Here is a 112,150-nt window from a genome sequence, read left to right as displayed (position 1 = left end):
AGATCGGCGGCGAGATCAAACGGAAGTGGGCCGCGTTCGGCTACGAGCGCGGGATGGGCTACCCGACCACGGACGAGTCCGCGACGCCGGGCGGCGGAGCGCGGTACAACCACTTCACCAAGAACGGGTCGATCTACTGGAGCGCGGCCACGGGCGCGCACAACGTGCAGGGAGAGATCCGCAACCGCTGGGCCGCGATCGGCTGGGAGCGGTCGTACCTGGGGTTGCCGATATCGGACGAGTACGCGATCTCCGGCGGCGGTTTCCGCAGTGACTTCCAGGGCGGTTACATCGTGTACACGCTCGCCGGCGGGGCGGTCGACCGCCACTGGTGAGGACGCGCGGGCCGGGCTGAGGTTGCGGTGATGTTCGCCGCTTCCGCGAGGTCAACCTCAGCCCGGCCCGGCACGTCTCATTCCCCGTAAAGCAAAACCGAGCTTTCGGGGGTAGTCGTGCGGGTCAAGAAAATTCTGATCGGTCTGTCCACTGTGGCCGCTGCGGCGCTGATGAGCGCCTGCTCCGTGGCGGGTGCGACGACGGGGACCGCGCTCCCCTCCACTTCGGACATTCCGGTCACCTCGCCGGCCGCGCAGCCCGCGGACCAGAGCGCGCCCGCCACGCCGGACGCGCCGGCCACCTCGTCCGCCCCGGTCAAGGAGAAGCCGGTCGAGGAGAAGAAGGAGATGGCGCCGGGCGTCCCGTGCACCATCACCGCGAAGGCGTGTGTGGACCTTTCGAGCCACCAGGCCTGGCTGCTCGACAACGGCCAGATCACCTACGGCCCGGTGAAGACCATGCCCGGCAAGGCGGGCAGCACGACCCCGCTCGGCACGTGGAAGGTGCTGTCCAAGGAGAAGATGCACCTCAGCCGCGAGTTCGACAACGCGCCGATGCCGAACTCCGTGTTCTTCTACCCGGGCGTCGCGTTCCACGAGGGCTCGCTGAGCAAGTACTCCAACGGCTGCGTGCACCTCTCCCAGACCTCGTCGCTGAAGTTCTTCAACACCCTCGAAAAGGGCGACGAGGTCCAGGTCGTCAAGTAGGCGCTCAGTGCAGGTCGGCCGGCCGGGTGCCGGTGGCGGTCAGCGGCAGGCCGAGCGCCACCCGCTCGGTCAGCCACCCGCTCGGCCGGTAGCGCGGGTCCCCGGTGGACTCGGCGAGCCCGGTGAGGACGCGCAGCACCTTGTCGGGGCCGACGAGGTCGCCCCACTCCAGCGGGCCGCGCGGGTAGCCGAGGCCGAGGCGGACGGCGGTGTCGATGTCGGCGGGCACGGCGAGGCCCTGGTCGGCGAGGTAACAGGCGGTGTTGACGATCGAGGCCAGCAGCCGCTGGGCAATGGGCGCCGGCCCGTCACGCACGATGGTCACCGGTAGCCCGGTCCCGGCCAGTGCGCCCCACGCGGCGCGCCCCGCCGCCGGATCCAGTCCGGGGTGGACGGACAGGGTGAAGCGGCGTTCGTACGCGCCGAGCGCGTCCACCCCGCACACGCGATCGGCGGGCAGGCCCTCGCGGGCAGCGGCCTCCACAGTGGACTCACCGCGCAAAGTGAGCAGCAGCACGGCGTCCGGGTAGGCGTCGGAGACGACCTGCACCCCGGCCGCGGCCAGCAGCCGGCCCAGCCGCTCGTCCGAGGTGAACACCGGCATGTCCGGCACCGGCGGCGCGGCCGGCTCGGCCGGGGCCTCCTGTTTCCCGTCCACGTAACGGTAAAAGCCCTCGCCGTTCTTGCGGCCGAACAGCCCGGCCGCCACCCGGGGACGCGTCAGCCACGACGGTCGCAGCCGCGGCTCGGAGTGGAACCCGCTCCAGATGCTCTCCAGCACGGCGTGCGAGACGTCCAGCCCGGTCAGGTCCAGCAGTTCGAACGGCCCCAGCTTCAGCCCCAGCACGTCCCGCGCGATGCGGTCGACGTCCACCGGCTCGGCGACCGATTCCGACAGGATCTGCAGCGCCTCGGTGTTCAGCCCCCGCCCGGCGTGGTTGACCAGGAACCCCGGCGCGTCGCGGGCGAGCACCGGTTCGTGGCCCCAGCCGCGGACCAGTTCGAGTGCTTCGCCGGGCAGCCACGGGTGCGTGCGCACGCCCGGCACGACCTCGACCAGCCGCATCAGCGGGACCGGGTTGAAGAAGTGCAGCCCGATCATCCGCGCCGGATCGGCCAGTCCGGCCGCGATCTCGGTGACGGACAGGGAACTGGTGTTGGTGGCGAACACCGTCTCCGGCGCGCAGACCCGTTCCAGGTCGGCGAACAGGGCCCGCTTGGTTTCGAGATCTTCGCGGACGGCCTCGATCACCAGGTCCACGCCGTCGGCGGGGGCGGCCGGCGCGGCCACGGGGACCAGCCGGCCCTTGGCGGCCCTGGCCTGCTCGGCGGTCAGCCTGCCCTTCGACTCGAGCCGATCGAGCATGCCGCTGACGTACTCGATCGCCGCCTGCACGGCGTCGGCCCGCACGTCCGCCAGTTCGACGGTGACCCCGCCGGTCGCGGCCAGCTGGACGATCCCGCGCCCCATCACCCCGGTCCCGATCACCCGGATCCTGCCGACCCGCCCGGCCCATCCCGTCACGTCGAACCCGCCTTCCCGCGTTGGTCTTCCCGGCGAACGTACCCGGTTTTCCTCAGAGCCCCACGAAGTCGGCCATCTGGCCGATCAGGTGCTCGAAGTAGGCGTCCGCCGGGTCGACGCTGCCGACGTAGTGGCCGAACAGCTCGAAGCTGATCGCGCCGAAGAGCTGGGTCCAGGCGGCCACCAAACGGGTTCCGGTCTCCGCCGGGATGTCCACGCCCAGCGCGGCGGCCAGCGTTTCCGCCTGTTCCCGCAGTGCGGCGGGCATCGGGGCGGTGACCGCGGGCTCGTGCGGCTGGGCGTCGGCCAGCACGGCGACCAGCGCCAGCGCGACGCGGCTCGCGGGCGCCACGGTCTCCTCCGGCGCCTGGTAGCCGGGCACGGGCGAGCCGTAGATCAGCGTGTACTCGTGCCGGTGTGCTTTCGCCCACGCCCGCGTCGCCCGCCAGATCTCGCGCCAGCGTGTGCGGTGCTCGCCCCGGCCGGGATCGCCGGCCTCCGCTGCTTCACCGACGGCGTTGTACGCGTCGACGATCAGGTCGGTGAGCAGCCGGTCGCGGCTGGGGAAGTACCGGTACAGCGCCGAGGAGACCATGCCCAGCTCCCGTGCGACCGCGCGCAGCGACAGCCCGTGCGGGCCGACCTCGCCCAGCTGGCGGCGGGCCTCGTCCTTGATCTCCTGTGTCAGCTCGGCGCGGGCCCGTTCACGGGCGTTGCGGATGGCGGCCATGGTGCTCAGTGTGCCAGGTCCGAGATCGATGCACCAAATAGAGAGCACTGCTCTTGACTCAGCCGGTGAGCGGGTGTTCACTGATCTCAACCGAGAGCACTGCTCTCACCGACTGAGGGAGTCCACGATGACCGCGACCCGTTACCTCGAGCCGGGCCTGGCGACCCGGGTGTCCAACAAGATGGTGCAGCAGCTGACCAAGCTCGGCGTCAGCGTGTGGGGCAGCCGGGTGCTGATGGTCCGCGGCCGCAAGAGCGGCGCGGTCCGCGAAGTGCCGGTGAACCTGTTGCCGTTCGAGGGCAAGCAGTTCCTGGTCGCGCCGCGCGGGGAGACGCAGTGGGTGCGCAACCTGCGCGTGGCCGGCGAGGGGCAGCTGCGGGTCGGGAACCGGGTGCAGGCGTTCACCTACCGCGAGCTGCCCGACGACGAGAAGCCCGCCGTGCTGCGCTCGTACCTGAAGCGCTGGAAGTTCGAGGTCGGCGTCTTCTTCGACGGCGTGGACGCCGACGCGCCCGAGGCGAAGCTGCGTGACATCGCCCCGGGCTACCCGGTGTTCGAGATCCTGGCGGCCTGAGTCAGTTCTTCGGGCTCTTCCGGGCGGAGCGCCGGGTCGTGGCGGCGACCACGACCACGCCGACCAGGAACGAGGCCAGTCCGATCAGGAACCACAGCTTCTGGCCCGTCATGAAGCTGCCGGTGACGACCCCGGCGCCCTGCAGCACCCACACGGCGCCCACCAGCAAGAGGATCACCCCGACGGCGAGCGAGATCCAGCGGGCCATGGTCAGCTCGTCTTCTTCGGCGAACGTCGCGCGCCCGTCACCAGGAGCACGAGCCCCACGACCGCCGCGACCAGGCCGATCAGGAACCACAGCTTCTGCCCGGACATGCCGCTGCCGGTGATCACGTTGGCGCCTTGAAGCGTCCACAGAATGCCGATGAGCAGCAGAATCACCCCGGCGACGAGCGAAATCCAGCGTTGCGCCTTCATCGGTGCCTCATTTCAGGTTCGGGCGGGTCACGAGGTCGTTCTGGTACGCGTAGACGACGGCGTGCACGCGGTCGCGCAGGCCGAGCTTCGCCAGCACGCGGGAGACGTGCGTCTTCACAGTCTCCTCCCCGACTTGGAGCCGGCGCGCGATCTCCGCGTTGCTGCAGGCGTCGGCGATGAGCAGGAGCACCTCGCGTTCGCGTGAGGTCAGCCGTGCCAGCTCCGGCGGCTCGGCCGCGCGGGGTTCGAGGCTGGTGGCGAAGTGCTCGACGAGCCGCCGCGTCACCGAAGGGTCGATCAACGCGTCACCCCTGGCCGCGACGCGCATGGCGGCGACCAGCTCCTCCGGCGAGAGGCTCTTCAGCAGGAAGCCGCTCGCGCCGGCACGAAGGGCGCGGTAGACGTACTCGTCGGCGTCGTAGGTGGTCAGCACGAGGATGCGGGTGTCGTTGCCGGGCGCGCTGAGGATCGCTTCGGTGGCGGCGAGCCCGTCGAGGCGCGGCATGCGGACGTCGAGGACCGTGACGTCCGGGCGCAGGCGTGCGGTTTCGGTGACGGCTTCACGCCCGTCGGCAGCCTCGCCCACGCACTCGAAGTCCGGCTGGGTGTCCAGCAGGGCCCGCATGCCGGAGCGGAACATCGCGTGGTCGTCGGCGAGCAGGACACGGATCATGCCACCTCCAGGGGAAAACTCGCCCGGACGCGCCAGCTCGGCCCGTCGGGTAGCTGGCCGTACTCGACTTTGCCGCCGAACAGCGTCACGCGCTGCCGGATCCCGGCGAGCCCGCGGTGGGCGCCTTCGCCGTCCGGCCTGGCGGAGCTCACCCTGTTGGTCACGGCCAGGACGATCTCGGTGCGCCGCCGGTCCAGCTCGATCTCGACCGGCCCGGTGCCGTGGCGCAGCGCGTTGGTCAGTGCTTCCTGCGCGATCCGGTACAGCGCGACGTCGAGTGAGCCGGGGATTTCGCGGACGTCGCCGTGGACGGTCAGGTGCACGGGCAGGCCGGCCTCGCGGACGGTGCCGAGCAGCTCGTCGAGGTTGTCGAGGCCGGGTTGGCCGGCTTCGTCGTCGCGGGCGTGGAGGAGGTCGAGCAGGCGGCGCAGGTCGGCCATCGCGGACCGGCTGGCGGACTCGACGGCCCCGAGCGACTGCCGGACGGCGGCGTCACCCTCGCCGTCTCCGGGATTGTTGGTGGTGGGTAAGGCTTTGGTGGGCAGACTGAGCCGCGCGGCGCCGGCGTGGACGCCGATGGCGCTGACGTGATGGGAGATCACGTCGTGCAGATCGCGCGCGATGGTCTCGCGCTCTTCGAGCACAGCGCGGCGCACGGCCTCCGCTTCGTGCCGCTGTCGTTGCTCCGTGGCCCGCTCGAGGTCGGCGATGTACGCGCGCCGCGCCGTCGTGTACCGCCCGACGAGCCACGGCAGCAACCCGGTGACGCCCATGCTGATGAGGATCAGCGGGGCTGCGGCCCCGCGTCCGCCGCCGAGCCACTCGCTGGTGCCGATGCCGGTGACCGTCGCGGCGAGCGCGAGCACCGCGGGCCCCGTCCGCAGCCACGCGCCGGCCCGGTACCCGGCGATGAGCAGGCCCGCGTTGTTGCCGATGACGTAACCGGTGCACGGGCAGAGCAGGATCGGCCCGCTCGCGAAGACGATTGCGTGCGCGAGCGCCACCCACCCGGAATGCCGCGCCGCCCCGGCCAGGGCGAGGTCGACGGCCACCCCGCCCAGCAGCACGGCCCACGCTCGCCAGCCGGCTTCCCCGAGCGGTCCCCGCAGGATGAACAACGAGGCGTCACAGACCAGGCAGACCACGGCGACCAGCAACGACTGCCGCGCCAATGACCCGCTGATGTCCCGCACGCCCGCCAACTTACTGCGAGCGGGCGGTCGCGTTGGGTTTTCAGGGCCGAAGAACCCGCCCGCGAAAAACGGCGGCGGCACGACGAGGGGAACGTCGTGCCACCGCCGGTGGGAGCCGGGTCAGCTGCCGTAGCGGCGGCGGCCCTGGCCCGGCTGGCCGTACTGGCCCTGGCCACCGGGCTGGAGGGTGGTCGCCTCGCCGAGGGTGGTGGCCGTGGCGGTGGTGCCGCTGACCTTGGCGACGACGGTGACGTTGTCGCCCGTCTTGACGTTGCCGGTCTTCTGCGTGGACGAGTCGATGGCGTACGTCTGCTTGTAGCCGTCCTTGCTGGTCAGCGTCACGGAGGTGGCGCTGAGCGCGGAGACGTCGCCGGTCTGCAGGCGTTCGGTCACGTAGCCGCCGGTCGGGTCGGCGACCACGAAGTCGCCGTGCAGGGCGTCGCGCAGGGCGGCCGCGCCGCCGCCGAAACCACCCGCGCGGCCGGCGAAACCGCCAGGGCCGCCGGTGCCGCCAGGGCCACCCGGGCCGCCGAAGCCCTGCTGGGCCGACGCGCCGTTGGAGCTGGTGCCGGCCCAGATCGCCAGGCCGCCGCCCACGGCGATCACCACCGCGACCCCCGCGGCGATCGCGGTCTTGCGTCCGGACCAGGCCTTCTTCTGCGGGGGAACGGCGGCGCCCGGGGTACCGGGAGCGGCGCCCCAGGTGGGGCCCTGTGCTGGGTCGGTGGGCTCGGTCGTCATGGTTCCTCCGCCTGGTACGGGCTTGTCCGCACCGAGGTTCGGCGCCATCGCTGTGCGGGAGCTGTGTTCGGCGTGGGTGGGCCCTGTGGAGATGGCCCGGCGCCGGTGTTGCGGGGTGATTCGCACAGGAAACGCACAGGCGCGCCACAGCTCGCCCTGACGGAAGCGCCCGAGGATGTCACCATGAGCGGTATGAACGCCACGTCGCAGGGCCGCGGGAAGGCCGATTTGCGCCGGGCCGACGGCAGCCCCGTCCGGGTACTGGTGGTCGACGACGAGTCGACCCTGGCCGAACTCGTCTCAATGGCGCTGCGCATGGAGGGCTGGGAGGTCCGCAGCGCGGGCGACGGCACCGAGGCCGTCCGCGTCGCGCGCGATTTCCGGCCCGACGCCGTTGTGCTCGACGTGATGCTGCCCGACTTCGACGGCCTCGAAGTGCTGCGCCGCATGCGCGCGGAGGCGCCGTACCTGCCGGTCCTGTTCCTCACCGCCAAGGACGCCGTCGAGGACCGCATCGCCGGGCTCACCGCGGGCGGCGACGACTACGTCACCAAGCCGTTCAGCCTCGAAGAGGTCGCGCTCCGGCTGCGCGCGCTGCTGCGGCGGGCCAGCGGGGTGACGGGCGCGAGCGGCTCCCAGCTCGTCGTCGGCGACCTCACGCTGGACGAGGACAGCCGCGAAGTGCACCGCGGCGGCGATCTGGTGCCGCTCACCGCCACCGAGTTCGAGCTGCTGCGCTACCTGATGCGCAACCCCAAGCGCGTGCTGTCAAAGGCGCAGATCCTCGACCGCGTCTGGAGCTACGACTTCGGCGGCCAGGCCAACATCGTCGAGCTGTACATCTCGTACCTGCGGAAGAAGATCGACGCCGACCGCGAGCCGATGATCCACACGATGCGCGGCGCGGGGTATGTACTCAAGCCCGCCGGCTGAGCCCGCCGCGCCGCGGACGAGGCGCGAGCGAAGGCCGTGGTCGCTGCGCCGGCGGCTGATCGTGCAGCTCGCCGCGCTGCTCGCACTGGTGTGCCTGGTCGTCGGCGTGGTCACCGAGCTGGCGTTGAACGAATTCCTGGTCAGCCAGGTCGACAAGCGGCTCTCGGCGACCAGCGAGCGCGGCTCCCATCGCGGTGGCGGGCTGCCGCCGTGGAACTACGGCGACAAGCCCCCGCCGGACCCGTTACGCGTGCTCGGCCAGGTCGACGGCACGCTGGCCGTCCAGGTGCACAAAAACGGCGTCGTGAACGCGAAGGTGCTGAACTTCGAGGCGAACCCGTCCACGTCGTCGGGCAAGCCGCCGGTGGGGAGGCCGCCGCTGCAGGACGTCACGCCGCAGCAGCAGTCGATGCTGCTCGGCCTGCCACCCGACGGCCAGCGCCGCACCATCAACCTCGGGGGTGCGCTCGGCGAATACCGCGTGGTGTCGTCGTTCTCCCCGGCCGGCGAGTTCACGGTGGTCGGGCTGCCGCTGGTGGACGTGAAGGACACGTTGTGGCGCTTGGGTTTCATCTTCGGCGGGGTGGCGCTCGGCGGGCTGCTCGTCGCGGGCTTCGTCGGCGCTATCACGATCCGGCGCACGATGGCGCCGCTGGACCGGCTGGCCGCCACGGCGTCACGCGTCTCGGAGCTGAAGCTCGACCGCGGTGAGGTGGCGCTTTCGGAGCGGGTGGACGAGGTGGACACCGACCCGCACACGGAGGTCGGCAAGGTCGGCTTCGCGCTCAACCGGATGCTCGGCCACATCGCGAACGCCCTCTCGGCGCGGCAGGCCAGCGAGAGCCGGGTCCGCCAGTTCGTCGCCGACGCCAGCCACGAGCTGCGGACGCCGCTGGCCGCCATCCGCGGTTACGCCGAGCTGACCCGGCGCAGCGGTGAGCAGGTGCCGCCGGACGTCGCGTTCGCCATGAGCCGCGTCGAGTCCGAATCGGCGCGGATGACCACGCTGGTGGAGGACCTGCTGCTGCTCGCGCGGCTCGACTCGGGCCGCGCGCGGGTGCACGAGCGGGTGGACCTCTCGCGCCTGGTGGCCGACGCCGTCGCGGACTCGCACGTCGCGGGCCCGGACCACAAGTGGCTGCTCGAAGCGCCGGGCGAGCCCCTGAGCGTCCTCGGCGACGACGACCAGCTGCACCAGGTCGTGCTGAACCTGCTCGGCAACGCCCGCAACCACACCCCGCCCGGCACCACCGTGACCACCACACTGTCCACACGCGACGGTTGGGTCACGCTGTCCATCCTCGACGACGGCCCCGGCATCCCGCCGGAGATCCTGCCGGAGGTCTTCGAGCGCTTCGCGCGGGGCGACAACTCCCGATCCCGCGCGGCCGGCAGCACCGGGCTGGGACTGGCCATCGTCGCCGCTGTGGTGGGCGCCCACCGGGGCCGCGTGATGGTGACGAGCCGGCCAGGGCGCACGGAGTTCACCGCGGTTTTCCCACAGGTATTGTGATAGCTTACGCGTGGTGTGTCCGTTAAGGACTGAATGCGGGTGACCCGTTCGTGGGCTTTTCACAGCTCGCGCACAGCAGACGCACAGCTACGGCACACACGGCGTCGAAAGCATCGGGCGTATGTCGAGTGCCGTTGTGACGCCCGTGAGCACCAGCATGGACCCGGCCACAGCAGCGCGACGGCGGCCGCGATGGGTACGTCCCGCCGTCGCCTTGCTGCTGGCCGCGACTGCCGCGCTGTACCTGATCGATGTGGCGATTTCGGGCTGGGGCAACAGCTTCTACGCGATGGCCGTGCAGGCCGGCACCGAGAGCTGGAAGGCCTGGTTCTTCGGTTCGCTCGATCCGGGCAACATCGTCACCGTCGACAAACCGCCGTTTTCCCTGTGGGTTATGGGTCTTTCGGGCCGGATCTTCGGGTTCGACAGCTGGAGCATGCTGGTGCCGGACGCGCTCGCGGGCGTCGCGTCGGTCGGGCTGCTGTACCTGGCCGTGCGGCGGCTTTCCGGGCCTGGCGCCGGGCTGCTGGCCGGGGCCGCGCTCGCGCTGACCCCGGTGGCCGCGCTGATGTTCCGCTTCAACAACCCGGACGCGTTCCTCGTGCTGCTCATGGTCGCCGGCGCGTACTTCCTGGTCCGCGCGCTGGAGAAGGCGGGCACGGGCTGGCTGCTGCTCGCCGGCGTCGCGATCGGCTTCGGGTTCCTGGACAAGATGCTGCAGGCGTTCCTGGTGCTGCCCGCGTTTGTGCTCGCGTACCTGGTGGCGGCGCCGACCTCACTCGGCCGCCGGATCTGGCAGCTGTTCGCGGCGGCGGGCGCGGTGCTGGTGTCCGCGGGCTGGTGGGTGGCCGCCGTGGCGGCCTGGCCCGCGAGCGACCGGCCGTACATCAGCGGCTCGACCGACAACAGCGTGCTGCAGCTGGCCTTCGGCTACAACGGGCTCGGCCGCATCTTCGGTCAGGGCCACGGCGGCGGCGGGCCTCGCGGCGGTGCCCGCCCGGAATTGCCCGCGGGCCTGGACTTCCCGGCCGGACGCGGCGGAGGGTTCGGTGGTTTCGGCGGCCAGACCGGGTTGACCAGGCTGTTCACCCAGCAGTTCGGCGGCGAGGCGTCCTGGCTGCTGCCCGCGGCGTTGATCGGGCTCGTCGCGGGGCTGTGGTTCACCCGCCGCGCGCCGCGCACGGACCGGACGCGCGCCGCGTTGCTGCTGTGGGGCGGTTGGACGGTGGTGACCGTGGTGGTCCTGAGCTACATGAGCGGCATCATCCACCCGTACTACACGGTGGCGCTGGTGCCGGGCATCGCGGCGACGGTGGGCGTCACGGTCCGTGAGCTGTGGCGCGGACGAGCGCAGCTCGTGCCACGCGTCGTGCTCGCGCTGATGCTCGCCGCTTCGGTGGTCTGGGGCTTCATCCTTCTCGGCCGCGCGCCGGATTGGCAGCCGTGGCTGCGCTACACCGCCCTGGCGCTCGGCGCCCTCGGCGTGGCCGTGCTGCTCTTCGGCCTCGAGCGGCTGCGGCGGATCGCACCGGCCGTCGGCGCTCTCGGACTGGTGGCGGCGCTGCTCGGAACTGCCACTTCAACGATCGCGACGGCCGCCACCGCGCACACCGGAGGACAGCCGTCTTCCTCGCCTTCCAACGGCCGCGGCATGCGCGGCTTCGGCGGCGCGACCCAGTCCAATGTGGAGATCGACCGGCTCTTGCAGGCCACCGAGAACAAGTGGGCTGCCGCGCAGACCGGCGCGATGCAGTCGGCCGGGCTGGCGCTGGGCAGCGGGAAGCCGGTGATGGCGATCGGCGGCTTCAGCGGCAGTGACCCGGCGCCGACGCTCAAGCAGTTCCAGCAGTACGTCGGCGCCGGCGAGGTGCACTACTTCGTCGCGGGCGGTCGCGGCTTCGGCGGCAGCCGAGGCACTTCCGGCCAGATCACCACGTGGGTGGAGCGGAACTTCCCGTCGGCGACCGTGGGCGGGATGACCGTTTACGACCTCACGAAGGGAAAGTGACGGCCGTGTTCGCTCCACAAAGGACCAGACACGGCAGCTCGGCCTCGACGCGACCGGCGAGCCACGCGGCGAACGGGACCGCCGCGGCCGGCTCCACGACCAGGCGGAACTCGGCCCACAGCCGGTCGCGCGCGGCGAGCAGCTCAGTGTCGCTGACCAGTGCGGACGTCACGGCGGGCGAGTTCAGGAGCCGGAACGGCAGCTGACCCACGCGCGTCGCGCCCAGAGCGGACGACGCGACGGAGTCGAGCTTCACGTCCACCGGCTCACCGGCCGCCAACGCGGCGTTCAGCGCGCAGCAGTGCTCCGGCTCCACCGCGAACACCCGCCGTCCACCGGCCGCGAGCGTGGTGCCGGACGCGAGCCCGCCCCCGCCGACGGCCACCACCACGGCGTCGACCTCGGGACTGTCCTCAACGATCTCGGCCGTCACCGTGCCCTGCCCGGCGATCACGTCCGGGTCGTCGTACGCGTGCAGGTAACGGCTGCCGGGCTCCTCGGCGACGGCCAGCGCGGCGGCGGCCGCCTCGGCGTACGTCGCGCCGTGACGGACCAGCTTCACGCCCGTCGCCTCGATCCCGGCGGCCTTCGCCTCGGGCACCGACTCGGGCACGTAGACGATCGCGGGCACGCCGAGCGCCTGCGCGGCGGTGGCGACGCCGAGGCCGTGATTCCCGCCGGAGGCCGTGACCACCCGCGCCGGCGCCGGGCCGGCCAGCAGCGCGTTCACCGCGCCGCGAAGCTTGAACGACCCGCTCCGCTGCAGGTGCTCCAGCTTCAGGACCACGGGGCGGCCGTCGATTTCGGCCCGTAGCTGCGGGGTCCGCCGGACGTACGGCCGGATGCGCGTGAGGGCGGCTTCGACGTCGGCCGGGACGGGGGTGCGCGGTTCGGCGGTCATGACGTCCATTGTGGCTCGCCTTCGCGCCGGCGCGGGCGGCCATCGGCGGGCCCCGATCACCCGCTACACTGGTCCACGGACCCCGCGCGGCGTCCACCCTGTGAACCTCCCCAGGGCCGGAAGGCAGCAAGGATAAGCAGGCTCTGACGGGTGCGCGGGGTCCCCTTTTTTGTTTCAGAAGACCCCGAGCACGTCCTCGGGCGGGTTCGGCGAGGCCATCGGCGCCGCGTCGTACACCGGTTCCGCCTTTCCCCGCAGCGCGCGCAGGTCACCGTCGTGCACACAACGGGCGGGGTAGGCCGAGGATGCCGCCCGGCGCGTCAGCTCCGCCGTCGGCAGCTCGTGCTCCGAAGCGGCCAGCACCAGGTTCCCGAAGCGGCGTCCGCGCAGCACCCCAGGCTCGGCCAGCAGCACGATGTGCGGGAACACCTCGGCGAGCGTGGCCAGGAACCGTCGGGCGAACGGCAGACCCGGCCCGTCGGTGATGTTGGCGAGCATCGTGCCGCCGGCCTTGAGGACCCGGCGGACGTCGGCGACGAACTCCACCGTGGCCAGCCCGCCCGCGAGCGTCGCGCGTTCGAAGGCGTCGACCACGACCAGGTCCGCTGACGCGTCGTGCCGGCTGCGCACGCCTTCGCGGCCGCCCTCGATGCGCACCCGCAGCTTGGGCACGCTGCGCAGGTCCAGCTGCTCGCGCACCAGCTCGATCAGCGGCGCGTCGGCGTCGAACACCAGCTGTCGCGAACCGGGCCGCTTCGCCGCGACGTAACGGGGCAGCGTGCACCCAGCGCCGCCGACGTGGAGCGCGTCGAGCGGTCCGCTCGGCAGGCAGTCGACGACGTCGCCGAGCCGGCGGACGTAGTCGAACTCGAGGTTGGCCGGATCGTCGAGGTCGACGTAGGACTGCGCCACGCCGTCGACGGAGATCAGCCAGGCGTTCGGCCGGTCGGCGTCCCGCAGCAGCTCCGCGGTCCCGAACCGCACCGGGTAGCGCCCCGGCTTCGGCCCGTCCTTGGCGCGGCCGCGGGCCGAACGGGCGTGGCTCACCGGTGGTTCCTCTCGTCGCGGGTCGGTTCGAGGGTACTGGTGGGGCTCGGGGTCGCGGTCCTGCTGACCAGCGGTGTCTCCAGGGCGGGCCACCGGCGGGGACCCGGCACCGGCGCGGTTGTCGGGGGGTGCCGGTAGTCTCGCGGCGTGGCTCTCGCGCTGTACCGAAAGTACCGTCCGGCGACCTTCGCCGAGGTCGTCGGCCAGGAGCATGTGACCGAACCGCTGCGGACCGCGCTGGCGGCGGGCCGCATCAACCACGCGTACCTGTTCTCCGGGCCGCGCGGCTGCGGCAAGACCTCGAGCGCGCGCATCATGGCGCGCTCGCTGAACTGCGCGGAGGGGCCGACCCCCGACCCGTGCGGCAAGTGCAACTCCTGCCGTGCGCTGGCGCCCGAAGGCCCGGGCAGCGTCGACGTCACGGAGCTGGACGCCGCGAGCCACGGTGGTGTCGACGACGCCCGCGAGCTGCGCGACAAGGCGTTCTACGCGCCCGCCGAGTCCCGCTACCGCGTGTTCATCATCGACGAGGCGCACATGGTCACCACGCAGGGCTTCAACGCCCTGCTGAAGATCGTGGAAGAGCCGCCGGAACACCTGATCTTCATCTTCGCCACCACCGAGCCGGACAAGGTGCTCACCACCATCCGCTCGCGCACGCACCACTACCCGTTCCGGCTCATCCCGCCGGGCGCGATGCGCGCGCTGCTGGAGCGCAACGTCGCCGCCGAGGGCGCCGAGGTCGAGCCGGCCGTGTACCCGCTGGTGATCCGCGCGGGCGGCGGCTCGGCGCGTGACACGCAGTCGGTGCTCGACCAGCTGCTGGCCGGCGCCGGGCCCGAGGGCGTCACGTACCCGCGCGCGGTCTCGCTGCTGGGCGTCACCGACGTCGCGCTGATCGACGACATGGTCGACGCGCTTTCGGCCGAGGACGCCGCCACGGTGTTCGGCACGGTCGAGCGGCTGGCCGACGCCGGCCACGACCCGCGCCGCTTCGCCACCGACCTGCTCGACCGGCTGCGTGACCTGGTCATGCTGCGCTCCGTGCCCGAGGCCGGCGAGCGCGGACTGGTGGCGGCGCCGGAAGAAGAGCTGAGCCGGATGAGCGCGCAGGCCGAGCGCATCGGCCTCGGCACGCTTTCCCGCTACGCCGACATCGTCCACAGTGGACTTCTGGAGATGCGCGGCGCCACCTCGCCGCGGCTGGTGCTGGAACTGCTGTGCGCGCGGATGCTGCTCCCCTCGGTCACGGACGGCGAAAAGGCGCTGCTGGCCCGCATCGAACGCCTGGAACGCCGCGCGACGGTCAGCGGCGGTGGCGGTGCCGCCGGCGTTGAGCCGCCGGTCGGCGGGGTGCCGGAGCGGGCGTATCAACGGCCTTCGCAACGTCCGGACGGGGCGGCTCAGACTGCGCCGGTTCGGTCGGAGGGCGCCGTTGCCGAGACCGCGCCCACGCCGGTCCGGGCCGAAGCCGCGCCTGCGCCGGTTCAGGCCACGCCTGCACCGGCTCGCTCGGAAGCCACGGCTCCCTCGGAAGCCACGGCTCCCTCGGAAGCCGCGCCCGCCCAGGCCGCACCTGTCCGCCTGGAAGCCGCCCCGCCCGGTCGCACTGAGGCCGCGCCGCCGCAGGAACCGGTCGCGTCCGAGCGTCCGGAAGCGGCGGCCGAGCCGGCTGAAGCCGGGGCGCCGTCCGCGGTCGGTGGCATCGACGCCGCGGCGATCCGGAACGTGTGGCCGCAGCTGTTGACGTCGCTGCGGAAAGTCGCCGGCGGCCGCAGCCTGGAAGCCATGCTCACGCAGGCGACGGTGGTCCAGGTCGAGGGCTCGGCCGTGACGTTGACGCACAAGTCCGAGCCGCTCGCCCGCCGAATCGGCGACCAGGACAACACGCGCAAGATCGCGGCCGCCCTGTCCGACGTGCTGGGCGGCGAGTGGCAGGTCCGCTGCGTCCACGGCGCGGTGCCTGCCGCGGCCGCCCCCCCCGTGGCCTCGCCCGCTCCACCGGCCGCGACGGCGCCGGAACGCTCGTTCACCCGCCGTTCGGCCGCTGCCCCCGCCGCTGCCGCGCCGGCCGCTGGTCCTGCTGCGACCCAGGCTGCCGCGCCGGCGGAACGGCCGGCCGTGGAACGTCCGCCCGCCGCGGAACCGCCCCGCCCGACGCCCACGCCGGAGCCCCCGTCGCGCCCGAAGGTGGCAACGGGCGAGCCGGACATCCCGCTCCCCCCGGAGCCGTCGGACGAGGACGACGACATCTACTCCGAGGACGCGAGCCCCGCCCCGCCTCCACCGCCCATCCCGCCGGACCAGGACCCGGACGAGATCGCGCGCAAGCTGCTCTCCGACCACCTGGGCGCCCGCCCGCTGGACTGACCCGCCGCGGGATCCGCCGAACCAGCGCCTTGACCTCAAAGCCCGGCGGCGCTCAAGCCCAAGGCCCGATCCCGCCGACCTTCTCCACGGTGATGCGCACGATCACCGTCGTCGGGGAGGAAACGGCGCGCCTGGCGGTCCATCAGGGCGGTGAACTCGTCCGGGATGGCGGGGCCCTCGACCGACGCGCGGCCGCGGATGAGCAGGTACTGGGGGAGACCGGCGGCGTTCCTCCATGCCGATCACCACGTCGTCGCCGTCGCGGGAAGACCGGATCAGTGAGGTTTGCGGGCAGCGCCCTCAAACCGGAGTCAACCGAGATAAGCCTCGATGCCCGCCGCGATCGCGGCGGCGTACTGGGCGCGGCCGGGGGCCGAGGACATCTGCGCGGCCTCCGCGGCGTTGCGCATGTTGCCGCACTCCACGAGGACGGTCGGGCGGGTCGAGAGGTTGAGGCCGGCCAGGTCGGAGCGGGGGGACAGGCCCGCGGAGCCGATGTAGGTCGAGGTGGTGAAGCCGTCGGAGCGGAGGCCGTCGCGCAAGGCTCGCGCCAAGGCCGTTGACGGGGCGCCCTGTGCGGCGTTCAGGGGCGGTGACGAGTACGCCACGTGGAAGCCGTGCGCGCCCGCCGACGTCGAGCCGTCGGCGTGGATGGAGACGACCGCGTCGGCGTTCGCGGCGTTGCCGATTTCGGCGCGGCGATCGACGCACGGGCCGACGCCGGAATCGTCGGAACGGGTGTAGACGACCTTGATCCCCTTGGCGGACAACGCTTTCCCGACCTGGTTGGCCACGTCGAAGTTGAACGCGTGCTCGGTGTACCCGGCGTTCGTCGACGTGCCGGTGGTGTTGCACGGCTTCGTCTCGCCGCGCCCGGCCGGCACGCTCCGGTTGATCTCCTTCGGGTGCGAGCCGTTCCCGCCGTTGTGCCCGGGGTCCAGCACCACGACCTTGCCCGCCGCCGAGGACGCCGGAGACGGCACCGCCGAAGACGAAGGCGCCGAGGCCACCGAAGACGAAGGCACCGAAGACGGCGAAGCGGTAGCAGACGTGGCAACCGCCGAGGTGGAAGGCGCCGCCGTCCCACCGCCGTTGTCACATCCCGCGAGCAGGAAGACGCCGGCCAGCAGCAGCAGAGGGTTCACGCGCACGGCGACCACGGTGCCACAGCACCCCCGTCATCCGGCGGCGCGGCGCGCCACAGCCCGCCGCCTGACCGGGCGAACCGCCCACGCGGCTACGCTGGTGGAGACCCACATCGGCGGAAGGATCGAGTGCGATCATGGTGCAACCCGGCGGAGGCTTCGACCTGTCGCAGATCATGCAACAGGCGCAGCAGATGCAGCAAAAGCTGGTCGAGGCCCAGGAGGAGCTCGCCGCCACGGAGGTCACCGGCTCCGCGGGCGGCGGCCTGGTCACGGCGACCGTGTCCGGCGACAGCCAGCTGAAGGGCCTCGTCATCGACCCGAAGGTGGTCGACCCCGAAGACGTCGAGACGCTGGCCGACCTCGTGGTCGCGGCGGTGCGCGACGCTTCGGCGAACGCGCAGAAGCTCACCGAGCAGAAGCTCGGCCCGCTGGCGGGCGGCCTCGGCGGTGGCGGCGGGATGCCGGACCTCGGCGCCCTCGGCTTCGGCGGCTGACCCTTGTACGAGGGTGTGGTCCAGGACCTGATCGACGAGCTCGGGCGGCTGCCCGGGGTCGGTCCGAAGAGTGCGCAGCGCATCGCGTTCCACCTGCTCGCCACGGACCCCGTCGACATCGGGCGGCTGCAGGACGTGCTGGGCAAGGTCAAGGAGGGCGTGCAGTTCTGCGAGATCTGCGGCAACGTCTCCGAGCAGCCGACCTGCCGCATCTGCCGCGACGAGCGCCGCGACCTCACGGTCATCTGCGTGGTCGAGGAGCCGAAGGACGTGCTGGCGGTCGAGCGCACGCGTGAGTTCAAGGGCCGCTACCACGTGCTGGGCGGCGCGCTGGACCCGCTTTCGGGCATCGGCCCGGAGCAGTTGCGCATGCGTGAGCTGCTCAAGCGCATCGGCGCGGCGGACATCAGCGAGATCATCATCGCCACGGACCCCAACACCGAGGGCGAGGCCACGGCCACCTACCTGGTCCGCATGCTGCGGGACTTCCCCGGCCTGTCCGTGACGCGGCTCGCGTCCGGCCTGCCCATGGGCGGCGACCTGGAGTTCGCCGACGAGCTGACCCTCGGCCGGGCGCTGTCCGGCCGTCGCGCGCTCTAGGACTCGTGAGTGTTCAGGCCGGTTTCAACCGGCCTGAACACTCACGAGGCGTTCAGCAGTAACCGAGCTGCGCCAGCGAGTTCACGATGATCTCGGACGGGTGGTACTTGTCCATCCAGGACTCCCCGCGCCGATTCTGGTACGTGTCCAGGAAGTTCTGCAGTTTGTCGCCGCGCATCTCGGTGAGCACGACGGTTTCGCCGAGGTGCTGCGGTGTTTCGGTGCGCTCGCGGTGCACCGCGCAGGGCAGGCCGAGGTAATAGCACTCCGCGGACAGGCCGCCCGAGTCGGTGACGACGTACTCCGCGCGCGCCACCAGCGGCAGGAACTTCAGGTAACGCATCTTGGGCTGGGCGATGAACTTGTCGTCGAACAGGTTGTCCAGACCCAGCGCGCGGATCTTCTCGCGTTCCGGCGCGCCGGCCATGTACAGGATCGGCATCTGACGGCTCTGCTCGCGCAGGATTTCCAGCGCCTCACGGTATTTGTCCGCGCGCGAGACCAGCTCGAAGCGGTGCAGCGTGGCCAAACCGAACTTCTCCGGCAGGTTCGGCACGTCCAGCGGCTGGTTGATGGCCAGGCGCATCGCGTCGATGGCCGTGTTCGCTTCGGTGTCGACGACGACGCCGCGCGCGTGACGCAGGTTGTTCACTTCGCGCGCGCTCGGCGCGAAGTGCATGTCGACGATCTTCGCCGCGATCTTGCGGTTCAGCTCTTCCGGCAGCGGCGACATGATGCTGCCCGACCGCGCCCCGGCCTCGACGTGCCCGACGCGCGCCTTGAGGATGCGCTTGCCGATCAGCGAGCCGTACGGCGTGGTGAAAGTGTCGCCGTGCACCAGTACCAGCGGCGGGCGCCCGTCTTCGTTCAACGCGGCGCGCAGCTCGTGACGGCGGCCCCACGCGGTGCGCAGCACCTGCGCGGCCCAGCCCGGCACCTGGGCGGGCGACTCCAGGTTGTGCGCCTTCTCCTCGGGCACCAGCCAGACGTCGGGCGCCGGCAGCTTCAGATCGGCGAGCACGTCCGCGACCTCGTCCACGTGCTGTGCGGTGAACCAGATCTTCGGCCGCATGCCGCGCTCGGCGATCCCGTGGTAAACCGGCGCGATCTTGATCAGTTCCGCCGTGGTGCCGAGAATGAAGGAAATCACCGTGAGGCCCATTTCTGGTCGGTTTGCGGTGCCCGAAGGATACTGGGGGCTCCCGGCGCGGGGGCACAGGGTAGCCTCGGCCCGGTGAGTGCGAACCCGCTCCTCCCTTCGCTCAGCGTCGTGATTCCGGTCTACAACGAGCAGGACTGGATCGCCCGCAGCGTCGGCGCACTGGTCACGGCCTGCGCCGCCGCGGGCTGGCCGGCCGAGATCGTGGTGGTCGACGACGGCAGCACCGACGGCACCGCGGAGACGCTCGCCGCACTCCAGCAGCAGCACGGCATCACCGTGCTCGCCCAGCCGAACAGCGGCCGGTTCGAGGCCCGCCTCGCCGGGCTGGCCAAGGCGTCCGGGCAGCAGGTCCTGTTGCTGGACAGCCGGGTGATCGTCGACGAGGGCACGCTCGTGTTCCTGCGCGACCAGTTGCTCGCGCACCCCGAGCGCACGGTCTGGAACGGACACATCAACGTCGCCTCCGAGCACAACCCGTACGCGGGCTTCCTGGCCGGACTGGTGAAGATTCCGTGGCGGCGCTACTGCGCCAATCCGCGCCTGATGTCGTTCGGAATCGAAGAATTCGACGTGTTCCCCAAGGGCACCGGATTCTTTTCCGCGCCACGCGATGTTCTCGAGCAGGCCTGCGCGGCGTTCGAATCGCTGTTCGACGATTCCCGTTTCGCCAGCGACGACACCGGGGTGCTGCGCTGGATCGCCGAGCGCCACCGGATCTTCCTGGCCCCCGAGCTGTCCGCGACCTATCACGGGCGCGACTCGTTCAAGAAGTTCGCCGCGCAGTCCTATTTCCGCGGCACCACGTTCGTCGACTCCTATCTCGCCTCGCCCGGTCCGGCGCGCAACGGCCTGTTCGCCGCGTTCGCCGTGGGCGTGCTCGGCCTCGGTCTCGCCGCCCGCCGTCCGAAGACCGCCGCCGCGCTCGCCGCCGCGGGCTCGGCGGCCGCCGGTGCCGCGGTGACCCGCTTCGGCGCCACGAAGTCCGAAGCCCGCGCGGTCGCCTTGCTCACGCCGGTGTTCGGCGCCGGATTCGGCGCGGGCGCCGTCCGCGGCCTCGTCCTCGCCCTGCGCGCCCGGCTGGGCCGATCCGGCCGATGAGCACGCCCGTGACCGACGAAGGCCAGCGCGGGCTGGCCAGGGAAACCGGCCGCTCGGCGGGCAAGATCGGCATCTCCCTGCTGATCGCCATCGGCCTCGGCTACGTACTGACGCTGCTGGCCGCCCGCTGGCTCGGACCGGCGGACAGCAAGGTCTTCCTTTCGTTCTGGGGCATCCTGATGGGGCTGGGTAGCGCCCTGTCGCCGTTGGAGCAAGAGCTTTCGCGCCAGTCGGCGGTCGCCGCGCTGGACGGCCACAAGCCCGGGCGGTCGGCGCTGCGGGCGCTCACCGTCGGTGCCGTGATCGTCGCGGTGGTCGCCGGGCTCACGCTGCTGGTGCCGGTGCTCAACGAGCGCTTGTACTCGGGCCGCACCGAGCTGGGGATCATCGTGTTCTGCGGCGCGCTCTCGTTCGCCTGCCAGTTCGCGTCCCGTGGCCTGCTGGTCGGGGCCCAGAAGATCGCCCAGTACTCGTGGCTGGTGTTCGCCGAGGCCGCGGTCCGCGTGGTGGTGCTCGCCGGGGTCTTCGTGGCGGGCCTGACCGGAATCGTGTCCTTCGCCATCGCCGCGGCGGCCGGCGCCTTCGCCTGGCTGCTGTTCGTGCGGCCGATCAGCGGCCTGATCGACCCGCACCTGGACGGCGAGGCGTGGCGGCCGGTCACCTCGCGGATCGTGCTGCTCATGGCGGGCGCCGGGCTTACCGCCAGCGTCATCACGGGCTATCCCGCGCTGGTCAGCCTGCTCGCCCCGGCGGGCGACGCCACGCAGGTCGGCGTGCTGTTCGCCACGCTTCAGGTCTCGAGAGTCCCCCTGCTGCTGCTTTCACCGCTGCAGGCGCTGGCGGTCCCGACCGTGGTGCGGCTGTCGGGCACCACCGAAGGCATGCACCGCCTCCGCCGCCTGCTCGCGCTCGGCACGCTCGGCACGCTCGTCGTGGGCGTGGTCGGGGCGGTGGTCGGCCTGCTCATCGGGCCGTGGCTGGTGAAGCTGTTGTTCGGGGCGAAGTACGCGTCCGCCGAGGGCTGGTGGGTGGCCGGGATGGTGTGGGGCGCGGTCCTGCTGACCGCGCTGCAGCTGATGACCGCGGTGCTCGTCGCCAGGACGCAGGCCAACAAGGTGCTCGTCACCTGGGCTGTGATCGCTGTTTCGACCGCGTTGGTGCTGTTGTTCCTGCCGGGTGACACGATCTTGCGGGCGGTCGTCGGGCTGGCTGTGGGGCCGACCGTCGGGCTCGTGGTCGCCGCGGCGTTCGTCCTGCGACGGCCGGGCAACGTGCAGCCCGTGCCGGGCGTCTGAGTAGTGTGCACGCGGGGTCAGGCCGCCGAAGTGGTCGGCGTGAAGAGCCGGTGAGGGTTGGACAGCGAATCCCATGAACGTAGTACTGATCTTGCTCGCCTTCTGGGTGCCGGGGCTGGTGTTCGGCACCGCGATCGGGCTGCGCGGCTGGACGCTCGCCGCGGCCGGGCCGTTGCTCACCTTCGGCATCGTGGCGCTCGGCATCCCGGTGCTCGGCGGGCTCGGCATCCGCTGGAACCTGCTCGACGTGGCACTGTGGACGGTGCTGGTGGCGCTCGCCGGCTTCGGCCTCGGGTTCGCCGTCCGCCGCTTCACCGCCCGGCGGCACCCGGAATGGGCGGCCGACGAGGAGAAGCCGGCCCGCTCGGTCCGTGACCACGTGCTGATCGGCCTCGGCGTGCTGGTCGGCATGGCGGTCGGCACCGTCACGTTCCTGCGCGGCTCGCACGGGATCAACAGCGTCCAGCAGGGTTGGGACGCGCCGTTCCACGGCAACCTGGTGCGCTGGATCGCCGAGCACGGCGACGCGCGACCCTCCACTGTGGGCACGATCGCGAACCTGCCCAACCAGACCGATTACTTCTATCCCGACACTTATCACGCGCTGCTGGCACTGGTCTTCGACAAGGCCGGCCTGACGATGATGCCGACGCTGAACCTCGCGGTGCTCGCCGTGATCATCAGCGTGCCGCTCGGCGTGGCCGCGATGTGCCGGGCCTGGCACATGCCGCCGCTGGCCGTCGCCGCCGCGGCCGCCGTCACCACCTGGTTCACCGCGTTCCCGTACGACTCGCTGTGGCGCGGCCCGTTGTGGCCCTACGTCGCCGGCGTCGCGATGGTCCCCGCCATGCTCGCGCTCGCGAAGCACCTGCTCTCCCCGCGCGGCATCGCGGGCCCGGTCGCGATCGGCGTCGGCGTCGCGGGCCTCACCGGCCTGCACACCAGCCTGGTGTTCGTCATCGCGGTCTACTTCATCCTCATCCTGCTCGCGGTGCTCTTCCGCTGGGAGAAGATCGACTGGCGCCGGTCCAGGGCCTCGCTCATCTGGACCGTGGTGCTGGCCGCCGTGCTCGGCGTGCCGCTGGTGCTGCCTTCGCTGTACAACGCGGGCGGTGTGACCAGCGCGTACTGGTCGTCCGAGGCGACGGTGAGCGGCGGCATCGGCGAGACGATCACGTTCTCCCCGATGGCCGACTTCCCGCAGTGGTGGATCGGCCTGCCCGCGCTCATCGGCATCTTCCTGCTGGTCAAGCGCCGCCGGATGATGTGGATGGTGGGCGCGTACGTCGTGTTCGGCGGCCTGTTCGCGGCCACCGTCTCGCTGGAGACGCCGCTGATCCACACCCTCACCGGCATCTTCTACAACGACCACTGGCGCATCGCCGCGCTGGTCCCGCTGGCCGGCGCGGTGGCGTTCGGCGAGTTCGTGGACACCGCGGGCCGCTGGTTCGCCGCCAAGGTGGGCACCCGCGTGCACCTCAAGCCCGCGACCCTCGCCCTGGTCGGCGCCCTGCTGGTCGGCGTCGTGCTCGGCGGCCTGAGCCGCGGCGGCTACATCGGCCGCAACACCGCGGCGCTGGAAATCAACTACGGCAACGGCCCCACGGTGTCGAAGGCCGAAGAAGCCGCGTACACCTGGCTCGCCCAGCACACCGCGCCCGGCGAGCCCGTGATGAACGACAAGGCCGACGGGTCGGTGTGGATGTACGCGCTGTCCGGCGTCACCCCGGTCGAGTGGACCTTCTACGGCGCCGACCCGTCCACCAAGGCCGGCTACCTCAGCGTGTGGCTCGACGACATCGACAAATACCCACAGGTACGCAAGGACCTCACCGACCTGCACGTGCGCTACGTGATCGTGGGCAAGGGAATGGTGACGCCCACGGCCGAACGGTCGGTCGGCGTTTCGCGCGTCGCGCCTGGTCCCGAGTTCCACGAGGTGTTCCGCAACGACGGCGCCGCGATCTACCAGATCGAGGGGCAGCAGGGCGTGGTCGCGGCGGGTGCCTCCTCCGGGTCCGACCGCCCTCACGGGCAGTAAGAAGATAGAGTGATCTCCGTGTCCACTACGTCCGTGCACACCCGACGCGTGCTCATCGTGATGCCGGCCCTCAACGAGCAGGCCAGTGTCGGGTCCGTGATCGCCCAGGTCAGAGCCTCCTTGCCGGACATGGACATCCTGGTCGTCGACGACGGTTCGGTGGACGACACGGCCCGGCTCGCCCGGGCGGCCGGCGCCGAAGTGGCCCGGCTCTCGGTCAACCTCGGGGTCGGCGGCGCGATGCGCACCGGCTTCCGGTACGCCGCCGCGCGCGGTTACGACGTGGTGGTCCAGGTGGACGCCGACGGCCAGCACGACCCGGAAGAGGTCGGCGCACTGCTGTCCGGACTGGACGAGGCCGACATCGTGATCGGCTCGCGGTTCGCGGGCAAGGGCGCGTACAAGGCGAGCGGCCCCCGCAAGTACGCGATGGTGGCGCTTTCGATGGTGTTCTCGCGGCTCGCCCGCCGGAAGATCACCGACGTCACGTCCGGTTTCAAGGCCATGGGCCCGAAAGCCATCCGGTTGTTCGCTTCGTATTACCCGGCCGAGTACCTCGGTGACACGGTGGAGTCGCTGGTGATGGCGATCCGCGCGAAGCTCGTGATCGCCGAGATCCCGGTGATCATGCGCGAGCGCGCGGGCGGCACGCCCAGCCACTCGCCGGTGAAATCCGCGGTGTACCTCGGCCGCGCGGGCCTGGCGCTGCTGCTCGCGCTCGTCCGCCGCCGTCCGTCCGTCGACTCGTCCGACGCAGCGTAAGGGGATTTCATGGCCGGCTGGCGGGTACTCAGCATCGTCGTCGCGTGCCTGGTGCTGTTCGTCGTCCTCGAGATGATGCGGCGCCGGAAGCTGCGGGAGAAGTACGCGGGCGTGTGGCTCGTGGTCGCCGTCGGCGTGGTGGTGCTGGCGGTGATCCCGCAGGCCGCCGAGTTCCTGGCGAAGATCACCGGCGTGCAGACGCCGTCGAACTTCGTGTTCCTCCTGGCCGGCGTGGTGCTGGCGCTGGTCGCGCTGCACCTGTCCACCGAGGTCGGGCACCTCGAGGAAGAGGTCCGGACCTCCGTCGAGGAGATCGCGTTGCTGCGCTGCGAACTCGAGGACACCAAACGTGAGCTGGAAGGCCGCATCGCCGCGCTGGAGGACAAGACCGCGACCCCGGACAACGTCAAGGGCCTGCCCGAAGTGAGCCCCGCACGCGCGCGCTGATCGACGCACTCGACGCCGCCCCGCCTCGGCTGGGCGGCGTTCGTGTGCTCGCCTTCGACGGGCCGTCCGGCGCCGGCAAGTCGACCGCGGCGCTTGAAGCGCTTTCCCTGCTGGGGTCGCGAGCCGCACTGGTGACCACGGATGCCTTCGCCACCTGGGCTTCCCCGGTTTCGTGGTGGCCGGAGCTGGTCTCCGGCGTGCTGGAGCCGCTGGCGGCCGGGCGGAGTGGTTCATACCGCCGAATGGACTGGTCCACCGGCGTCCCGCGGCCGGGCGCGCGCGTGGCCGTCGAAGTCCCGGAGGTCCTTGTCCTGGAAGGGGTCTCCTGCGGACGACGGTCGGTGCGGCCGCTGCTTTCCCTGCTGTGCTGGGTCGAAGGCGGCACCGAGGCCGGACGGCTGGCGGCCGCCGTCGCCCGTGACGGCGAGGCCCAGCGCGCCGAACTGCGCAAGTGGCAGCTCTTCGAACGCGGCTGGTTCGCCGTGGACGGCACCAGGGACGCGGCCGCGGTCCGGCTCCCCGGCACCGCCGGCGCGGACCAACCAAAGCACTAGGCCATTTGGGTAGCGAGCCCGGTACTCCTGGTGCGAAACCACCGAAAACGGCTACGCAACGTGCACAATTCCGGACTGTTCGCGCTTATTTTGGCCTGTAAGTAGCGCGATCGTAACCTCACGTGCTTAAGTGCGGGCCGAGTTCCCGCTAGTGTCGGCGAGCACACCGATCGTCCGGGGTCATCCCGACTGACCGACCGGACGGTGACTATGACCCGAACATTCCCAAGGGGTGCCAGATGCAGTTATTGCGGCTGACCCGAACGCGCCGTGCTGCCCTGATCGGGCTGGCCGGAGCGCTCGCGGTTTCGCTGACCGGGTGCGCGCAATCCCAGCGCGACGAAGCCGGAGGCGGTGGCTCCGGTGGCACGATGGTCTTCGGTGACACCGGCAACCCGAAGATGTTCGACCCGGTCTTCAACGACGATGGCGAGACCTTCCGGATCACCCGGCAGATGCTGGACACGCTGATCCAGAACAAGCCCGGCACCGCTGAGCTCGAGCCTTCGCTCGCCACCAAGTGGGAGCCCAGCAACGACAGCAAGACCTGGACCTTCACCCTCAAGCCTGGGGTCAAGTTCAGCGACGGCACCCCGTTCGACGCCGCGGCGGTCTGCTTCAACTTCAACCGCTGGTACAACATGAAGGGCGCCGCCGCCCAGAGCCAGATGATCTACTACGGCGACGTCTTCGAGGGCTTTGCCAAGAACGAGGGCGACGCGGGCGGCTCCCCCGTTTACAAGAGCTGTGAGGCGAAGGACGCCGGCACCGCGGTGCTGAACCTGAACAAGGCCAAGGGTGCTTTCCCGGCCGCGTTCACGCTGCCGTCGTTCGCGATGCAGAGCCCGACCGCGCTGAAGCAGTACGACGCGGACAAGGTCACGCAGTCCGGCGACTCGTTCTCCTACAGCGACTACGCGTACAAGCACGTGACCGGCACCGGCCCGTTCAAGTTCGAGAGCTGGGACCAGGGCAAGGGCGAGATCACGCTGGTCCGCAACGACACCAGCGCCGAGCCGGCGAAGCTCGACAAGCTCGTCTTCAAGGTCATCCCGGACGAGAACGCCCGTAAGCAGGCCCTGAAGGCCGGCGACATCCAGGGTTACGACTTCCCCGCGCCCGCCGACTACGGCCTGCTGCGCAACGAGGGCGAGCAGGTGCTCATCCGCCCGTCGTTCAACGTCCTCTACCTGGGCATCAACCAGGCGGGCAACCCGAAGCTGCAGGACGTGCGGGTGCGCCAGGCGCTGGCCTACGGCATCAACCGCGACCAGTTCGTGAAGTCGAAGCTGGCCGAGGGGTCCGAGGTCGCCACCGAGTTCGTGCCGAAGGCCGTCGAGGGCTACACCGACGACGTGGCCAAGTACCCGTACGACCAGGCGAAGGCCAAGCAGCTGCTGGCCGAGGCCGGCGCGTCGAACCTGACGCTGAAGTTCTACTACCCGACCGAGGTCACCCGGCCCTACATGCCGAACCCGGCCGACACGTTCACCGCGATCTCCGAGGACCTCAAGGCCATCGGCATCACGATCCAGCCGGTCGCGGAGCCGTGGAACGGCGGGTACAAGGACGACGTCCAGAAGTTCCACAAGCAGGACATCCACCTGCTCGGCTGGACCGGTGACTACAACGACGCCGGCAACTTCGTCGGCACGTTCTTCGGCCGGGAGAAGCCGGAATTCGGCTTCAACAACCCGGCGCTGTTCTCCGCCCTCTCGGCCGCGGACGCGGCGCCCCCGGGCGACCAGCACGCCAAGGCGTACCAGGCGGCGAACAAGCAGATCATGGACTACCTGCCCGCCATCCCGATCGCGTACCCGACGCCGGCCATCGTGGTCGGGCCGAAGATCAAGGGTGTGGTGGCCAGCCCGCTCACCGACGAACGATTCAACAACGTCACCATCGGCTGACGTGGACTGCTGAACAGCCAGGCCAAAGGGCAGGTGCCACCGCGCCTGCCCTTTGGCCTACGTTCCCGGGCTGGTTTACAAAGGACTGCAAGTGCTCCGTTTCCTCGTGCGTCGGGTGCTACAAGCGATTCCGACGCTGCTCATCCTGTCCATTCTGGTGTTCGCCTGGTTGCGTTCCCTGCCCGGCGGCCCCGCCGCCGCGTTGCTGGGAGACAAGGCGACGCCGGAGAAAATCGCGAGCCTCAACCACGTGCTCGGCCTTGATCAGCCGATCATCCTGCAGTACTTCAAGTTCCTCGGCCGCGCCGTCACCGGCGACTTCGGCAACTCACTGGTCTCCGCGCAGCCGGTGATGTCGGAGATCGGCACGTTCCTGCCCGCCACGATCGAGCTGGGCGTCTCGGCGATGCTCATCGCGGTCATCCTGGGCGTGCCGTTCGGCTACCTGGCCGCGCGTTACCGCGGCGGTGCCGTGGACAACGTGATCATCGTGCTGACCCTGATCGGCGTCGCGGTGCCGGTGTTCTTCCTCGGCTACACGATGCAGGACCTGCTGGCCTCGCCGCTGGGCCTGCCTTCGCAAGGACGGCAGGCGCCGGGCATCGACGCCACCAGCATCACCAACTTCGCCATCCTCGACGGCATCATGACCAGCGAGTGGGACGCCGTCTGGGACGCGATCAAGCACCTGATCCTGCCGGCGTTCGCGCTGGCCACGATCCCGCTCGCGGTGATCACGCGGATCACCAGGGCGTCGGTCCTCGAGGTGTTCAACGAGGACTTCATCCGCACGGCCAACTCGAAGGGCCTGACCCAGCAGGTGGTGCGGCAGCGGCACGTGCTGCGCAACGCCCTGCTACCGGTGGTCACGACCATCGGCCTGCAGACCGGCGCGCTGCTCGGCGGCGCGGTGCTGACCGAGCGGGTGTTCAACTTCCGCGGCCTCGGGTTCCTGCTCGCCGAGGGCATCGAACGGCGTGACTATCCCCGGCTGCAGGCGTTGCTGCTGTTCGGGGCGCTGGTGTACGTGCTGGTCAACATGCTGGTCGACGTCTCGTACGGGATCATCGACCCGAGGGTGCGTGTGCGATGAACACTCTGCTGAACAAGAAGAAGGAACCGATCGACAAGCTCGCCGCGGCGAGTGCGGGCGGGCGCAGCCTCGGCGCCGAGGCCCTGCGGCGGATGCTGCGCAGCCCGGTGGCGATCACCGGCGGGGTGATCACGCTGGTGTTCGTGCTGCTGGCGATCTTCGCGCCGCTGCTGGCCCCGAAGGACCCGCAGACGCGGTACCTGCAGGACCAGGTCCAGCTCGGCCGGGGCATCATCCCCGGCGCACAGCCCGGTTTCCCGCTCGGCGTCGACGACTTCGGCCGCGACTTCCTGTCCCGGCTGCTGGTCGGCGCGCAGCAGACGCTGCTGGTCGGCGTGCTGGCCACGTTGATCGGAGTGCTGCTCGGGGTGATCATCGGCGGTCTCGCGGGCGCCTTCGGCGGCTGGGTCGACACCGTCCTCATGCGACTGGTCGACGTGCTGCTGTCGTTCCCCTCGCTGCTGCTCGCCGTTTCGATCGCGGCGCTGTTCGCGAAGCCGAGCCAGTGGACGGTCATCCTGGCCGTGTCGATCATCGGCGTGCCGGTGTTCGCCCGGCTGCTGCGTGGTTCCATGCTCGCGCAGCGGGAGGCCGACCACGTGCTGGCGGCGACCTCGCTGGGCGTGAAGCGCACGACGATCGTCTTCCGGCACATGCTGCCGAACTCGCTGGGCCCGGTGATCGTGCAGGCCACGCTGACGCTGGCCACCGCGATCCTCGAGGCCGCGGCGCTGTCGTTCCTCGGCCTCGGCGATCCGGACCCGACCCGCGCGGAGTGGGGGCTGATGCTGGGCAACGCTTCGCGCCAGTTCCTCGACATCCGCCCCGAGCTCGCGTACTACCCGGCCATCGCGATCATCGTGGTGGCGCTCGGGTTCACGCTGCTCGGCGAGTCCCTGCGTGAAGCCCTCGACCCGAAGAACCGGCGGTGAACGGCGTGCCACTCCTAGAAGTCCGCGACCTCAAGGTCGTGTTCCAGCGCCGCGGCGAGAAGCCGTTCACCGCGGTCGACGGCGTCACCTTCGACGTCGAGCCCGGCCAGACGGTCGGCCTGGTCGGCGAGTCCGGTTGCGGCAAGTCCGTGACCTCGCTGGCGATCATGCGGCTGCTGGCCAAGCGCGGCAACAAGGTCAGCGGCTCGGTGTCGTTCGAGGGCACCGACCTGATGAAGATCTCCGACCGCGAGATGCGGGACCGGCGCGGCCGCGACCTGGGCATGGTGTTCCAGGACCCGCTGTCCTCGCTGAACCCGGTGATCCCGATCGGGCTGCAGATCACCGAGGTGCTCGAACGGCACCGCGGGCTTTCGCGCAGCAAGGCCAAGATCGAGGCGACGGAGCTGCTGGACAAGGTCGGCATCCCCGACCCGGCGCGGCGGCTTTCCGAGTACCCGCACCAGCTTTCGGGCGGGATGCGGCAGCGCGCGCTGATCGCGATCGCGCTCGCCTGCCGGCCGCGGCTGCTCATCGCGGACGAGCCGACCACCGCGCTCGACGTCACCATCCAGGCCCAGATCCTCGCGCTGCTGCGGGAACTGGTGCAGGACACCGGCACCGCGCTGATCATGATCACGCACGACCTCGGTGTGGTCGCGGGACTGTGCGACGAGGTGAACGTGCTCTACGGCGGCCGGATCGTGGAGCGGGCCGAGCGGCACGCGCTGTTCGCCGAGCCGCGGCACCCGTACACCCACGGCCTGCTCTCGTCGATCCCGCGCCTGGACCAGGGCCGGGGCGAGAAGCTGGTGCCGATCCAGGGCTCGGTGTCCGACAACATCCCGTGGGACGACGGTTGCGCGTTCGCGCCCCGCTGTCCCAACGCACTGCCGGTGTGCCAGGAGCGCTCGCCCGAGCTGGTCCCCGATCACCACGGCCTGCTGCGCTGCCACAACCCGGTCAAGCCCGCCGTGGCCGCCGGAGGGGGGACCCGATGACCGAGTCGAACACCGAGGTGCTGCTCGAGGTCACCGACCTCAAGGTGCACTTCCCGATCAAGCGCGGCATCGTGATCGACCGCACGGTCGGCCATGTGTACGCCGTGGACGGCGTGGACCTGGCGATCCGCCGCGGCGAGACGTACGGGCTGGTCGGCGAGTCCGGCTGCGGGAAGTCCACGCTCGGCCGGGCGATCCTGCGGCTGAACGAGCCGACGGCGGGCAAGGTGGTCTTCGACGGCACCGACGTCGCCAAGCTCAAGGGCGAGAAGCTGCGCAAGGCCCGGCGCCGGATGCAGATGATCTTCCAGGACCCGATGTCCAGCCTCGACCCGCGCCAGTCGGTGGAGTCGATCCTGCTCGAGGGCATGCACGCGCACGGCCTCGACCAGGACAAGGCGGCCACCGACGCGCGGCTGCGCGAGCTGCTGGGCGCGGTCGGCCTGCCCGAGACCTCGCTGCGGAAGTACCCGCACGAGTTCTCCGGCGGCCAGCGCCAGCGCATCGGCATCGCGCGGGCGCTGGCGGTCGAGCCGGACCTGATCGTGGCCGACGAGCCGGTGTCCGCGCTGGACGTTTCGGTGCAGGCACAGGTGGTCAACCTGCTGGAGGACCTGCAGGACGAGCTGGGCCTGACCTACCTGGTGATCGCGCACGACCTCGCCGTGGTGCGGCACATCTCCGACCGCATCGGCGTGATGTACCTCGGCGCGCTGGTCGAGGAGACGACGGCGGCCGAGCTGTACGAGAACCCGCTGCACCCGTACACCCGGGCGCTGCTCTCGGCCATCCCGGTGCCGGACCCGGTCGTGGAGGACAGCCGCGAGCAGATCCTGCTGGCGGGCGACCTGCCCTCGCCGGCCAACCCGCCGACGGGCTGCCGCTTCCACACGCGGTGCCCATGGCGGCAGGCCAGCCTGTGCGACTCGGACCGGCCGCAGCTGCGCGAGATCGGCGAGGGCCACCGCGTGGCCTGCCACTACGCCGAGGACATCCGGGACGGGCGCATCACCCCGCACGAGGTGGAGCCGGAACTGGTGGAGCTGACCGGCGCCCTGAACCCCGGCGGCGGCCCACCGGACGTCGGTTCGGTCACGGAAATCCTTTAGCGCCAACGCAGATCGGCGGCTGGTCCACTGTGGACCAGCCGCCGATCTGCGTTTCAGGGCCGTCTGACGGCTTCTCCGGGTGGAACTTCGAATCTCCGGCACCCAGGATGTCGAAGACGCGGGCACGGTCGCGACGTCCTCAGCGAACGTACCCTGAGAAACCAGAGGAGCCATCCGATGAAGTACCTGGTCCTGATCTACGGCAACCCCGCGTCGCGCTCGGCGTGGGCGGGGATGAGCGACGAGCAGAAGGCCGTGGGCCTGCGCGCGTACGTCGAGTTCAACGAGGAGCTGGACGCGTCCGGTGAGCGCATCGTCTCCGAGCGGCTGGCCGCGCCGGAGCTGACGAAGCAGGTGATCGTGCGTGACGACCGGGTGAGCACCACCGACGGGCCGTTCGCGGAGATCAAGGAGCAGCTCGCGGGTGTCTACCTGCTGGAATGCGAGACGGAGGAGCGGGCACTGGAGATCGCCGCGCGGATTCCGGAGGCGCCGTACGCGACGATCGAGGTCCGGCCGGTGATGGGGCTGACCGGTGACGTCGGCTTCGAGCTGTGATCGAGGGCCTGCTGCGGGAGCTGGCGCCGCAGGTCGTCGGGGCGCTCGTGCGCCGTTACGGCGGGTTCGACACGTGCGAGGACGCCGTGCAGGAAGCCCTGCTCGCGGCGGCTTTGCAGTGGCCGCGCGACGGTGTGCCGGACAACCCGAAGGCCTGGCTGATCACCACGGCTTCGCGGCGCCGGATCGAGTCGTGGCGCAGCGATTCGGCGCGACAACGGCGGGAGGAGGCGGTTTTCGCCCTGGCGCCACCGGATCCGGACCCGGCGCCCGCGGTCGACGACACGCTCACTTTGCTGCTGCTCTGCTGCCACCCGGCGTTGACCAGGCCGTCGCAGGTCGCGTTGACGCTGCGGGCCGTCGGCGGGCTGACCACGGCCGAGATCGCGCGCGCGTACCTCGTGCCGGAGCCGACGATCGGCCAGCGCATCAGCCGCGCCAAGCAGCGCGTGAAGGGCACGGCGTTCAGCCTGCCGCCGGAGGACGAGCGGCCGTCGCGGATCGCGGCCGTGCGGCAGGTGCTGTACCTGATTTTCACCGAAGGGCACACGGCCAGCGCCGGTGCCGAGGTCGGCCGCGTCGAGCTGACGGCCGAGGCCATCCGCCTGGCGCGCCAGCTGCACGCCCTGCTCCCGGACGACGGTGAAGTCACCGGCCTGCTCGCGCTCATGCTGCTCACCGACGCGCGCCGCCCGGCCCGCGTCGGCCCGGGCGGCACGACCGTCCCCCTCGCGGAGCAGGACCGTTCGCTCTGGGACTCCGGCGCGATCGCGGAAGGCGCCTCGCTGATCACGCACGCGCTCGCTACCGCGCCCGTCGGGCCGTACCAGCTGCAGGCCGCGATCGCCGCGGTGCACGGCGAAGCGCCGACGGCCGCCGAGACGGACTGGCCGCAGATCCTCCTGCTGTACGACCTCCTGTGCCAGGTCGCGCCCGGGCCGATGGTGACGCTGAACCGGCTCGTCGCGCTGGCGGAGGTGGCGGGACCGGCGGCCGCGCTGGCGGAGCTGGACGCGCTGGAGCCGTCCGGGCACTACCGCGCCGACGTCGTCCGCGCGCATTTGCTCGAGCAGTCGGGTGACCGGGCGGGCGCGCACGAGTACTACGCGAAGGCGGCAAAGCGGACGCTGAGTACGCCGGAGCAGCGGTACCTGGAATCGCGTGCTTTGCGTTGTTTGTCCGGATAACCCTGACCCAAGGAGGACCCCACCCCCGTCTGAAGGCTGACGCCGGGCCGGCCCGACCCCGGTACGCTGCGGGGTAAGGGCACGAAACCGGCAAGTCGCAGGGGGTAGGGCAAGTGAACATCGACCACGTGCTGGAGGCGATCCCTCCGCTGTCGGTCTATCTGCTGGTGGGCCTCGTGGTGATGGTGGAGAGCCTCGGCATCCCCCTGCCGGGCGAGATCGTGCTGGTCAGCGCGGCTCTGCTGGCGTCGTCGCACAGCGGCCTGAACCCGCTCTGGATCGGCGCGCTGGCCAGCGCGGGCGCGATCATCGGCGACAGCATCGGCTACCTGATCGGGAAGAAGGGCGGAAAACGGCTGTTCAACTGGGCCGGCCGCAAGTTCCCCAAGCATTTCGGCCCCCAGCACATCGCGAACGCCGAGCGGATGTTCCACAAACGCGGCATGTGGGCCGTGTTCTTCGGCCGTTTCGTGGCGGTCCTGCGCATCCTGGCCGGCCCCCTCGCCGGCTCCCTGAACATGCACTACCCGCGCTTCCTCCTCGCGAACGCCCTCGGCGGCATCATCTGGGCCGGCGGCACCACCGCGCTGATCTACTACCTCGGCGTCGTCGCGGACAAGTGGCTGAAGGGCTTCCAGTGGGCCGGGCTCGGCGCCGCCTTGATCATCGGGGTGGTCGTCACGCTGGTGCTGAAGAAGCGCATGTCCCGCACCCACGAGGAACTCCCGGCCGAGAAGGACGACGCGGTCGCCTGAGCCGGTCAGGCGTTCGCCGGCAGCAGCTCCTCCTCCAAGCGGGAAACCGGCTTGCGCCGTAAGGAGCCGACCAGCACGCCGCCGATGACCACCGCCGCCGCCACGATCTCCAGCACGCTCGGCTGCTCGTTCAGCACGAAGAACGAGGCCGTCAGCCCGACCACCGGCACGAGCAGGGAGAACGGCGCGACGACGCCCGCGGGGTTGCGGCGCATCAGCGTGGTCCAGATGCCCGAGCCGACAACCGTGCCGAGCAGGACCACGTAGGCCAGGCCGGCGAGACCGAGCAGGCCGGTCGGGGTGCCGAGGGTCGTCAGCGAGTGCCACTGCGCGGCCGGGCCCTCCAGCAGCAGCGAAAGCGCGAACATCGGCAACGGCGGCACCACCGACATCCACAACGTCAGGTGCAACGGGTTGTCCGGCTCCGCGCGGCGCATGCTCAGATTGCCGAACGCCCAGCTCAGCGCGGCCAGCAGGGTCAGGATCACCGGCAGCAGCGCGGCGTGGCCCGCCTGCTGCCACGCGATCGCCGCCATGCCCGCGACGGCCAGCAGGATGCCGATCAGCTGCCGGGCCGAGACGCGTTCGCGCAGCAGAACCGCGCCGAGCAGCACGGTGAACGGCGCCGAGGCCTGCAGCACCAGCGACGCCAGGCCGGTCGGCATGCCGGTGTCCATCGCGATGAACAGGAACGCGAACTGGCCGGTGCCGAAGCCCAGGCCGTAACCGAGCAGGTACCGCAGTTTCACGCGTGGCCACGGCACGAACAGGACCGTCGGGATCGCGATCACCACGAACCGCAGCGCGCCGGCGAACATCGGCGGGAACTGGCCGAGGGTGGCGTGGATCGCGAGGAAGTTGCAGCCCCACAGGACGGCGACGAGCGCGGCGAGCAGGCGGTCACGAGTGGGCATGCCCCCACTCTGCCGACCGTGACCGTGAAGGACCAGCGAGAATATCTGCACTGACCTTGTAGGTCTGCTTCACGTAGGCTGACGGCGTGGACCTGGGAAGACTGCGGATGCTGCGTGAGTTCGCCGACCGCGGCAGCGTGACGGCGGCCGCGCGGGCGCTGCACTGCTCGCCGTCCGCGGTGTCGCAGCAGTTGCGGGGGTTGCAGAGCGAGGTCGGCGTGGCGCTGACGGAGCCGGCCGGCCGCGGGCTTCGCCTCACCGACGCGGGCCGCGCGTTGGTCGCGCGTGCCGACGAGGTGCTGGCCGCGCTGGACCGCGCGGAGTCGGAGCTGGACACCTACCGCAGCGCGCCGCGCGGACGCGTCCGGATCGCGATCTTCCAGTCGGCGGGCCTGATGCTGCTGCCCGGGCTGCTCGGCCGCGTCGCCGCGCACGAGGGGCTGGAGGTGGACGTCCGCGATGTCGACATGACGCCTCCGGAAGTGCCCGGCCTGGTCGCGGACTACGACATCGTCGTGGCCCATCGCGACGAGCACGCGCCGGAGTTCCGGTCCGAGCGGCTCGAGGTGGTCCCCCTGCTGCGCGAGCCGCTCGACGTCGCGCTCCCGACCGGGCACCACCTGGCGCGCCGCCGCCGCGTGGACCTCGCCGACCTCGCCGACGAACGCTGGATCAGCGTCGACCACGGCTTCCCGGTCGACGACGTGCTGCGCTCGCTGACCGTCCGCACCGGGGTGCGGCCGCAGATCGTCCAGCGCATCAACGACTTCCGCATCACCGAGCGCCTGGTCGCGGCCGGGCACGGGATCGCGCTCATGCCGCGGTACACAATGGACACTCGCCGGGGCAGCGGCCTGGTCGGCCGCCCACTGGCCGGGATCCGCGCCGCGCGCCTGGTCGAAGTGGTCTGCCGCGTCGGCGCTCCGGCCCGTCCCGCCGTGGCGACGGTGATCGGCGAGCTGCGTGCGGAGGTCGCCGTCCTGACCGCGTAGCCGCTTCAGATCGCGTAGCTGCGCAGATGTCCCACGGCGATCCGCAGCGAGTCCTCGATCGGGGTGATGTCGTTGCGGATGTGGCCGAGCAGCAGGCCGCCCTGCAGGCACGCCATCGCGGCCTGGGCGAGCCGGGCCGGGTCGGCGTCGGGACGCAGGGAACCGTTGTCGCGCAGGGTGTTCAGGCCGTTGACGAGGTGCGACTCCCACTCCAGGTAGGCGCGGTCCAGCAGGGCGCGCACCCGCGGGTCGTCACCCAGCTCGCCCGCGATGTTGCCCAGCGGGCAGGCGATCGGGCCCGACGGGCCGCGGTGCAGCGTGAGGATCTGCTCGGCCCAGCGGTCGAAGTCCGGCCACGACGCCAGCTCGCGGATGGCGGGCTGGTTGCCGAGGATCTTCTCCAGGTACCGGCCGATCACGGCCTCGACCAGCTGGTCCTTGTTCTTGAAGTAGTGGTACATCTGCGATTTCCCGGCGCCGCTCGCGGCCAGCACCTTGTCGACGCTCGTGCCCGAAACCCCGTTGACGTACATCAGCTCCGCGGCCGCGTCGACGATCGTGTCGCGGGTCCGCCGTCCCTGCGCCGTGACGGCCACGGTTGGTTGCGTCTCCATGTACCGGATAGTACAGTCGGCCGCGCTGTACCAAACAGTACAACCGAAGGGGATCACTCGTGACCGAAACGCTGCGGGACGCTTTGACCGGGCTGAAGGAGAAGGCCAAGGAGCTGCTGCCGAGCGAGGTGGGCGCCGTCTTCTCCGCCGACCAGGAACGATCGGCGCGCGTCGCCGAGCGGGACAAGTTCGCCAAGGCCGGCTCGCGGATGGACGACTTCACGCTGCCCGACGCCGCCGGGGGCGAGACCACGCTCAGCGCGCTCGTCGCCGACGGCCCCGCCGTGCTGGTGTTCTACCGCGGCGCCTGGTGCCCGTACTGCAACCTCGCCCTGCGCGCGTACCAGCAGAACCTGCTGCCCGCGTTGAAGGAGCAGGGCGTGCCGCTCGCGGCGATCAGCCCGCAGGCGCCCGACGGCTCGCTGAGCATGCGCGAGACCAACGAGCTGGAGTACGCCGTGCTGTCCGACGTCGGCAACCTGGTCGCCCGCGGCCTCGGCATCACCTTCCAGCCGACGGCAGAGGTGCGGGCGGCGATGACGGGCGCGGGCGCCGACCTGGCCGAGCGCAACGGCGACGGGCAGTGGGAGCTGCCGCATCCGGCCGTGCTGGTCGTCGAGCCCGACCGCACGATCCGGTTCATCGACGTCCAGCCGGACTACACCGTGCGCACCGAGCCGGCTCAGGTCCTCGAAGCGCTGGCGCCGCGGCGGATGCCGTAAGTGATGGCCGAACCCAGGATCAGCGCGACGCCGAGGGAGAGCAGCAGGCTGATCCCGGGTTCGGTGATGAGCTGGCCGCCGGCGTAGCCGAGGAAGGCGACGTACGACGTCCAGAGCGTGACCCCCACGGCCGACGCGGTGAAGAACTCGCCCATCGGCCAGCGCAGCGAGCCGGCCAGCAGGGCGCCGACGGTGCCGCCGGACGGCAGCCAGCGCGCGACCACGAGCACCGGGCGCGGGTGCTGCTGGAGGCGCCCGTCCAGCCACTCGAGACCGGCGGCGAGCTTGCGACGGCGGCCGATGCGTTCCAGCACGTGGCTGCCGCCATACCGGCCCAGCGCGTACAACGCCTGGTCGGACACGAGGCAGCCAGCGCTCGCGACGGCGATCACCGCGGCCAGCGAAGTCCCGCCCTGCGCCGCGGCGATGCCCATGCCGAGGATCGTCACCTCGGTGGGCAGCAAGGGCACCAGCGAGACGACGAACAGCACCACCAGCCCCGCCGTTGTCGCGTCCACACCTCCATTAACCGCCGCGCGGGCCCGGATGAGTCCCGTTCACCGGCTTCTCACAGCAAGGCACAGGCGCCGCACAGGTAATCCCGGAAACCCGGACAGTGGTTGTCAGGGTTCGGCCCGAGAGTGGACCCCGACCGACTACGGAAGGGGACTTCGAAATGGGCACGGAACTGGCGGGTCAGGTCGCGCTGGTGGCGGGCGGCACCCGCGGCGCGAGCCGGGGCATCGCGGTCGAGCTGGCCCGCGCCGGGGCGTTCGTCTACGTGACCGGGCGCTCGACGCGCGGCCGTCGGTCCGAAGTGGACCGTCCGGAGACGATCGACGGGACCGTCGAGCTGATCGAGGCGGCCGGTGGCGAAGGGGTCGCCGTGCGGGTCGATCACCTGGAGAGCGACGAGGTCGCCGCGCTGGCGGCCCGGATCGAGCGGGAACGGGGCGGCCTGGACCTGCTCGTCGACGGCCTCTGGGGCGGCGACCACCACCTGGAATGGGCGAAGCCGGTGTGGGAGCACTCGCTGGACGCGGGCCTGCGGATGATCCGGCTCGGCATCGACGCGCACCTGATCACCAGCCATCACCTGCTGCCGTTGGTGATCCGGCGCAAGGGCCTGGTGGTCGAGCTGACCGACGGCACGGCCGAGTACAACGCGAAGTACCGCGAAGGGACTTCGCTGCCCTTCTACATCGCGAAGGCTTCCGCTCACCTGCTCGCCATCGGCGAAGCGGCGGAGCTTGCTTCGCACGGCTGCACGGCCGTCGCGTTCACCCCGGGCTGGCTCCGTTCGGAGGCGATGCTCGACATCTACGGCGTCACGGAGGAGAACTGGCGTGACGCGACGGCGCGAGAGCCGTACTTCGCCATCTCGGAGACGCCGACCTTCGCGGGCCGCACGGTGGCCGCCCTCGCCGCGGACCCGGACCGGCACAGCTGGACCGGGCAGACGTTGTCCAGCGGTCAGCTCGCCGCGCACTACGGCGTCGACGACGTCGACGGCAGCCGCCCGGACGCCTGGCGTTACGTCGTCGAGGTCCAGGACGCCGGCCAGAACCCGGACACCGCCGGGTATCGGTGAGTCAGGAGTTGCGGGCGGCGATGGCGGCGCCGACCGCGGCCACCGCCGCCCGTACCTCCGGCGGATGGAGGACTTCGGCGCCGGGACCGAGCGAAACGAGCTGGCCGACGGCGATGTCGTGGCTTTCCAGGGTGAGCTCGGCGTCGGCGCGGCCCTCGGCGTCTCGCGGGCTCAGTGAGACGAGCACCTCGGCCAGGTGCTCGGCGCCGAACACCCGCCGGAGCCCGGCCACGGCCGGCGGGTCGAGCCGCACCCGCACCCGCAACGGGAGCGCGACCTTCTCGAACTCCGCCGACGACAGGCGCCACCACCGGGCCAGGTCGAAATCGGCCGGCCGCTCGAACGCGCTCCCCAGCTCTTCGACGGCGAGGATCCGCGACACCCGGTACGTGCGCAGCCCGGCGTCCGGAATCCGGGCCACCAGGTACCAGACCCCGGCTTTCAACACGAGGCCCAGCGGTTCCAGCACCCGCGAAGCGACCTTGTCCCGGCGTTGGTACCGGATCTCCAGGCGGCGCTGCGCCCACACCGCGCGGGCCACCGCGGGCAACGCGGCCGCCTCGTCGGTCGGGCGGAACCAGGCGGGGGCGTCGAGGTGGAACCGGGCGGCCACGGTCTCGGCCTGCTCCCGCAGCTCGCGTGGCAGGCCGGCCGAGACCTTCGCGTGCGCGGCCGCCACGGCGGTGCCGAGTCCGAGGCCCGCGAGCGCGTCCGGGGCGTCCAAAGCCAGCAGCGCCACGGCTTCCCGTGAAGTCAGACCGTCCAAACGGGACCGCCAGCCGTCCATCAGCCGGACGCCGCCGTGCCGCCCGGGCTCGCTCCAGAGCGGGACGCCGGCCTCGCGCAGGGCGGCCAGATCACGCCGCATCGTGCGCTCGGTGACCCCCAGCTCGGCCGCGAGCGACGCCGCCGTGGCCGAGCGCCGGCGGTGGAGGGTGAACAGGAGGGCGACCAAGCGTTCGGCCCGCATCCGCCCAGCCTAGGGGCGGCCAGGCACACGCACCTGGCCGCCCGAGCGCCGTTACCGGTTCGCGCGGTTGACCGCGCTCACCACCGCGCGCAGCGAGGCGGTGACGATCGACGCGTCGACGCCGATGCCCCAGAACACCCGGTCCGAGATCGCGCACTCGATGTACGACGCGGCGCGCGCGTCGTCGCCCGGGGTGAGGGTGTGCTCGCTGTAGTCCAGCAGCCGCAGGTCGAAGCCGACGGTCGACAGGGCGTCGAAGAACGCCGCGATCGGGCCGTTGCCGCGGCCGGTGATGTCGTGCTCGTCGCCCTCGACCTTCACGGTGGCTTCGATGTCGTACTCGCCGCCGCCGTTGTCGGTGACGCGCTGGCGGATCAGCTCCAGCGGCGTCGTCAGCTCCAGGTACTCCTTGGAGAACGCGTTCCACATCGTCGCCGGGGCGACCTCGCCGCCCTCGGAGTCGGTGTAGGTCTGGATCACCTTCGAGAACTCGATCTGCAGCCGGCGCGGCAGGTCGAGCTGGTGCTCGGCCTTCATGATGTACGCGACGCCGCCCTTGCCGGACTGCGAGTTCACCCGGATCACGGCCTCGTACGTGCGCCCGACGTCCTTCGGGTCGATCGGCAGGTACGGGACCTCCCACGGGTACTCGTCCAGCGGTACACCCTGCTTGTCGGCAGCGTCCTTCAGCGCGTCCAGGCCCTTGTTGATCGCGTCCTGGTGGCTGCCGGAGAACGCGGTGAACACCAGGTCGCCGCCCCACGGCGAGCGCTCCGGCACGGGCAGCTGGTTGCAGTACTCGACCGTGCGCTTGATCTCGTCCATGTCGGAGAAGTCGATCTGCGGGTCGATGCCCTGGCTGTACAGGTTCATGCCCAGCGCGACCAGGTCGACGTTGCCGGTGCGCTCGCCGTTGCCGAACAGGCAGCCCTCGATCCGGTCCGCGCCGGCCTGGTAGCCCAGCTCGGCGGCGGCGATGCCGGTGCCGCGGTCGTTGTGCGGGTGCAGGGACAGGATCACCGAGTCACGGCGGGCCAGGTTGCGGCTCATCCACTCGATCGAGTCGGCGTAGACGTTCGGCGTCGCCATCTCGACGGTCGCCGGCAGGTTCAGGATCACCGGCTTCTCCGGCGTCGGCTGCCAGATCTCCGTGACGGCGTTGCACACCTCGACGGCGTACGACAGCTCCGTGCCGGTGTAGGACTCGGGCGAGTACTGGAAGCGGAAATCGGTGTCCGGCTGCTTCGCGGCCAGCTCGACGACCATCTCCGCGGCCTGCGTCGCGATCTTCTTGATGCCCTCGCGCTCCTCGCGGAACACCACGCGGCGCTGCAGGATCGACGTCGAGTTGTAGATGTGGACGATCGCGCGCGGCGCGCCTTCCAGCGACTTGAACGTGCGCTCGATCAGCTCCGGGCGGCACTGCGTGAGCACCTGGATGCTCACGTCGTCGGGGATCGCGCCCTCTTCGATGATCTCGCGGACGAAGTCGAAGTCCGTCTGCGAGGCGGCCGGGAAGCCGACCTCGATCTCCTTGTAGCCCATGCGGACCAGCAGGTCGAAGAACTTGCGCTTGCGCGCGGGCGACATCGGGTCGATCAGGGCCTGGTTGCCGTCGCGCAGGTCGACGGCGCACCACAGCGGCGCGCGCTCGATGCGCTTGGCCGGCCAGGTGCGGTCGGGCAGGTCGATGTCCTCGACCAGCTGGTGCCACGGGCGGTAGCGGTGGACCGGCATCGAGGTGCCGCGCTGCGGGTTCCAGGACGGCTGGCCGGGCGCGGCGGGGCGCGACGGCGTGCGGATGCGGCTGGTGGACGTACGAGGATCGGGCGTGCTCATGGCTGGAAGGACTCCTGAGGAGGGTGGGTGCTGACGACCGGCACCACAAAGCCCCGCGACGAGGAGCCGGTCGTTGTCAGGCCCCGTCGCGGCAGCGAAGCAGGAGAGCACGCGCCACGCGCTCACCATAACCGCGGACCGCGTCCGTTGTGAAGCCGCCTCCGCGATCGAACTGTTACGCGGGGTGGACCGAAGGTGTTACCAGCGGGTAGCGGGCAGCCTCATGACGTGCCAGACTTCCGGCCATGGCTGAGCATGCCGAAGCGGAACACGAAGAGGAAGCCGAGCCTCGGCCGAAGCGCGCGCCGATCGACTGGCGACGCGGCCGTGAGCAGGCCTTTTCCATCCTGGCCTCGATCGTGCGGTGGGTCGGGCTGATCTTCGCGGCGCTGCTCGTGCTGCACGTGATCTTCGTGATCGGCTCGGCCAACTCGGCCAACGGCATCGTGTCGTTCGTCCGCGGCTGGGCCGATGGCCTGTCGCTCGGTTTCAAGGACCTGTTCACGCCCAGTGACGCCAAGCTTCGGGTGCTCGTCAACTACGGCATCGCGGCGATCTTCTGGCTGATCGTCTCCGGCATCCTGGCGCGGATCATCCGGCGGATCGGCGGCGTCGTCTCCTCCTGACGGCCCGGGGCGTCCATGCTCGCGGCATGAACGGCCCGTTCGCGCTCAGGGCTGCCAGGTGACGGCTTCGTCGCCGTAGTCGGTTCCCGGCGCCAGCGCGAGGACACAGCTGTCGTAAGTGGCGCCCTTCGTCTTGCCCGCACAGCCGGCCCGCGCCAAGCACGGCAGGCCGATGGCCCGCGAACCCCCGCGGCGGCTGGTCAACGACCACGGTCGTCGACACCACCGAGGCAATCCGGCGGCAGCGTGAAATCAAGCGCGCCCAAGGGAATCCCGTGACCATGACCGAGGAGATGCGGATCCGCACGGGCGAGTGCTCACCGTTGCGAGGGCGTCGTGTTGCGGATGGAGCAGGACCGGGGCTCAGCCTCGGCCGATGGGCGGCTTCCGGCCCGCTTCCGGCAGCGTCAGCAGGTTCGCGACGGCCAGGCTCCGGTCGACGAGCCGCGTGGCGACGTCGGTCAGCTTCAGATTGCGCCCGCGCACGTAGCCGCGCAGCAGCTCGAACGCCTCTTCGATGCTGACCTCCAGCTTGCTGGAGATCAGCCCCTTGGCCTGTTCGATGACCACCCGGCTGCCCAGCGCGTGCTGCAACTGCCCCGAGGTCTCGGTCAGCGAGACCACGGCGCGGCGCTGGAGCATGCTGATCGTGGCGACGTCGGCGAGGCTTCGGGCCAGGCGGAAGTTCCCTTCCGACAACCGATCCGGCGCCGTGGCCAGCAGGGTGACCGAGCCGAGCGACGTTTCGCGCAGCCGCAGCGGGAACGCGTGCAGCACGCGGAAGCCGAGCGCGCGGGCCGCCGGCACCAGCCGTGGCCAGCTTTCGGCCGCGCCGTCCAGCCGGATGTCCACCATCGGGTCACCGGTCAGCTCGCAGTCCGCGCCGGGGCCCTCCTCCATCAGCGCTTCGCCCAGAGCCGTCGTTTCGAGCCGCTCGTCGGTGCACACCACCACGGTTTCGGTGCCCTGGTCGGCGCTCGCGTTCAGCCGCGCCGAGGTGCCCGTCAGCTCCGCGAACCGGCCGGCCACGCCCAGCCAATAAGGCAGCGGCTCGAAACCGGGGACCAGCGTGTCGGCCAGCTCCAGCATCGATTCGGCGAGCCATTCCTCGCGGTTCCGCATGGGTGCCATGCCTCCGGACACTGCGTAGGGGCCACCCAGCGTAGTGCTTGCCCGAATGCCGCAGAAGACGCTTTGCCGCCTCGGATTCGGCGACGTCGCGGGGCGGGGCCCAGCGTAGGCTCGGCGGATGTGGGACCGCTCCGATCGCGGGCGCGACCTGTCGGTCGTATTGGGTCTCGTCGAGACCGAGCGGCTGCTGGCCGAACGCGCAGCCGGTGTCGCCTCGCGGCACGAGGGGCTGGCTGCCGCCGGCGGCGCGGCGATGCGCGGATTCCACGTCCGGATGGCGGAAGTCCAGCGTGGCAGCGAGCGCGCACCGCGCCGCGGTGGTGATGCACGCCTTCTACGCCGAGCGCGCCCTCGGCCGGGGCCCGGGCGCGCCGAGTTTCATCGAGGCGATCGCCGAAGCGTGTGGTGCGCGCAGCATCGCCGTCACCCTGTTCGGCGCGGGCGCGGGCGAGTCCGTGGTGGCGACCTCCGATCCGCTCGCCGAAAGCGCCCAGGACCTGGAGTACAGCTACGGCGAGGGCCCGGCCGTCAAGGTGCTGACCGGGCCCGGCGAGCTGAGCCTGAGCGGCGGTGAGCTGAGCCGCTGCTGGCCCCGGTTCGGGGCCGCGATCCAAGACCTCGGCGTCGTCTCGGTGTCTTCGGTGCGGCTCGGCGGCGCCGCATCGCCGCTCGGCGCGGTCACCGTGTACCGGTCCGAGGCCGCCGACGGAGCGCTGCTGACCCGTTCGCTGGCCGCGGTCGCCGAGGCGCTGACGAACACCGCGTTGCTGCCGATCGCCGGCGTCGAGGACCTGCTCGCGCACCCGCTGTTCGACGACCTCGACTTCCGGCCGGTGGTGCACCAGGCCGCCGGCATGGTCATGATGGCCAAGGACTGCGCGGCCGAGGACGCCTTGGCGCTGATCCGCGCGCACGCGCTCGCGGAGGACCGCCGGGTGCTGGACGTCTCGCTGGCGATCGTGGACCGGACCCTGGACCTGCCCTGACCGGGTTCCGCAAGCGTTTGCGGCCAGTCACGGGAAAACGGGGTCGCCCCAGCCGTCGCCGAAGGCGAACTCGCTCAGCGGCAGCCGGTGCCGCGGCGCCAGCTCGCGTTGGATGCGCCGCTCGTCCTCCAGCACCGAGGCGTCGGCGAGGGTGCCGACGGCGATGGCGATCCGCGGCACGGCGTGCTCGGGCAGCCCGAACGAGGAGCGCACGGCCTCGGCGGAGAAGCCCGCCATCTGGTGCGCGACCAGCCCCAGCTCGACGGCCTGCAGCACCAGGTTCTCGCTCGCCATGCCGAGCCCGTACTCGGCGTACGGGATGTCGCCCTTCTCGTTCGCGGTCACCATCACGCCGATCAGCAACGCGCTCGCGCGGAACGCCCACGCCTGGTTCCCCGGGTTCAGCGCCTCGAGGATCAGGGTGAACGCGCGGTCGCCGCGGCGACCGGCCAGATAGCGGGCCGGCTGGGTGTTGCCGAAGGACGGCGCCCAGCGGGCGGCCTCCAGCAGGGCGGTCAGCTGCGGCCCGGTCAGCTCGGCCGCGGCGTCGAAGGCGCGGGGGCTCCAGCGCTCGGCGATGGCCGGCGTGAGGGGGACACTCGTCTCGGCGGTTTTGCGCACGGAACGCACCGTAGTACGGGCATAGTGCTCTCCATCACTCCGGCGAAAGGGCTCCGAGTATTTCGGTGGCATTAAGGAAGATTTACTTCCGAATGGGCCCCGAACGGTGGCCGACACCACTCGATGGGGTGGCGGTCGGCGATGGCCCCGGTAGGCTTTTCCCAAATGAAGGGACGCGGGGGCTCCTCGGTGCCCACCAGGAGCAGACCCGGCCCGTCAAGGAGGTTCGGGCGTGGCCCTCGTGGTCCAGAAGTACGGCGGATCGTCGCTGGAGAGTGCCGACCGGATCAAGCGCGTCGCGGAGCGCATCGTCGCCACCAAGAAGGCGGGCAACGATGTCGTCGTGGTGTGCTCGGCGATGGGCGACACCACCGACGAGCTGCTTGATCTGGCGCAGCAGGTGAACCCGGCGCCGCCGGAGCGGGAGATGGACATGCTGCTCACCGCCGGTGAGCGCATTTCGAACTCGCTGGTCGCCATGGCCATCGCGGCCCAGGGGGCCGAGGCGTGGTCGTTCACGGGTTCGCAGGCCGGGGTGGTCACGACGTCGGTGCACGGCAACGCGCGCATCATCGACGTCACGCCGAGCCGCGTCACCGAAGCCCTCGAACAGGGTTACGTCGCGCTGGTCGCCGGGTTCCAGGGCGTGGCCCAGGACACCAAGGACATCACCACCCTCGGCCGCGGCGGCTCGGACACCACGGCCGTCGCGCTCGCCGCGGCGCTGAACGCCGACGTGTGCGAGATCTATTCCGATGTGGACGGTGTGTACACCGCCGACCCGCGGATCGTGCCGGACGCGAAGAAGCTCGACACCATCCCGTACGAGGAGATGCTGGAGCTGGCCGCGAGCGGGTCGAAGATCCTGCACCTGCGCTCGGTGGAGTACGCGCGTCGCTACGGCGTCCCGATCCGAGTCCGCTCTTCCTACAGTGACAAGCCGGGCACCACGGTGGCCGGTTCTATCGAGGAGATCCCCGTGGAACAAGCGCTGATCACCGGTGTGGCACACGACCGCTCCGAGGCCAAGATCACGGTCACCGGGGTGCCGGACACCGCCGGCGCGGCGGCCCGGATCTTCCGCGTGATCGCCGACGCCGAGATCGACATCGACATGGTGCTGCAGAACGTGTCCAGCACCGTTTCCGGCCGCACCGACATCACCTTCACGCTGTCGAAGGCCAACGGCGCCAAGGCGGTCAAGGAGCTGGAGAAGGTCAAGACGGAGATCGGCTTCGAGTCGGTGCTCTACGACGACCACGTCGGCAAGGTCTCGCTGGTCGGCGCGGGCATGCGCTCGCACCCCGGCGTCACGGCGACGTTCTGCGAGGCGCTGGCCTCCTCCGGCGTGAACATCGAGATCATCAACACCTCGGAGATCCGGATCTCGGTGCTGATCCGCGACGCGCAGCTGGACGAGGCCGTGCGCGCGATCCACGAGGCGTTCGAGCTCGGCGGCGACGAAGAAGCCGTCGTGTACGCGGGGAGTGGTCGCTGATGGCGAACGGCCTTCGCGTCGGGGTGGTCGGGGCGACCGGCCAGGTCGGCGCCGTCATGCGGAAACTGCTGGCGGAGCGGGACTTTCCGATCGAGGAGCTGCGCTACTTCGCGTCTTCGCGCTCGGCGGGCAGCAAGCTTCCCTGGCGGGACACCGAGATCGTCGTCGAGGACGCGGCGACGGCGGATCCGTCCGGTTTGGACATCGCGCTGTTCTCCGCGGGCGGCGCGACGTCGAAGGAGCAGTCGCCGCGGTTCGCCGCCGCGGGCGTGACGGTGATCGACAACTCGTCGGCGTTCCGGCGCGACCCGGACGTGCCGCTGGTCGTCAGCGAGGTGAACCCGGAAGCGATCAAGGAAGCGCGCAAGGGCATCATCGCGAACCCCAACTGCACCACCATGGCCGCGATGCCGGTGCTCAAGCCGCTGCACGACGAGGCGGGCCTGCTCCGGCTGATCGCCAGCACGTACCAGGCGGTCTCCGGCAGCGGACTGGCCGGCGTCGACGAGCTGGCGGCGCAGGTGAACGCGGTCGCGACGCGGGCGGCTTCGCTGACCCACGACGGTTCCGCGGTCGAGTTCCCCGCACCCGCCAAGTACGTCGCGCCGATCGCGTTCAACGTCCTGCCGCTGGCTGGGTCCATTGTGGACGACGGATCGTTCGAGACGGACGAAGAGCAGAAGCTGCGCAACGAAAGCCGCAAGATCCTCGGCCTGCCGGATCTGCTGGTGTCCGGCACCTGCGTGCGTGTCCCGGTGTTCACCGGCCACGCGCTGTCGGTGAACGTGGAGTTCGAGCGCCCCCTTTCGGTCGCCCGCGCCACCGAGCTGCTTTCGCGCGCCCCTGGCGTCCAGCTCTCGGACGTCCCGACCCCGCTGCAGGCCGCGGGGGCCGACCCCAGCTTCGTCGGCCGCATCCGGACCGACCCGGGTGTGCCCGACGGCCGCGGCCTGGCCCTGTTCCTCACCGCGGACAACCTGCGCAAGGGTGCGGCGCTGAACGCGGTCCAGATCGCGGAGCTGATCGCCGCGGCTCGCTGAAACCGTTGACCCGGAAGGGCTCCCGGCCGGGAGCCCTTCCGTTCGCCCGGACGGTTCAGGGGCGGGTGGCGCCCGTGCAGGCCAGGCGCCGGACGGGCCGGAACTCGCCCTTCGCGCCCCGGCGGCTGTAGCCCCAGAGGCGCGCGTCCGCGTGCTCGCCGAGCCGGCGGAACTGCGCCACGGCCTCGTCGAAGCGCCGGTGCTCCACCAGCGCCTTGGCCGCGTACGCCCGGCCGGCCGGGTGGTCAGATCCCTCGCCGTCGAGCGATCAGCGGCAGGACCAGCAGCTTCGGGTGTTTGGCCGCGGCCTCCTCGGCGAACGCCCACATCTGCTCGTTCGAACCATGCCACTTCGCACACCAGTACTGCAGGGCCGAGTTGTGGGCGCCGCGGTGACGGCCGCGGCGACCTCGACATCAGCCCTGAAATCCTCCGCGGTGACGGCGTCGTCCGGTGGCAGCCCCCACTTCGTCACGTCCGGGACCCCGCGTTTCCGCTGTCCCGAACCGAACAGCAAGCCCAGCAGACTCATGATCGACCTCTCTCAGTGTGAAACGGCGGCAGAACGGATCGGGCGGTAGCCGGGCGGGACCCCGGCCTCGGCGAGCAGCGCGCGCAACGGCCCGGTGTCGGCCTCGACCGCGCAGGCCCGGTCGAGGGCGGGCGGGAACGCGTCCGCCCACGGCGCGTCGACGGTCAGCACCGGTGGTCCGGACCACGACAGCGTCCAGCGCGCGGCCCCGGCTTCGGCCAGCGCGGCGGTGATCACCACCGACATCCGGCGGCGGACGGAGTCGGCGACCATCTCCCGGCGGGCCCGGGGCCCGGTGCCACGCGGCACCGCGAACCCCGGCAGGGCGAGCGGCTCGTTCCGGCCGGCGTCGAGCGCGTCGAGGGCGCGTTCCAACGTCAGTCCACCGAGGACTTCCAGCGCGGCTTCGGTTGCCCGGTAACGGGATCCGAGGTCCACCAGCTCGGCCCAGCCGGTCCGCTGCTTCAGCCCGGCCTCGGCGGTCAGGTTCGTCACCAACGCGGTGTCGAGTGTCTCGAGCGGATCCCGCAACAGCTCGCTCGCGGGCTGCTCGCCGCCGGGCCGCGCCGGTACCTCGGGGCTGCTCTCCAGCGCCGCGATCCGCTCGGTGGTGGGCGGGTGTGAGTCGTAGCGGGAAGCGGCGCCCTCACGTGGGTTCCGCCGCAGCTCGTCGATCTCCGCGGCCCGGCCCTCGTCGGCCAGCAGCCGGCGGTACCCCTCGGCCAGCCGGGCCGGCAGGTACCCGGCGGACCAGCCGAGGGCCACGTACTCGCGCACGAAGAACTGCCAGGTCACCTCGAGCGCCTCGACCTCCCGCAGCGCGCTGGTCGCCGCCGCGGTCCCGGCGACCCGCGCGGCCGCCTGGTCGGCCGCGAGTTCCCGGTCCCGGCAGACGCGCATGGCGACCACGAAGTACAGCTTCGCGTAACTACGCAGCAACGGCCGGAAGAATCCGACGAAGCCGCTCGCGTGCCGGAGCCGGTCCATCACCCGCAGCATCGAACGCTGCCCGCGGTAGGTCAGCGCCGAGAAGCGGGTGTCGCCGTTGCCGTAGTGCGCCAGCTCGTGGCCGAGCACCGAACGCAGCTGGTCCTGGCGCAGCCCGGCCAGCAGCTGCGCGCCGATGGACATCCGGCGCCGCTTGAGCTGCAGCCCCAGCCAGCGGGTCTCGTCGGCGACCGACGCGTTGGCCTCCGCGATGAGGTGGATCTCGTCCGGCGGCCGGGTGCCGACCTCGGCGGCGAGTTCCCGGACCAGCGCCCACAATCGCGGCTGCGCCTCGGGCGGCACCGGCAACGTGCCCGGCCTGTCGTCCTCGGGCGTGCGTTCGATCGCGAGGAACGTCCACAACAGAACGCCCACGGCCGGAACGCCCAGGAAGGCGAGCCGCGGCGCGATCAGGGGTGCGTGCTCCAGCGCGTACCACTCGCCGGCGGCGAACCCGGCCGTGATCAGCAGGATCAGCACCGGGAACCCGGCGAGCAGCGCGACCGCGAGCAGCGCGCGGAACGAGATTTTCACGACGTGACCCCCAGCCGGCGGGCCCGTGCACCGCACTCGTCTCGTCCGGTATCGGCGCGGGCGCCGGTTTCGTTTCGCCTCGGACCTGGTGTCGTGAATTCGGTTGTCCGGCCGCGGCGCGGCGGGGATGCTGGACGCCGTTGTCCCTTTCAGGAAAGGAAAGTCATGTACACGGCGGTCGAAGGCGCACGCGTGCCGATCCGGATGTGGGCGGACCCCGCGTCGGTCGAAGATCAGGCCATGCGGCAGCTGCGCAACGTCGCCAACCTGCCGTGGGTGCACGGGGTCGCGGTCATGCCCGACGTCCACTACGGCAAGGGCGCGACCGTGGGCAGCGTGATCGCCATGCGGGACGCGGTTTCCCCGGCCGCGGTCGGCGTCGACATCGGCTGCGGGATGAGCGCGGTCCGCACGTCGCTCACGGCGGCGGACCTGCCGGACGACCTCGGCCGGCTGCGGCGCCGCATCGAGTCGGCCGTGCCCGTCGGGTTCGGGCTGCACAAGACCCCCGTGAACCCGGCCAAGGTGCACGGCGTCGGCGGCTGGGACGCGTTCTGGAAGTCGTTCGGCGACCTCCACGAGGGCGTCCAGGAGCTGGGCGACCGCGCGGCCCGCCAGATCGGCAGCCTCGGCGGCGGCAACCACTTCATCGAGGTCTGCCTCGAACAGGGCGGCGCCGACGAGGGCCGCGTCTGGCTGATGCTGCACTCCGGTTCGCGCAACATCGGCAAGGAGCTGGCGGAACGGCACATGGCCGTCGCGCGGAAGCTGCCGCACAACCAGGACCTGCCGGACCCCGACCTGTCGGTGTTCGTCGCCGGCACGCCCGAGATGCAGGCCTACCGGCGCGACCTGTTCTGGGCGCAGGACTACGCGGCGCGCAACCGCGCGACGATGGTCGCGCTGGTCAAGCTGGCCGTCGCCGAGGTGGTACCCGGGACCACGTACGACGACGCCATCAGCTGCCACCACAACTACGTCGCCGAAGAGACCTACGACGGCGTCGAACTGCTCGTCACCCGCAAGGGCGCGATCCGCGCGGGGCACGGCGACCTCGGGATCATCCCGGGCAGCATGGGCACGGGCTCGTACATCGTGCGGGGGCTGGGCAACACGTCCTCGTTCGAGTCGGCCTCGCACGGGGCCGGGCGCCGGATGTCGCGCAACAAGGCCAAGAAGACGTTCACCGCGGCCGACCTCGCGGCGCAGACCGAAGGGGTCGAGTGCCGCAAGGACTCGGGCGTCGTCGACGAGATTCCGGCCGCGTACAAGGACATCGAGACGGTGATCAAGGCGCAGACGGACCTCGTCGAGGTGGTCGCGCACCTCAAGCAGGTGGTCTGCGTCAAGGGTTAGGGGGCCGCGGCCGGCCCGGAACTCCGCCGTGCCGACCGCGGGACCGCTACCCTGGCGCTCATGACGAGGTGGGGAGCGGTGGCCGCGCTGGCGGCCGCGGGGGCGTTGCTGGCCGGCTGCGACCAGGTGAACACGGCGGTGGACACGGCGAACTCGACGGCCGACAAGGTCAGCACGTGCACGCAGGCGCTCGGCCTCGCGGACCTGAACCCGCTGGTCGATCCGGCCAAGCTCAAGGAACGCGCGCAGGACAAGGAACAACGCCTGCGTTCGCTGGCCTCGAACGTCCAGGACAACGACGTGAAGAACGCCCTGCTCGGCATGGCCGACTCGTACGTCCAGGTCCAGAAGGAGCACATCGAGGACGCCGGTGTGGTCGCCGCCTGGGCCAAGCGCAACGTCGCGAAGCTGGACGCGCTGCGAAAAGCCTGTAGCTGATCAGCGCCGCGCGCGCACGGCCGCGGCCAGCGCGGGGGCGACAGCGGCCGGGCGACGGCGTCGCGTCCACAGCAGCCCGAACGCCGCCAGCACCAGCCCGCCCGCGCCCGCGGCGAAGAAGCCCCACGCGGGGCTCGAGTGGTCGATCGCGAAGCCGACCACCGGGCTGCCGAGCGCGAGGCCGAGGCGGGTGGACGCGTCCTGCAGGCCCATCGCCTCGCCGCGGACGGCCGGCGGCGCCATGGTGCTCACGGTTTCCGTGGTGGCCGCGAGGGTGGGCGCGCACAGCAGGTTCGTCGGGATCAGCACCAGCATCAGCAGCCACCACGGCTGATCCGCGAGGCCGACCGGCAGTACCAGAACGGCGAGCAGCAGCATCAGCACGCCTTGGGGCAGCGAGCGTTTCACGGCGCCGTGCACGATGCCGCCGGCCATCGAAGCCGCGCACATCACCACGATGACCAGCCCGGTCCAGCCGACGTCGCCGTTCGCGCGCAGCGCCGCCAGCGTCGCGACCTCCGTGCCGACGAGGCAGAACAGCGTGCCCGCGGCGACCAGCAGCGTCGCGAGCAGGCGGCCGGAGAGCCACGAACGCAGCGGCGGCCGGACGGACCCGATGGGGGCGAGCTCGTCCTCGTTCCGGATCGGCGGGTTCAGCAGGAAGATCAGCAGCGCCGTGACGCCGAAGATCGCGCCGATTCCGCTCAGCGTCACCGTCGCGGACAGCGAGGTGATCGCGGCGATGCCCGCCGCCGGGCCGATCATGAACGACGCCTCGACCAGGATCGTGTCCAGTGAGTAGGCCGCGCGCCGCTGCTCCGCGGGCACCAGCGCGGCGAGGATCTGCCGGGCCAGCGACCCCGCGGGCACGGACAGGAAACCCGCCGGCAGCGCGCAGACCACCAGCACCGCATAGGAGAGGTGCGGCACCGCGATCCAGAACGCGGTGGACGTCACCCCGCACACCCCGACCACCGGGCGCAGGCCGTACCGGTCGATGGACCGCCCGAGCAGCGGCGCGCCGAGCGCCATGCCCAGGGTGGAGGCCGCGCCGACGATCCCGGCCGCGCCGTAGCCGTGGCCCAGGTTGCTGACCACGTACAACGTCAGCGTCACGCCCGTCATCGTCATCGGCAGGCGGGCGAAGAACATGAGCGCCATCGAGGGGCGGACCCGAGGCAGCGTGAGGACCCGGCGGTACGGCGTGAACGGCACGTACTGCATGAGAGCAAATCCTGGTACGCGCGTGCAACTTCTTAACCGGGTGGGAGATGCTGTCATCTGACGATCGGGGCACGACGTCGTCTCCGCGATCCAGCGGCACGCTCTCCGGCTGTTCCAGGAGCAGGGCCACGCGGCGACCACCGCCGAGCACCTTCTTCCATTATTTCCCGACGAAGGAGGAGACAGTCCTGCTCGACCCGATCGACCCGCTGCTGATCGAAGCGGGCGCTCGGCAGCCCAAGGACCTTTCGTTGCTGGGTGCCGTCCGCGCGGCCCCTGCGGGAGGTGCACGGCGACCTCCCGCCGCGAGGAGCGCCGCCGTCAGGCGCTGGTGTTCAGCGTGCCGCTGAGTCCGCGGAGATTTTCTTGACTCATTCCAGACAATGGCGCAGGCTGGGCTGGTCATGCCACTTCAGGAAAACCCCGTCCGGCAACGGCTCCGGCCGGCCTGCGGGTCGCCGGGCCACGGGTCGCCGTGCTCGAATGGCTCGCCCGGCACCCCTACGCCACGGCCGACGAGGTCGCGGCGGGAGTGCGCGGCCTGCTGGGCTCGGTCTCCACCCAGGCCGTCGAAGGCCCGGCCCCGTGCCTGGAGCCCTCGACCGCGGCGGGCTTCGTGATCGACGAGGCGGAGGTCGTTTTCTGGGGTTTGTGCTCGGACTGCGCCAAGCCTTCATGAAGTAATTCGTGAACGGTTTTCCGCATTAAGGCTCCCACCGCCGAGCGCTGTGTTTCCGGCGGAAACGGATGCCTGGTCGGCGCGGTGATCCGGACGTTATCGGCTAGTCCACCGGTGGCGGTGCGTACGTGGGGGACGACCCGTCCGGAGCAGTGGCGACACGCGGTCCGACGGAGTGATGCAGGTAAACGATCACGCAATACACCCGGGCGAGTGGGCGACTGGGCCATCCGGGGGATCTGGCTACAACGCGTCAGATTCGGGATCGGTTCTGATGATCATCAGGGGGATGGGCAAGCCGCCCACGTTAATCAATTGCGGGCCAGTTCACCTTTCCCGGATTCGGCACGTAAGGGTTAGAAAACGTCTCCAACAGGTGATCGGCTGGTGCTTGCCCGACACGGCGAGTATCGATTTACCCGTCAGGTCTCCAGAGGCCAGGAGGTTAGGAATGAAAGGCAAGATTGGGCGGATCATCGCCTTGGTAGCCGCGGGCAGTCTGCTGGCCGTCGGCACGGCGGGGATGGCCTCGGCAAGCCCGGTGGGCGGCAAAGGCTCGTCCGCCACCGAAGCCGTCGGCGCGCAGGTGCTCCAGATGCGTGACGACCTGACCAAGGTGGCGTACGCGGGCCAGGTCGGGATGACACGCGCCGACCTGGACAAGCTCAGCCCCGTGCTCGCGGACCTCGCGGCGGGGAAGCGCTACACCATCCAGTCGGAGACGCAGCAGCTCTCGTCGGCCGCGCAGCTGCGGGCGGACGAGTCCAACCGGCTGCTGGGCGACCCGACGGCCACCGCGCGGCAGCTGCCGCCGCTGCCGATCCCCGTCCCGACCCTGCCGGACCTGCCCGGCCCGCTCAAGATCGTGAGCGACCTGGTCAAGGCCCTGCTCGCCGCGGTCACGGGCATCCTCGGCGGCCTGCTCGGCGCGGTTCCGCCGCTGCCGCTGCCGGTCCCGCCACTGCCGGTGCCGGGGAAGTAAAAAGCCACACCCGGAATCAGGGGGACCCGGAGCCTGGCACGGTTCGCCGTGCCAGGCTCCGGTTGTGCCCGGGGGTCAGCCACGCTTTCGCGGCGAGCCGGCCCAGTTCGAGACGCGGGTGATGGCCTCTCCGCCGGGAGCCAGCTCGAAGACGTCGGCCGCGTTCAGCTCGAAGGCTTCGCCCGCCGGGGTGCGGGCGCGGAACACCAGTTCGGCCAGCACCATGGTGCCGTCGGCGGCCAGCCGGACGACCTCGTCGTGCGACTCGGGCAAGGGCTCCAGGGACTTGCGCAACTGCTCGGCGATCTCCGCCGCTCCGTGCGCCGTCCGCGCGCCGAGCATCCAGAACTCGGCGTCTTCGGTGAAGCAGGGGACGATCGCGGCCCAGTCGCGGGCGTTCACGGCGGCGAAGTACCGGCCCACCACCGCGGGCAGCTCTGCGCTGGGTGTCATGCCCGGGACTCGTTCTTCGTCCCGGCCAGGCCCAGACGCAGCGCGCCGGCCATTTCGGCGACCGCCTCGCGGAACCGGCTGCCGACCCCGGTGAAATTCAGGAAGCCGTGGATCAGGTCCGGCTGGCGGCTCAGCCCCACCGGAACGCCCGCGGCGCGCAGTTTTTCCGCGTACGCCTCGCCTTCGTCGCGCAACGGGTCGAACCCGGCGGTGACGACGAAGGCCGGCGGCAGTCCACTGTGGTCGGACGCGAGCAGTGGCGACAGGCGCGGGTCGGCCAGGTCGGTGCCCTCGGGCACGTAGTGGCCCTGGAACCACTTGATGGACTCGTCGGTCAGGAACAGGTCGTCGGCGAACAGGTCGCGCGAGCGCTGCCGGGTGCGGAAGTCCACCGCCGGGTAGATCAGCAGCTGGAACGCCGGCGCCGGCCCGCCCGCGCGGGTCGTCTCCAGCGCCACGACCGCGGCGAGGTTGCCGCCCGCGCTGTCCCCGCCGACGGCGATGCGTTCCGGGTCGGCGCCGAGTTCGGCGGCCTTGGCGTGCGCGTACGCGAAGGCCGCGAGCGCGTCCTCCACCGGCGCCGGGAACGGGTGCTCGGGCGCCAGCCGGTACTCGACCGACAGCACCCGCACGCCGGCGTGCTTCGCCAGGTAACGGGAGGAATTGTCGTGGGTCGCGCGGCTTCCTACGACCCAGCCGCCACCGTGGAAGAACACCAGCAGGCCGGACGGCTCGGGCAGCCCGGCCGGGGTGTACAGCGTCGCTTCGAGCGCACCGCCGTCCGCCGGGATCTTGATCTCCCGCGCGGAAACCGGCTCGATCCGCTTCCCGCTGACCAGGTGCGTGCCCAGTTCGAGCAGCGTGCGGGACTGCGCCACGGAGCCGTTGACCAGTCCGCCGCCGTTCAGCTTCTGCAGCCGCAACAGCAGCTGGGCGTCGAGGGCGAGCTCCTGCCCGTCGAGGCGCAGCGGCGGGCCGGCGAGTAGCCGCCGGACGGGGCGCGGCAGCCAGAACAACAGCTGCGCGGCGGCGGCCTGGGCACGGATCTGGGGCGGGATCGCCATCGTTCCTCCTGGCATCGAGGCCACTCAGGTTACTAGTGAGTAGGTTCAGGGTCCAGCGCCGCCGCACCCGCCGGTCCGCCGTTCCGGCAACGGGTTGTTCCCTGTGACCCAGGACTCCGTTCCAAATCCTGGTCCTCCAGTTAAGTGGAGTTGTTAACCTCGAAAGCGTGACTTCAGCCAACACGGTCAGAGTGCTCGGGATCGGCGGCTCGCTGCGCGAAGGTTCGCAGTCCGAGCGCGCCCTGAGGATCGCGCTCGGCGCGGCGGCCGAACTCGGTGTCACCACCGAGCTGATCCCCGGCCCGGAGCTCGTCCTGCCGTTCTACGACACGGCGCTGCCCGAGCGTGACGAGCGCGCGACCCGGCTGATCGAGGAGATCCGACGGGCCGACGGCGTCATCGTCGTCTCGCCCGGTTATCACGGCGCGCTGTCCGGGCTGGTCAAGAACGCCCTGGACTACGTCGAGGACCTGCGCGAGGACACCCGCCCGTACCTCGACGGCCGCGCGGTCGGCCTCGCCGCCGTCGCCTTCGGCTGGCAGGCCGCCGTCACCACGCTCGACCAGCTGCGCACGATCACGCACGCGCTGCGCGGCTGGGCCACTCCTCTGGGCGCTTCCATCAACTCCGCCGAGACCAAGTTCGACGAGGCCGGCGGCGCCTCCGACGAGAAGAGCGTGCGCACGCTGCGGCTCATCGGACAGCAGGTCGCGGAGTTCGCGACGGCCCGCGCGCGCTGAGGTCCCGTCGGCCTCTGGTCGTGATGTCCGCCATGTGGTGGTTAGGTTCCGCTGGTGCGGGATGTTGTCCCCACTGAGACGCTGACATCGGCGTTCTGACAAGGAAGCAGGCGAAAAATGGCTGACGCGATCTACACCGCCGCGGCAACGGCTCGCGGCGACGGCCGCAACGGCGAGGTCACCTCGTCGGACGGGGTCATCGACGAGTCGCTGGCGATCCCCAAGGCGATGGGCGGCCCCGGCGGGGACAAGACCAACCCGGAGCAGCTGTTCGCCGCGGGTTACTCGGCGTGTTTCCACAGCGCGCTGCAGGCCGTCGCCCGTCAGGCGAAGGTCAAGCTCCCCGAGTCGACGGTGGCCGCCGAGGTCAGCCTGTACTCGCAGGAAGTCGGCTTCAAGCTGGGCGTCGCGCTGCACGTGTCGCTGCCGGGCATGGAGCAGGCGCAGGCCGACGAGCTGGTGGCGCAGGCGCACCAGGTGTGCCCGTACTCCAACGCCACCCGCGGCAACATCGAGGTCGCGCTGTCGGCGTCCGTCTGATCCGGGGTTTTCCGTACTGCGGCGCGGAACCCCGCGGCGCAGTACGGTCGGCTCATGGTGCTGCATCAGGGGCGACAAGACCACGCGGAACGGCAAGCCGGCACGAATCCGTTGTATGCCGGGGCAAATCCGGCATTGGCGGCGGATTTCGTGATGCCGCACGACAAGCTGCTGGACGATTCGCTGCCGCCGGACACGGCGTTGCAGCTGGTGCGCGACGAGCTGATGCTCGACGGCAACGCGCGGCTCAACCTGGCCACGTTCGTCACCACGTGGATGGAGCCGCAGGCCCGCGAGCTGATGGCCGAGTGCGTCGACAAGAACATGATCGACAAGGACGAGTACCCGCAGACGGCCGAGCTGGAGCGCCGCTGCGTGAACATGCTCGCCGACCTGTGGCACGCGCCGGAGCCCGCCGACGTGATGGGCTGCTCCACCACCGGCTCGTCCGAGGCCTGCATGCTCGCCGGGATGGCGCTGAAGCGGCGCTGGTCGAAGCTCGGCCGCCCGGGCAAGCCGAACCTGGTGATGGGCGTGAACGTCCAGGTCTGCTGGGAGAAGTTCTGCGAGTACTGGGAGGTCGAGCCGCGGCTGGTGCCGATGGAAGACGATCGGTTCCACCTGTCCGCTGCTGAGGCGGTCCGGCGCTGCGACGAGAACACCATCGGCGTCGTCGGCATCCTCGGGTCCACTTTCGACGGCAGTTACGAGCCGGTGGCCGAAATCTCCGCCGCGCTCGACGAGCTCCAGTCGCGCACCGGCTGGGACATCCCGGTGCACGTGGACGGCGCTTCGGGCGCCATGATCGCGCCGTTCCTCGACCCGGAGCTGGCGTGGGACTTCCGGCTTCCGCGGGTCGCGTCGATCAACACCTCCGGGCACAAGTACGGCCTCGTCTACCCCGGCGTCGGCTGGGTGGTGTGGCGGGACAAGGCAGCGCTGCCCGAGGAGCTGGTGTTCAACGTCAACTACCTCGGCGGGGACATGCCGACGTTCGCGCTGAACTTCTCCCGGCCCGGCGCCGAGGTGGCCGCGCAGTACTACACGTTCGTCCGGCTCGGCCGCGAGGGTTTCCGCGCCGTGCAGCAGGCCTCGCGCGACGTCGCGACGCACCTGTCCGACCGCATCGCCGCGATGGGCCCGTTCGAGCTGCTCACCCGAGGCGACCAGCTGCCGGTGTTCGCCTTCACCACGAAAAAGGAGATCACGGGTTACGACGTGTTCGACGTTTCCCGCCGGCTGCGCGAGCGCGGCTGGCTGGTGCCGGCGTACACGTTCCCGGAGAACCGCACCGACCTCGCGGTGCTGCGCATCGTGGTCCGCAACGGCTTCACCCACGACCTGGCCGACCTCCTGCTGGCCGACCTGGCCCGGATCCTGCCCGAGCTGGAACAGCAGAGCGGACCGCAGCACGACGCCGCCATGTCGACGGCGTTCCACCACTGATCGCGGGGGTAATGTCGCCGGTATGGGTCTTGCCGCGGATGAACGCCAGGCGCTGAGCGCGCTCTTCGAAGAGGTCGGCCCGGACGCGCCGACGCTGTGCGAGGGCTGGGCGGCGCGGGACCTCGCGGCGCACCTGATCGTCCGGGAGCACCGGCTGGACGCGTCGCCGGGAATCATGCTGCCCGCGCTCGCCGGCTACACGAAGCGGGTGCAGGACCAGTACGCGGCGAAGCCGTGGCCCGAGCTGGTGGGCCAGGTCCGCCGCGGCCCGGCGTGGTACTGGCCGATGGCGATCGGGCCGCTGGACGAGCTGACCAACGGCGCCGAGTTCCTCGTCCACCACGAGGACGTCCGCCGCGCCCAGCCCGGCTGGGAACCGCGCGCGGCCGACCCGTCCCGCGACGAGACGGCGTGGCGCCTGGCCCGTCAGACGGCGAAGCTGAACCTGCGGAAGTCGCCGGTCGGCGTCGAGCTGAAGACCACCGACGGCCGTACCGCCCAGGTCAAGGCGGGCAGCCCCGTCGTGACCGTGACGGGTGACCCGGTGGACCTGGTGCTGTTCGTCTTCGGCCGCGACGCCGTCCACCTGACCTACGAGGGAGACGAGTCCGCGGTCGCGCGCTTGCAGGGGTTGCGCCGCGGCATCTAGGCCGGCCGGAGCCGCTCGGGCCAGGCGAACTCGAGCGGCTCGGCACGGGTTCGCCAGACTCGCGCGAGCTGGTGGAGCATCTCGGAGGTCAGCCGGATTTCCCTTTCGGTGTGCGGGAAAGCTTGAGCACCCGCTCGCTGCGCGCCTTGGCGTCTCGCCGCGGTTTTCCTTCGAGCACGCGCACGGGTCCAGGCAGCCCCGCGGAGGGGACGCCTGGACCCGGCACGTTCAGCGCAGGCCGAGCGCCCGCAGTGCGAAGTACACCTCGATCGACGTCTGCTTGATCGTCTCGGCGATCACCAGCGAGCCGTGGCCGGCGTCGTAGCGGTAGAACTCGTGTGGCGCGTCCCGCTTGCCGAGGCGGTCCAGGTAATTCTCGATCTGCCGGATCGGGCAGCGCGGGTCGTTGTCTCCGGCCAGCACGAGCACCGGGGCGGCGACCGCGTCGACGTAGGTGATCGGCGAGCACTCCCGGTACACGGCCGGCACGTCGGCGGGCGCGCCGCCGAACAGGGCGCGGTCGAACGAGCGCAGCTGCTCCATCTCGTCCTCGTACGCGGCGATGTAGTCCGCCACCGGCACCCCCGCGACCCCGGCCGCCCAGCGCGCCGGCTGCGTGCCCAGCGCGAGCAGCGAGAGGTAACCGCCCCAGGAAGCGCCGTTCACCACGCATTTGTCCTTATCGGACAGTCCACTTTCGACGGCCCAGTCGTGCACCGCCGCGACGTCCTCGAGCTCCGTGAGCCCCGGGCGGCCCTCGATCGCGTCCCGCCACGCCGAGCCGTAGCCCGTCGACCCGCGGTAGTTGACCTCGACCACGGCGAACCCGGCGTCGAGCCAGGTCGCGCGGTAGGCGGAGAACCGGTCCTCGTCGGCGGCGTGCGGGCCGCCGTGCAGGGAGAACACGGTGGGCAGCGGGCCGTCGGGAGCGTCCAGCGGCCGCGAGACGAGCGCGTGGATCTGCCCGCCGACGCCCTCCACGAACGCATCCGTGACCGGCGCCGAGCCGGGTGCGCGCTCGCCCGGCGACTCCAGCAGCACGGAGTCCGTGCCGTCGGTGGCGCGGGCGCGCACCGCCGCCGGCTCCGCCGCGCTCGACCACGAATACTCGACCGTGCCGTCGTCGCGCACGCCCGCGCCGCCGATCCGACCGGCCGGAGTGTCCAAAGAGGACAGCTCGGCCGTGTCGAGGTCGTAGCGGTGCAGGGAGCTGCGGCCCTGGTGGAAGTGCACGACCAGCAGGGCGCGGCCGTCCGGGTACCAGTCGGCGGCGACCTCGCCGGGCAGGTCGATCTCCAGCTCGGTCTCGGTGTCCGCGCGGACGTCCCAGACCAGCAGCTCCTCACGGCCGCGGCGCTCGTGCAGCACCAGCAGCCGCTGGTCGCCGGGCAGCGGCGAGAACTCCAGCGCCGAAAGGCCCTTGCCCTCGCCGTCCCACTTCTCCGCGACGCTCCCGAAGCCGTCCGTCGACAGCACTCGCAGCGCCGGGTGACGCGAGTCGCCGTGCTCGGAGTGCGCGATGGCCAGCAGGCTCTCGTCGCGGGACAGCGAGGCGATGCCCGCGTCGTCGGGGTGGCTGTAGAAGCGCTCGGTGGTTTCGCCGATCTTCGCGAACAGCTCGCTGCCGTCGTCGGTCGAGACGCCGACCGCGATCACGCGCTCGCCGATCTCGAGGCCGGCCGGGTAGCCGTCGTGGACGTCCGGGAGCGCCTTGACCGCCGCCGAGCTGTCGGCGTCGAACGGCTGGCGCACCCACGAGCCGAACTCGTCGCCGTCGGTGTCGTTGAACCACCAGACGGCCGAGCCGTCGGGTGACGGCGTCGCGTGCAGGGTGCCGTTGGGCCGGTCGGTGACCTTGCGGTGACTGTCGGTGGCGCGGTGCCAGGCGTACACCTCCCAGACGCCGCTGGCATTGGAGACGTACACGTTGGCGTCCGGGGCGTCACGGGCCCATTCGGGCACGGAGATCCGCGGGGCGTGGAAGCGGGCTCGCCAGCGGGTCTCGGCCTGATCGTCGCCGAACAGGCGGTCGGGGACCACTGCGGGCGGATATTGGTTGGCTGACTGGGTGCTCACCCCTCGATCCTGCCACCTACGGGCCGTACTGTGTGCGGGGTGCTGGAGGGATACGCGCGGGACGCGGCTTCGAGGCGGGCGGCGCGCGCGGCGGTGGAGCGGTCGGAGTTCGCGCACCCGCTGTTCACCCCGGGTAAACGAGTGATCGACCTGTCCTGCGGCCCCGGCTTCCTGACCGTCGCGCTCGAAGGCCCCGCGCCGTCCAAAGTGGACTATCTGGTGGCCGCGCCGGCCGCCCTGCCGTTCCCCTCCGCTTCGGTGGACGTGGCCTTCTCCCACGCCTTGCCGGAACGCCTGGCCGACCCGGGCCCGCTACTGGCCGAACTGCACCGCATCCTCCGCCCCGGCGGCAGGCTGGCATTGTCCACTCTGGACTGGAGCCGGGCCCGCCTGCGCCCCAAGACGGCCAACGTCGACGCCGCCCTCCGCGGTTACTACCTGCTCCTGCGCCGCGCCGGCGGCAATCCGTTCGCCGGCCGCCGCATCGCCGAGCACGTCGCGGCCGCCGGCTTCACCGCCGTCACGGCCCGCACCCGCTACCGCACCGACCTGCCCTATCGCGACCTCGCCGCCTACGTGGAACGCCGCCTGGCCACCGCACTGGCCGACCCCACCCATCCCGACCGCGACCAGCTCACCTCGGCCGCCCGCTCGGCCTGGTCCTGGACCCGCTCCGCCGGCCCCGGCGACTTCACGCAGTGCTGGACCGAGCTGATCGCCACCCGCTGACCGACGGACCAACGCAACCGCGCAAGCCGGGGTCCAGGGGCGGAGCCCGCCTGGCGGGGGCCTGGGGGTTCGACCCTCAGACGACACAACGCAGGAAGGCCCTTGTTCGCGCTTTCCGCGAACAAGGGCCTTCCAGACTTACTGCGTCGGGGTGGCGGGATTCGAACCCACGACCTCCTCGACCCGAACGAGGCACGCTACCAAGCTGCGCCACACCCCGAGGTATTGCTTAGCGGGTCGTGGAGAAGTCTAGCGGACGCTCCTGGAGGGTTTACGCGGGGTTGTCTTCCGCTTCTCCGGGGCTCCAGAACCACGCGGGACCAGCGTCAGCAGGCTGGCCTCCGGACGGCAGGCGAAGCGCGCCGGCGCGTACGGGGAGGTGCCGAGGCCGGCCGAGACGTGCAGCCACATGTGCGCGCCCCAGCGGGAGGCGCCGCGGGCGCGGGTGCGGTCGAGTTCGCAGTTGGTGACCAGCGCGCCGTAACCGGGCAGGCGCAGCTGGCCGCCGTGGGTGTGGCCGGCGAGGACCAGGTCGTAGCCGTCGGTGGCGAACGGGTCGAGGACGCGCGGCTCGGGCGAGTGCGTGATGCCGAGGCGGACGGCGGCGGTCGCGTCGGCCGGGCCCGAGATGTCGGAGTAGCGGTCGCGGCGCAGGTGCGGGTCGTCGACCCCGGCGGCGAACACCGGGCGCCCGGCGACCTCGATGGTGCGGCGCACGTGGGTGACGTCGGTCCAGCCGTGTTCGAGGAACGCCGCGCGCAGATCGCGCCACGGCAGGTGGGTGCCGTGGATGCGCTTCTTCTTGCCCTTCGGCATCAGGTAGCGCGCGGGGTTCTTGGGCTTGGGCGCGTAGTAGTCGTTGCTGCCGAAGACGAACAGCCCGGGCCGGTCGAGCAGCGGGCCGAGCGCGCGCAGCACCGACGGCACCGCCGTGCGGTGCGAGAGGTTGTCGCCGGTGTTCACGACGAGGTCCGGGTTCAGCCGGTCCAGCGCGGCGACCCAGCGTTGCTTGGCGCGGTGCCCGGGCAGCATGTGCAGGTCCGAGACGTGCAGGATGGTGAACGGCTTCGCGCCGGGCGCCAGTACCGGCAGCTCGGCAGTGCGGAGCGTCCACAACCGCCGCTCGATGCCGACGGCGTAACCGAGGGTCGCCGCCCCAAGCGCGACTGTCCCCACAGCGAGCCGCTTCGCGGTCGCCCCGGACGTGCTGGTGTTACTGAGCGTGCTCACGAAGTCGAGGATACGTGTTCGACGGTGTGGCGCGCCGCCGCGGTAAGGGTTGACTCTTGGTGATCGGTGGTCACGGTCAGCCAGCATTCCGCGCGATGGCGATCGCCGCCAGGATCCAGGGTCGTGCCCTTTCAGGACCATGGCGGCAACGCCAGTATCAAGGCGTACCGCGCAGCCGCCCTGTCGAATGCCGGACCTTCCTCTGCAGCGCGCGTCTGGCCGGAACGGCTCAGTGGCCGGTGTACTTCGGATCCTCCGGTGGCAGATCGGCGATCGGCTGGTCCGCCATGATGTTCGTCATCGCGCCGAACCAGGTCTGGGCGGGGGTCTTGCCGCCGAACATGTTGCCGGTGCCGCAGGTGGTGACGTTGCCGACGGCGCGGAAGCAGAGCCCGCCGCTGCCGCCTTCGGGGCGGAACACCATGGCGGCGCCCGCCATTTGCGGGGTGCCGCCGACGAACGTGGCCGAGCCGTTGTTCTGCGTGGTCCCGGTCTTGCCGAGGATCGGCCGGTTCCAGCCGACCGCCGCGGCGGCCGCGGCCGAGGTGCCGCCCGCCTGGTCGTCCTTGCTCATGCCGACGACCATCGTGTTCGCGAGGCCTTCGGGGACCACCTGTTCACACGCGGCTTCCTTGACCGGCACGGCTTTCCCGTTGCGATCGGTGACGCCGGCCAGCGGTGTGGCCGGGCACCAGCTGCCGCCGCTGAGCAGGGTCGCCGCGACGTTCGCGAGTTCGAGGCCGTTGGTCGGGCTGAAGCCGAGGGTGAACGCGCCGTAACCCGGGTTGTTGGCCGTCGGGGCGTACACCTTGGACTGGGGCACGCTCTTCGGGTCCTTCGGATCCACCGGCTGGCCGCCGGTGTCACTGGCCATCGTGCTGCGCATGCCCAGCTTGATGGCCATGTCGATGCCCGGCGCCGTGCTGCCGAGCTGGTCCTCCAGCGCGACGAACGCGGTGTTCGGCGAGGTCGCCAGCGCGCCCTGAAGGGTGTTCGTGGCGCCGTAATGCCCGGCGTTGCCCACGCAGTACCAGCGGGAGTTCAGCGGGGGCCCGGTCGGCGGGCAGTGGCTGCCACCACCGGTGAACACGTGCGACGTATAACTGTCGCCGACCGGGATGTTGCTGTAGATCCCGGCAATTCCCTTGTCCAGCACGGCGGCCGTGGTGAAGATCTTGTAACTCGACCCCGCGCCACCGGTGTTGTAGACGCCCGACGGCAGCGCGTACGTCGTCTGCCCGGCGTTCGCGTCGTTGCCGTAGTCGCGATTCGCGGCCAGCGCCACCACCTCATGCCGCGTTTTTCCGGGGCGCACCAAGGAAAGCGTGTTCGCCACGTTCTTCTGGGTCTTCGAGACCTGTGTCTCCGCCGAGACCTTCGCCTCGTGGTTGGCCTTCTCGTCCAATGTGGTCTTGATCGTGTAGCCGCCGGTGTACAGGTCGTCCTTGGTGAAGCCCGCCTTGAGCAGGTAGTCCTCGACGTACTGGCAGAAGAAGCCGTTCTCCGGGCCGGCGCCGGTGCAGTTCGCCGCGGGCTTCGCCGGGGCGTCCGCCACCACGCCGAGCGGGGTCGCCTTGAAGCGCTCCGCGTCGGCCTTCGCCAGCTTCTTGTTGTCGACCATGCGGTCCAGCACCAGGTTCCGGCGCGTGGTGGCCTTGTCCGGGTGCTTCCACGGGTCGTTGACGGCCGGGTTGTTCACCAGGCCCGCCAGCAGCGCGGACTGCGGCACGGTCAGCTGCTCGGGGGTGGTGTTGAAGTACGCGTGCGCGGCCGCGCCGATGCCGTAGATCTGGCGCGAGAACTCGACGATGTTCAGGTAGCCCGCGAGGATCTGCTGCTTCGACAGCTTCGACTCGAGGTTGATCGCGATCCGGGCTTCCTTGAGCTTGCGCGCCAGGCTCTGCTCCTGCGCCTTCTCCTGCCCGGTCTTGTCACCGCGGTAGACGACGTTGATCAGGTAGTTCTTGACGTACTGCTGCGTCAGCGTCGAGGCGCCCTGCGTGTCGCCGCCGGCGCCGTTGGACACCGCGGCGCGCAGCGTGCCCTGCCAGTCCACCCCGTGGTGCTCGTAGAAGCGCTTGTCCTCGACCGACACGAGCGCCCACTTCGTGGCGTCGTTGATCTGGTCCGCGGCCACCGGGATGCGGTACTGGTCGTACAGCGTCGCGATCGGCTTGCCGGCGGAGTCCGTGACGGTGGTCACCAGTGGCGGCGGGATGTCCGCCAGATCGGTCGACGTCTGTTCGACCGTCTCGCTCGCCTGGTTCGACGCAACCCCGGCCGCGCCCACTACAGGGAACAGAATTCCGGCGACGAGCACCCCCGCGAGCAGACAGAGGCCGATGAGCTTGAAGAGACCGTCCGTTTTGCGCACGTAGGCCAGGGTACTGAAGGCCCGTCACGCACTCGTGACCTCACACCCGTCGGGACGGGCCGGGCGTGACAAAACGGACCATCTTCGGTGACTTCCGGTAACGGAATGCATCTTAGGTCTTGGCGAGGGAACCGTGGACCCCTACAGTCCGTCAACGTCTCACGAAGAATGCCGACGGACGGTCCAGCGCGAGTGGGAGCTCGACTGGGCCGAACGGGGCAGCGGCGCCGGGGAGGTGCCGTGGCCGACGTGGGAGCTATGAGGGAGGGACGCTCGCGGGGGTGGGAGCGGGAGCTTCACCTTCGCTGGTGTCGGGACACCAGGGTAGGGAGCTGGGGGTATGGAAACCAACCAGTCGAGCTGGCGGGTCAGTGCGTCGTGCCGCGACGCCGATCCGGACGGGCTCTTCGTGCGCGGTGCCGAGCAGAACCGGGCGAAGGCGGTGTGCACCGGCTGTCCGGTCCGCACGGAGTGCCTGGCCGAGGCGCTCGACGGCCGGATCAACTTCGGCGTGTGGGGCGGGATGACCGAACGCGAGCGGCGGGCGCTGCTGCGCCGGCGGCCGGACGTCATCAGCTGGTCCGATCTGCTGGAGGCCGCGAAGCGGGACGCGCTGGAAGGCGCCCGCGTCGGCTGAGCTGAATCCGGGTGCGGAGCCAACGGCGGCTCCGCACCTCGACCAGCCGTCGGCTACTCGCTCTTCGCCAGCTTCACGCCGATGTCGCGCAGGCCGTCCAGGTCGTGCACGTCGCCGGCCAGCGCGGGCACGCGGACCAGCGGCACTTCCGGATGGGCCAGGGTGAAGCGCGCCAGCAGCCGGTTCTCGCGGTCGGCGAGGACAACGCGGTCGGCGTGCAGCCGGAGCACGGCCTCGGCCAGCGGCGCGGCCGTCTCGCTCTTGACCAGCGACTCGGCGGCGGCCAGCGCCTCCGAAGCGGAAAGCTGCGCCAGCACCGGGTGGGTCCGGTTCGCCACCAGCCCGGCGAGCGGCATCGACTCGCCCGCCAGCCGTTCGACGAAGTAGGAAGCCTCACGCAGCGCGTCCGGCTCCGGCGCGGCCACCACGAGGAACGAAGTGCCGCTGGAGCGCAGCAGCTCCGCGGTTTTGCGCGCTCGCTCGCGGAACCCGCCGAACATGCTGTCGAAGGCCTGCATGAAAGAGGACGCGTCGGCCAGCAGCTGGCCGCCGATGATCGTCGACACGGCCTTCGCGAACATCGAGAAACCCGCGCTGACCACCTTCCGCAGACCCCAGCCGCCGGCCTTCGCCGGGCCGGTGAGCAGGCGGATCATGCGGCCGTCGAGCGCGCTGGACAGCCGCGTCGGCGCGTCCAGGAAGTCCAGCGCCGACCGGCTCGGCGGGGTGTCCACCACGATCAGGTCCCACTCGTCGGTGGCGGCGAGCTGGCCCAGCTTCTCCATCGCCATGTACTCCTGCGTACCGGAGAACGACGTGGAAATGGTCTGGTAGAAGGGATTCTGCAGCAGTTGCTCGGCCCGCTCCGGCCCGGCGTGCACGCGCACCATGTCGTCGAACGTGCGGCGCATGTCGAGCATCATCGCCCACAGCTCGCCCTTGGGCTCGAAGCCTTCGACCTTCACCTGCCTCGGGTGGTTGCTCAGCTCCCGAAGGCCCAGCGCCTGCGCGAGGCGGCGTGCCGGGTCGATCGTGAGCACCACTGTCCGGCGGCCGCGCTCGGCCGCGCGCACGGCGAGCGCCGCCGCGGTGGTCGTCTTGCCGACACCGCCGGAGCCGCAGCACACGACCACGCGGCTGTCGGCGTCGTCCAGCAGCGCGTCGATGTCGATCGCCGTGCTCATCAGCGCACTCCTTGTTCCACCAGCGCCGCGGCGAGCTCGTAGAGGCCCGCGACGTCGACGCCGTCGGTGAGCTCCGGCGCCTCCAACGTCGGCAGGTCGGCCTCGGCCAGCTGCTCGCGCGCCCGCTGCTCCGCGGCCACGCGCACGGCGTGCTCCACGGTCTCCTCGACCAGCGCGTCCAGCGTGTCGTCGGGCAGCTTCACGCCCGCCGAGGCCAGCCCGCTGCGCACCCGCGCGGCGTCCACCCGCCCGTCCGCCGCCGCGGTCACCGAGCGCGCGGGCAGCCGAGGCGGCCGGACCCGGTTGACCAGCACGGCGCCCGGACGCAGGTCGGCGCCGTCGAGCTCGGCCACCGCCTCCACCGTCTCGCGGACCGGCATCTCCTCCAGCAGCGTGGCGAGGTGCACCGCGGTCTCGCCGGAGTGCAGCAGCCGGACGACGCCGTCGGCCTGGCCGCGGATCGGGCCGGTCTTGGCGAGGTCGGTCAGCGCCTTGGTCACGTCGAGGAACTTCACCACGCGGCCGGTCGGCGGCGAGTCGACGACCACGGCGTCGTAGGTGTGGCGCCCGTCGGACTCCGTGCGGCCGACGCACTCCTTGATCTTCCCGGTGAGCAGGACGTCGCGCAGGCCCGGCGCGAGCGTGGTCGCGAACTCGATCGCGCCCATCCGCCGCAGCGTCCGGCCGGCGAAGCCCAGGTTGTAGAACATCTCGAAGTATTCGAGCAGCGCGGCCTCGACGTCGATGTGCAGCGCGCGCAGCTCGCCGCCGCCGGGGACGGACGCGATGCGCTGCTCCGCGTACGGCAGCGGCTCGGTGTCGAAGAGCTGGGCGATGCCCTGGCGTCCCTCGACTTCGATCAGCAGCACACGGCGGCCCTCACGGGCGAGCGCGAGGCCCAGCGCCGCGGCCAGCGTGGTCTTGCCGGTACCGCCCTTGCCGGTGACGAAGTGCAGCCGAGCCCGGGAGAGCTCGTCGGTCCAGCCGGCGGGGGGTGTGGTCACGACGTCAACCCTAAACCGGCTCTCAGCTGGCCAGCATCATGACGCCGAACGCACCGGCCACCGCCGCCACGACGATCCAGGTGAGCAGCCCCGGCAACACGGTGAGGGTGAGCACGGCCACCACGACCAGCGTGGTGAGCGTCACCGCGCCGCCGATCGCGACCTGGGCCGAGCTGTCCACCCGGTCGCGCACCTTCGCCATCACGACGAGAACCAGCGGCAGCCCGGCGGCCGCGAGCAGCGCCGTCGCGACGATCCGCCAGGTCTCCACGGCTCGCACGCTAGCGGTCCGGCCCGTGGTGCGTGTCCGGTTCGGTGAGAACCGGCTCCGCCGCGCACGGTCGAGTGTGAAGTAAGCCACATCGAATTACGGTCGGTGAGTCGTTCACCTGGACGGGTGGAGGCCTGTTAGGCGGACGCCTCACGGACGCCCTTGCTGCCTTGGTTACGCTCCCTCGCATGAGCGCCACCGGTGTGAAATTCGAGTACGCCACCGTCCCCCTGCTGATCCACGCGACGAAGCAGATCCTCGACCAGTGGGGCGAGGACGGCTGGGAACTGGTGACGGTGCTGCCCAACCCGAGCGGCGAGCAGCACGTCGCCTACCTCAAGCGCGCGAAGGGCTGAGGGGGACCGTCATGACTTGGAGTTCCCGGCTCGCCGAACTCGGCATCGAGCTGCCCGGCGTCGCCGCACCGCTGGCCGCGTACGTGCCGGCCGTGCAGAGCGGCTCGCACGTCTACACGTCCGGCCAGCTGCCGTTCGTCGACGGCGTGCTCGCCGCGACCGGCAAGGTCGGCGCGGAAGTCAGCCCCGAGGAGGCGAAGGGGCACGCCCGCACGGCAGCGCTGAACGCCCTCGCCGCGGTGCACGCGCTCGTCGGCATCGACTCGGTGGCCCGCATCGTGAAGGTGGTCGGCTTCGTCGCGTCCGCGGACGGCTTCACCGGCCAGCCCGCTGTGGTCAACGGCGCCTCCGAGCTGCTGGGCGAGGTCTTCGGCGACGCGGGTGTGCACGCCCGCTCGGCCGTCGGCGTCGCGGAGCTGCCGATCGGGGCGCCCGTGGAGGTCGAACTCATCGTGGAGGTGCGGTAGTGGATCCCGACATCGAACAGTCCCTGCACGAGCTGCTGATCCGGCTGGCGGGCCGCACGCCCGACCAGCTGCTGTGGCGATTCCGGGACTGGCTCGGCGAGGGCGCGATGGGCACGCTCGCGCGCACCCTCCCCAGGTCTTTGCTTAAGCACAGGATCGATCTGGACCAGACCGAGTACCGCCTGCTCGTCGCGGGTCTGATCCCGCACGGCGCCGACTGGCACCAGGTGAGTTCCACCCTGGGGGTAGACGACGTCACCGAGACCAGGTACACATTCACGCAGAGTGCGCCCGAATGGGTGAACTCCGTCGACTCTGTGTCCGTCTTGCTCCACGCAACGTTGCGTGGGCGCGTGGATGTGGGGGAAGTGCGGCAAAGCTGGCGGCACCTCGGTGTGGTCGGCGAAGGCGGGGCCAAGCGGGTCCTGCTGGTGACGGCGACGACCGGGCAGCCGAGGCTCACCGGGGAACTGCAGCGCGTGCTGCGGGTCCTGGGAGACGAGGAGCCCAGCGTCGAGGTCATCCCGCCGCGCTTCGACCTTCCCGGGTACCACCGGGCCGCGCTCGCCAATTCCGAGCTGGTCTGCGTCGGTGCGGCGGGCTCGGGCAATCGACTCGTCGCCGCTTAACGCTCGTGCCGCCAGGCGAGCTGGGAGGGAGCAGAGCAATGGTGGAGGTCCACGACGGCCCGCCCATGGACGGGTTCTCGGTGCCACTGCGCCTGCACAACCTGTTACTGGCCTTGGCGGGCCGGATTGATGACAGCGCACTCACCGAGGCGCGTGAGCTGATCGCCCGCGCGCACATCGACGAGGCGGTCGAGCTGACCACCGGCACGCTGATCGCGGGCCGGATCCCGGTGAGCTCGACGGAGCAGCGTGAGCTGGCGCTGGTGCTCGAGATGAGCCGGTCGGACGCCACGCTGGCCAACGACCTGCTGGTCGACGAGGCCGAACAGGTGCACAGCCACCGGTTCACCGGCGACAACCAGCCGGAGTTCGGGCTGGCCGAGGCGCTGGACCGCACGCTGCAGGTGCTGCCGGACGTCCGGTCCGTGCACGCGGTGTGGCGCAACACCCCGGCGGGCAGTGTGCCGGGCGCGCTGCCGCAGCGGGTGGTGCTCGTCGAGCTGGGTCCCGAGGGCAACCCGCCCGCGGTCGCGTTCCGCGTCGACACGGCGCTGCGCCGCGCGGGCATCCGGTCGGTCGTCGAGGTCAGCGGCCCCGGGGTCGCGCGGTCCTCGTACCACCAGTCGGCTGGTGCCGTCGCGACGCCGGTGTGGGTCACGGGGAGCACGCACTCGTCGGCCGCGGAGTACCGGGCGCCCGAGCCGGTGACGCCGCCCCCGCCGCCCGTCCCGGCCGCCGTGCCGGAGCCGGTCGTCGAGTCGCCGAGCCGGCACAGCATGCGCGCACAGGCCGCCGAGCCGATCGCGCCCGTGGTGCCGATCGTGCAGAGCCAGCCGAGCCCGCCGCCGGCGCCGCCCACGCCGCCGCCTTCGTTGCCCCAGGACAACTCGCGTGGGTCCCGGTCCGACTCCGAGACGCGCGCGGAACGCACCGCCGACCTGACGCCGGCCGAGGTCGCGCAGCTGCGGCAGGCGCTGGCCGAAGACCCGGAGAAGGGCCGCGAGATCGCCGCGGGCAAGCCGAGCATGCACGAGGTCGTCGACCTGCCCGCGCTTGATCTGGAAGACCCGAGCCTGTCCGAGCGTGATCGCGCGCTGCTGCGTGAGCTGCACGCGGAGCTGGCCGAGCGCGAGCGGGCCGAGGCGGCGAAGCTGCGCCTCAACGGCGCGTCCCGCAGCGGCGGCGACCAGCGCTGGTCGAACTCCTGACGCGTTTGGCGCTTGTGACAACGGCGGACCGGGATGCCCGGTCCGCCGTTGTCGTATGAGATGCCACAAGTGCCCGGCCGTCCGCCCGGGATGCGAGGTATGTTGCCGGGGTGGATCGGCCCCGTGAGTTCGTCTTCGACATCCCCGTGAATCCCGGTATCGCGACGAGGGGGAACGCCGACGGGCCGCCTGCCCGGCCAAGGGACGCGGCGACGGTGATCCTCCTGCGTGACGGCGCGGCCGGCCTCGAGGTCTTCCTCCAGCACCGCGTCAAGGGCATGCCGTTCGCGGGCGGGATGACCGTGTTCCCCGGCGGCGGGGTGGACCCTCGCGACACCGACGCGTCCGTGAGCTGGGCCGGGCCGCCGCCGAGCTGGTGGGCCGGGCAGTTCACCTGTGACGATTCCCTCGCCCGCGCGCTGGTGTGCGGCGCGGTGCGCGAGACGTTCGAGGAATCCGGGGTCTTGCTGGCGGGCACCGGCGACGGCGTGGTCGAGGACGTCTCGCCGTACCGTGACGCCCGGAAAGCCTTGGAGGGCAAGGAAGTCTCGCTCGCCGGCTTCCTCGCCGACGCCGGTCTGACGCTGCGCGCCGACCTGCTGCTGCCGTGGGCGCATTGGGTCACGCCCGAGCAGGAGCCGCGCCGTTACGACACGCGGTTCTTCGCCGCGAAGCTCCCCGAGGGACAGCGCGCCGACGGTGCGACCTCCGAGGCCGACGCCGCCGGCTGGCAACTCCCGCGGGACGCGATCGCGGACGCCCGTGAAGGCCGCCGCATGCTGATGCCGCCCACTTGGCTCATGCTCAGCGAGCTGGAGGCGTTCACCACGGCGGACGAGGCCCTCGCCTCGTCACGGGAGATCGTCCGGACCATCCCGACTCTGGTCCGGGATGGCGACCACATCCGCGTTGTCCTGGATTCCTCGGAGGCCTGAGAGTGACCGCGCCCGCGTACGGCGAGCTGCGCCGTGTTTCGGAGACAGCTTCGGTGCTGCTGGAGAACAACCCGTCGATGATGACGCTGGAGGGTACGAACAGCTGGGTGCTGCGCGCGCCGGACGCGCCCGCCGCCGTGGTCGTCGACCCGGGTTACCGCGACCTGGAGCACCTGGAGCGGCTCGCTGCCGTCGGGCCCGTCGAGCTGATCGTGCTGACCCACCACCATCCGGACCACGCCGAGGGCGCGCCTTGGCTGGCCGAAAAGGTCGGGGCGCCGGTGCGTGCGTTCGACGCGTCGCTGTGCCTGGGCGCGGAGCCGTTCGCGGACGGTGACGTGCTGACCGCCGGCGGCCTGGGCTTCGAGGTGCTGCACACTCCCGGGCACACGGACGATTCCGTGTCCCTGCACGTCGCCGGCCAGATCCTGACCGGCGACACGATCCTGGGCCGCGGCACCACCGTGCTGCACGACCTCGGCGACTACCTGCGCTCGCTGCGGCGGCTGATCGAGCTGCCCGGCGGCACCCCCGGCCTGCCCGGGCACGGCCCCGAGCTGGCCGATCTGCCCGCGACCGCGCACGAGTACCTGGCGCACCGGGAACAGCGGCTGGACCAGGTGCGTTCGGCCCTGGGGGTGCTCGGCGCGGACGCGACCGCGCGCCAGGTGGTCGAGGTCGTCTATGTCGACGTCGACCAGGCACTGTGGGCGCCTGCCGAGCTGAGCGTGCAGGCGCAGCTGGACTACCTACGTTCTTCGGAGGACGCGCGATGAGTGACGTCGAGGTCGAGTTCTACTGGCGGCCGGGCTGCGGCTTCTGCGCGGCGCTGCGGCGCCCGCTGATGGCGAGCGGCCTGAACGTCAAGGAGATCAACATCTGGGAGGACCCGGGCGCGGCCGAGCGGGTGCGCTCGGTGGCCAACGGGAACGAGACCGTCCCGACGGTGATCATCGGCTCGACCGCCTTGGTGAACCCGAGCTTCGACGAGGTGGAGGCGGCCGTGCGGGCCGAGTCCGCCGCCTGAGTCCTTCGCCGGACGTTGAAAGGGTCGCTCGCTTTCGGTACGAGCGGCCCTTTTGCCGTCAGCGGGGCAGCATCGGCATCAGGTAGTACGTCAGCTCGACCTCCTTCGCCTCGGCGGAACGCAGGACACACGCCCGCATCCCGGGCTGGATGGCGAGCCGGACGTCGCCGCCGGAGAACGGGGCCAGGGCCTCGAGGAGGTACTTGGCCTGGAAGGACGGCGAGGTGCGGCCGCCGCAAACGTTTGCCTTCAGTGTTTCCTCGGCTTCGCCGGTGTCCTGGAGGGAGCTGGCCAGCCGGACGTGCGCGTCGCCGACCTCCAGGGTGAGGATGCGGCGGTCCTCGGAGTAGACGCCGACCCGACGGACCGCGGCGGCGAGCGCGTCCGCGCTGATCTCCACCTCCGTGTCGACGGCGTCGGACGGGATCGCGTCCGCTGAGAGGAAGCCCGCGTCGAGGACCGCGGTCGTGACCGCGCCGCCGGCCCAGCTCAGACCGAACCGGCTGCCGTCGCCGTGCAAGCCGAGGACGCCCTGCGCGTGCCGCGCGGCCTCGGTGAGCAGGCCGGCCGGGACGAGCACGTCGAGCGGCCTCTCAGCGCGCCGCACCGGCAGCCGCGCGACCGCCATCCGGTACCGGTCCGAGGCGGTCAGCCGCAGGTTTTCGTGGTCGGCCTGGATCCGGACCCCGGTGAAGACGGGCAGCGGGTCGTCCTTCGCCGCGGTGCCCGCCACGGTCCGCAGCGCCGTCGCGAGCAGCGCACCGTCTACTTCGGACACTTGAGGTGGCGAGGGTGGCTCTCGCCGCAGTTCGCGGTCCAGCAACGGCAGGGCGAACCGGGCGCCCTCGACCCGCACCGCGAGCCTGCTGCCCTCGACGACCAGCCGCACCAGCTCGCTGTCGAGCATGCGCAACGTCTCGGCAAGCGGCGCCGCAGGAACGAGCACCTCGCCGTCGGCGTGCGTAGTGCCCGAACACGCGAACCGCACGGCAAGGTCCCGGTCACTGCCCGCGACCACAACGCCACCTTCATCGGCCCGCAGCCGCAACAAAGCCTGCCGCGGCAGCAGCCGAACCGCGGCACTCGCGGCCGCTGACAGCGGCCGCACTGGGGAGGTCAGATCCATGCCCGCAAGCTAGCCGCGCCCACCGACAATTCTGGTGACCGAAGGTGGAAACGGCTGCTGAGCTGGGAACCCGATGGTTGAGTGAGCGGGACTTTCGCGCCGATGCGCGGGGATGGACCACTCGACGAGGGCCAAGGCTCGGTCTCGAGACCGACTCTGAGACTCCTAAGCCGCGAGACTCCAAGACTGCGACCCGGCGCCCCCACGACTCGGTGACCGGACGGCTCCAAGCTCCGACGACCCGGCGACCCGGCGACCCGGCGACCCGGCGACCCGGCGACCTGGCGACCTGGCGACCCGGCGACCCCAGGGTCTCCAGGCGATGCCCCAAGACCCGATGACAGGACGGTCCCGCGACCCCGGCGACCCCGGCGACTCGGTGACCGCGCGACTCCAAGCTCCCGCGACCCGGCGACTCCGCGACCCCGCGACCCGGAGGCGCCGCGACTCCGGGTCTCCGGCCCGATGCCCCAAGGCCCCGATGACCGGACGGTCCCGCGACCCCGCGGCCCGGAAACCTGGCGGCCCCGCGGCCTGGATGCCCGTGACCCGGCGGCGCCGCGAACCTTGCGGCCCCGCGAACCCGGTGGTCCGGTGGTTCGGTGGCCCCGCGAACCCGGTGGTTCGGTGGCCCCGCGAACCCGGTGGTCCGGTGGCCCCGCGAACCCGGTGGTCCGGTGGCCCCGCGAACCCGGTGGCCCCGCGAACCCGGTGGTCCGGTGGCCCGGTGGCCCGGCGGCCTGGAGGCCCGGTGGCGCCGCGGCCCGTGATGGGGCGGCCCGGGTGATGGGGCGGCCCCGCGTCCCTCGCGGCCCGGCGAACTGGAGGCCCGATGTCGCTGCGGCCCGGTGACCGGACGGCTCCGAGGTTCCGGGGCCTGGCGACCTGGTGGCGCTGCGACCCGGTGATCGGGCGGCCCGGGTGATGGGGCGGCCCGGCGGCCCCGAGGCCTGGTGGCCCCGAGGCCTGGCGGCCTGGTGGCGTTGCGGCCTAGCGATGGGGCGGCCCCGCGAACCTCGCGGCCCGGCCGTCTAGCGGCCCTGCGACCCGATGACCGGACGGCTTCGAGGACTCGCAGCCCGGAGATTTGGCGGCCGGGAGGCCTGGGCGACCCCGAGACCCGGCAGCCCGCGACCCCGCAACCTGGAGAGCCGGAGGCCCCGCGACTCGAGGCCCCGCGCCCCAACCCGACCCCCGCCCGCCCGCCTACCGTCCCGCGCCGACCAGGTCTGCGGGGGCTGCCGGGGTCGTCGGTCGGACCGTGTCGCGCATGGTCCACACCACGGCCGCCAGCAGGAGGCCCGCCACGCCTGCCGCGAGGAAAGCCGCGCTGGTGCCCGCGTGCTCGACCAGGTAGCCGCTCACCGACTGGCCCGCGGCGAGGCCCAGGGTGACCGCCGTCAGCACCCAGCCGAACGCCTCCGCGGCGGTGCCGCGCGGGGCGACGATCTCGATCGTCGCCGAGTGGGTGGTCGATTGGGGGGTGATCATGGCACCGGCCAGGAGCATCAGCACCGCCAGGGCCCAGAGCGACGACGGCAGCGCCAGCAGCGCGACCAGCGCGCCGAAACCACCGAGCAGCACCGGCAAGCGCAGGCCCAGCCGTCGCGGCCACGGGTGGAGGCTGTACGCGACGCCGAACGCCACGGAGCTCAGCGACCACGCCGACAGCAGCAGCCCGCTCAGCGAAGCGTGGCCGGACTCCGTCGCCGCGGCCGGGACGGCGACCTCGACGAAGCCGATCACCACGCCGAAGCCCAAAGCCGCCAGTGCCAGCGTCCGCATGCCCGGGCCGGCGAGCGCGCCCAGCAACGGAGTCTTCGCCCGCGGCGCCGGCCCCCATGCGCGGACCGCCGGGCTCAGCGCGAACAGCGTCGCGCCGAGGACCATCGCCGCCGTGCCCGCGACCATGCCGGTGCCCGGCCACGGGGCCGTCACCAGCAGGCCCGCGATGCCGGGGCCGAGGATGAAGAACATCTCCATGCTGATCGCTTCGTACGAGAACGCGGCGTTGCGCGCGCTTCCCGCGGGCAGCAGCCGGGTCCACAGCGCCCGCGAGGCCGAGCCCACCATCGGCTCCGAAAGCCCGGTCATCGCCGCCAGCGCGACCAGCAGGATCGTCGCCGCGTGGGCCTCGATCGCGAGGGCGAGCGTAGTCATCGACAACGTGAGCACCAGCGCCGTGACGAGCAGCGGACGCGTCGGGCCGAAGCGGTCGATCAGCCGGCCCTGGATCACCGCGCCCACCGAGACGCCGGCGAGCGAGCTGGCCGAGACCAGCCCCGCGGTGGCGAACGAACCCGTCTCACGCTGGACGTAGAGCAGCGCCGAGATGCCGATCATCGCGATCGGCAGCCGGGCGAGCACGGACGCGAGAACAGCGCGGCGCGAGCCGGGAGCGGTCAGCGCGGTGCGGTAGTCGGCGAGCGTGGTGCGGCCTTCGGAGTGAGCAGAGTGGGACACGCGTACCAGTATGCAACAGAGTGGTACGTGGGTACCAATTATTTGGCGGTCAGGTGCGTCACTGCCGAGCTCGAAGGGTGAGAGGTCTCGATCCCGTAACGCTGTATGGATTCTCGGTGAACTCGTGCAACGAAACCGGGGACGTGGCGTCCTTGAGAGTGAATGGCCTTGAATTCGTGGGTATGGGCCATGAAGGTTGTACAGCAGCACAACTCCCAGCTCCCTCTGGTTTACGGGTCGGGGCCTGGTCCGGAGGGTGGGAGCGCGGGTCGTCGGGGGATGGTCCGCGCGCGAGCGAGGAGCCGGTGCGCCACGTCGGGGGTGGCGCCCGGCTCCTCGTTTGTTTTCGGCCGGACTTCCTTGCCTGACAAAGAAATACGAAGGCCACCCGCCGCGCGATGCGGGGGTGGCCTTCGAAACCGCGGGGGTTACCCCGCGCAGGGGATCAACGGGCGCGTCGCGCCAGCCGCTCCGGGTCGAGGATCAGCACGCTCTTGCCCTCGAGCCGCAGCCAGCCGCGGTGCGCGAAGTCGGCCAGCGCCTTGTTCACGGTCTCGCGGGAGGCGCCGACGTACTGCGCGATCTCTTCCTGCGTGAGGTCGTGCGTGACCCGCAGCAGGCCGGCTTCCTGGCTGCCGAAGCGCTGCGCGAGCTGCAGCAGCGCCCGGGCCACGCGGCCGGGGACGTCGGTGAAGATCAGCTCGGCGACCATGTTGTTCGTCCGGCGCAGTCTCCTGGCGACCACGCGCAGCAGCTGCTCGGCGATTTCCGGCCGGGTGGAGATCCACTGGCGCAGCGCCGGACGGTCCATGGTGACCGCGCGGACCTCGGTCACCGTCGTCGCGCTGGACGTGCGGGGGCCGGGGTCGAAGATGGACAGCTCGCCGAACATGTCGGACGGGCCGAAGATGCCCAGCAGGTTCTCGCGGCCGTCCGGGGACTTGCGGCCGATCTTCACCTTGCCGGACTGGATGATGTACAGCTTGTCGCCGGGCTCGCCCTCGTTGAAGATGACATGGCCGCGGGGAAACTCCACGGATTCCAAGGTCTGGGCCAGAGCCTCCGCGGCCGCCGGCTCAACACCCTGGAAAATGCCCGCACGGGCCAGGGTTTCGTCCACCTCGGGTGCCTCCTCGTCGAGAAACGATCACGCTCCTCCGCTGGTGGAGGCCCGTGTCGCCGATCACTTTCGCGTCAGTCTAGGGCGTGTCGGCGAGATCGCCCGTCGGCTCGCCGCGTGGCCCGCGGCGGTCGGAGACGATCTCGCACGAACGTGGAGCCTAACTCCGCACGCGTCGCGCGCGAAGCCTGGCTGCCCTTCCGCCGAGCCTGCGCAGCCGGAACAGCTCCAGCGCGCGCCCGATTCCGTGCCCGTACAGGGCCCTGACCTCGTTGGGCTGGGCCTGCTCGAGGAACTCTTCGACCTCGTTCTCCTGCACGGCGACGTGCTTGAGCCGGCTCTCCACGCGCTCCATGAAGAGCGCGAAGAACATGATCACCAGCGGGACCAGGATCACGAACCAGACGGTCATGAAACACATCCACTACTGTCGGTGACAAAGGTAAGCATCGACTCCAGATCCTCGCTCATGGCGGACACGCGTGCGCCGAGGTGGTGCTCTGGCGTGTCGGCCGCCCACCGGTGGGTGCTCCCGCCCGGCTCGTCCGACTCGCCCGTAGGCTATCGGGGTGCCACCTGCCGCCACGAACGCCCCCCGCAAGGGCGCCGGTGAAAGCCGGCTCGCCTTGGTGAGACGCGCCCGGCGTATGAAACGTTGCCTCGACGAGGTTTATCCCGACGCGAAGGCCGAGCTGGATTTCACGAATCCGCTGGAGCTGCTGGTCGCGGTCGTCCTTTCGGCACAGACCACGGACGTGCGGGTGAACCTGGTCACGCCCGCGCTGTTCAAGCGCTACCGCACCGCCGCCGATTACGCCGGCGCGGACCGGGCCGAGCTGGAGGAGTTCCTCCGCACCACCGGGTTCTTCCGCGCGAAGGCCAATTCGGTGATGGGCCTCGGCGCGGCGCTGACGGAGCGCTTCGGCGGCGAGGTGCCCGGCCGCCTGGAGGACCTGGTCACGCTGCCGGGCGTCGGCCGCAAGACCGCGAACGTCGTGCTCGGCAACGCCTTCGACGTGCCGGGGATCACCGTGGACACCCACTTCGGCCGGCTCGTGCGCCGCTGGGGCTGGACCGCGGAGGAGGACCCGGTCAAGGTCGAGCACGCGGTCGGCGAGCTGATCCCGCGCAAGGAGTGGACGATGCTGTCCCACCGCGTGATCTTCCACGGCCGCCGCGTCTGCCACGCCCGCAAGCCCGCCTGCGGCGCCTGCCCGCTGAAGAAGGACTGCCCGTCCTTCGGCGCCGGGCCGACCGAGTTCGAAGCGGCCGCGAAGCTGGTCAAGGGCGAGGAGCGTGAGCACATCCTCGAGCTGGCGGCGCGCGGGTGACGGCAGTCACCAAATGGGCCCTCGGCGGCGCGGTCCTGGTGGTCGCGCTGCTCGTGGCCCTGCTGACCACGCGTGGCGGCGACTCGAAGGCCGCCGCGCCGACCACCGGTGACCTCGCCGCGGTCCGTGCGCAGGCCGCGCTACGGCCGTGCCAGGCCCCGTCCGCCGGCGCGGGCGTCCAGGACCTGGCCGGAATCCAGGCCGACTGCCTCGGCGACGGCTCCCGTGTGGACGTCGGCAAGGTGCTGGGTGGCGGCCCGGTGCTGGTGAACGTCTGGGCGTCGTGGTGCGTGCCGTGCCGCACCGAGCTGCCGGTGCTCGACCGGTACGCCGCGGAGCCCGGCGCGGCGCGCGTGCTCGGGGTCCAGGTGGCGAGCCCGGCCGAGGACGGCCTCGGGCTGCTGGCCCAGCTCGGCGTCCACCTGCCCTCGGTTTTCGACGGGGACGGCCAGTCCGGGCCGATCCGCACGGCGCTGAAGGTGCCGTCCACGCTCCCGGCCTCCTACCTGGTCACCGCGGGCGGGCAGGTCCGGTTCATCGCCAGCCCACGCGTGTTCGACAACACTGGCCAGGTGCGTACAGCTGTGAAGGACAATTCATGACCGGACCGCTCGTCGCACCCGAAGCCGTGCCCGAGTGGCTGCGGCCGCTGGTCAAGGTGTCCGCCGAGGTCGACAGCCGGGCGTTCACCCGGTTCGCCCCGCCCGAAGACCTGCTGACCCGCTCGGCCGCCGTGCTGATCCTGTTCGGCGAGCGCGCCGACGGCCCGGACGTGCTGCTCCAGCGCCGCGCCGACACCCTCGGCTCGCACGCCGGCCAGGTCTCGTTCCCGGGCGGCGGCGCCGAGGACGGCGACGGCGGCCCGGTCGGCACGGCCTTGCGCGAGGCCGAGGAGGAGACCGGCGTCGACCCGTCCGGCGTGCTGCCGATCGCGGTCCTGCCCGAGCTGTTCGTGCCCGTCTCGCGTTTCGCGGTGACGCCCGTGCTCGCGTATTGGCAGAAGCCGTCGCCGGTGCACGCCGTCGATCCCGGCGAGACGGCCGCGGTGGCGCGCGTCGCGCTGGCCGACCTGACCGATCCGGCCCGCCGGTTCCAGGTGCGGAAGTCCGGTGCGCCGTGGAAGGGCCCGGCGTTCGACGTCGACGGCCTGTTCGTCTGGGGCTTCACCGCCGGCCTGCTGTCCACGCTGTTGTCACTGGGCGGCTGGGAACGGGAGTGGGACACCGGCGACGTGCGCGACCTTGACGTAGCGTTGGCCGAACACCAGGCCCGGAACGCGGCCGAAGAGCGGGGGTGACCAGGTGAACTGGGTTGATGTCCTGGTACTGCTGCTCGCAGTGCTCGCGGCCGTCTCCGGCGCGTTCCAAGGGGTGATCGTGGCCCTGCCCGCGCTGATCGGCGTGGGCATCGGCGCCGTGCTCGGGGTGAAGCTGGCGCCGTACGTGGTGGAGCTGTTCGACAACCAGGTCGCGAAGGTGGCGTTCGCGTTCGGCACCGTGGTTTTCCTCGTGGTGCTCGGCGAGACGATCGGGGTCTGGGTCGGGCGGCGGCTGCGCCAGAAGATCAACCCCGACAAACTGTCCGGAGTGGACAAAACGCTGGGCGCGATCGTGCAGGCCGCCGCGGTGTTCGTGGTCGCGTGGCTGGTGGCGAACCCGCTGACCACCGTCTCCGCCGTGCCGGGGCTGGCCAAGGCGATCAACTCCTCGGTGGTGCTGGGCAAGGTCAACGACGCCATGCCGGCCGCGGCCCAGGGCTTCCCGACCGATCTGCGCAAGCTGCTCGACGCGTCGGGCTTCCCGTCGGCGGTGCCGCCGTTCGAGAAGGCGCCTTCGGCGGACACCTCGCCGCCGGACTCGACGCTGGACGCCAGCGCGGTCGTCACCCGTGTGCACCCGAGCGTGGTGAAGATCCGCGGCAACGCGCCTTCCTGCTCGCGCGCGCTGGAGGGCAGCGGTTTCGTGATCGCGCCGCAGCGCGTGATGACCAACGCGCACGTGGTCGCGGGCACCGACGAGGTCGGCATCGAGTCCACCTCGGGCGACTACCGGGCGCGGGTCGTGTACTTCAACCCGGAGGTCGACATCGCCGTGCTGGCGGTGCCGGGCCTGCGCGCGCCCGCCCTGCCGTTCGCCGGCCAGACCGCGGGGGCGGGTGACAGCGCGATCGTGCTCGGCTACCCGCTCGACGGCCCGTACAAGGCGACTGCCGCGCGTGTGCGCGGCCGGATCAACCTGCGCGGCCCGGACATCTACGAGGCGAACACTGTGCAGCGGGACGTGTTCACCGTTCGCGCGACGATCCGCAGCGGCAACTCCGGCGGTCCGATGCTCACCCCGGACGGCGACGTCATCGGCGTCGTCTTCGGCGCGGCGGTGGAGGACCCGGACACGGGCTTCACGCTGACCGCCGAACAGGTCCGCTCGGAGGTCGACGCCGCCCCGTCGCAGACGACGAACGTGAGCACCGGCGCCTGCGCGAGCTAGCCGATGAAGTCCACAATGGACTTCGTCACGCGGTCCGGGTCTTCGAGGTGCGGGAAGTGCCCGATGCCGTTCCAGACCCGGGGCTCGCTGTGCGGCCCGGCCCAATGCACGGATTCCAGCGCGGTCTCCGGGACGATGCAGGTGTCCACGGCGCCGTGCAGTTGCAGCAGGGGCGCGGCCACACGTTTGTCCACGGCGTCGGTGAACCGCCTGCCCTCGCCGCGGAACTGGGCGCGGAAGGCCCACCGGTAGTACTCCAGCGCGGAGTGCGCGACGCCCGGCACGAGCATCGCCTGGCGGAACCGCCCGGCGCTCACGGCGAAGTCCGGTGAGGACCGCCAGCCCGGGCCGGACCAGGAGTGGAAGAGCGCCTCGACCGACGCGGCGCTGTCGCGTACCAGCCATTTCTCCGGCGCCATCGGTACCTGGAAGCGGAACAGATGCCCGACGGCGCGGGCCTGGCTGCGCTGGACGTGCCACGCGGAGCGCTTCACCGCGGACTTCAGCGCCAGCGGGTGCGCCGCGCCGACGGCCGTCACGGAGGCGACGAGCCGGGGGTGCAGGGCGGCGACCGTCCAGGCGAGCATCCCGCCCCAGGCGTGGCCGACGAGGTGGGCACGACGGGCGCCGAGCGCTTTGATCAGGCCGCCGACGTCACCGGCGAGCGTCCACGCGTCGTAGCCGCGCGGGGGTTTGTCGGAGTCGCCGTAGCCGCGCAGGTCGACGGCGACGGCGCGGAAGCCCGCTTCGGCCAGCGCGGGCAGCTGGTGGTGCCAGGCCCACCAGAACTCGCCGAACCCGTGCAGGAAAAGGACCAGCGGCCCGTCGCCCGCCTCGGCGACGTGCAGCCGGATGCCGTTGGCGGAGACGTCGCGGTGCGTCCACGGGCCGTCGGTGCGGACGATCGACGGATCGGGCTTGGACGACACCGCGTGCACCGCCTCAGCGAGGGAACGCCGGCGCCGGGTCAGGCGCTGGTCGCGGGCAGGTCGTCTTCGGCGGCGCGGCGCGGCTTCAGGGCCGCGGCCGTCTCCTTGACGCTGCCGATGGTGCGCTCCGGCGCCTTCAGCTTCTTCACCTTGCGCCAGCCGAGGAACGCCGTGACCAGCGTGGTGATCAGCATCAGGCCGAACACGGTGAGGAACGCCGGCCAGCGCACGCCCCACCAGTCGGACAGGATCTCCGCCACGAAGAGGAAGAGGAAGTACGAGCTGTAGAGCAGCACGGCCAGCGCGATCAGGAAGAAGACAGCGCCCTTCAGCGCCTTCTTCACCTCGCCGATCAGCTCCGACTTCGCCAGCTCGACCTCGGCCCTGACCAGCGTCGAAATGTGCTGCGTGGCGTCGCCGACCAGCTTGCCGATGGACTGCTCGCCCGCCGCGGCCTCCTCATCGCTGGAGAGGGGCAGGTAGGGCACGGCCCCCACGCCGTCGGGGCCGGTTCGCTCGTGTTTGGGGCTGCTCACCGGGTCATCGTGCCACGGACCCGATCCCCGGGCGCGACGGACTGCCGGGAGTGTCGGGATCGGCTGCCTCAGTCTTCGCCGGTGTCGGCCCGCGCGTGGGCCCGGCTGCGCCGCACCAGCAGCGCCGCGGCGCCCAGCGAGGCGATCGCCGAGGCGATCAGCACGGCCGCCTTCGCGAGTTCCGCCGCCTCGCCTTCGAGCGCCAGGTCGGCGATCAGCAGGCTCACGGTGAACCCGACGCCGCCGAGCAAGGCCAGCGCGGCGATGTCGCGCCAGCCCGTCCCGCTGGGTTTTTCGGCGATGCGGAGCCGGACGGCCAGCAGGCTCGCGCCGAGGATGCCGACGAACTTCCCGCCGATCAGTCCGATCAGGACGGCCAGCGGCAACGCCGTGGTGAAGACCTCGCCCAGCGCGCCACCGCTCACCGAGATGCCCGCGGCGAAGAGCGCGAAGAGCGGCACGGCAACGGCCGCCGACCACGGCTGAAGCCGGTGTTCCAAGCGCAGCGCGGGTGACTCGGCTTCGCCTTCGTCCGGCCGTACTCGGGTGAGCAGGCCGAGCGCGACGCCGGCGATCGTCGCGTGGATGCCCGCCGAGTGCACTGCGACCCACACGATCAGCGCGAGCGGCACGTACAGCCACGAAGTGCGCACGCGCTTGTGCTGAAGGAATGCGTACAGCGCGAGTGCGACAACGGCGACGCCCGCCGCGACGAGATTGAAGCCCGTGGTGAACACGATGGCGATCACCAGGATCGCGCCCAGGTCGTCGACCACCGCCAGTGACAACAGGAAGACCCGCGCGCTGCTCGGCAGGTTCGACGCCGTCAGCGCCAGCACCCCGAGGGCGAACGCGATGTCCGTGGCCACCGGGATGGCCCACGCGCGGTCGGCGCCCGGCGAGCCCCAGGCGACGGCCAGCGCGAAGACCGCGGGCACCACCATGCCGCCGACCGCCGCGATCACCGGCAGCACGGCCTGCTTGAACCGGGACAGCTCGCCGACCACGAGCTCGCGTTTGAGCTCCAGCCCGGCGACGAAGAAGAACAACGCGAGGAGGCCGTCCTTGGCCCAGTCGCCGATCGACAGATTGAGATGCAGGAATTCGGGACCGAGGTGGAAGTCGCGCACCGCCTGGTAAACCTCGCGCAGCGGCGAGTTCGCCCAGATCAGCGCGACGGCGGTGGCCGCCAGCAGGATGATCCCGCCGGTGGTCTCGGTGCGCAGGTAACGGGCGAATTCAGCGGCCATCCGGGCCGGGCGCGAAGCGGTCACAGGCGAGAACCTCCGGGAGACGGGCGGGCAACACGAACACCGTTGCCGACCAGACTTCCCGGCGCACCTTTGACGTCATTTTAACGCACGATCGGGCCCGTCCTTGCTCGTCATGACCCTCCCCACACCCCGTGCCGGTGTCCTGTTCACCAGTTCGCCTTCTAGCATGCGAATCGAGCACGACAGTGTTGTCTAGAGCAGGGGCGAAAGTTGTGAGTACCTCCAACGAGGTCCAGCAGGACACGAGGTTCTTCGGGCACCCACGAGGGCTGGCGAACCTCTTCGGCGTCGAGATGTGGGAGCGGTTCTCCTTCTACGGGATGCTCGGCATCCTCGGCATCTACCTCTATTACAAGGTCGACCAGGGCGGCCTCGGCATCGACCAGGGCGCGGCTCTGGGCATCGTCGGCGCGTACGGCGGCATGGTCTACCTGTGCAGCGTGATCGGCGCGTGGGTGGCCGACCGGCTGCTGGGCTCGGAGCGGACGCTGTTCTACAGCGCCATTCTGATCATGATCGGCCACATCAGCCTGGCGGTGCTGCCGGGCATGACCGGCGTCGGCGTCGGCCTGGCCTGCGTCGCCGTCGGCTCCGGCGGCCTGAAGTCCAACGTGACCGCGGTCGTCGGCACGCTCTACGCCGAGGGTGACGAACGCCGCGACGCCGGCTTCACGATCTTCTACATGGGCATCAACCTCGGCGGGTTCATCGGCCCGCTGCTCACCGGCCTCGCGCAGCAGGAGGTCGGCTTCCACCTCGGCTTCGGCCTGGCCGCGATCGGCATGGCGCTGGGCCTCATCCAGTACACGATCGGGCGCAAGAACCTGGGTACGCAGGCGTCGGAGATCCCGAACCCGCTGCCCGCCTCGAAGCGCCTGCTGGCCATCGCCGGCGGCGTGCTGATCGTCGCCGTGATCGCCGTGCTCATCAGCACGGGGGTGATCACGCCGGCCAACCTCGCGGACGTGGTCGTCTACGTCGTGGCGGCCATCTCGGTCCTCTACTTCGTGATGATCCTGACCAGCAAGAAGATCACCTCGGACGAGCGCAGCCGGGTGTTCTCCTTCATCCCGATGTACATCGCCAGCGCGGCGTTCTTCTCGCTGTACCAGCAGCAGTTCACCGTGGTCACGGCCTACACTGACCAGCGGCTCGACCGCGGCCTGTTCGGCTGGATGATGCCGGTGTCTTGGGTCAACTCGATCAACCCGGTGTTCGTCATCGTGTTCGCCCCGGTGCTCGCCGCGATCTGGATCAAGCTCGGCCCGAAGCAGCCGTCGACGCCGCTGAAGTTCGTGCTCGGCACCGTGCTGATGGGTGCCGCGTTCCTGCTGTTCCTGCCGATGGTGAACACCGGGAAGAACGGCAGCCCGCTGATCGCGCTCGCCGGCATCCTGCTCGTGTTCACGATCGCGGAGCTGATGGTGTCGCCGGTCGGGCTCTCGCTGTCCACGAAGCTCGCGCCGCAGGCGTTCCGGACGCAGATGGTGGCGCTGAACTTCCTGTCGGTGTCACTGGGCACGGCGATGTCGGGCAAGCTCGCCGAGTACTACTCGGCGGACGACGAGGCGCCGTACTTCAGCATCGTCGGCGGGTCGGCGATCGTGATCGGGCTGGTGCTGCTGGCGCTCATCCCGTTCATCCGGCGGCTGATGAAGGGCGTGCACTAGATCCTGGCGCGAGCGGCGGCCCGGGCTGGGCCGCCGCTCGCGGGGTCGGTCAGGTCAGTGGTCGTCGGAGTAGTCGGCGGTGACCCAGCGGTCGGGGCGGATGGTGAACAGCACGCTCTGGGTGCCGTCCATGCGGTCGGCGAACGCGCGTCCGCCTTCTTCGCCGAAGTAGCGGACGGCGATGGCCTGCCTGGTGGCCAGCGGAGACGGCGTGGCGGCCTCGACGACGGTGCCCTCGACGATCACGTACTGGTACGGCGGTTCCTCGCGCTGCACGACGATGGTCACGACACCGGCCTCGTGGATGAGCTTGGCCTTGCGCCGTCCGGCGCCCGTGTTGATCCGGAATTCGCCGCCGGGGGTGTAGTCGTACCAAATGGGCACACTCGCCGGCGGACGGCCGTCGTTGGCGGCCACGGACAGCACGGCGACATGCGAGCCGGCGAGGAATTCGTCGCGTTCGGCATCACTGAATGGCTTCGGCATAAAACGCGCAACACCCCCGTCGGCCGGGGTGTTCCCTCAGCCGACGGTGGTACCGAACAGCACCCCGACGAAATAGGTGACGAGCATGGTGAGGGCGCCCACGCCGACGTTGCGGAGGATCGCGCGCCCCACCTTCGCGTCGCCGAGCTTCGCGCTGACGAAACCGGTCAGCGTGAGGCCGACGATCACGGCCGCCGCGCAGGCCCAGACCCGGACGGACACGCTCGTCCAGGCGATCGCCAGCAGCGGCAGCAGCGCCCCGACGGAGAACGCGAGCAGCGAGGCCCACGCCGCCTGCCACGGGCTGGTCAGGTTGTCCGGGTCGATGCCGAGCTCGGCCTCGGCGTGCGCCTGGAACGCGTCCTTCTTGGTCAGCTCCCGCGCCACCTCCTCGGCCAGCTCGGGCGAAAGGCCCTTGGCTTCGTAGATTTGCGCGAGTTCCCGTTCCTCGGCCTCGGGCATTGTTTTCAGCTCTTGCTTCTCGAGCTGCAGCAGCGCCTGTTCGGTGTCGCGCTGGGTACTCACGCTCACGTATTCCCCACCGGCCATCGAAAACGCGCCGGCCACCAGTCCGGCAATTCCGGCGGTGAGGATCGCGGTGCTGTTCGCCGTCGCCCCCGCGACCCCCACCACGATCCCGGCCACGGACACGATCCCGTCGTTCGCTCCGAGAACCCCGGCCCGCAACCAGTTCAGCTTCCCGCCGATCCCCTCGTGGGGCTCGTGCGCATGCGCCTCGGCGGCGTCCATCGTTTCGGTCACGATGAATAGTGAAACACGGAATGGAGGCCTGGTTTACTCGGTCGGCTCCGGGAGCAGCCGCACGTCGTAGGCGAGGTCGATGACGGCGTCGGTCGCGGGGTCGGTGAGGGTGACCTGCCAGTGGGTGCCGAACTGGTCGACGGCCGGGTCCATCGGGATGGTGCCGGACAGGAGCACGGTGCCGGGGGTCGCCAGGCCGCGGGCGCGCAGCTCGTCGAGCCAGTACGCGGGCGCCAGCAGCTCGGCCAGGGTGCCGTCTTGGATGAGGGCGCCGTCGACGTGCGCGGTGAGGCGGAGGGCGTCCAGACGGTCGGCGACGTCCGAGAGCCGCCACGCGCGGCGGGCCAGCACGTCCGGGCCGGCGTTTTTGCTCCACGCCACCCCGTGCACCTCCAGCGCGCGGTCGGTGTGGTCGCAGGCCGCGGTCAGCAGCACGTCGGACGGCGTGACGACCAGCGCCCACTCCGCCTCGCCGGAAGTGCGGGCGTGCTGGGCCGGCACGGAGTCCGTCTGCATCGCCAGGTACGGCGCCACCGGGTACAGCGCGGGCGTGACCTTCGGCGCCGGCACGCCCAGCTCGGCCAGCTCCTTCACGTGCGCCGCGACGTCGTCCTGGCTGCGGCCCGCGTAGCCGGCGTTCAGCAGGGTGTGCACGGGCGTTTCCGCCTCCGTGCCGTCGGGCAGGGTGAAGCGCAGCATCCAAAACCTCCGAGAGTCTTGCGTCGAGCCGTGTATACATGGAGTATATCCGCACTATGACACCAGACGTCACCACGACGCCGGCCGCGGACCGCCGCTCCCTCCGCCGCGCGTTCGCCGCCAGCCTGTCCGGCACCGCCCTCGAGTGGTACGACTTCGCGGCCTACTCGGTGGCGTCGGCGACCATCTTCGGCCACCTCTTCTTCCCCTCCGGCGACCCGCTCGCGGGCACCATGGCCGCGTTCTCCACGTACGCGGTCGGCTATCTCGCGCGTCCGCTCGGCGGGTTCGTGTTCGGCCGGCTCGGCGACCGCCTGGGCCGCAAGCGCGTACTCGTGGTGACGCTGGTCCTCACCGGCGTGAGCACGTTCCTCATCGGCTTGCTGCCCACGTACGCGGCTGTCGGCGGCTTCGCGGCCATATTGCTCGTCGCGCTGCGGTTCGCGCAGGGCGTGGGCATCGGCGGCGAGTGGGGCGGTGCCGTCCTGTTGTCCAGCGAGTTCGGCGATCCGGCGAAACGCGGGTTCTGGGCGTCCGCCGCGCAGATCGGCCCGCCCGCCGGCAACCTGCTGGCCAACGGCGTCCTGGCCCTGCTCGCCGCCCTGCTCACCGACGCGCAGTTCACGTCCTGGGGCTGGCGCGTGGCGTTCCTGCTCTCCGGCGCGCTGGTCGGCTTCGGCCTGTGGATCCGGCTGAAGCTGGAGGAGACACCGGTGTTCCGCCGTCTCGCGGAGCTCGGCGAACGACCGTCCGCGCCGATCTCGGAGGTCTTCCGCGACGAGCGTCGCGCGCTGGCTGCCGCCGTGCTGGTGCGAGTGTGCCCGGACGTGCTGTACGCGCTCTTCACCGTCTTCGTTCTCACGTACATCACTTCGCACACAACGCTTTCCCGTGGCCAGGGCCTCGCGGCGGTGATGATCGGCTCGGCGCTGCAGCTGGTGCTGATCCCGGCGTTCGGCGCGCTGTCGGACCGGGTTTCGCGGCGTGGGCTGACCCTGGTGGCCGTGATCGCGGCGGGGATCTGGCCGTTCGTGTTCTTCCCGATGGTGGGCGACGGCTCGTTCGCCGCGTTGATCATCGGCGTGCTGCTGGCGCTGGTCATCCACTCGGCGCTCTACGGCCCGCAGGCCGCCCTCGTCACGGAGCAGTTCTCGGAACGGCTGCGCTACACCGGCAGCTCGCTGGCGTACACGCTCGCCGGCGTGATCGGCGGAGCCCCGGCACCGCTGCTGTTCACGGCCCTGCTCGCGGGTTACGACACCTGGGTCGCGGTCGCGGGTTACCTCGCGGTCACCGCCGTCGTGAGCCTCGTCGGGGTGCTGATGGCTCGGGACGCCAAGTGAGCGAGTGGCGCACTCTGTCTACAGTGGAGGGTCGCCCGCTGCTCGGCGGCACCAGCCGGGTGCGCGAGCTGCAACGCGCGCCGAGCGGCCTGGCCTACGAGATCCACTACCCGGCCGGGGTGGCCTCACCCCCGCACAGCCACGACCACGACAGCATCGTCTACCTGCTCGAAGGCCACCTGAAGGGCACGGTCGACGGCGTCGAGGCCTCGTTGCGGCCGGGTGATTCGGTCCTGCACCCGCGCGGGGTGACGCACCAGGTCGAGGCCATTGTGGACAGTGCCTGGGTCGAGTTCAAGTCCCCGCTGCCGGAACGGCCGCCGGTCGCCTGAAGCGTTGCCGGACATGGGAAAGCCCGGCACCCCTTGACGGGACGCCGGGCCTTCCCGCGCGATACAGAACGTCAGACGTCGAGGTCCGCCAGCGCCTGCTTGGCGGCCTCGAGCTCGGCCTCGAGCTGCGCGACCTTCGCGGCCTGCGCGTCACGGGCCTGGTTGATGACCTCGTCGATCGGGCCGGACAGGTCGGAGTGCAGCTCCTTCGCCGCGCGCGAGACGGCGGCGGCCGGGATCTCCAGGCCCTTCGCGACCCACTTGCTGCCGTTCTTCAGCTCGGCCTGCCACTCGCCGTCGGCCGTGCCGGTGACGGTGAGGATCAGCTCGACCGTGCGGGTCTTCTTCGCCGCCGACGCGGCGGTGGCCTTGGGGCGCCCGCGCTTCGGCTTCGGCGCCTCCTCGGCCGGCTTCTCCTCAGCCGAGGCCGAGTCGGAGTCGGAGTCCGCCGACGGAGAGGACGTGGGCTCGGTGACTGCCGGGGCGTCCGCGGCCTGCGGCGCTGACGCCGTCACCGCTTCGGCCGCAGTGTCCTCGTCGTGCGTCAAGGCTTCCACGGTCATACGTGTCGTCTCCTTGCCCGGATCTGGGGTGGGGTACAGCGGCACATCTTAGAACAGGCGTTCGATGACCGCCATTCGGGGTAATCATGCGGGCAGGGGCGCCCCCGCCTCGGGTGCGCCCCTGCCAACCGCGAAGAACCTACTCCTCCTTGCCCGACTGCAGGCCGGTGGAGATGAGGTCCATCACGGACGAGTCGGCCAGCGTGGTGACGTCACCGACCTGCCGGTTCTCCGCGACGTCGCGGAGCAGGCGCCGCATGATCTTGCCCGAGCGCGTCTTCGGCAGCTCCGGCACCACCATGATCTGCCGCGGCTTCGCGATCGGGCCGATCTCCTTGGCCACGTGGTTGCGCAGGGCCTGGATGGCCTCATCGCCGCCGTCCACCGCGTTTCCGCGCAGGATCACGAACGCCACGATGCCCTGCCCGGTCGTCGGGTCGGTGGCGCCGACCACGGCCGCCTCGGCGACCGTCGGGTGCGAGACCAGCGCGGACTCGACCTCGGTGGTCGAGATGCGGTGGCCGGACACGTTCATCACGTCGTCGACGCGGCCGAGCAGCCAGATGTCACCGTCGGCGTCGTACTTGGCGCCGTCGCCGGCGAAGTAGAAGCCCTGCTCGGCGAAGCGCGACCAGTACGTCTCCCGGTAGCGCTCGTTGTCGCCCCAGATCCCGCGCAGCATCGACGGCCACGGCTGGTCCAGCACCAGGTACCCGCCGCCGCCCTTGCCGACCTCCTGAGCCTGGTCGTCGACGACCTTCGCGGAGATGCCCGGCAGCGCCCGCTGCGCCGAGCCCGGCTTCGTGGACGTGACGCCCGGCAGCGGCGAGATCATGATCGCGCCGGTCTCGGTCTGCCACCAGGTGTCGACGATCGGTGCCTTGTTCGCGCCGATGGTCTCGCGGTACCAGATCCACGCCTCGGGGTTGATCGGCTCGCCGACCGAGCCCAGCACGCGCAGCGACGACAGGTCGTACTCGGCCGGGATCTGCGCGCCCCACTTCATGAACGTGCGGATCAGCGTCGGCGCGGTGTAGTAGATGGAGACCTTGTACTTCTGGATGATCTCCCAGTGCCGTCCCTCGTGCGGGGTGTTCGGCGTGCCCTCGTAGACGACCTGCGTGACGCGGTTCGCGAGCGGGCCGTAGACGATGTAGCTGTGCCCGGTGATCCAGCCGATGTCGGCGGTGCACCAGTAGACGTCCTCGCCCGGCTTGTGGTCGAACACGTTGTGGTGGGTGTACGCGGTCTGCGTCAGGTAGCCGCCGGAGGTGTGCAGGATGCCCTTCGGCCGCCCGGTGGTGCCCGAGGTGTAGAGGATGAACAGCGGGTGCTCGGCGTCGAACGCTTCGGGCGTGTGCTCGGCGGACTGGCCGTCGACGAGTTCGTGCCACCACAGGTCGCGCCCGTCGGTCCACGGCGTGGCGCCCTCGAGGTCTTCGCCGGTGCGGCGGACCACGATGACTTTCTCCACGGTCTCGGCGCCTTCGAGCGCCTCGTCCACATTGGCCTTCATCGGCGCGGCCTTGCCGCGGCGGTACTGGCCGTCGGAGGTGATCACGATCTTCGCGGCGGCGTCGTCGACCCGGGCCCGCAACGCGGTCGGGGAGAAGCCGCCGAAGACCACGCTGTGCAGCGCGCCGATGCGGGCGCAGGCGAGCATCGCGAAGATGGCCTCGGGGACCATCTGCAGCTGGATCGCGACGACGTCGCCGGCGTTCACGCCCAGTGACGTCAGGGCGTTCGCGGCCTTGGACACCTCGTCCTGCAGCTGCGCGTACGTGATGTCGCGGGTGTCGCCGGGCTCGCCGACCCAGTGGATCGCCACCTGCTCGCCGTGGCCGGACTCGACGTGGCGGTCGACACAGTTGTACGCGACGTTCAGCTTCCCGCCGACGAACCACTTCGCGAACGGGGCATTGGTCCAGTCCAATACCTGGGACCACTTCGTGTCCCACGTCAGCCGCTCGGCCTGCTCGGCCCAGAACCGCTCCCGGTCGGCGTCCGCTTTCGCGTACAGCTCGGCCTTGGCGTTGGCCTGAGCAGCGAATTCGTCGCTCGGGGGGAACGTGCGGCTCTCGTTGAGCAGATTGTCCAACGCTGGGGACTGCTCGGTCATGGTGCAAGGCCTCCTGTAGTGCGAACCCGCGGCTCACGGCACGCTAGCGACGTTAGTCCGCCCAGGACAAGGTTGCAGCAGCGTTGCGTGCGGGTGTTCAGGCGAGCCGGGCCAGCAGCCGGGCGCGGGCCCCGGGCCATTCGGCGTCGGTCATCGAATACAGCACCGTGTCGCGTGAAGTGCCGTCCGGGCGGATGCGGTGCGCGCGCAGCAGGCCCTCGCGCAGGGCGCCGAGCCGTTCGATCGCGCGCTGCGAACGGAGGTTGCGGCTGTCGGTCTCCCACGCGACACGCTGGGACCCGAGCTTCTCGAAAGCGTTGCGCAGCAACAGGAACTTCGCCTCGGTGTTGAGCGCGGTCCGCTGCCACCCCGGCCCGAGCCAGGTGTGCCCGATCGACAGGATCCGGTGTTTCGCCACGATCTGGTAGTACGACGTGGAGCCCGCGACGCGGCCGGACGCGACGTCGATCTGCGCCCAGGCGAACCGTCCCGGCTCGGCCAGCGCGGTCTCGACCATCAGCTCCGCCGCGGCCAGGTCCTCGGGCATCCGCTGGCTCATCCAGGACCAGATGCCGGGATCCTGCGCGGCTTCGAACAGCCCCTTCGCGTGCTCCGGCGAAAGCGGCTCGAGGCGCACGTGGCTGCCGGACAGGGTCGGGTGCTCGCTCCAGTCGCTCATGCGCTCAAGCTACGACGTCAAGTGGTCATTTGTGAGGTCCATTTTCAGATCGTTTCAACAGTCCACTTGGCCGATGCTTATGCTCGCGGGAACGATCGAGCGAGAGGGCGGGGACATGGCCGAAGAGCGGGAAGAGCTCACCTGGGAGTTGTTCGGCTCGGCCAGCAGGGAGCTGGCCGAGGAGGTGGCGGCGGACGGGTTCGCGCCCGACCTCATCCTGTCCATCGCGCGCGGCGGCCTCTTCGTCGCCGGCGCGCTCGGCTACGCGCTGGACGTGAAGAACCTGCACGTGATGAACGTCGAGTTCTACACCGGCATCGACCAGCGCCTCGATCTGCCGGTGATGCTGCCGCCGGTGCCCAACGTCGTGGACCTCACGCGCAAGAAGGTGCTCGTCACCGACGACGTGGCCGACACCGGCGCCACGCTCAAGCTGGTCCGCGACTTCTGCGCCGACCACGTGGCCGACGTCCGGTGCGCGGTGATCTACGAGAAGCCGGCTTCGACGGTGAAGGCCGAGTACGTGTGGCGCCGGACCGACCGGTGGATCAACTTCCCGTGGTCGGTGCTGCCGCCCGTGGTCAAGCGCGAGGGCCAGGTGCTCGACGCATGACCGATCCGCTGAAGCCGTTGCTGGCGCTCGAAGGCGTCGCGGCGGCGGCGAAGTCCGCGCAGGACGCGGTGTTCGCCGTCCACCGGCTGCCCGCGAACCTGCGCGGCGGCGCGGAAACGGCGGCCGAGGCGTCGGTCCGGGCGGCGCGCGCGTCGGCCGGCATCGACGGCGCGAACCCCGAGCTGCCCACCGACGGCGCGGTGCAGGACCCGCTGCTGGCCGGCTCCCTGCGCGTCGCCGAGTCGCTGGAAGCGCTGCTGCCGACGTGGCGGCGGGCGCCGTTGCAGGCGTTGGCTCGCATGCACGTCCTCGCCGCTTCGGACCTGGTCGACGATCCCGACGCGCTGGGCCGACCGCGCGTCGGCGGCTCACGGCTGGAGCTGCTGGCCCAGCTCGTCACCGGCGCGACGACGGTGCCCGGGCCGGTCCTCACGGCCGTGGTGCACGGGGAATTGCTTGCGCTGCAACCGTTCGGCTCCGCGGACGGGGTGGTCGCCCGCGCGGCGGCCCGGCTGTCGATGATCGCGACCGGCCTCGATCCGAAGGCGCTGACCGTGCCCGAGGTGGCGTTCTTCCGGCGGGTGCCGAGGTACGTCGAGCTGGCCGCCGGATTCGCCACCGGCAGCCCGGACGGCGTGCGCGAGTGGCTGCTGTTCTGTTGCGAGGCCTTCGAAACCGGGGCCAGTGAAGCCCGCAGCATTTCTTCGGCGGCCGGGTGATCACGGCTTGACCGGTTCCGCGGGCGTGGTGGTGCCCAGCCGCGCGGACCATTTCTCCTCGATCCGGCCGAACCGCCAGACCGCCAGCGCCAGCAGCCAGGTCACCACGAACAGGCCGATGATGGCGAAGCCGACGTAGTCCAGGTTCACCGCGGCGATCGCGGCGAGCGGGCCGTGGGTGATGTCGAGCTTCTCCGCCAGGATCGAGACCAGCTCGACGGTCCCGATCACCAGCGCGACGGCGACGGACAGCGCCGTCACCGTGATGTTGTAGTAGATCTTGCGGATCGGCCGCGCGAACGCCCAGCCGTAGGCGAAGTTCATGAACACCCCGTCGGCGGCGTCGAACAGGCTCATCCCGGCGGCGAACAGGATCGGCAGCACGAGAATCGCGTACCAGGGCAGCGCGAACGCCGCCGCGCCCGCCGCGAGCACGAGCAGCCCGATCTCGGTGGCCGTGTCGAAGCCGAGCCCGAACAGCAGGCCCACGGGGTAGATGTGCCACGGCTTGCGCACGGCCTTCGTCGCGCCGCGCAGCAAGCGGTTCATGAAGCCGCGGTTGTCGAGCTGGCGCTCAAGCGCGGCTTCGTCCAGCTCGCCGCGCCGCATCTTCGCGAAGACGCGGATGATCCCGATCAGCACCACCAGGTTCATGATCGCGATGAGGTAAAGGAAAACCCCCGAAACGGACGTGCCGATCAGGCCGGTCGTCTCGTGCAGCGTCGACGAGTCGTCCTCCAGCTGGCCGGCGAGCGCGCGCACGCCCAGTGAAAGCAGCAGGCACAGCGCGAACACGATCGTCGAATGGCCGAGCGAGAACCAGAACCCGACCGACAGCGGGCGCTGGCCGTCGGACATCAGCTTGCGGGTGGTGTTGTCGATGGCGGCGATGTGGTCGGCGTCGAACGCGTGCCGCATGCCGAGCGTGAACGCCGTGACACCGAGCCCGATCCCGAACGCGCCGGACGCCCCCAGCGCGTAATGCTGCGGCGCCACGACCAGCACGAGCAAGCCCCAGCCGACCAGGTTCAACAGCAGGACAACCCCGGCCATCCCGGCGATCGACGCCCATTCCGCCCGGGACAGACCCGGCCGTGCGCCGGTCTCTGACTCGTCCATCGCCGCTCACGCCTCTCGCCGACAACACCTGAGAGGTTAGGCAGGTGAACAGATGAACCGCAATAGTGCCCACTACCGTGAAGGCCTCCTTACCGGCGTTGGGACGCGGTGAAGGAGGCCTTCGACGGCAACGGTCAGCCGGCTCGCAGCCGGAGGGTGTCCAGTGCCTTGCGGACGTGCCCGCCGTTGGCTTCCAGCGCCTCGGCGGCGCGGCCGACGTCGGAGCCCGACAGCAGGTGCACCAGCGCGGTCTTGAGGTCGCCGCCCGCCTCGGTCAGCGCGTCCGAGCAGTCGGCCATGGTCATGCCGGTGGCCTCCTGCAGGATGCGGATCGTGCGGCCGCGCAGCTTCGCGTTGGTGGCGCGCATGCTGACCATCAGGTTCGAGTAGGTCTTGCCCAGCTTGATCATGGTCGCCGTGGAGAAGGCGGTGAGGATCAGCTTCTGCGCGGTGCCGGCCTTCATCCGCGTGGAGCCCGCGATCACCTCGGCACCGGTGGCCACGGCGATCAGCACGTCGACCCCGGCCGGCTTGGCCGCGCTCGGGTTGGCCGAGACCAGCCCGGTGTGCGCGCCGGCGCGGCTGGACGCCTGCAGCGCGCCGAGGACGAACGGCGTGCGCCCGGACGCCGCCAGGCCGAGCACGAAGTCGCCGGGGCGGACGACCGCGGCCAGCTCGGCCGCGCCCGCCTCGTCGTCGTCCTCCGCGTTCTCCACGGCCTGGCGAAGGGCCTTCTCGCCGCCCGCGTGGTGCGCGACGAACCAGTCCGGCGGCACGTTGAACGTCGGCACCAGCTCGGCCGCGTCCAGGGTGGCCAGCCGGCCGGACGTGCCGGCCCCGACGTAGTGCACCCGCCCGCCGCCGTGCAGGGCTTCCACCGCGTAGTCCACCGCGCGCGCCAGCTGCGGCAGCACCGCGGCCACCGCGTCGGGCACCCGGCGGTCCTCGGCGTTGATGGCGCCGAGGATCCCCATCGTGGACATCAGGTCGATGTCCGTGGTGCGGGGATTCCGCTGTTCGGTCGGCGAATCGACGTGCACCGCCTGGCAGGGGACGGACATCATGCGCCTCACTTCTCGGTTCACTTACCGGTTTCCCGCGGACGGCGGCGACCGTCGGGCCTGACCCCGAGCCGGTGCGAGCCGACCGCGTCCCTCGTCGCGTCCAGCGCGCTGACCGAGGCGTCCATGTGCCGCTGGGCGACACCGATGAACAGGCAGTCGATGACGGTGAGCTGGGCGATCCGGCTCGCGGTGGCCCCGGAGCGGAACGTGGTCTCACGCGCCGCCGTGGTCAGCACGTGGTCGGCGACCTCGGTGATCGGGGAGCGCGGGAAGTTCGTCACCGCGACGGTGACGGCGCCGTGCTCGCGCGCGACCCGCAGCGCCTCGACGGTGTCGGTGGTCGCGCCGGTGTGCGAGACGCCGATCGCGACGTCGCCGGGGCTCAGCACCGCCGCCGAGGTCAGCATGATGTGCGTGTCGGACCACGCGAAGCAGACGCGGCCGATGCGGTGCAGCTTCTGCTGCAGGTCCGCGGCGACGAACGCGCTCGCGCCCACGCCGTACACGTCCACGCGGCCGGCGCCCGCGACGAGGTCGATGACCTGCTGCATGGTCGCCACGTCGAGCTGCTCGGCGGTCTCCTCGACCGCGCGCGCGTCGGCGAAGCTGACCTTGCCGATCACGGCGGCCAGGTCGTCCTCCGGGCCGATCTCGCCGCCGAGGTTGCGCGTGGTGCGCGCCTCGGTGCGGGCGGTGTCCGCGGCCAGCGCGATGCGCAGCTGCGGGTAGCCGCCGACGCCGACCGCCTTGCAGAAGCGCGTCACCGTGGTCTCGCTGGTGCTGGCCGACAGCGCGACCTCGGTGATGCTGCGTCTGGCCACCGAGGCCGGGTTTTCCAGCACGACCTTCGCGACCCGTTGCTCGGCTCGCGCGAGACCCGGCAGCAGCGACCGGATGCGGACCAGCGGGCTCGAGTCCGCGTCACGCACAGTCGCCTGAGCTGCGATGTGCTCGGACGGTGCCGTGATGACTACAGATTCGGCATCGTCCACCGTCGGAAAGTTACTAACCGTTGGCATTTGTGACAAGGCTACCCACATCCTTCGGCAGGATCGCAACCCGTCCGTGTCTGCGGACTTCGATTTGCGATTAATCGTTGTCCAGAAAGTCGCTAACCAGGTCGAGGTTGTTAACGAGGTCAAGCTAACGACTTGGCAACTTAGTGTCGCTGCGTCCGGGTGGGTGCGCCGCTGAGCGGGCTTCGGTTGTGGGCTCCTGGTGACCGGTCGGTCACCGACCGGTCAAAATCCAGCCGGAAGCGGTCAGCGCCGACGGATTCCGCTCACCATCGAGTACCGTCCGGCCGCGTTCGGTGACTTTCACACCGTCGAGGGAAACTCCGCGGCCGGTGTAATTCGGATCGGTGCTGTAACGCCAGCGCAGGGTCGTAACGCCCGTCGCCGGCACCTCGGCCGTGACGCGCCACCAGGCGCGGTGCCCGTGCCCGGAGAGCGACGTCACATCCCCGGCCGGTGCGCCCGGCCCGCTGGCCCGGAGCGCGACCGGTTGCCAATAAACCCCGTCGGTGGTCGATTCCAGCTGTAATGGATCAGTTGGCCCCTCGGTGTCCACGAAGGCAGAGAAGGACACCTGAAGCGGCCCGCCGGCTCGTGGCGTCAGAGGCTGTGTACTCAGCGTCGCCGTGCTGCTGTTGCCGAGGCCCGCGTACCACGCGTCGCGGCCTTCGACGGGCTTCACGGCCATGGCCTTCGCCAGCGACGTCGCCCAGACCTGGCGCGCGGTGTTGATGGAGCCCCAGTTGCGCGTCGGGTGCACGCGGTTGGTGAGCAGCAGCGCGAACGAGCGCGACTCGGGATCGATCACCAGCGTCGTCCCGGTGAACCCGGTGTGGCCCGCGGTGACCGGCGAGGAGAGCGCGCCCATGTACCAGGGCTGGTCCAGCTCGAAGCCGAGGCCGTGGGAGTCGTCGGGGAACTTCTGGTTGTAGTTCGTCAGCATCTGCTCGACCGTGTCCGGCCGGAGGATGCGGTGGCCGCGGTAGGCACCGCCGTTGAGGATGGCCTGGCTGAGCACGGCCATGTCGCTCGCCGTGGAGAAGACGCCCGCGTGGCCGGCGACGCCGCCGAGGGACCACGCGTTCTCGTCGTGCACCTGGCCGCGCACGAGGCCGCGCGGCGGGCTCGACTCGTACTCGGTGGCGGCGATCCGGTTCAGCTTCGACGCGGGCGGGTTGTACCCCGTGTCGACCATGCCCAGCGGCGCCGTGATCCGGTCGTGGACCACCTTGTCCAGCGGTTCGCCGGTGAGCTTCTCGACCAGGAAGCCGAGGTTGAGCATGTTCAGGTCGGAGTACAGGTAGGTGGTGCCCGGCGCGTTCTTCAGCGGGCTGTCCAGCACGGCCTTGCGGCGCGACGGGATGTCGGGGTAGCCCTGCCACAGCGACGGCACGGGGTCGGCGTCGAAGCCGGACGTGTGCGTCAGCAGCTGCTCGACGGTCACCGCCCCCTTGCCGTTCACCGCGAACTCGGGCAGGTACCGCGCGACCGGCGCGTTGACGTCGACCTCGCCCTGCTCGACCAGCTGCAGCGCGGCGATCGAGGTGAACAGCTTCGAGATCGACGCCATGTCGAAGATCGTGTCGTCGCGCATCGGGACCTGCTGGCCCGGCGGCAGTTCGGTGCCGTTCGCGTCGGCGTAGCGCAGGGCCCCGCCGACGGCGTACCGGTCCACGACCACGCCGTCGTGCGCGAGCAGGCCCACGGCTCCGGAGAAGTGCGGGTGCCCGGTGGCGTCCGGCTTGGTCCAGTCCGAAAGGAACTGCTCGGCGTCGCGGATCGGCTGGTCGGTGAGGCCGACGTCGGACGGCCGTCCCTCGCGCAGCGTCGTGGTGGGCGAGGCGAACCCGTGGCGCGGCCGGTCGAAGCGCCCGGCCAGCGGATCGTGGCTGTCGGTGGTGATGGCGGCGGCTCCTGCACTGGTCAGCGTCGCGGCCGCGACCAGGGCGCCGAGGGTCGCGACGAGCACTTTCCTAGCACGCATGGCGGTCTCCTCAGCGGTAGATCAGGTAACGACGGCGGGTCCGGTCGAACCCGGCCAGCTCGGCGCGCCAGGCGCCGGTGATCTCCTCGACGCCCGCGCCCGCGTCGACCATGGTCCGCAGCCGGTCGGAGCCGGACAGCTTGTCGATGGCGAGGTCGGGCCGCCAGCCGAACTGCTTCGGCGCGACCTGCTTGGCGGTGACGAACATGGTCACGGCGGTGCGGATCGCGTCGAACGACCGCGGGTCGGTGACCGTGAGCTGGACGCCGCCGCAGGTCTCGTTCACGAACTTGCCGAACGTGGGCACGAAGTAGGTCTCGCGGAACGCGGCGCCGGGCAGGTGCTGCTCCTCGAGCGCGTCGCGCCAGTGCCAGTCGACGTCGGGCGCGCCGACGATCTCGAACGGGCGCGTGGTGCCGCGGCCCTCGGTGAACAGGGTGCCTTCGAACATCCCGGTGCCGGGGTAGACGAGGGCGGTGTCCGGCGTCGGCATGTTCGGGCTCGGCATGACCCAGCGCTGGCCCGTGCCGGCGAAGAAAATGTCGCGCCGCCACCCGCGCACCTGCACGACTTCGAGGTGGTCGAGCCGGACTCCCTCGCCGGGCAGGAACTCGGCGGCGAAGAAGCGGGCCAGCTCGCCGACCGTCATCCCGTGCTGCTGGGCGATCGGCTTGAGGCCGACGCCGGACGCGAACTTCGGGTCGAGCACCGGGCCTGCCAGCCGTCCGCCGATCGGGTTCGGCCGGTCCAGCACGACAAACGCCGCGCCGACCTTCGCCGCCGCGACCATCGCGGTGTAGAGCGACCAGATGTAGGTGTAGAAACGCGCGCCGACGTCGGCGATGTCGAAGACGACGGTGTCGAGACCGGCCTTCGTGAACAGCGTCGCGAGCTTCGCAGGGTTGGCGCCGTACGCGTCGTACACCGGGATGCCCGTGCGAGGGTCGGTGTAGTCGCCCTCGGAGCCGCCGGCCTGCGCGCTGCCGCGGAAGCCGTGCTCTGGTCCGAAGGCCGCCACGGGGCGCACGCCCGCGGCGACCATCGAATCGACGATGTGGTCGCCGTTCGCGAGCACGCCCGTCGGGTTGGACAGCACGCCGAGCTTGCGTCCGGCGAGTGGTCGCCAGGCTTGCGCTGCCAGCTGTTCGGCGCCGGTGAGCACGTGTGCGTCTTGCGGTTGGGCCGGTGGCTGGGCTTGGGCGACGGCCGAACCGCCCGCGAGAACGGGCACGGCCAGCGCCGGGACGGCCAGGAAGCGCCTGCGGTTGATGGTCACCAGGTCAGCCCATGTCCGAAGGGGTACTTGACGGTCTGCACGTCGGCGCCCGCCGGAACGTCCACCGGCAGCTTCCCGGCCGGCTTCGTCTCGCCGAGAATCACCTTGGCGAGCGCTTCCAGTGACGGTCCGATATAGCCGTAGGTGGCCAGCCAGGTCGGCACCGGGTTGGCGTAACCGGCGTCGTACGGGATCTGCGCGGCGACCGCGACCACGGGCTTGCCGGTGTCCATCAGGGCCTGCAAGAGCTTGTTCTGCAAGGGAAAACCGCCGAGGTTGTTGGTCAGCACCACCACCAGGTCGGTGCTCTTCGCGGCCGTGGCGGCCTGCGTGATGAGCTCGTCGGACGGCGTCTGCCCGGTCTGGAGCGCGGAGGCTCGGGTGCCGTGCGCGGTCAGCTTGTCGGCGAGCGTCTGGGTGCTGGCCACGCCCCAGCCGGTGACGAGCGCGGTCGCGGGCTTCTGCTTGAGCGGCAGCAAGCCGGCGTCGTTGGCGATCGCGGTGACGGAGCGGTCGGCGATGGCCTGCGCGGTGGCGAGGTGGGCGGGTGTGCCGACCTTCCGCGGGACCTGCGCCGGGTTGGTGAACGGCGCGTAGAGGATCCCGCGCTTGAGCTTCAGCTTGAGCACGCGCAGCACGCTCTGGTCGATCCGCTCCATCGGCAGGTCACCGGACTTGACGGCGGCCAGCACGGCGTTGATCGCGACGTCCAGGTGCACCGGCATCAGCAGCTGGTCGATGCCCGCCTTCAGGGCCAGGACCGGGATTTCGGCGTCACTGTGCAGCTCGCGGACACCCTGCATCTCCAGCGAGTCGGTGATCACCACGCCGTTGTAGCCGAGCTCGTTCCGGAGCTTGCCGGTGATGATCGGCTTCGACAGCGTCGCGGGCTCGCCGGACGGGTCGAGGCTCGGGAACTGGATGTGCGCGCTCATGATCGAGTCGATGCCCGCAGCGATGGCGGCCTTGAACGGCGGCACGTCGATCGCGCGCCACTGCTCCTCGGTGCGGTCGATGCGCGGCAGCCCGGTGTGGCTGTCGGTGGCGGCGTCGCCGTGGCCGGGGAAGTGCTTCGCGGTGGACGAAACGGTGGCCGACGGCAGGCCCGACTCCTGGTAGCCCTTCACCTCGGCGGTCACGAACTGGCTCGCCAGGCCCGGCTGCCCGGCGAACGAGCGGACGCCGATCACCGGGTTGGCCGGGTTGGAGTTGACGTCGGAGTCGGGCGCGAAGTCCTGGTTGATGCCGACCGCGCGCAGCTCGTGGCCGATGATCGTGGCGGCCTGGTTCGCACTGTCGGTGCTGCGGCCGGCGGCGATCGCCATCGAGTTGGGGAACTCGGTGGCCGGCGCGCCCATCCGGGTGACGGTGCCGCCCTCCTGATCGGTGCCGATCTGCAGCGGGATGTGCGCCCCGCTGGTCACGGCGGCCTGCTGGAGCCCGTTGGAGAGCTTCGCGACCTGCGTGGGGCTGTCGAAGTTGTCGCGGCTGTCGTTGTTGAAGTAAATGACCCCGCCGAGGTGGTATTTCGCGACCGCCTGCGCCGCGGTGTCGACGCCGAAGTCGGCCTGGTTCTTGGGATTGACCTCGTCGGCGGACTTGCCGTTGACCCAGGTGACGAACAGCTGGCCGACTTTTTCCTCAAGGCTCAGCCCGCGCAACGCCTGGTTCGCAGCGGCGTCGAGCTGGGCGTCGGCACTCATCGGCTGCGGTGGGGTCGTGCCGGACGCAGCGCCGACACCGCCGAACGCAAGCAGGCCGGCGAGGGGTACGGCGAGCGCATGAATCCTCCGCGGGCGCGGGCGCGCGAGTCGGGTCGTCACGATGGGCCTCCCACTGTCGTGCGCCCTCGGGTGGTCAGAAGTCCACTCGGAGGCGCCGGTATCGGGAAGCTACTCACCGGACCCGGCGTTGTCCATCGGCCGAGCGCAGGAACTACCGCGCTGATCAGGGGTTCTTTTGTGGCCTGGCCTCACCCGGACCAGCGACCCCGGCCGTACGTCGCTGGCGGTTTCGCGGGACTGGCGGCCCGCCCGGACGTCGCTGGCGGCTTTGCGGTACTGGTGGCTTGGCCGGATGTCGCTGGGGGCTTCGTGGGACTGGCGGCCCGCCCGGGCGTCGCTGGGGGCTTCGTGGGACTGGCGGCCCGGCCGGACGCCGCTGGCGGTTTCGCCGGGGCTGGCGGCTTGGCCGGACGCCGTCGGCGGCTTTGCGGGGCTGGTGGCTTGGCCGGAAGCGGTGGTTGCTTCTCCGGCTCGCCCCGGGAAACCGGCCGGCTCGGCCCGAGAGCACGGGCGGTTCGGCCGCAGGCGTTGCCAATCTCGCCGTAACCCCGGCAGTTTTTACCCCCACACACTGGCGGCGCCCGTCGGCCGATGGCCAACGGGCGCCGCCTGCAAGCGCGAAACATCTCGGGCGACCAAGCGTGCAACTCTGGTCGTACCTTCATGGACTCGGCGTCCGGCGTCCCGGTACGCAGTCCCTAGACGACGAGCCTCCCGCGGCGTGCTGCGCGTGGGTACCCGGAGTCCGCGCACGGAGGTTTCCCGGGGTGACAGAGGCTTCTCTTCTACCTCTGTCCTGGCCGGCTCAACGTCCGCACCTTCTTTCTACGCCGTGAGCCCGGTCACTTCAAGTGCGCGGACGGGTGCACCGGTACAGAGGCTCGATCTAGTGACACGGGCACCCTGTGCGACGGATAATTGTTGGCTGGACAAGGAAAACTACCGTCCGGTACCGCCGGGTGGGTGCTCATTCCCGAGGTCCGCGGGACCGACGGCGACGGCTGAGGCTGTACCAGGTCGCCCCGGCCGCGACGGCGCCCACACCGAGCGCCACCATCCCCGCCGAGCGCGCCGGGATCCGGCTCCGCAGTGACATCGGGCGCTCGAACGCGAGGATCGGCCAGCCGCGGTCGGTTGCTTCCCGGCGCAGCAGCTTGTCGGGGTTCACCGCGTGCGGGTGCCCGACGACTTCGAGCAGCGGGACATCAGTGCTCGAGTCGGTATAGGCGTAACAATCGGAGAGGTTGTACCCGTACGTCGCGGCTTGCTGCTTCGCCGCGACAGCTTTGTTGTCGCCGTAACAGTAGAAGTCGACCTCGCCGGTGTAGCGGCCTTCGGCGATCTGCATGCGCGTGGCAACGCAGCGGGTGGCGCCGAGCATCGCCGCGACGGGCGCCGCCACCTCCTCGCCGGTGGCCGACAGGACCACCACGTCGTGGCCGTCGGCGAGGTGCTGCCCGATGAGCTCGGCGGCCTCCACGTAGACGAGCGGGTCGACGACGTCGTGCAGCGTCTCCCGCACGATCGCGGACACCTGCGCGACGTCCCAGCCCGCGCAGAGCGCCGAGACCTCGGCGCGCATCCGCTCGGTCTTGTCCGCGTCGGCGCCCGCGAGCGAGAAGACCAGTTGTGCGTACGCGCTACGCAATGCGGCGCGACGGTTGATGAGGCCTTCTCTGAGTAATGGTTTGCTGAACGCCAGCGCGCTGGAAGAAGCGATGATCGTCTTGTCGAGATCGAAGAACGCCGCGACGGCGCGCGGGGGAGCTTCGGGGCGGGATTCGCGCGGTGGTGCGCTGCTGGGTTCGGCCACGTGATCAGGATAGGAGAAGGGTCCGACAGGATCTTGCGTTGATCGAACACCGGCGCGCCCGCCCAGTGCGAAAATCCATGACAGGACAGTACTTCCGGCCTCGGATGCCGTTACCGAATCGTAGGTGTCGACTGGCACGCCAATCGGTGCCCGGCGGAGCTACAGTGGAGGAGCCCGGTGTCCAACCGGGCCCGGTTCAGTCCGACCCCCCGGGGCTGAAACCCTGGCGGCCCTCGTCCCTCCCCCCTGGCGAGGGCCGCCCTCTATTCCACTCCGGTTTCCGTTTCCGCGGTTCTGCACACCCGCGTTTTCCTTGTTTTCTGCCTTTTACGGTCTTCAACTCGGCCCAGTTTCTCCCTGGGTGACTGCGGCTCGGCTTCCTGGATCGGCTTGACGCATCCCATTTGCCGCCCAGCTCGGGCCAACACCCGGTGCCCTCTTGCCACGGTTGCTACAGCTGGGTCGCTGCCCGGCTCGGGCCAACGCGCCCGGGCCGCTGGCCTGCTGCGGCTGGTTTCCTGCTCAAGTCAATCTGCCCGGGTCGCTGGCCCGTCACAGTTGCTGTGGCTGGGTTGCCGTCTTGCCTGAGTCAACCTGCTCGGGTCGCTGGCCCGCCATGGCTGCTGCGGCTGGTTTGCCGTCCTGCTCAAGTCAATCTGCCCGGGTCGCTGGCCCGTCACAGTTGCTATGGCTGGGTTGCCGTCTTGCCTGAGCCAACCTGCCCGGGCCGCTGGCCTGCTGCGGCTGGTTTGTCGCCCTGCTCAAGTCAACCTGCCTGGGCCTGCCACCGGTTGCTGCGACCGGGTTGCCGCCTCACTCGGCCAACGCGGCCGGCACTGTCGCCCTGATCCGGCGCGCACTCGATCCGCTGCTCTGCCAGCGCTGGCGCAACCATGCTCGCTGCCCGTTCAGATCTCGACCCCTATTTTGGCCTCACTCAGCCAAGTTTCTTGTCCCACCGCCCAGCCCGGATCACTTCGTCCCCCGAGCCAGCCTGCCTGTACGACCGCCCCGCCGATGCCGTCAACCCCGATCCCCACCTGACCTGACCATGCCCTGCTTCGTCCTCTACTCCGCCTCCCTCGAATCCTTGCCGGAATCACCGCCCCATCCGGACTTTCGCGACCGTCTCGATCCAGTCCGGATTTCCACCCTCCCCAGGTTTCTGCCTCCGATTTCCGCTCCCGCGGGCCACCTGGGTCTCTCTCAGCGTCATTTCCTCGACGTTCGTGTGGTTTTTCCGCGGTATCAGCAGAATTCCGGGACGTCTTCCGCCGCCACCATGTCCGCGCCGGAATACCCGCGCCCCCCTGGGGCGAATTCTGCCGCATTCCTCCGACAGTTCGGCGTGCTGAATCGATTTCGTCGACCGGGTTGTCCACAGGACCCCGGTTATCCACAGGCGGGGCCGGAGGGCGTTGCGGCGGGCCCGGCGGTCCGGCGACGGTGGTGGTCCGGCCCACTACTCCCGGGGAGGGACCATGGCCACGGAACGTCCGCTTGTCGTCGCCACCGACGAGACGGTGCTCGACGAGATCCTGCGCGTGGCCGCGGCCGCAGGCTGTGAACTCGACCGCGAGCCCGATCTGCTGGCGGCCCGCGGCCGCTGGACCCGCGCACCGCTCGTGGTGCTGGACGAGGAGGCCGCGGCCGTCCGCGTCGGCCTGCCCCGCCGGGCCGGGGTGGTAATGGTGTGCAAGGGCACGCCGGGTGAGGAGACGTGGCGCCGAGCGTTCGCCGTCGGCGCCGACCAGGTCCTCCGCCTGCCCGACGACGAGGAGGGCCTGACGGTCGCTTTCGCCGACGTGGTCGACGGCCCACCCGGCTCACCAGGACCGGTGATCGCCGTGGTCGGCGGCCGTGGTGGTGCCGGCGCTTCAGTGCTGGCGGCCGCCGTCGCGCTCGAAGCCGCCCGCTCGTCACCTGCCCTCCTGGTCGACTGCGACCCGCTCGGCGGTGGCATGGACCTGCTGCTGGGCCTGGAGAAAGCGGAGGGTTTTCGCTGGCCTGAGGTGCGCCTGTCGGGCCGCGTCTCGATCCCGAGCCTCGTCGAGGCCCTGCCGTCCCGCGGTGCGCTTCCGGTGCTGTCCTGCGGACGCGAGGGCCCGGGCCCCACTCCGGACGCCTTGTCCGCTGTCGTGACCGCCGGCCGTCGCGCGGGACGGACCGTCGTCTGCGACCTTTCCCGCTCCCTGGACGAAGGCGCACTGGCGGTAAGCGCCGTCGCGGACCTGGTCGTCCTGCTCGTCCCGCAGGAGTTCCGCGCCTGTATGGCGGCGAAGCAGGTGCTCCGCCGCCTGTCCGCCCACACCGACCGTCTGGCGGTAGTCGCAAGTGGACGCTCGATCACCGGCGCGTCCCCGTCGAGCACCACCGCCCTCCTCGGCCCGCCCCTGCTGGCCACCCTCCCACCCGAACGCCGCCTGGCCGAGTCCCTGGAAACCGGCGAGTTCACCCTCCACTCCCGAGGCCCCCTGACCACCACGGCCCGCGCGATCCTCGCCGCCGCGCAGGACCACGCGACTCCAGCCCCACCCGGTTACGCCGCTGCGTGACCGCCGGGCCCGAGACGCCATCGAATCCCGTCCGGTCCTGTCACCTGTCCACCCGTCCCATCCGTCCACCCGTCGGCTCGTCCACCCCATCGGCCCCATCCACTTGTCTGCCTGTCCGCCATCCCGCCCCAGCCCCGCCCACCTGTCCGCCATCCCGCCCCAACCCCGCCCACCTGTCCGCCAACCTGACCGCGCGCACTCCACCCGCCCGAGCCCCGCCCGCGCGCTCTCCAACTCGCCCGAGCCCGCCCATCTGTCCGCGCGCACTCCAACCCGCCGAGCCCCGCCCGGGGCGCTCTCCAACCCGTCGCCCAAACCTCATGCTTGCCTTCCCGTCTGAGCCCTGCCCCGGTACTCGCCCTCCCGCCCAAGCCAGCCCGCGCCACCCCGCCGCTCACATCCCGGCGCCCGCCACCCCTGCCCGCCACCACCTCCACCCCGCAGCCACCAACCGACCTCCGGAGCCGTCGATGTCCTCACCCGCCCCCGTTCCCCTTATCCAGGCCGCACCGGAGCCCCACCACCCGTCGTCCACTTGCGACAGTCCCGCGAAATCGGTCGCCGCCCAGATTCGATTCGCAGCCGTCGCATGACGACCGACTTCGTCGAGCGGGTCCGCACTCGGCTGGCGGGTGACAGCCGTCCGGCTGATCCGGTTGCCGTCGCCGAGGCGGTGCGGGCGGAGGCCGGCGGTGCGCTCAGCCACGACGCCGTCCTGGACGCGGTCCGCCAGGCGCGCGACGAGTTCGTCGGCGCGGGCCCGCTCGCGCCGCTGCTCGAGGACCCGGCGGTCACCGATGTCCTCGTCACCGCGCCCGACCAGGTCTGGTCCGACGGACCCACGGGTCTCATCCGCACGCCGGTTCGTTTCGCCGACGAGGAGGCCGTCCGCCGGCTCGCGCAGCGGCTCGCGCTCGCCGCGGGCCGAAGGCTCGACGACGCCCAGCCTTACGTGGACGGCTGGCTCCCCGGCTCCGGCACGGGCGGTCGCATCCGCCTCCACGCGGTTCTGCCCCCGATCGCCGCGAACGGCACCTGCCTCTCCTTACGCGTTCTCCGCCCCGCGACACACGACCTCGACTCCCTCCGCGCACTCGGCGCTTTCGACGCGTCCGGGGTCCGCATCCTGCGCTCCGTCCTCTCGCGACGGCTGGCCTTCCTCGTCACGGGCGGCACCGGCGCCGGCAAGACGACCCTGCTCGGCGCGCTCCTGGGCGCGGTGTCCCCGTCGGAGCGCATCGTCTGTGTCGAGGACGCGGGTGAGCTGCGCCCGGGGCACCCGCAGTTCGTCAGCCTGGTCGCGCGACCGGCCAATGTGGAGGGTGCCGGTGCCGTCGAGCTACCCGAACTGGTCCGTCAGGCGCTGCGTATGCGCCCGGACCGCTTGGTCGTCGGCGAGGTCCGCGGCGCGGAGGTCTGCTCACTCCTGAACGCGCTCAACACCGGCCACGAAGGCGGCGCCTGCACCCTCCATGCCAATTCACCGGCCGAAGTCCCCGCCCGTCTCGAAGCGCTGGCCGCACTCGGCGGGCTGGGCCGCGAGGCGCTGCACAGCCAGCTTGCCGCCGCCGTCCGCGTTGTTCTGCACATGCGCCGCGCTGCCGGTGGACGCCGCAAGCTCGCCGAAGTGGCCGTCCTCCGCTCGGTCGAGGGCGAGGTCCAGATCGTTCCGGTCTGGCGCGCCGGCCGCTGGACGCTCGACCGTGCCCTCTTCCATGAGGAGAAGCCATGATCACCGCGTGGCCCCTGCTCTGTTTCGGCGTCGGGCTGCTCTGTTGGCCCGAGATCCCGGGCCGTCTGCAACCGCCGTCCCGGTTCCGCATCAACGCGCGTACGGTCCCGGCGTTGGCCCGTCGCTGGCGCTGGCTGTTGCCGACGCTCATCGCTCTCCCTCTCATTGGGATGGGAGGTGCCGTGGCCACGGTGCTGGTCACCATCGCGTTCCGCCAGGAATGGGGCAGTAGAAGGGAAACGGCCCGCGCGCTGGCCCGCGCGCAACGAACGTCGACCGTCCTCCGCACGATGGTCGCGGAGCTCCGCGCCGGCGCCCACCCCATCCACGCGGCCGAAGCGGCGGCCGACGCCGTCCCCGAGCTGGCCGGTGAACTACGCAACCTCACAACAGCCGCCCGCCTCGACGGCGCCCTCGAGTCGGCGGTGCTCCCAGAACTGGCCACGGCCTGGACCCTCGCCCGCCGCCACGGCCTCCCGATGGCCGACGTCTTGGACGCCGCTCGCCGAGACGTAGACGCGACAACGACTTTCGCCCGCCGCCTCCACGCGAAAATGGCCGGCCCGCGCATGAGCGCCACCGTGCTCACCGGGCTGCCGCCGCTCTGTCTGCTGCTGGGGCAAGCTATCGGCGCCGATCCGCTGAGGGTCCTGACACGAACTCTCCTGGGCCAGGGCTTCCTGATCGTCGGCGCGGCCCTCCTGTGGGCCGGCACGGCGTGGTCCCGCACCCTCACCACCCGAACGGCTCCGCGATGACCGCCCACACCACGTCACTCCGTTCCGCCTTCCTCACGGCCGACGGAGACACCAGCGCACCCCACGCCGAAGTCACCGCCGTGACGAATTGCCCACCGCGTCGTCGAGTCATCCCGATGCCGGCCGCTCAGGCTCCGCGACAACTCGCCTCCTACCCGGCCCACTCCACGCAACAGCCAGAAGCCGCCTGGTCGGGCATCTCGGCCACCAGCCGAGAGGCGGTGCCGGAATGACCTGGTCCGCCGGAGCGGCACTGGTGCTCGCCGCCGTCGCGCTCGTGATCTGGCCGAGCGCGGTCCGCCCGCGTCACTTGGCCCCGACGGCCGCGGCGAAACTGCGGTTGCCCAGCCCGCCCGTCATGCACCTCGCGACCGCCGTTGTCGCAGGCGTCTCGGCTGTGGTCGTCGCGGGTGTACCGGCCGGTGTGATCGTGGGCTTCGGTGGCTGGTGGGCGTTGCGTCGTTCCCGTCGCCGCAAGGATCCTGACGCCGACATCAGCGAACGGCTCCGGTCCGCGGCGACGCTGGACCTTCTCGCCGCTTGCCTGCGTACCGGCTTGCCTGTGCCTATCGCTCTCGATGCAGTCGGCCGGGGCGCTCCTCCCGACACGGCGAAGGCGCTCCACTCCACCGCGAGTCTGCTCGCGCTTGGCGCCGAGCCGGCGCAGGCCTGGGCGCCGACACGTGCGCGACCCGGTTTGGACGAGTTGGCCGTCGCCGCAACCCGCACCGCGCGGGCGGGCACCACGCTCGCCACGACCGCGGATGAGCTTGCCCGTCGCCTGCGCGATGGCCTCGGTGTCGAGGCCGAGGAGCGCGCGGAACGGGCGGGGGTCGCGCTGGCACTGCCCGTCGGCCTCTGTTTCCTGCCCGCGTTCTTCTGCCTCGGCGTGCTGCCCGTGGTGCTCGGCTTGGCCGAGCGAATCGGCAGCCTGCTATGAAAAATCCACAATGGACAGAAAGGATCCACGACGATGCACCTCCTCCGCGGAGACGAGGGGACGACCACGGCCGAGTACGCCATCGGCACGGTGGCGGCCGCGGCGTTCGCCCTTGCCCTCTACGCACTGCTGACCGGGGACTCGATCTCGACCGCGTTGTCGGGCTTGATCCAGCGGGCCCTGACGGTGGCCACCTGATGCCCGGCCGTCGCCGGGACGGCGGTTTCGTCACGGTCGAAGCCGCCATCTCGTTGGGGGCGCTCACGGCTGTGCTGGCGATGCTGATGGCAGGCATCGGCGCGTTGAGCGGGCACATCCGCTGCCTCGACGCCGCCCGCGAGGCGGCCCGGCTGACTGCCGCCGGCCAGCCGGGTGCCGCCGAAGCCGTGGTGCAGACGATCGCCCCGCACGGCGCGAAGCTGGCACTCCGCCGCTCCGGCGACGGCATCACGGCCGAAGTCACCACAGACGCCCTCGCCGGCTTCCTCCCGGGCATCCACCTAGGTGGCGCGGCCTTCGCCATCGCGGAACCGGGCACCGACCCCACCGACCAACCGGCGTCGGCGCCTTCCCCTGCAACGCAGTCAAGCCATGCACCCGCGATACCGCCCAGCGACGAAGAAGGTGGACCCACCTGATGCCCCGGCCCACCCAAACGACCCCGCGCCCTTCCCCGGCCACCCAAACGATGCCCTTCACCGCTTCGGCCGAAGCGGCGATATTGCTTGCCGCACTTGAGAAATCACGCCAATCGCACGAACCACCGAACACCACGCCGGCGCTACCACCCGCTGCACCAGACGACCGGAACAGACCGGCTGCCGTGCCGAATCCACGAGACGGGTCCAGCCCATGCGCCAAGCAGTTGAGGACGCAGGGCAACCGTTACGGCAGCGAGGCGAGGAGGCGGGCCAACCGATGCGGCGGCGAGGAGGAGAGGCGGGACAGCCCGATATTCCGCGGAAGTGAGGAGATGAGTCGGCTGGTGCGGCTGCGAAGCGGCGGGGTTGGCTGGTCCGCGCGGCAGGACCCTGAAGAGTTGGGAAAGCCGATGTTTCGGCGAGGTGAAGCGGCGAGTCGGCCGATACGCGGGAGAGATAAGGAGGTGGGGCGGCTGGTCCGCGGGAGAGATAAGAAAGCGGGCCAGCCAGTGTGGCAGGGCCGTGCCGGGGAAGTGGAGCAGCCGGTATTCCGGGGTGATGGAGGGGTGGCGACCGTCTGGACGGCGCTCGCGGTCGCCGGGCTCGTTTGGTTGGGGGCTGCCGCTTGCTGGCTCGGTGCGGCTGTCGCCGCGCGGCATCGGGTCGAGGCGGCGGCTGACCTCGGCGCGCTCGCCGCCGCAGCCCACGCCGCCGATGGTCCCGCCAAGGCCTGCGAACGTGCTCGGGAAGTGGCCGATCACCAGGGCGCCGAAGTCACCAACTGCCATTGGGACCAGCGCGACGCCCTGGTCGAGGTCCGCGCCACCCGCGCTCCCGTCCCCGGACTGCCACCACCTAAAGCGCGGGCCCGCGCCGGCCCTGTCGGTCTGCCCAGTTGACCAGTCCGGACCTTTCGCAGACCCGTCAGTCCGGTTGATCTCGGACCGGATCGGCCGGAACCGACGTGGCCAAAGCCCTTCTCACCAGGGCGATTCCAGACCAGGCGAGGCTGATCCGGTAGCCCGGTAGCCCGGTAGCCCGGTAGCCCGGTAGCCCGGTAGCCCGGTAGCCCGGTAGCCCGGTAGCCCGGTAGCCCGGTAGCCCGGTAG

At 71.0% G+C, this 112,150-nt stretch carries 113 protein-coding genes, 1 tRNA gene and 1 other RNA gene (1 of these 115 cut by a window edge); 64 read left to right on the top strand and 51 right to left on the bottom strand.

Annotated elements, in window-relative coordinates:
- Positions 1 to 335: the final stretch of a PQQ-dependent sugar dehydrogenase gene (locus BMY97_RS37720; RefSeq protein ID WP_091627139.1), read on the top strand. It extends 2,476 nt beyond the left edge of the window; the window shows 335 of its 2,811 coding nt (coding positions 2,477-2,811); its start codon lies off the left edge, out of view; it ends in the stop codon at positions 333 to 335.
- Between the two features lie 117 nt (positions 336 to 452).
- Positions 453 to 1,043, top strand: coding sequence for a L,D-transpeptidase (locus BMY97_RS47400; protein ID WP_245787704.1), 591 nt, complete (start codon positions 453 to 455; stop codon positions 1,041 to 1,043).
- 4 nt (positions 1,044 to 1,047) lie between these two features.
- Here the strand turns inward: BMY97_RS47400 and BMY97_RS37705 are convergent, their stop codons facing one another.
- Together BMY97_RS37705 and BMY97_RS37700 are read right to left on the bottom strand one after the other, a co-directional pair.
- Positions 1,048 to 2,568: a 3-hydroxyacyl-CoA dehydrogenase gene (locus BMY97_RS37705; RefSeq protein ID WP_091627134.1), complete on the bottom strand. Its 1,521-nt coding sequence runs from the start codon at positions 2,566 to 2,568 to the stop codon at positions 1,048 to 1,050.
- A gap of 52 nt (positions 2,569 to 2,620) precedes the next feature.
- Positions 2,621 to 3,298, bottom strand: a complete 678-nt coding sequence (locus BMY97_RS37700) for a TetR/AcrR family transcriptional regulator (protein WP_091627131.1) — start codon at positions 3,296 to 3,298, stop codon at positions 2,621 to 2,623.
- Between the two features lie 127 nt (positions 3,299 to 3,425).
- Here BMY97_RS37700 and BMY97_RS37695 point away from each other — a divergent pair, with 127 nt between their 5' ends.
- Positions 3,426 to 3,872, top strand: a complete 447-nt coding sequence (locus tag BMY97_RS37695; protein ID WP_091627128.1) for a nitroreductase family deazaflavin-dependent oxidoreductase — start codon at positions 3,426 to 3,428, stop codon at positions 3,870 to 3,872.
- 1 nt (position 3,873) lies between these two features.
- Here BMY97_RS37695 and BMY97_RS37690 read toward each other — a convergent pair whose 3' ends face one another.
- From BMY97_RS37690 to BMY97_RS37670, 5 genes are all read right to left on the bottom strand, one after another.
- A complete protein-coding gene (locus BMY97_RS37690; RefSeq protein WP_091627126.1) occupies positions 3,874 to 4,080 on the bottom strand; it encodes a hypothetical protein in 207 nt (68 codons plus the stop codon).
- Between the two features lie 2 nt (positions 4,081 to 4,082).
- Positions 4,083 to 4,289 (bottom strand): hypothetical protein, encoded by a 207-nt coding sequence (locus tag BMY97_RS37685; RefSeq protein WP_091627123.1) that lies wholly within the window; start codon positions 4,287 to 4,289, stop codon positions 4,083 to 4,085.
- Between the two features lie 7 nt (positions 4,290 to 4,296).
- Positions 4,297 to 4,962: a response regulator gene (locus BMY97_RS37680; protein ID WP_091627120.1), complete on the bottom strand. Its 666-nt coding sequence runs from the start codon at positions 4,960 to 4,962 to the stop codon at positions 4,297 to 4,299.
- Complete coding sequence (locus tag BMY97_RS37675; RefSeq protein WP_091627281.1) at positions 4,959 to 6,155, bottom strand: sensor histidine kinase; 1,197 nt, start codon at positions 6,153 to 6,155, stop codon at positions 4,959 to 4,961. Before BMY97_RS37675 ends, BMY97_RS37680 begins: the two co-directional genes overlap by 4 nt.
- A 120-nt stretch (positions 6,156 to 6,275) precedes the next feature.
- The gene (locus tag BMY97_RS37670) at positions 6,276 to 6,896 is read right to left on the bottom strand and encodes a hypothetical protein (RefSeq protein WP_091627118.1); all 621 of its coding nucleotides are present in this window, start codon (positions 6,894 to 6,896) and stop codon (positions 6,276 to 6,278) included.
- Positions 6,897 to 7,079: 183 nt separating this feature from the next.
- Between BMY97_RS37670 and BMY97_RS37665 the strand changes: the two genes are divergently transcribed.
- From BMY97_RS37665 to BMY97_RS37655, 3 genes are all read left to right on the top strand, one after another.
- A complete protein-coding gene (locus tag BMY97_RS37665) occupies positions 7,080 to 7,829 on the top strand; it encodes a response regulator transcription factor (protein ID WP_091627115.1) in 750 nt (249 codons plus the stop codon).
- Entirely contained in the window at positions 7,807 to 9,342 is a 1,536-nt protein-coding gene (locus BMY97_RS37660; RefSeq protein ID WP_091627112.1) for a sensor histidine kinase, read from the top strand. Before BMY97_RS37665 ends, BMY97_RS37660 begins: the two co-directional genes overlap by 23 nt.
- A gap of 121 nt (positions 9,343 to 9,463) precedes the next feature.
- The gene (locus tag BMY97_RS37655) at positions 9,464 to 11,350 is read left to right on the top strand and encodes a glycosyltransferase family 39 protein (RefSeq protein WP_091627110.1); all 1,887 of its coding nucleotides are present in this window, start codon (positions 9,464 to 9,466) and stop codon (positions 11,348 to 11,350) included.
- Here the strand turns inward: BMY97_RS37655 and BMY97_RS37650 are convergent.
- Positions 11,334 to 12,251, bottom strand: coding sequence for a serine/threonine dehydratase (locus BMY97_RS37650; protein WP_091627279.1), 918 nt, complete (start codon positions 12,249 to 12,251; stop codon positions 11,334 to 11,336). The two genes, BMY97_RS37655 and BMY97_RS37650, sit on opposite strands and share 17 nt — an antisense overlap.
- 74 nt (positions 12,252 to 12,325) lie before the next feature.
- On the opposite strand from BMY97_RS37650, the gene ffs reads away from it, so the two are divergent.
- Positions 12,326 to 12,420, top strand: an RNA gene (gene ffs / locus BMY97_RS37645) — signal recognition particle sRNA small type.
- A gap of 5 nt (positions 12,421 to 12,425) precedes the next feature.
- On the opposite strand, the gene BMY97_RS37640 is transcribed toward ffs, so the two are convergent.
- Complete coding sequence (locus BMY97_RS37640; protein WP_177231724.1) at positions 12,426 to 13,298, bottom strand: spermidine synthase; 873 nt, start codon at positions 13,296 to 13,298, stop codon at positions 12,426 to 12,428.
- 147 nt (positions 13,299 to 13,445) lie between these two features.
- On the opposite strand from BMY97_RS37640, the gene BMY97_RS37635 reads away from it, so the two are divergent.
- Positions 13,446 to 15,668 carry a DNA polymerase III subunit gamma and tau gene (locus BMY97_RS37635; RefSeq protein WP_091627107.1) on the top strand — a complete coding sequence of 741 codons (2,223 nt, stop codon included), beginning with the start codon at positions 13,446 to 13,448 and terminating at the stop codon, positions 15,666 to 15,668.
- Between the two features lie 311 nt (positions 15,669 to 15,979).
- On the opposite strand, the gene BMY97_RS37625 is transcribed toward BMY97_RS37635, so the two are convergent.
- On the bottom strand, positions 15,980 to 16,828 hold the full coding sequence (locus BMY97_RS37625) for an N-acetylmuramoyl-L-alanine amidase (RefSeq protein ID WP_245787703.1): 849 nt from the start codon (positions 16,826 to 16,828) through the stop codon (positions 15,980 to 15,982).
- 122 nt (positions 16,829 to 16,950) lie between these two features.
- Between BMY97_RS37625 and BMY97_RS37620 the strand changes: the two genes are divergently transcribed.
- Complete coding sequence (locus BMY97_RS37620; RefSeq protein ID WP_091627105.1) at positions 16,951 to 17,310, top strand: YbaB/EbfC family nucleoid-associated protein; 360 nt, start codon at positions 16,951 to 16,953, stop codon at positions 17,308 to 17,310.
- Positions 17,311 to 17,313: 3 nt separating this feature from the next.
- Positions 17,314 to 17,910 carry a recombination mediator RecR gene (gene recR / locus BMY97_RS37615; protein WP_091627102.1) on the top strand — a complete coding sequence of 199 codons (597 nt, stop codon included), beginning with the start codon at positions 17,314 to 17,316 and terminating at the stop codon, positions 17,908 to 17,910.
- Positions 17,911 to 17,962: 52 nt separating this feature from the next.
- Here recR and BMY97_RS37610 read toward each other — a convergent pair whose 3' ends face one another.
- On the bottom strand, positions 17,963 to 19,072 hold the full coding sequence (locus BMY97_RS37610) for a UDP-N-acetylglucosamine 2-epimerase (protein ID WP_091627099.1): 1,110 nt from the start codon (positions 19,070 to 19,072) through the stop codon (positions 17,963 to 17,965).
- Positions 19,073 to 19,144: 72 nt separating this feature from the next.
- Here BMY97_RS37610 and BMY97_RS37605 point away from each other — a divergent pair, with 72 nt between their 5' ends.
- From BMY97_RS37605 to BMY97_RS37540, 14 genes are all read left to right on the top strand, one after another.
- The gene (locus BMY97_RS37605) at positions 19,145 to 20,170 is read left to right on the top strand and encodes a glycosyltransferase family 2 protein (protein WP_091627096.1); all 1,026 of its coding nucleotides are present in this window, start codon (positions 19,145 to 19,147) and stop codon (positions 20,168 to 20,170) included.
- On the top strand, positions 20,167 to 21,465 hold the full coding sequence (locus BMY97_RS37600) for a hypothetical protein (protein ID WP_091627093.1): 1,299 nt from the start codon (positions 20,167 to 20,169) through the stop codon (positions 21,463 to 21,465). Before BMY97_RS37605 ends, BMY97_RS37600 begins: the two co-directional genes overlap by 4 nt.
- 73 nt (positions 21,466 to 21,538) lie before the next feature.
- Positions 21,539 to 23,506 (top strand): DUF6541 family protein, encoded by a 1,968-nt coding sequence (locus BMY97_RS37595; RefSeq protein ID WP_091627091.1) that lies wholly within the window; start codon positions 21,539 to 21,541, stop codon positions 23,504 to 23,506.
- 60 nt (positions 23,507 to 23,566) lie between these two features.
- On the top strand, positions 23,567 to 24,268 hold the full coding sequence (locus BMY97_RS37590) for a glycosyltransferase family 2 protein (protein ID WP_091627273.1): 702 nt from the start codon (positions 23,567 to 23,569) through the stop codon (positions 24,266 to 24,268).
- 9 nt (positions 24,269 to 24,277) lie between these two features.
- Positions 24,278 to 24,715, top strand: coding sequence for a DUF2304 domain-containing protein (locus BMY97_RS37585; protein ID WP_177231723.1), 438 nt, complete (start codon positions 24,278 to 24,280; stop codon positions 24,713 to 24,715).
- Between the two features lie 44 nt (positions 24,716 to 24,759).
- A complete protein-coding gene (locus BMY97_RS37580; RefSeq protein ID WP_245787702.1) occupies positions 24,760 to 25,269 on the top strand; it encodes a uridine kinase family protein in 510 nt (169 codons plus the stop codon).
- 239 nt (positions 25,270 to 25,508) lie between these two features.
- Entirely contained in the window at positions 25,509 to 27,179 is a 1,671-nt protein-coding gene (locus BMY97_RS37575; protein WP_177231722.1) for an ABC transporter substrate-binding protein, read from the top strand.
- Between the two features lie 91 nt (positions 27,180 to 27,270).
- Positions 27,271 to 28,272 (top strand): ABC transporter permease, encoded by a 1,002-nt coding sequence (locus BMY97_RS37570; RefSeq protein WP_091627082.1) that lies wholly within the window; start codon positions 27,271 to 27,273, stop codon positions 28,270 to 28,272.
- A complete protein-coding gene (locus tag BMY97_RS37565; protein ID WP_091627081.1) occupies positions 28,269 to 29,204 on the top strand; it encodes an ABC transporter permease in 936 nt (311 codons plus the stop codon). Before BMY97_RS37570 ends, BMY97_RS37565 begins: the two co-directional genes overlap by 4 nt.
- A gap of 5 nt (positions 29,205 to 29,209) precedes the next feature.
- Positions 29,210 to 30,205 (top strand): ABC transporter ATP-binding protein, encoded by a 996-nt coding sequence (locus tag BMY97_RS37560; protein ID WP_091627271.1) that lies wholly within the window; start codon positions 29,210 to 29,212, stop codon positions 30,203 to 30,205.
- On the top strand, positions 30,202 to 31,314 hold the full coding sequence (locus BMY97_RS37555; RefSeq protein ID WP_091627079.1) for an ABC transporter ATP-binding protein: 1,113 nt from the start codon (positions 30,202 to 30,204) through the stop codon (positions 31,312 to 31,314). The genes BMY97_RS37560 and BMY97_RS37555 overlap by 4 nt, the downstream gene beginning before the upstream one ends.
- Before the next feature lie 177 nt (positions 31,315 to 31,491).
- Complete coding sequence (locus tag BMY97_RS37550) at positions 31,492 to 31,872, top strand: YciI family protein (protein WP_091627076.1); 381 nt, start codon at positions 31,492 to 31,494, stop codon at positions 31,870 to 31,872.
- A complete protein-coding gene (locus BMY97_RS37545; RefSeq protein WP_091627074.1) occupies positions 31,869 to 33,059 on the top strand; it encodes an RNA polymerase sigma factor in 1,191 nt (396 codons plus the stop codon). Before BMY97_RS37550 ends, BMY97_RS37545 begins: the two co-directional genes overlap by 4 nt.
- Before the next feature lie 113 nt (positions 33,060 to 33,172).
- Entirely contained in the window at positions 33,173 to 33,814 is a 642-nt protein-coding gene (locus tag BMY97_RS37540; RefSeq protein ID WP_091627072.1) for a DedA family protein, read from the top strand.
- 5 nt (positions 33,815 to 33,819) lie between these two features.
- Here the strand turns inward: BMY97_RS37540 and BMY97_RS37535 are convergent, their stop codons facing one another.
- Positions 33,820 to 34,728: an EamA family transporter gene (locus tag BMY97_RS37535; protein WP_091627070.1), complete on the bottom strand. Its 909-nt coding sequence runs from the start codon at positions 34,726 to 34,728 to the stop codon at positions 33,820 to 33,822.
- A gap of 86 nt (positions 34,729 to 34,814) precedes the next feature.
- Between BMY97_RS37535 and BMY97_RS37530 the strand changes: the two genes are divergently transcribed.
- Positions 34,815 to 35,720, top strand: a complete 906-nt coding sequence (locus BMY97_RS37530) for a LysR family transcriptional regulator (RefSeq protein WP_091627067.1) — start codon at positions 34,815 to 34,817, stop codon at positions 35,718 to 35,720.
- Between the two features lie 5 nt (positions 35,721 to 35,725).
- On the opposite strand, the gene BMY97_RS37525 is transcribed toward BMY97_RS37530, so the two are convergent.
- Positions 35,726 to 36,334, bottom strand: a complete 609-nt coding sequence (locus BMY97_RS37525; RefSeq protein ID WP_091627065.1) for a TetR/AcrR family transcriptional regulator — start codon at positions 36,332 to 36,334, stop codon at positions 35,726 to 35,728.
- 59 nt (positions 36,335 to 36,393) lie between these two features.
- On the opposite strand from BMY97_RS37525, the gene BMY97_RS37520 reads away from it, so the two are divergent.
- The gene (locus tag BMY97_RS37520; protein WP_091627062.1) at positions 36,394 to 37,056 is read left to right on the top strand and encodes a peroxiredoxin-like family protein; all 663 of its coding nucleotides are present in this window, start codon (positions 36,394 to 36,396) and stop codon (positions 37,054 to 37,056) included.
- Here BMY97_RS37520 and BMY97_RS37515 read toward each other — a convergent pair.
- Entirely contained in the window at positions 37,017 to 37,574 is a 558-nt protein-coding gene (locus tag BMY97_RS37515; protein ID WP_091627059.1) for a DedA family protein, read from the bottom strand. The genes BMY97_RS37520 and BMY97_RS37515 overlap by 40 nt on opposite strands.
- Before the next feature lie 158 nt (positions 37,575 to 37,732).
- Here BMY97_RS37515 and BMY97_RS37510 point away from each other — a divergent pair, with 158 nt between their 5' ends.
- Complete coding sequence (locus tag BMY97_RS37510) at positions 37,733 to 38,647, top strand: SDR family oxidoreductase (RefSeq protein WP_091627057.1); 915 nt, start codon at positions 37,733 to 37,735, stop codon at positions 38,645 to 38,647.
- A 1-nt stretch (position 38,648) separates the two neighbouring features.
- Here BMY97_RS37510 and BMY97_RS37505 read toward each other — a convergent pair whose 3' ends face one another.
- A complete protein-coding gene (locus BMY97_RS37505) occupies positions 38,649 to 39,617 on the bottom strand; it encodes a helix-turn-helix transcriptional regulator (RefSeq protein WP_091627054.1) in 969 nt (322 codons plus the stop codon).
- 51 nt (positions 39,618 to 39,668) lie between these two features.
- On the bottom strand, positions 39,669 to 41,456 hold the full coding sequence (gene leuA, locus BMY97_RS37500; RefSeq protein ID WP_177231721.1) for a 2-isopropylmalate synthase: 1,788 nt from the start codon (positions 41,454 to 41,456) through the stop codon (positions 39,669 to 39,671).
- Between the two features lie 245 nt (positions 41,457 to 41,701).
- On the opposite strand from leuA, the gene BMY97_RS37495 reads away from it, so the two are divergent.
- A complete protein-coding gene (locus tag BMY97_RS37495; RefSeq protein ID WP_091627053.1) occupies positions 41,702 to 42,082 on the top strand; it encodes a hypothetical protein in 381 nt (126 codons plus the stop codon).
- Positions 42,083 to 42,127: 45 nt separating this feature from the next.
- On the opposite strand, the gene BMY97_RS47395 is transcribed toward BMY97_RS37495, so the two are convergent.
- Together BMY97_RS47395 and BMY97_RS37490 are read right to left on the bottom strand one after the other, a co-directional pair.
- On the bottom strand, positions 42,128 to 42,286 hold the full coding sequence (locus BMY97_RS47395) for a hypothetical protein (RefSeq protein ID WP_177231720.1): 159 nt from the start codon (positions 42,284 to 42,286) through the stop codon (positions 42,128 to 42,130).
- Positions 42,287 to 42,445: 159 nt separating this feature from the next.
- Complete coding sequence (locus tag BMY97_RS37490) at positions 42,446 to 43,213, bottom strand: ANTAR domain-containing protein (protein WP_245787701.1); 768 nt, start codon at positions 43,211 to 43,213, stop codon at positions 42,446 to 42,448.
- A gap of 290 nt (positions 43,214 to 43,503) precedes the next feature.
- Between BMY97_RS37490 and BMY97_RS37485 the strand changes: the two genes are divergently transcribed.
- Positions 43,504 to 44,199, top strand: a complete 696-nt coding sequence (locus BMY97_RS37485) for an ANTAR domain-containing protein (protein ID WP_091627048.1) — start codon at positions 43,504 to 43,506, stop codon at positions 44,197 to 44,199.
- A 27-nt stretch (positions 44,200 to 44,226) separates the two neighbouring features.
- Here the strand turns inward: BMY97_RS37485 and BMY97_RS37480 are convergent, their stop codons facing one another.
- The gene (locus BMY97_RS37480; protein WP_245787700.1) at positions 44,227 to 44,820 is read right to left on the bottom strand and encodes a nitroreductase family protein; all 594 of its coding nucleotides are present in this window, start codon (positions 44,818 to 44,820) and stop codon (positions 44,227 to 44,229) included.
- Between the two features lie 232 nt (positions 44,821 to 45,052).
- Between BMY97_RS37480 and BMY97_RS37475 the strand changes: the two genes are divergently transcribed.
- Both BMY97_RS37475 and BMY97_RS37470 read left to right on the top strand, forming a co-directional pair.
- Positions 45,053 to 46,318, top strand: coding sequence for an aspartate kinase (locus tag BMY97_RS37475; RefSeq protein WP_091627043.1), 1,266 nt, complete (start codon positions 45,053 to 45,055; stop codon positions 46,316 to 46,318).
- Positions 46,318 to 47,358, top strand: coding sequence for an aspartate-semialdehyde dehydrogenase (locus BMY97_RS37470; protein WP_091627040.1), 1,041 nt, complete (start codon positions 46,318 to 46,320; stop codon positions 47,356 to 47,358). Before BMY97_RS37475 ends, BMY97_RS37470 begins: the two co-directional genes overlap by 1 nt.
- Positions 47,359 to 47,413: 55 nt before the next feature.
- Here BMY97_RS37470 and BMY97_RS47390 read toward each other — a convergent pair whose 3' ends face one another.
- Positions 47,414 to 47,566: a hypothetical protein gene (locus tag BMY97_RS47390; RefSeq protein ID WP_177231719.1), complete on the bottom strand. Its 153-nt coding sequence runs from the start codon at positions 47,564 to 47,566 to the stop codon at positions 47,414 to 47,416.
- Positions 47,567 to 47,902: 336 nt separating this feature from the next.
- The gene (locus BMY97_RS37465; RefSeq protein ID WP_091627037.1) at positions 47,903 to 49,411 is read right to left on the bottom strand and encodes a M48 family metalloprotease; all 1,509 of its coding nucleotides are present in this window, start codon (positions 49,409 to 49,411) and stop codon (positions 47,903 to 47,905) included.
- Between the two features lie 165 nt (positions 49,412 to 49,576).
- On the opposite strand from BMY97_RS37465, the gene BMY97_RS37460 reads away from it, so the two are divergent.
- Positions 49,577 to 50,767: an RtcB family protein gene (locus BMY97_RS37460; RefSeq protein ID WP_091627034.1), complete on the top strand. Its 1,191-nt coding sequence runs from the start codon at positions 49,577 to 49,579 to the stop codon at positions 50,765 to 50,767.
- Between the two features lie 60 nt (positions 50,768 to 50,827).
- Positions 50,828 to 51,205 carry a hypothetical protein gene (locus BMY97_RS37455; RefSeq protein WP_091627032.1) on the top strand — a complete coding sequence of 126 codons (378 nt, stop codon included), beginning with the start codon at positions 50,828 to 50,830 and terminating at the stop codon, positions 51,203 to 51,205.
- Here the strand turns inward: BMY97_RS37455 and BMY97_RS37450 are convergent, their stop codons facing one another.
- On the bottom strand, positions 51,206 to 52,366 hold the full coding sequence (locus BMY97_RS37450) for an MFS transporter (protein WP_177231729.1): 1,161 nt from the start codon (positions 52,364 to 52,366) through the stop codon (positions 51,206 to 51,208).
- A 538-nt stretch (positions 52,367 to 52,904) separates the two neighbouring features.
- On the opposite strand from BMY97_RS37450, the gene BMY97_RS37440 reads away from it, so the two are divergent.
- Entirely contained in the window at positions 52,905 to 53,108 is a 204-nt protein-coding gene (locus tag BMY97_RS37440) for a hypothetical protein (protein WP_425425388.1), read from the top strand.
- A 451-nt stretch (positions 53,109 to 53,559) separates the two neighbouring features.
- Positions 53,560 to 54,090, top strand: coding sequence for a hypothetical protein (locus tag BMY97_RS37435; RefSeq protein WP_091627027.1), 531 nt, complete (start codon positions 53,560 to 53,562; stop codon positions 54,088 to 54,090).
- A gap of 75 nt (positions 54,091 to 54,165) precedes the next feature.
- Here the strand turns inward: BMY97_RS37435 and BMY97_RS37430 are convergent, their stop codons facing one another.
- Complete coding sequence (locus BMY97_RS37430) at positions 54,166 to 54,543, bottom strand: nuclear transport factor 2 family protein (protein WP_091627024.1); 378 nt, start codon at positions 54,541 to 54,543, stop codon at positions 54,166 to 54,168.
- Positions 54,540 to 55,607: an alpha/beta hydrolase gene (locus tag BMY97_RS37425; RefSeq protein ID WP_091627021.1), complete on the bottom strand. Its 1,068-nt coding sequence runs from the start codon at positions 55,605 to 55,607 to the stop codon at positions 54,540 to 54,542. Before BMY97_RS37425 ends, BMY97_RS37430 begins: the two co-directional genes overlap by 4 nt.
- Before the next feature lie 167 nt (positions 55,608 to 55,774).
- On the opposite strand from BMY97_RS37425, the gene BMY97_RS37420 reads away from it, so the two are divergent.
- The 4 genes from BMY97_RS37420 (at position 55,775) to BMY97_RS37405 (ending at position 58,982) form a co-directional block, all read left to right on the top strand.
- Complete coding sequence (locus BMY97_RS37420) at positions 55,775 to 56,347, top strand: NADPH-dependent FMN reductase (protein WP_177231718.1); 573 nt, start codon at positions 55,775 to 55,777, stop codon at positions 56,345 to 56,347.
- 117 nt (positions 56,348 to 56,464) lie between these two features.
- On the top strand, positions 56,465 to 56,887 hold the full coding sequence (locus BMY97_RS37415; RefSeq protein WP_091627015.1) for an organic hydroperoxide resistance protein: 423 nt from the start codon (positions 56,465 to 56,467) through the stop codon (positions 56,885 to 56,887).
- A 54-nt stretch (positions 56,888 to 56,941) separates the two neighbouring features.
- The gene (gene gad, locus BMY97_RS37410; protein WP_091627012.1) at positions 56,942 to 58,333 is read left to right on the top strand and encodes a glutamate decarboxylase; all 1,392 of its coding nucleotides are present in this window, start codon (positions 56,942 to 56,944) and stop codon (positions 58,331 to 58,333) included.
- Positions 58,334 to 58,355: 22 nt separating this feature from the next.
- Positions 58,356 to 58,982, top strand: coding sequence for a TIGR03085 family metal-binding protein (locus BMY97_RS37405; RefSeq protein ID WP_091627010.1), 627 nt, complete (start codon positions 58,356 to 58,358; stop codon positions 58,980 to 58,982).
- A 228-nt stretch (positions 58,983 to 59,210) separates the two neighbouring features.
- Here BMY97_RS37405 and BMY97_RS37400 read toward each other — a convergent pair whose 3' ends face one another.
- Positions 59,211 to 61,058 carry a S9 family peptidase gene (locus tag BMY97_RS37400; protein WP_091627007.1) on the bottom strand — a complete coding sequence of 616 codons (1,848 nt, stop codon included), beginning with the start codon at positions 61,056 to 61,058 and terminating at the stop codon, positions 59,211 to 59,213.
- Between the two features lie 39 nt (positions 61,059 to 61,097).
- On the opposite strand from BMY97_RS37400, the gene BMY97_RS37395 reads away from it, so the two are divergent.
- Positions 61,098 to 61,787 carry a methyltransferase domain-containing protein gene (locus BMY97_RS37395; protein ID WP_091627005.1) on the top strand — a complete coding sequence of 230 codons (690 nt, stop codon included), beginning with the start codon at positions 61,098 to 61,100 and terminating at the stop codon, positions 61,785 to 61,787.
- Positions 61,788 to 61,933: 146 nt separating this feature from the next.
- On the opposite strand, the gene BMY97_RS37390 is transcribed toward BMY97_RS37395, so the two are convergent.
- The 3 genes from BMY97_RS37390 to BMY97_RS37380 all read right to left on the bottom strand — a co-directional run bounded on the left by BMY97_RS37390 (position 61,934) and on the right by BMY97_RS37380 (position 65,391).
- Positions 61,934 to 62,007: transfer RNA gene (locus BMY97_RS37390), tRNA-Pro, on the bottom strand.
- 29 nt (positions 62,008 to 62,036) lie between these two features.
- On the bottom strand, positions 62,037 to 63,017 hold the full coding sequence (locus tag BMY97_RS37385; protein ID WP_245787699.1) for a metallophosphoesterase: 981 nt from the start codon (positions 63,015 to 63,017) through the stop codon (positions 62,037 to 62,039).
- 229 nt (positions 63,018 to 63,246) lie between these two features.
- Positions 63,247 to 65,391 carry a transglycosylase domain-containing protein gene (locus BMY97_RS37380; RefSeq protein ID WP_091626999.1) on the bottom strand — a complete coding sequence of 715 codons (2,145 nt, stop codon included), beginning with the start codon at positions 65,389 to 65,391 and terminating at the stop codon, positions 63,247 to 63,249.
- Between the two features lie 340 nt (positions 65,392 to 65,731).
- On the opposite strand from BMY97_RS37380, the gene BMY97_RS37375 reads away from it, so the two are divergent.
- A complete protein-coding gene (locus tag BMY97_RS37375; protein ID WP_091626996.1) occupies positions 65,732 to 66,028 on the top strand; it encodes a WhiB family transcriptional regulator in 297 nt (98 codons plus the stop codon).
- Between the two features lie 53 nt (positions 66,029 to 66,081).
- Here BMY97_RS37375 and bagB read toward each other — a convergent pair whose 3' ends face one another.
- Genes bagB through BMY97_RS37360 form a run of 3 tightly spaced genes read right to left on the bottom strand, consistent with a single transcriptional unit; the run spans position 66,082 to position 68,487 of the window.
- Complete coding sequence (gene bagB, locus BMY97_RS37370) at positions 66,082 to 67,212, bottom strand: ATPase BagB (protein ID WP_091626993.1); 1,131 nt, start codon at positions 67,210 to 67,212, stop codon at positions 66,082 to 66,084.
- Positions 67,212 to 68,216 carry an ATPase BagA gene (gene bagA, locus BMY97_RS37365; RefSeq protein ID WP_091626991.1) on the bottom strand — a complete coding sequence of 335 codons (1,005 nt, stop codon included), beginning with the start codon at positions 68,214 to 68,216 and terminating at the stop codon, positions 67,212 to 67,214. The genes bagB and bagA overlap by 1 nt, the downstream gene beginning before the upstream one ends.
- A 22-nt stretch (positions 68,217 to 68,238) precedes the next feature.
- Positions 68,239 to 68,487 (bottom strand): hypothetical protein, encoded by a 249-nt coding sequence (locus BMY97_RS37360; protein ID WP_091626988.1) that lies wholly within the window; start codon positions 68,485 to 68,487, stop codon positions 68,239 to 68,241.
- Positions 68,488 to 68,675: 188 nt separating this feature from the next.
- Here BMY97_RS37360 and sp36 point away from each other — a divergent pair, with 188 nt between their 5' ends.
- From sp36 to BMY97_RS37325, 7 genes are all read left to right on the top strand, one after another.
- A complete protein-coding gene (sp36, locus tag BMY97_RS37355) occupies positions 68,676 to 68,843 on the top strand; it encodes a Sp36 family protein (protein WP_091626985.1) in 168 nt (55 codons plus the stop codon).
- A gap of 11 nt (positions 68,844 to 68,854) precedes the next feature.
- A complete protein-coding gene (locus tag BMY97_RS37350) occupies positions 68,855 to 69,310 on the top strand; it encodes a RidA family protein (protein ID WP_091626983.1) in 456 nt (151 codons plus the stop codon).
- Entirely contained in the window at positions 69,310 to 69,939 is a 630-nt protein-coding gene (locus BMY97_RS37345) for a hypothetical protein (protein ID WP_091626980.1), read from the top strand. Before BMY97_RS37350 ends, BMY97_RS37345 begins: the two co-directional genes overlap by 1 nt.
- Before the next feature lie 38 nt (positions 69,940 to 69,977).
- A complete protein-coding gene (locus BMY97_RS37340) occupies positions 69,978 to 71,147 on the top strand; it encodes a hypothetical protein (RefSeq protein WP_091626978.1) in 1,170 nt (389 codons plus the stop codon).
- A gap of 110 nt (positions 71,148 to 71,257) precedes the next feature.
- Entirely contained in the window at positions 71,258 to 72,082 is an 825-nt protein-coding gene (locus BMY97_RS37335) for an NUDIX hydrolase (RefSeq protein WP_091626975.1), read from the top strand.
- Positions 72,083 to 72,084: 2 nt separating this feature from the next.
- On the top strand, positions 72,085 to 72,858 hold the full coding sequence (locus BMY97_RS37330) for an MBL fold metallo-hydrolase (protein WP_091626972.1): 774 nt from the start codon (positions 72,085 to 72,087) through the stop codon (positions 72,856 to 72,858).
- Entirely contained in the window at positions 72,855 to 73,109 is a 255-nt protein-coding gene (locus tag BMY97_RS37325; protein ID WP_091626970.1) for a glutaredoxin family protein, read from the top strand. The genes BMY97_RS37330 and BMY97_RS37325 overlap by 4 nt, the downstream gene beginning before the upstream one ends.
- Positions 73,110 to 73,167: 58 nt before the next feature.
- Here the strand turns inward: BMY97_RS37325 and BMY97_RS37320 are convergent, their stop codons facing one another.
- From BMY97_RS37320 to BMY97_RS37305, 4 genes are all read right to left on the bottom strand, one after another.
- Positions 73,168 to 74,235, bottom strand: a complete 1,068-nt coding sequence (locus BMY97_RS37320; protein WP_091626967.1) for a DNA polymerase III subunit beta — start codon at positions 74,233 to 74,235, stop codon at positions 73,168 to 73,170.
- 1,206 nt (positions 74,236 to 75,441) lie between these two features.
- A complete protein-coding gene (locus BMY97_RS37315) occupies positions 75,442 to 76,698 on the bottom strand; it encodes an MFS transporter (RefSeq protein WP_091626965.1) in 1,257 nt (418 codons plus the stop codon).
- Between the two features lie 445 nt (positions 76,699 to 77,143).
- A complete protein-coding gene (locus tag BMY97_RS37310) occupies positions 77,144 to 77,818 on the bottom strand; it encodes a Crp/Fnr family transcriptional regulator (protein WP_003081747.1) in 675 nt (224 codons plus the stop codon).
- 160 nt (positions 77,819 to 77,978) lie between these two features.
- Entirely contained in the window at positions 77,979 to 78,230 is a 252-nt protein-coding gene (locus BMY97_RS37305; protein ID WP_013230551.1) for a hypothetical protein, read from the bottom strand.
- Positions 78,231 to 78,465: 235 nt separating this feature from the next.
- Here BMY97_RS37305 and nth point away from each other — a divergent pair, with 235 nt between their 5' ends.
- Genes nth through BMY97_RS37285 form a run of 4 tightly spaced genes read left to right on the top strand, consistent with a single transcriptional unit; the run spans position 78,466 to position 81,635 of the window.
- Positions 78,466 to 79,149, top strand: coding sequence for an endonuclease III (gene nth / locus BMY97_RS37300; RefSeq protein WP_091626962.1), 684 nt, complete (start codon positions 78,466 to 78,468; stop codon positions 79,147 to 79,149).
- The gene (locus BMY97_RS37295; protein WP_091626959.1) at positions 79,146 to 79,751 is read left to right on the top strand and encodes a TlpA family protein disulfide reductase; all 606 of its coding nucleotides are present in this window, start codon (positions 79,146 to 79,148) and stop codon (positions 79,749 to 79,751) included. The genes nth and BMY97_RS37295 overlap by 4 nt, the downstream gene beginning before the upstream one ends.
- Complete coding sequence (locus tag BMY97_RS37290) at positions 79,748 to 80,446, top strand: NUDIX hydrolase (RefSeq protein ID WP_091626956.1); 699 nt, start codon at positions 79,748 to 79,750, stop codon at positions 80,444 to 80,446. Before BMY97_RS37295 ends, BMY97_RS37290 begins: the two co-directional genes overlap by 4 nt.
- Before the next feature lie 4 nt (positions 80,447 to 80,450).
- Positions 80,451 to 81,635 (top strand): MarP family serine protease, encoded by a 1,185-nt coding sequence (locus BMY97_RS37285; RefSeq protein WP_091626953.1) that lies wholly within the window; start codon positions 80,451 to 80,453, stop codon positions 81,633 to 81,635.
- Here BMY97_RS37285 and BMY97_RS37280 read toward each other — a convergent pair.
- The 3 genes from BMY97_RS37280 to nhaA form a co-directional block, all read right to left on the bottom strand.
- Positions 81,632 to 82,564, bottom strand: coding sequence for an alpha/beta fold hydrolase (locus BMY97_RS37280; RefSeq protein ID WP_091627263.1), 933 nt, complete (start codon positions 82,562 to 82,564; stop codon positions 81,632 to 81,634). The two genes, BMY97_RS37285 and BMY97_RS37280, sit on opposite strands and share 4 nt — an antisense overlap.
- 38 nt (positions 82,565 to 82,602) lie before the next feature.
- Positions 82,603 to 83,100 carry a phage holin family protein gene (locus tag BMY97_RS37275; RefSeq protein ID WP_091626951.1) on the bottom strand — a complete coding sequence of 166 codons (498 nt, stop codon included), beginning with the start codon at positions 83,098 to 83,100 and terminating at the stop codon, positions 82,603 to 82,605.
- A 68-nt stretch (positions 83,101 to 83,168) separates the two neighbouring features.
- Positions 83,169 to 84,350 (bottom strand): Na+/H+ antiporter NhaA, encoded by a 1,182-nt coding sequence (nhaA, locus tag BMY97_RS37270; protein ID WP_091627260.1) that lies wholly within the window; start codon positions 84,348 to 84,350, stop codon positions 83,169 to 83,171.
- Between the two features lie 236 nt (positions 84,351 to 84,586).
- On the opposite strand from nhaA, the gene BMY97_RS37265 reads away from it, so the two are divergent.
- On the top strand, positions 84,587 to 86,044 hold the full coding sequence (locus BMY97_RS37265) for a peptide MFS transporter (protein ID WP_091626948.1): 1,458 nt from the start codon (positions 84,587 to 84,589) through the stop codon (positions 86,042 to 86,044).
- 54 nt (positions 86,045 to 86,098) lie between these two features.
- On the opposite strand, the gene BMY97_RS37260 is transcribed toward BMY97_RS37265, so the two are convergent.
- Genes BMY97_RS37260 through BMY97_RS37250 form a run of 3 tightly spaced genes read right to left on the bottom strand, consistent with a single transcriptional unit; the run spans position 86,099 to position 87,991 of the window.
- Complete coding sequence (locus BMY97_RS37260) at positions 86,099 to 86,530, bottom strand: pyridoxamine 5'-phosphate oxidase family protein (protein WP_091626945.1); 432 nt, start codon at positions 86,528 to 86,530, stop codon at positions 86,099 to 86,101.
- Positions 86,531 to 86,566: 36 nt separating this feature from the next.
- Positions 86,567 to 87,292 carry a VIT1/CCC1 transporter family protein gene (locus BMY97_RS37255; RefSeq protein ID WP_091626943.1) on the bottom strand — a complete coding sequence of 242 codons (726 nt, stop codon included), beginning with the start codon at positions 87,290 to 87,292 and terminating at the stop codon, positions 86,567 to 86,569.
- A 33-nt stretch (positions 87,293 to 87,325) separates the two neighbouring features.
- Entirely contained in the window at positions 87,326 to 87,991 is a 666-nt protein-coding gene (locus BMY97_RS37250; RefSeq protein WP_091626940.1) for a DUF2848 domain-containing protein, read from the bottom strand.
- A 56-nt stretch (positions 87,992 to 88,047) separates the two neighbouring features.
- On the opposite strand from BMY97_RS37250, the gene BMY97_RS37245 reads away from it, so the two are divergent.
- Both BMY97_RS37245 and BMY97_RS37240 read left to right on the top strand, forming a co-directional pair.
- A complete protein-coding gene (locus BMY97_RS37245; protein WP_091626938.1) occupies positions 88,048 to 89,334 on the top strand; it encodes an MFS transporter in 1,287 nt (428 codons plus the stop codon).
- A gap of 23 nt (positions 89,335 to 89,357) precedes the next feature.
- Positions 89,358 to 89,666 (top strand): cupin domain-containing protein, encoded by a 309-nt coding sequence (locus BMY97_RS37240; protein WP_425425386.1) that lies wholly within the window; start codon positions 89,358 to 89,360, stop codon positions 89,664 to 89,666.
- A 71-nt stretch (positions 89,667 to 89,737) separates the two neighbouring features.
- Here the strand turns inward: BMY97_RS37240 and BMY97_RS37235 are convergent, their stop codons facing one another.
- The 3 genes from BMY97_RS37235 to BMY97_RS37225 form a co-directional block, all read right to left on the bottom strand.
- The gene (locus BMY97_RS37235) at positions 89,738 to 90,229 is read right to left on the bottom strand and encodes a DUF6319 family protein (RefSeq protein WP_091626933.1); all 492 of its coding nucleotides are present in this window, start codon (positions 90,227 to 90,229) and stop codon (positions 89,738 to 89,740) included.
- Between the two features lie 139 nt (positions 90,230 to 90,368).
- On the bottom strand, positions 90,369 to 92,348 hold the full coding sequence (gene acs / locus BMY97_RS37230) for an acetate--CoA ligase (RefSeq protein WP_091626930.1): 1,980 nt from the start codon (positions 92,346 to 92,348) through the stop codon (positions 90,369 to 90,371).
- A gap of 97 nt (positions 92,349 to 92,445) precedes the next feature.
- The gene (locus BMY97_RS37225) at positions 92,446 to 93,027 is read right to left on the bottom strand and encodes a GNAT family N-acetyltransferase (protein WP_091626927.1); all 582 of its coding nucleotides are present in this window, start codon (positions 93,025 to 93,027) and stop codon (positions 92,446 to 92,448) included.
- Positions 93,028 to 93,142: 115 nt separating this feature from the next.
- On the opposite strand from BMY97_RS37225, the gene BMY97_RS37220 reads away from it, so the two are divergent.
- Both BMY97_RS37220 and BMY97_RS37215 read left to right on the top strand, forming a co-directional pair.
- Positions 93,143 to 93,640, top strand: coding sequence for a phosphoribosyltransferase (locus BMY97_RS37220; protein WP_091627257.1), 498 nt, complete (start codon positions 93,143 to 93,145; stop codon positions 93,638 to 93,640).
- Positions 93,637 to 94,359 (top strand): Fic family protein, encoded by a 723-nt coding sequence (locus BMY97_RS37215; RefSeq protein WP_091626925.1) that lies wholly within the window; start codon positions 93,637 to 93,639, stop codon positions 94,357 to 94,359. Before BMY97_RS37220 ends, BMY97_RS37215 begins: the two co-directional genes overlap by 4 nt.
- On the opposite strand, the gene nicT is transcribed toward BMY97_RS37215, so the two are convergent.
- The 7 genes from nicT to BMY97_RS37180 form a co-directional block, all read right to left on the bottom strand.
- Positions 94,360 to 95,478, bottom strand: a complete 1,119-nt coding sequence (nicT, locus tag BMY97_RS37210) for a Nickel transporter NicT (protein ID WP_091626922.1) — start codon at positions 95,476 to 95,478, stop codon at positions 94,360 to 94,362. It abuts the gene before it with no gap.
- Between the two features lie 134 nt (positions 95,479 to 95,612).
- A complete protein-coding gene (murQ, locus tag BMY97_RS37205) occupies positions 95,613 to 96,542 on the bottom strand; it encodes an N-acetylmuramic acid 6-phosphate etherase (protein WP_091626920.1) in 930 nt (309 codons plus the stop codon).
- A 17-nt stretch (positions 96,543 to 96,559) separates the two neighbouring features.
- Complete coding sequence (locus tag BMY97_RS37200) at positions 96,560 to 97,471, bottom strand: MurR/RpiR family transcriptional regulator (RefSeq protein ID WP_091626917.1); 912 nt, start codon at positions 97,469 to 97,471, stop codon at positions 96,560 to 96,562.
- 301 nt (positions 97,472 to 97,772) lie between these two features.
- The gene (locus BMY97_RS37195) at positions 97,773 to 99,542 is read right to left on the bottom strand and encodes a serine hydrolase domain-containing protein (protein ID WP_091626915.1); all 1,770 of its coding nucleotides are present in this window, start codon (positions 99,540 to 99,542) and stop codon (positions 97,773 to 97,775) included.
- Positions 99,543 to 99,552: 10 nt separating this feature from the next.
- Positions 99,553 to 100,818, bottom strand: coding sequence for an exo-beta-N-acetylmuramidase NamZ family protein (locus tag BMY97_RS37190; RefSeq protein WP_091626912.1), 1,266 nt, complete (start codon positions 100,816 to 100,818; stop codon positions 99,553 to 99,555).
- Positions 100,815 to 102,641, bottom strand: a complete 1,827-nt coding sequence (locus BMY97_RS37185; protein WP_425425385.1) for a glycoside hydrolase family 3 protein — start codon at positions 102,639 to 102,641, stop codon at positions 100,815 to 100,817. The genes BMY97_RS37190 and BMY97_RS37185 overlap by 4 nt, the downstream gene beginning before the upstream one ends.
- A 928-nt stretch (positions 102,642 to 103,569) precedes the next feature.
- Positions 103,570 to 104,415 (bottom strand): HAD family hydrolase, encoded by an 846-nt coding sequence (locus tag BMY97_RS37180; RefSeq protein WP_091626910.1) that lies wholly within the window; start codon positions 104,413 to 104,415, stop codon positions 103,570 to 103,572.
- A gap of 1,481 nt (positions 104,416 to 105,896) precedes the next feature.
- Here BMY97_RS37180 and ssd point away from each other — a divergent pair.
- The 7 genes from ssd to BMY97_RS37145 all read left to right on the top strand — a co-directional run bounded on the left by ssd (position 105,897) and on the right by BMY97_RS37145 (position 111,940).
- Positions 105,897 to 106,970, top strand: coding sequence for a septum site-determining protein Ssd (gene ssd / locus BMY97_RS37175; RefSeq protein ID WP_091626907.1), 1,074 nt, complete (start codon positions 105,897 to 105,899; stop codon positions 106,968 to 106,970).
- Between the two features lie 589 nt (positions 106,971 to 107,559).
- On the top strand, positions 107,560 to 108,702 hold the full coding sequence (locus BMY97_RS37170) for a TadA family conjugal transfer-associated ATPase (protein ID WP_091626904.1): 1,143 nt from the start codon (positions 107,560 to 107,562) through the stop codon (positions 108,700 to 108,702).
- Between the two features lie 182 nt (positions 108,703 to 108,884).
- Positions 108,885 to 109,460, top strand: a complete 576-nt coding sequence (locus tag BMY97_RS37165; RefSeq protein ID WP_342744074.1) for a type II secretion system F family protein — start codon at positions 108,885 to 108,887, stop codon at positions 109,458 to 109,460.
- 229 nt (positions 109,461 to 109,689) lie between these two features.
- Positions 109,690 to 110,400: a type II secretion system F family protein gene (locus BMY97_RS37160; RefSeq protein ID WP_218156965.1), complete on the top strand. Its 711-nt coding sequence runs from the start codon at positions 109,690 to 109,692 to the stop codon at positions 110,398 to 110,400.
- 33 nt (positions 110,401 to 110,433) lie between these two features.
- Positions 110,434 to 110,598 (top strand): DUF4244 domain-containing protein, encoded by a 165-nt coding sequence (locus tag BMY97_RS37155; protein WP_091626899.1) that lies wholly within the window; start codon positions 110,434 to 110,436, stop codon positions 110,596 to 110,598.
- Positions 110,598 to 111,038 carry a TadE family type IV pilus minor pilin gene (locus tag BMY97_RS37150; protein WP_342744073.1) on the top strand — a complete coding sequence of 147 codons (441 nt, stop codon included), beginning with the start codon at positions 110,598 to 110,600 and terminating at the stop codon, positions 111,036 to 111,038. The genes BMY97_RS37155 and BMY97_RS37150 overlap by 1 nt, the downstream gene beginning before the upstream one ends.
- Positions 111,039 to 111,607: 569 nt before the next feature.
- Positions 111,608 to 111,940 carry an Rv3654c family TadE-like protein gene (locus BMY97_RS37145; RefSeq protein WP_245787696.1) on the top strand — a complete coding sequence of 111 codons (333 nt, stop codon included), beginning with the start codon at positions 111,608 to 111,610 and terminating at the stop codon, positions 111,938 to 111,940.
- The last annotated feature ends 210 nt before the right edge of the window (positions 111,941 to 112,150 follow it).

The sequence above is a fragment of the Amycolatopsis saalfeldensis genome, assembly GCF_900110575.1.
GTDB classification, from domain to species: domain Bacteria; phylum Actinomycetota; class Actinomycetes; order Mycobacteriales; family Pseudonocardiaceae; genus Amycolatopsis; species Amycolatopsis saalfeldensis.
This window is presented reverse-complemented; position numbering and strand designations above follow the sequence as displayed.

Coding starts and splice junctions, on each gene's coding strand:
- BMY97_RS37505 (WP_091627054.1), bottom strand. CDS start 39,617: ATGCGGGCCGAACGCTTGGTCGCCCTCCTGTTCACCCTCCACCGCCGG.
- BMY97_RS37470 (WP_091627040.1), top strand. CDS start 46,318: ATGGCGAACGGCCTTCGCGTCGGGGTGGTCGGGGCGACCGGCCAGGTC.
- nhaA (WP_091627260.1), bottom strand. CDS start 84,350: ATGGCCGCTGAATTCGCCCGTTACCTGCGCACCGAGACCACCGGCGGG.
- BMY97_RS37600 (WP_091627093.1), top strand. CDS start 20,167: ATGAGCACGCCCGTGACCGACGAAGGCCAGCGCGGGCTGGCCAGGGAA.
- BMY97_RS37430 (WP_091627024.1), bottom strand. CDS start 54,543: ATGACACCCAGCGCAGAGCTGCCCGCGGTGGTGGGCCGGTACTTCGCC.
- BMY97_RS37350 (WP_091626983.1), top strand. CDS start 68,855: ATGACTTGGAGTTCCCGGCTCGCCGAACTCGGCATCGAGCTGCCCGGC.
- nth (WP_091626962.1), top strand. CDS start 78,466: ATGAAACGTTGCCTCGACGAGGTTTATCCCGACGCGAAGGCCGAGCTG.
- BMY97_RS37245 (WP_091626938.1), top strand. CDS start 88,048: ATGACACCAGACGTCACCACGACGCCGGCCGCGGACCGCCGCTCCCTC.
- BMY97_RS37550 (WP_091627076.1), top strand. CDS start 31,492: ATGAAGTACCTGGTCCTGATCTACGGCAACCCCGCGTCGCGCTCGGCG.
- BMY97_RS37680 (WP_091627120.1), bottom strand. CDS start 4,962: ATGATCCGTGTCCTGCTCGCCGACGACCACGCGATGTTCCGCTCCGGC.
- BMY97_RS37495 (WP_091627053.1), top strand. CDS start 41,702: ATGGCTGAGCATGCCGAAGCGGAACACGAAGAGGAAGCCGAGCCTCGG.
- BMY97_RS37665 (WP_091627115.1), top strand. CDS start 7,080: ATGAGCGGTATGAACGCCACGTCGCAGGGCCGCGGGAAGGCCGATTTG.
- BMY97_RS37695 (WP_091627128.1), top strand. CDS start 3,426: ATGACCGCGACCCGTTACCTCGAGCCGGGCCTGGCGACCCGGGTGTCC.
- BMY97_RS37690 (WP_091627126.1), bottom strand. CDS start 4,080: ATGGCCCGCTGGATCTCGCTCGCCGTCGGGGTGATCCTCTTGCTGGTG.
- BMY97_RS37610 (WP_091627099.1), bottom strand. CDS start 19,072: ATGGGCCTCACGGTGATTTCCTTCATTCTCGGCACCACGGCGGAACTG.
- BMY97_RS37525 (WP_091627065.1), bottom strand. CDS start 36,334: ATGGAGACGCAACCAACCGTGGCCGTCACGGCGCAGGGACGGCGGACC.
- BMY97_RS37225 (WP_091626927.1), bottom strand. CDS start 93,027: ATGAGCGACTGGAGCGAGCACCCGACCCTGTCCGGCAGCCACGTGCGC.
- BMY97_RS37460 (WP_091627034.1), top strand. CDS start 49,577: ATGTACACGGCGGTCGAAGGCGCACGCGTGCCGATCCGGATGTGGGCG.
- BMY97_RS37250 (WP_091626940.1), bottom strand. CDS start 87,991: ATGCTGCGCTTCACCCTGCCCGACGGCACGGAGGCGGAAACGCCCGTG.
- BMY97_RS37320 (WP_091626967.1), bottom strand. CDS start 74,235: ATGGATCTGACCTCCCCAGTGCGGCCGCTGTCAGCGGCCGCGAGTGCC.
- BMY97_RS37590 (WP_091627273.1), top strand. CDS start 23,567: ATGCCGGCCCTCAACGAGCAGGCCAGTGTCGGGTCCGTGATCGCCCAG.
- BMY97_RS37575 (WP_177231722.1), top strand. CDS start 25,509: ATGCAGTTATTGCGGCTGACCCGAACGCGCCGTGCTGCCCTGATCGGG.
- BMY97_RS37260 (WP_091626945.1), bottom strand. CDS start 86,530: ATGCCGAAGCCATTCAGTGATGCCGAACGCGACGAATTCCTCGCCGGC.
- BMY97_RS37425 (WP_091627021.1), bottom strand. CDS start 55,607: ATGGCGATCCCGCCCCAGATCCGTGCCCAGGCCGCCGCCGCGCAGCTG.
- BMY97_RS37150 (WP_342744073.1), top strand. CDS start 110,598: ATGCCCGGCCGTCGCCGGGACGGCGGTTTCGTCACGGTCGAAGCCGCC.
- sp36 (WP_091626985.1), top strand. CDS start 68,676: ATGAGCGCCACCGGTGTGAAATTCGAGTACGCCACCGTCCCCCTGCTG.
- BMY97_RS37510 (WP_091627057.1), top strand. CDS start 37,733: ATGGGCACGGAACTGGCGGGTCAGGTCGCGCTGGTGGCGGGCGGCACC.
- BMY97_RS37375 (WP_091626996.1), top strand. CDS start 65,732: ATGGAAACCAACCAGTCGAGCTGGCGGGTCAGTGCGTCGTGCCGCGAC.
- BMY97_RS37685 (WP_091627123.1), bottom strand. CDS start 4,289: ATGAAGGCGCAACGCTGGATTTCGCTCGTCGCCGGGGTGATTCTGCTG.
- BMY97_RS37450 (WP_177231729.1), bottom strand. CDS start 52,366: ATGGCGCTCATGTTCTTCGCCCGCCTGCCGATGACGATGACGGGCGTG.
- BMY97_RS37415 (WP_091627015.1), top strand. CDS start 56,465: ATGGCTGACGCGATCTACACCGCCGCGGCAACGGCTCGCGGCGACGGC.
- BMY97_RS37585 (WP_177231723.1), top strand. CDS start 24,278: ATGGCCGGCTGGCGGGTACTCAGCATCGTCGTCGCGTGCCTGGTGCTG.
- BMY97_RS37325 (WP_091626970.1), top strand. CDS start 72,855: ATGAGTGACGTCGAGGTCGAGTTCTACTGGCGGCCGGGCTGCGGCTTC.
- ssd (WP_091626907.1), top strand. CDS start 105,897: ATGGCCACGGAACGTCCGCTTGTCGTCGCCACCGACGAGACGGTGCTC.
- gad (WP_091627012.1), top strand. CDS start 56,942: ATGGTGCTGCATCAGGGGCGACAAGACCACGCGGAACGGCAAGCCGGC.
- BMY97_RS37555 (WP_091627079.1), top strand. CDS start 30,202: ATGACCGAGTCGAACACCGAGGTGCTGCTCGAGGTCACCGACCTCAAG.
- BMY97_RS37620 (WP_091627105.1), top strand. CDS start 16,951: ATGGTGCAACCCGGCGGAGGCTTCGACCTGTCGCAGATCATGCAACAG.
- murQ (WP_091626920.1), bottom strand. CDS start 96,542: ATGATGTCCGTCCCCTGCCAGGCGGTGCACGTCGATTCGCCGACCGAA.
- BMY97_RS37160 (WP_218156965.1), top strand. CDS start 109,690: ATGACCTGGTCCGCCGGAGCGGCACTGGTGCTCGCCGCCGTCGCGCTC.
- BMY97_RS37490 (WP_245787701.1), bottom strand. CDS start 43,213: ATGGCACCCATGCGGAACCGCGAGGAATGGCTCGCCGAATCGATGCTG.
- BMY97_RS37650 (WP_091627279.1), bottom strand. CDS start 12,251: ATGACCGCCGAACCGCGCACCCCCGTCCCGGCCGACGTCGAAGCCGCC.
- BMY97_RS37170 (WP_091626904.1), top strand. CDS start 107,560: ATGACGACCGACTTCGTCGAGCGGGTCCGCACTCGGCTGGCGGGTGAC.
- BMY97_RS37405 (WP_091627010.1), top strand. CDS start 58,356: ATGGGTCTTGCCGCGGATGAACGCCAGGCGCTGAGCGCGCTCTTCGAA.
- BMY97_RS37340 (WP_091626978.1), top strand. CDS start 69,978: ATGGTGGAGGTCCACGACGGCCCGCCCATGGACGGGTTCTCGGTGCCA.
- BMY97_RS37565 (WP_091627081.1), top strand. CDS start 28,269: ATGAACACTCTGCTGAACAAGAAGAAGGAACCGATCGACAAGCTCGCC.
- acs (WP_091626930.1), bottom strand. CDS start 92,348: ATGACCGAGCAGTCCCCAGCGTTGGACAATCTGCTCAACGAGAGCCGC.
- BMY97_RS37455 (WP_091627032.1), top strand. CDS start 50,828: ATGACGAGGTGGGGAGCGGTGGCCGCGCTGGCGGCCGCGGGGGCGTTG.
- BMY97_RS37235 (WP_091626933.1), bottom strand. CDS start 90,229: ATGACCGTGGAAGCCTTGACGCACGACGAGGACACTGCGGCCGAAGCG.
- BMY97_RS37535 (WP_091627070.1), bottom strand. CDS start 34,728: ATGCCCACTCGTGACCGCCTGCTCGCCGCGCTCGTCGCCGTCCTGTGG.
- BMY97_RS37290 (WP_091626956.1), top strand. CDS start 79,748: ATGACCGGACCGCTCGTCGCACCCGAAGCCGTGCCCGAGTGGCTGCGG.
- BMY97_RS37215 (WP_091626925.1), top strand. CDS start 93,637: ATGACCGATCCGCTGAAGCCGTTGCTGGCGCTCGAAGGCGTCGCGGCG.
- BMY97_RS37660 (WP_091627112.1), top strand. CDS start 7,807: ATGTACTCAAGCCCGCCGGCTGAGCCCGCCGCGCCGCGGACGAGGCGC.
- bagB (WP_091626993.1), bottom strand. CDS start 67,212: ATGAGCACGGCGATCGACATCGACGCGCTGCTGGACGACGCCGACAGC.
- BMY97_RS37155 (WP_091626899.1), top strand. CDS start 110,434: ATGCACCTCCTCCGCGGAGACGAGGGGACGACCACGGCCGAGTACGCC.
- BMY97_RS37435 (WP_091627027.1), top strand. CDS start 53,560: ATGAAAGGCAAGATTGGGCGGATCATCGCCTTGGTAGCCGCGGGCAGT.
- BMY97_RS37595 (WP_091627091.1), top strand. CDS start 21,539: ATGAACGTAGTACTGATCTTGCTCGCCTTCTGGGTGCCGGGGCTGGTG.
- BMY97_RS37655 (WP_091627110.1), top strand. CDS start 9,464: ATGTCGAGTGCCGTTGTGACGCCCGTGAGCACCAGCATGGACCCGGCC.
- nicT (WP_091626922.1), bottom strand. CDS start 95,478: ATGGACGAGTCAGAGACCGGCGCACGGCCGGGTCTGTCCCGGGCGGAA.
- BMY97_RS37700 (WP_091627131.1), bottom strand. CDS start 3,298: ATGGCCGCCATCCGCAACGCCCGTGAACGGGCCCGCGCCGAGCTGACA.
- leuA (WP_177231721.1), bottom strand. CDS start 41,456: ATGAGCACGCCCGATCCTCGTACGTCCACCAGCCGCATCCGCACGCCG.
- BMY97_RS37195 (WP_091626915.1), bottom strand. CDS start 99,542: ATGCGTGCTAGGAAAGTGCTCGTCGCGACCCTCGGCGCCCTGGTCGCG.
- BMY97_RS37220 (WP_091627257.1), top strand. CDS start 93,143: ATGGCCGAAGAGCGGGAAGAGCTCACCTGGGAGTTGTTCGGCTCGGCC.
- BMY97_RS37305 (WP_013230551.1), bottom strand. CDS start 78,230: ATGACCGTCTGGTTCGTGATCCTGGTCCCGCTGGTGATCATGTTCTTC.
- BMY97_RS37670 (WP_091627118.1), bottom strand. CDS start 6,896: ATGACGACCGAGCCCACCGACCCAGCACAGGGCCCCACCTGGGGCGCC.